Origin of the sequence: Aeromonas sp. ZOR0001, from assembly GCF_000801015.1 — a bacterium.
Classification (GTDB): domain Bacteria; phylum Pseudomonadota; class Gammaproteobacteria; order Enterobacterales; family Aeromonadaceae; genus Aeromonas; species Aeromonas veronii.
The window spans coordinates 1-89,480 of record NZ_JRJY01000091.1 but is presented as its reverse complement, the minus strand read 5'-3'; the positions used below and the strand labels follow the sequence as shown (position 1 = coordinate 89,480).

General features: G+C 58.9%; 87 protein-coding genes, 1 other RNA gene, 1 pseudogene and 2 riboswitches. Of the genes and pseudogenes, 29 read left to right on the top strand and 60 right to left on the bottom strand.

Going from position 1 to position 89,480, the window contains the following annotated elements; translation table 11 throughout:
* Positions 1-105: 105 nt before the first annotated feature.
* A complete protein-coding gene (locus tag L972_RS12405) occupies positions 106-738 on the bottom strand; it encodes a LysE family translocator (RefSeq protein ID WP_047438560.1) in 633 nt (210 codons plus the stop codon).
* A 232-nt stretch (positions 739-970) separates the two neighbouring features.
* Between L972_RS12405 and L972_RS12400 the strand changes: the two genes are divergently transcribed.
* From L972_RS12400 to L972_RS12385, 4 genes are all read left to right on the top strand, one after another.
* On the top strand, positions 971-2,593 hold the full coding sequence (locus tag L972_RS12400) for a methyl-accepting chemotaxis protein (protein WP_047438559.1): 1,623 nt from the start codon (positions 971-973) through the stop codon (positions 2,591-2,593).
* Between the two features lie 175 nt (positions 2,594-2,768).
* Entirely contained in the window at positions 2,769-3,299 is a 531-nt protein-coding gene (locus tag L972_RS12395) for a DUF1523 family protein (RefSeq protein WP_005337948.1), read from the top strand.
* The gene (locus L972_RS12390; RefSeq protein WP_047438557.1) at positions 3,296-3,592 is read left to right on the top strand and encodes a winged helix-turn-helix domain-containing protein; all 297 of its coding nucleotides are present in this window, start codon (positions 3,296-3,298) and stop codon (positions 3,590-3,592) included. The genes L972_RS12395 and L972_RS12390 overlap by 4 nt, the downstream gene beginning before the upstream one ends.
* A 67-nt stretch (positions 3,593-3,659) precedes the next feature.
* Entirely contained in the window at positions 3,660-4,106 is a 447-nt protein-coding gene (locus tag L972_RS12385) for a hypothetical protein (RefSeq protein WP_047438555.1), read from the top strand.
* 186 nt (positions 4,107-4,292) lie between these two features.
* Here the strand turns inward: L972_RS12385 and L972_RS12380 are convergent, their stop codons facing one another.
* The 4 genes from L972_RS12380 to L972_RS12365 form a co-directional block, all read right to left on the bottom strand.
* On the bottom strand, positions 4,293-5,708 hold the full coding sequence (locus tag L972_RS12380; protein ID WP_005353291.1) for an SLC13 family permease: 1,416 nt from the start codon (positions 5,706-5,708) through the stop codon (positions 4,293-4,295).
* Between the two features lie 245 nt (positions 5,709-5,953).
* Complete coding sequence (locus L972_RS12375; RefSeq protein ID WP_047438553.1) at positions 5,954-6,679, bottom strand: MaoC family dehydratase; 726 nt, start codon at positions 6,677-6,679, stop codon at positions 5,954-5,956.
* Positions 6,680-6,925: 246 nt separating this feature from the next.
* Complete coding sequence (gene rlmF / locus L972_RS12370) at positions 6,926-7,897, bottom strand: 23S rRNA (adenine(1618)-N(6))-methyltransferase RlmF (RefSeq protein WP_047438551.1); 972 nt, start codon at positions 7,895-7,897, stop codon at positions 6,926-6,928.
* A 148-nt stretch (positions 7,898-8,045) separates the two neighbouring features.
* Positions 8,046-8,534, bottom strand: a complete 489-nt coding sequence (locus tag L972_RS12365) for a C40 family peptidase (protein ID WP_005334331.1) — start codon at positions 8,532-8,534, stop codon at positions 8,046-8,048.
* 275 nt (positions 8,535-8,809) lie between these two features.
* Between L972_RS12365 and L972_RS12360 the strand changes: the two genes are divergently transcribed.
* Both L972_RS12360 and L972_RS12355 read left to right on the top strand, forming a co-directional pair.
* Complete coding sequence (locus tag L972_RS12360) at positions 8,810-9,532, top strand: 4'-phosphopantetheinyl transferase family protein (RefSeq protein ID WP_047438548.1); 723 nt, start codon at positions 8,810-8,812, stop codon at positions 9,530-9,532.
* Positions 9,529-10,377, top strand: a complete 849-nt coding sequence (locus tag L972_RS12355) for a tetratricopeptide repeat protein (protein ID WP_047438546.1) — start codon at positions 9,529-9,531, stop codon at positions 10,375-10,377. The genes L972_RS12360 and L972_RS12355 overlap by 4 nt, the downstream gene beginning before the upstream one ends.
* 156 nt (positions 10,378-10,533) lie before the next feature.
* Here L972_RS12355 and L972_RS12350 read toward each other — a convergent pair whose 3' ends face one another.
* Both L972_RS12350 and ribB read right to left on the bottom strand, forming a co-directional pair.
* On the bottom strand, positions 10,534-10,776 hold the full coding sequence (locus L972_RS12350; protein ID WP_005334342.1) for an Lpp/OprI family alanine-zipper lipoprotein: 243 nt from the start codon (positions 10,774-10,776) through the stop codon (positions 10,534-10,536).
* Positions 10,777-11,001: 225 nt separating this feature from the next.
* Complete coding sequence (ribB, locus tag L972_RS12345) at positions 11,002-11,655, bottom strand: 3,4-dihydroxy-2-butanone-4-phosphate synthase (RefSeq protein WP_047438572.1); 654 nt, start codon at positions 11,653-11,655, stop codon at positions 11,002-11,004.
* Positions 11,656-11,759: 104 nt separating this feature from the next.
* Positions 11,760-11,916: riboswitch (FMN riboswitch) on the bottom strand.
* A gap of 259 nt (positions 11,917-12,175) precedes the next feature.
* On the opposite strand from ribB, the gene purU reads away from it, so the two are divergent.
* A complete protein-coding gene (purU, locus tag L972_RS12340) occupies positions 12,176-13,012 on the top strand; it encodes a formyltetrahydrofolate deformylase (protein ID WP_005344188.1) in 837 nt (278 codons plus the stop codon).
* A 79-nt stretch (positions 13,013-13,091) separates the two neighbouring features.
* Here purU and L972_RS12335 read toward each other — a convergent pair whose 3' ends face one another.
* Entirely contained in the window at positions 13,092-14,354 is a 1,263-nt protein-coding gene (locus tag L972_RS12335) for a DUF945 family protein (protein WP_021229238.1), read from the bottom strand.
* 107 nt (positions 14,355-14,461) lie between these two features.
* Complete coding sequence (cls, locus tag L972_RS12330) at positions 14,462-15,943, bottom strand: cardiolipin synthase (protein ID WP_005361740.1); 1,482 nt, start codon at positions 15,941-15,943, stop codon at positions 14,462-14,464.
* 97 nt (positions 15,944-16,040) lie between these two features.
* Here cls and L972_RS12325 point away from each other — a divergent pair, with 97 nt between their 5' ends.
* On the top strand, positions 16,041-16,583 hold the full coding sequence (locus L972_RS12325) for a DUF1439 domain-containing protein (RefSeq protein ID WP_005353308.1): 543 nt from the start codon (positions 16,041-16,043) through the stop codon (positions 16,581-16,583).
* A gap of 5 nt (positions 16,584-16,588) precedes the next feature.
* Here the strand turns inward: L972_RS12325 and L972_RS12320 are convergent, their stop codons facing one another.
* The gene (locus L972_RS12320) at positions 16,589-17,029 is read right to left on the bottom strand and encodes a GNAT family N-acetyltransferase (RefSeq protein WP_041980377.1); all 441 of its coding nucleotides are present in this window, start codon (positions 17,027-17,029) and stop codon (positions 16,589-16,591) included.
* A gap of 328 nt (positions 17,030-17,357) precedes the next feature.
* On the opposite strand from L972_RS12320, the gene L972_RS12315 reads away from it, so the two are divergent.
* The gene (locus L972_RS12315) at positions 17,358-18,107 is read left to right on the top strand and encodes a lytic transglycosylase domain-containing protein (RefSeq protein WP_407060755.1); all 750 of its coding nucleotides are present in this window, start codon (positions 17,358-17,360) and stop codon (positions 18,105-18,107) included.
* 92 nt (positions 18,108-18,199) lie between these two features.
* On the opposite strand, the gene aqpZ is transcribed toward L972_RS12315, so the two are convergent.
* Both aqpZ and L972_RS12305 read right to left on the bottom strand, forming a co-directional pair.
* Positions 18,200-18,889, bottom strand: a complete 690-nt coding sequence (aqpZ, locus tag L972_RS12310; protein WP_019445956.1) for an aquaporin Z — start codon at positions 18,887-18,889, stop codon at positions 18,200-18,202.
* Positions 18,890-19,159: 270 nt separating this feature from the next.
* Complete coding sequence (locus tag L972_RS12305; RefSeq protein WP_005334366.1) at positions 19,160-19,372, bottom strand: DUF1653 domain-containing protein; 213 nt, start codon at positions 19,370-19,372, stop codon at positions 19,160-19,162.
* A gap of 381 nt (positions 19,373-19,753) precedes the next feature.
* Between L972_RS12305 and L972_RS12300 the strand changes: the two genes are divergently transcribed.
* Positions 19,754-20,968: a pyridoxal phosphate-dependent aminotransferase gene (locus tag L972_RS12300; protein WP_005334367.1), complete on the top strand. Its 1,215-nt coding sequence runs from the start codon at positions 19,754-19,756 to the stop codon at positions 20,966-20,968.
* Between the two features lie 63 nt (positions 20,969-21,031).
* On the opposite strand, the gene L972_RS12295 is transcribed toward L972_RS12300, so the two are convergent.
* The 6 genes from L972_RS12295 to L972_RS12270 form a co-directional block, all read right to left on the bottom strand.
* Positions 21,032-22,507 (bottom strand): YfcC family protein, encoded by a 1,476-nt coding sequence (locus L972_RS12295; RefSeq protein ID WP_047438540.1) that lies wholly within the window; start codon positions 22,505-22,507, stop codon positions 21,032-21,034.
* 162 nt (positions 22,508-22,669) lie between these two features.
* A complete protein-coding gene (fabV, locus tag L972_RS12290; RefSeq protein WP_005361765.1) occupies positions 22,670-23,863 on the bottom strand; it encodes an enoyl-ACP reductase FabV in 1,194 nt (397 codons plus the stop codon).
* Between the two features lie 141 nt (positions 23,864-24,004).
* Positions 24,005-24,601, bottom strand: coding sequence for a histidine phosphatase family protein (locus L972_RS12285; protein ID WP_047438538.1), 597 nt, complete (start codon positions 24,599-24,601; stop codon positions 24,005-24,007).
* Positions 24,602-24,755: 154 nt separating this feature from the next.
* Positions 24,756-25,409, bottom strand: coding sequence for a helix-turn-helix transcriptional regulator (locus L972_RS12280; protein ID WP_005334376.1), 654 nt, complete (start codon positions 25,407-25,409; stop codon positions 24,756-24,758).
* 64 nt (positions 25,410-25,473) lie between these two features.
* Positions 25,474-26,763 (bottom strand): L-cysteine desulfidase family protein, encoded by a 1,290-nt coding sequence (locus L972_RS12275; protein WP_047438537.1) that lies wholly within the window; start codon positions 26,761-26,763, stop codon positions 25,474-25,476.
* A 22-nt stretch (positions 26,764-26,785) separates the two neighbouring features.
* A complete protein-coding gene (locus L972_RS12270; protein WP_005344164.1) occupies positions 26,786-27,169 on the bottom strand; it encodes a Rid family detoxifying hydrolase in 384 nt (127 codons plus the stop codon).
* A gap of 251 nt (positions 27,170-27,420) precedes the next feature.
* Here L972_RS12270 and L972_RS12265 point away from each other — a divergent pair, with 251 nt between their 5' ends.
* The 3 genes from L972_RS12265 to L972_RS12255 all read left to right on the top strand — a co-directional run bounded on the left by L972_RS12265 (position 27,421) and on the right by L972_RS12255 (position 31,471).
* On the top strand, positions 27,421-28,716 hold the full coding sequence (locus L972_RS12265; protein WP_021229327.1) for an amino acid permease: 1,296 nt from the start codon (positions 27,421-27,423) through the stop codon (positions 28,714-28,716).
* A 192-nt stretch (positions 28,717-28,908) separates the two neighbouring features.
* The gene (locus L972_RS12260; protein ID WP_047438535.1) at positions 28,909-30,915 is read left to right on the top strand and encodes a methyl-accepting chemotaxis protein; all 2,007 of its coding nucleotides are present in this window, start codon (positions 28,909-28,911) and stop codon (positions 30,913-30,915) included.
* A gap of 268 nt (positions 30,916-31,183) precedes the next feature.
* A complete protein-coding gene (locus L972_RS12255; protein WP_047438534.1) occupies positions 31,184-31,471 on the top strand; it encodes a hypothetical protein in 288 nt (95 codons plus the stop codon).
* Positions 31,472-31,551: 80 nt separating this feature from the next.
* Here the strand turns inward: L972_RS12255 and L972_RS12250 are convergent, their stop codons facing one another.
* Both L972_RS12250 and speA read right to left on the bottom strand, forming a co-directional pair.
* Positions 31,552-31,740 carry a hypothetical protein gene (locus L972_RS12250; RefSeq protein WP_005334402.1) on the bottom strand — a complete coding sequence of 63 codons (189 nt, stop codon included), beginning with the start codon at positions 31,738-31,740 and terminating at the stop codon, positions 31,552-31,554.
* Positions 31,741-32,025: 285 nt separating this feature from the next.
* Positions 32,026-33,927: a biosynthetic arginine decarboxylase gene (gene speA, locus L972_RS12245; RefSeq protein ID WP_005344160.1), complete on the bottom strand. Its 1,902-nt coding sequence runs from the start codon at positions 33,925-33,927 to the stop codon at positions 32,026-32,028.
* A gap of 1,013 nt (positions 33,928-34,940) precedes the next feature.
* Here speA and pepT point away from each other — a divergent pair.
* Both pepT and L972_RS12235 read left to right on the top strand, forming a co-directional pair.
* Positions 34,941-36,164, top strand: coding sequence for a peptidase T (gene pepT / locus L972_RS12240; protein WP_047438533.1), 1,224 nt, complete (start codon positions 34,941-34,943; stop codon positions 36,162-36,164).
* Positions 36,165-36,366: 202 nt separating this feature from the next.
* Complete coding sequence (locus L972_RS12235) at positions 36,367-38,076, top strand: lysophospholipid acyltransferase family protein (protein WP_047438532.1); 1,710 nt, start codon at positions 36,367-36,369, stop codon at positions 38,074-38,076.
* Between the two features lie 114 nt (positions 38,077-38,190).
* Here the strand turns inward: L972_RS12235 and L972_RS12230 are convergent, their stop codons facing one another.
* The 4 genes from L972_RS12230 to L972_RS12215 all read right to left on the bottom strand — a co-directional run bounded on the left by L972_RS12230 (position 38,191) and on the right by L972_RS12215 (position 41,181).
* Positions 38,191-38,499, bottom strand: a complete 309-nt coding sequence (locus L972_RS12230; protein WP_043821170.1) for a SelT/SelW/SelH family protein — start codon at positions 38,497-38,499, stop codon at positions 38,191-38,193.
* A gap of 77 nt (positions 38,500-38,576) precedes the next feature.
* Entirely contained in the window at positions 38,577-39,701 is a 1,125-nt protein-coding gene (locus tag L972_RS12225) for an adenosylhomocysteinase (protein ID WP_005334409.1), read from the bottom strand.
* 182 nt (positions 39,702-39,883) lie between these two features.
* Positions 39,884-40,621, bottom strand: coding sequence for a hypothetical protein (locus tag L972_RS12220; protein ID WP_047438529.1), 738 nt, complete (start codon positions 40,619-40,621; stop codon positions 39,884-39,886).
* Positions 40,621-41,181, bottom strand: coding sequence for a YceI family protein (locus L972_RS12215; protein WP_047438528.1), 561 nt, complete (start codon positions 41,179-41,181; stop codon positions 40,621-40,623). The genes L972_RS12220 and L972_RS12215 overlap by 1 nt, the downstream gene beginning before the upstream one ends.
* Before the next feature lie 109 nt (positions 41,182-41,290).
* Here L972_RS12215 and L972_RS12210 point away from each other — a divergent pair, with 109 nt between their 5' ends.
* Complete coding sequence (locus L972_RS12210; RefSeq protein WP_047438526.1) at positions 41,291-42,190, top strand: LysR family transcriptional regulator; 900 nt, start codon at positions 41,291-41,293, stop codon at positions 42,188-42,190.
* A gap of 58 nt (positions 42,191-42,248) precedes the next feature.
* Here the strand turns inward: L972_RS12210 and L972_RS12205 are convergent, their stop codons facing one another.
* On the bottom strand, positions 42,249-42,677 hold the full coding sequence (locus L972_RS12205) for a hypothetical protein (RefSeq protein ID WP_047438524.1): 429 nt from the start codon (positions 42,675-42,677) through the stop codon (positions 42,249-42,251).
* 67 nt (positions 42,678-42,744) lie between these two features.
* Here L972_RS12205 and L972_RS12200 point away from each other — a divergent pair, with 67 nt between their 5' ends.
* Positions 42,745-44,475 carry a formate--tetrahydrofolate ligase gene (locus tag L972_RS12200; RefSeq protein WP_047438523.1) on the top strand — a complete coding sequence of 577 codons (1,731 nt, stop codon included), beginning with the start codon at positions 42,745-42,747 and terminating at the stop codon, positions 44,473-44,475.
* Positions 44,476-44,546: 71 nt separating this feature from the next.
* Here the strand turns inward: L972_RS12200 and L972_RS12195 are convergent, their stop codons facing one another.
* Positions 44,547-46,202 (bottom strand): methyl-accepting chemotaxis protein, encoded by a 1,656-nt coding sequence (locus L972_RS12195; RefSeq protein WP_047438521.1) that lies wholly within the window; start codon positions 46,200-46,202, stop codon positions 44,547-44,549.
* Between the two features lie 411 nt (positions 46,203-46,613).
* Entirely contained in the window at positions 46,614-47,270 is a 657-nt protein-coding gene (gene folE / locus L972_RS12190; RefSeq protein WP_005334419.1) for a GTP cyclohydrolase I FolE, read from the bottom strand.
* Positions 47,271-47,579: 309 nt separating this feature from the next.
* Between folE and moeA the strand changes: the two genes are divergently transcribed.
* Both moeA and moeB read left to right on the top strand, forming a co-directional pair.
* Complete coding sequence (gene moeA, locus L972_RS12185; RefSeq protein ID WP_047438518.1) at positions 47,580-48,806, top strand: molybdopterin molybdotransferase MoeA; 1,227 nt, start codon at positions 47,580-47,582, stop codon at positions 48,804-48,806.
* Positions 48,803-49,558, top strand: coding sequence for a molybdopterin-synthase adenylyltransferase MoeB (gene moeB / locus L972_RS12180; protein WP_047438517.1), 756 nt, complete (start codon positions 48,803-48,805; stop codon positions 49,556-49,558). The genes moeA and moeB overlap by 4 nt, the downstream gene beginning before the upstream one ends.
* A gap of 71 nt (positions 49,559-49,629) precedes the next feature.
* On the opposite strand, the gene L972_RS12175 is transcribed toward moeB, so the two are convergent.
* The 18 genes from L972_RS12175 to moaA form a co-directional block, all read right to left on the bottom strand.
* The gene (locus tag L972_RS12175; RefSeq protein WP_227274000.1) at positions 49,630-50,388 is read right to left on the bottom strand and encodes a hypothetical protein; all 759 of its coding nucleotides are present in this window, start codon (positions 50,386-50,388) and stop codon (positions 49,630-49,632) included.
* Complete coding sequence (gene parM, locus L972_RS12170) at positions 50,381-51,424, bottom strand: plasmid segregation protein ParM domain-containing protein (RefSeq protein ID WP_103252105.1); 1,044 nt, start codon at positions 51,422-51,424, stop codon at positions 50,381-50,383. The genes L972_RS12175 and parM overlap by 8 nt, the downstream gene beginning before the upstream one ends.
* 105 nt (positions 51,425-51,529) lie before the next feature.
* Positions 51,530-52,306, bottom strand: coding sequence for an alpha/beta fold hydrolase (locus tag L972_RS12165; protein WP_047438514.1), 777 nt, complete (start codon positions 52,304-52,306; stop codon positions 51,530-51,532).
* A gap of 91 nt (positions 52,307-52,397) precedes the next feature.
* Positions 52,398-53,498 (bottom strand): molybdenum ABC transporter ATP-binding protein, encoded by a 1,101-nt coding sequence (gene modC, locus L972_RS12160; protein ID WP_052200058.1) that lies wholly within the window; start codon positions 53,496-53,498, stop codon positions 52,398-52,400.
* On the bottom strand, positions 53,495-54,175 hold the full coding sequence (gene modB, locus L972_RS12155) for a molybdate ABC transporter permease subunit (RefSeq protein ID WP_005334429.1): 681 nt from the start codon (positions 54,173-54,175) through the stop codon (positions 53,495-53,497). Before modB ends, modC begins: the two co-directional genes overlap by 4 nt.
* Before the next feature lie 110 nt (positions 54,176-54,285).
* Positions 54,286-55,014, bottom strand: a complete 729-nt coding sequence (gene modA, locus L972_RS12150; protein WP_047438513.1) for a molybdate ABC transporter substrate-binding protein — start codon at positions 55,012-55,014, stop codon at positions 54,286-54,288.
* 87 nt (positions 55,015-55,101) lie between these two features.
* Entirely contained in the window at positions 55,102-55,575 is a 474-nt protein-coding gene (gene moaE / locus L972_RS12145) for a molybdopterin synthase catalytic subunit MoaE (protein ID WP_047438511.1), read from the bottom strand.
* Between the two features lie 2 nt (positions 55,576-55,577).
* Positions 55,578-55,823: a molybdopterin synthase sulfur carrier subunit gene (gene moaD, locus L972_RS12140; protein ID WP_047438509.1), complete on the bottom strand. Its 246-nt coding sequence runs from the start codon at positions 55,821-55,823 to the stop codon at positions 55,578-55,580.
* Positions 55,820-56,344 (bottom strand): cyclic pyranopterin monophosphate synthase MoaC, encoded by a 525-nt coding sequence (gene moaC, locus L972_RS12135; RefSeq protein ID WP_047438506.1) that lies wholly within the window; start codon positions 56,342-56,344, stop codon positions 55,820-55,822. The genes moaD and moaC overlap by 4 nt, the downstream gene beginning before the upstream one ends.
* Positions 56,345-56,353: 9 nt before the next feature.
* Positions 56,354-56,860, bottom strand: coding sequence for a molybdenum cofactor biosynthesis protein B (moaB, locus tag L972_RS12130; protein ID WP_005344126.1), 507 nt, complete (start codon positions 56,858-56,860; stop codon positions 56,354-56,356).
* Between the two features lie 242 nt (positions 56,861-57,102).
* Positions 57,103-57,693, bottom strand: a complete 591-nt coding sequence (locus L972_RS12125; RefSeq protein ID WP_005353459.1) for a cytochrome c3 family protein — start codon at positions 57,691-57,693, stop codon at positions 57,103-57,105.
* 11 nt (positions 57,694-57,704) lie between these two features.
* Positions 57,705-58,160 (bottom strand): nitrate reductase cytochrome c-type subunit, encoded by a 456-nt coding sequence (locus tag L972_RS12120; protein ID WP_005334452.1) that lies wholly within the window; start codon positions 58,158-58,160, stop codon positions 57,705-57,707.
* Complete coding sequence (napH, locus tag L972_RS12115) at positions 58,160-59,035, bottom strand: quinol dehydrogenase ferredoxin subunit NapH (protein ID WP_047438504.1); 876 nt, start codon at positions 59,033-59,035, stop codon at positions 58,160-58,162. The genes L972_RS12120 and napH overlap by 1 nt, the downstream gene beginning before the upstream one ends.
* Positions 59,032-59,769 carry a ferredoxin-type protein NapG gene (gene napG, locus L972_RS12110; protein WP_005334456.1) on the bottom strand — a complete coding sequence of 246 codons (738 nt, stop codon included), beginning with the start codon at positions 59,767-59,769 and terminating at the stop codon, positions 59,032-59,034. The genes napH and napG overlap by 4 nt, the downstream gene beginning before the upstream one ends.
* A gap of 16 nt (positions 59,770-59,785) precedes the next feature.
* Complete coding sequence (napA, locus tag L972_RS12105) at positions 59,786-62,275, bottom strand: nitrate reductase catalytic subunit NapA (protein ID WP_047438503.1); 2,490 nt, start codon at positions 62,273-62,275, stop codon at positions 59,786-59,788.
* A gap of 101 nt (positions 62,276-62,376) precedes the next feature.
* Positions 62,377-62,631: a chaperone NapD gene (locus L972_RS12100; RefSeq protein WP_031227438.1), complete on the bottom strand. Its 255-nt coding sequence runs from the start codon at positions 62,629-62,631 to the stop codon at positions 62,377-62,379.
* A 29-nt stretch (positions 62,632-62,660) separates the two neighbouring features.
* Complete coding sequence (napF, locus tag L972_RS12095; protein WP_047438502.1) at positions 62,661-63,203, bottom strand: ferredoxin-type protein NapF; 543 nt, start codon at positions 63,201-63,203, stop codon at positions 62,661-62,663.
* Between the two features lie 239 nt (positions 63,204-63,442).
* Positions 63,443-64,438, bottom strand: coding sequence for a GTP 3',8-cyclase MoaA (moaA, locus tag L972_RS12090; RefSeq protein ID WP_041202018.1), 996 nt, complete (start codon positions 64,436-64,438; stop codon positions 63,443-63,445).
* Positions 64,426-64,566: riboswitch (molybdenum cofactor riboswitch) on the bottom strand. (Overlaps the previous gene by 13 nt.)
* A 78-nt stretch (positions 64,567-64,644) precedes the next feature.
* Between moaA and narQ the strand changes: the two genes are divergently transcribed.
* The 3 genes from narQ to L972_RS12075 all read left to right on the top strand — a co-directional run bounded on the left by narQ (position 64,645) and on the right by L972_RS12075 (position 67,674).
* Positions 64,645-66,357, top strand: a complete 1,713-nt coding sequence (gene narQ, locus L972_RS12085; RefSeq protein WP_005334468.1) for a nitrate/nitrite two-component system sensor histidine kinase NarQ — start codon at positions 64,645-64,647, stop codon at positions 66,355-66,357.
* Positions 66,357-66,995 carry a two-component system response regulator NarL gene (gene narL, locus L972_RS12080; RefSeq protein WP_047438501.1) on the top strand — a complete coding sequence of 213 codons (639 nt, stop codon included), beginning with the start codon at positions 66,357-66,359 and terminating at the stop codon, positions 66,993-66,995. Before narQ ends, narL begins: the two co-directional genes overlap by 1 nt.
* A 103-nt stretch (positions 66,996-67,098) precedes the next feature.
* Positions 67,099-67,674: an LON peptidase substrate-binding domain-containing protein gene (locus L972_RS12075; RefSeq protein WP_005334473.1), complete on the top strand. Its 576-nt coding sequence runs from the start codon at positions 67,099-67,101 to the stop codon at positions 67,672-67,674.
* 249 nt (positions 67,675-67,923) lie between these two features.
* Here L972_RS12075 and L972_RS12070 read toward each other — a convergent pair whose 3' ends face one another.
* Both L972_RS12070 and L972_RS12065 read right to left on the bottom strand, forming a co-directional pair.
* Positions 67,924-70,020, bottom strand: a complete 2,097-nt coding sequence (locus L972_RS12070) for a hybrid sensor histidine kinase/response regulator (protein ID WP_047438500.1) — start codon at positions 70,018-70,020, stop codon at positions 67,924-67,926.
* 31 nt (positions 70,021-70,051) lie between these two features.
* A complete protein-coding gene (locus L972_RS12065) occupies positions 70,052-71,236 on the bottom strand; it encodes an FIST signal transduction protein (protein ID WP_047438498.1) in 1,185 nt (394 codons plus the stop codon).
* 113 nt (positions 71,237-71,349) lie between these two features.
* Between L972_RS12065 and L972_RS12060 the strand changes: the two genes are divergently transcribed.
* Positions 71,350-72,264, top strand: coding sequence for a gluconeogenesis factor YvcK family protein (locus L972_RS12060; protein WP_047438497.1), 915 nt, complete (start codon positions 71,350-71,352; stop codon positions 72,262-72,264).
* Positions 72,265-72,303: 39 nt separating this feature from the next.
* Here L972_RS12060 and L972_RS12055 read toward each other — a convergent pair whose 3' ends face one another.
* The 3 genes from L972_RS12055 to lpcA form a co-directional block, all read right to left on the bottom strand.
* Entirely contained in the window at positions 72,304-72,639 is a 336-nt protein-coding gene (locus tag L972_RS12055) for an Hpt domain-containing protein (RefSeq protein WP_019446543.1), read from the bottom strand.
* 291 nt (positions 72,640-72,930) lie between these two features.
* The gene (locus L972_RS12050; protein WP_047438496.1) at positions 72,931-73,740 is read right to left on the bottom strand and encodes a class II glutamine amidotransferase; all 810 of its coding nucleotides are present in this window, start codon (positions 73,738-73,740) and stop codon (positions 72,931-72,933) included.
* A gap of 135 nt (positions 73,741-73,875) precedes the next feature.
* The gene (gene lpcA / locus L972_RS12045) at positions 73,876-74,454 is read right to left on the bottom strand and encodes a D-sedoheptulose 7-phosphate isomerase (RefSeq protein WP_033114978.1); all 579 of its coding nucleotides are present in this window, start codon (positions 74,452-74,454) and stop codon (positions 73,876-73,878) included.
* Positions 74,455-74,710: 256 nt separating this feature from the next.
* Here lpcA and fadE point away from each other — a divergent pair, with 256 nt between their 5' ends.
* Both fadE and L972_RS12035 read left to right on the top strand, forming a co-directional pair.
* The gene (gene fadE / locus L972_RS12040; protein WP_047438495.1) at positions 74,711-77,167 is read left to right on the top strand and encodes an acyl-CoA dehydrogenase FadE; all 2,457 of its coding nucleotides are present in this window, start codon (positions 74,711-74,713) and stop codon (positions 77,165-77,167) included.
* 156 nt (positions 77,168-77,323) lie between these two features.
* The gene (locus L972_RS12035; RefSeq protein WP_047438494.1) at positions 77,324-78,598 is read left to right on the top strand and encodes an amidohydrolase; all 1,275 of its coding nucleotides are present in this window, start codon (positions 77,324-77,326) and stop codon (positions 78,596-78,598) included.
* An 80-nt stretch (positions 78,599-78,678) separates the two neighbouring features.
* On the opposite strand, the gene L972_RS12030 is transcribed toward L972_RS12035, so the two are convergent.
* Together L972_RS12030 and L972_RS12025 are read right to left on the bottom strand one after the other, a co-directional pair.
* The gene (locus tag L972_RS12030) at positions 78,679-79,026 is read right to left on the bottom strand and encodes an RnfH family protein (RefSeq protein ID WP_042054648.1); all 348 of its coding nucleotides are present in this window, start codon (positions 79,024-79,026) and stop codon (positions 78,679-78,681) included.
* Positions 79,019-79,453, bottom strand: a complete 435-nt coding sequence (locus L972_RS12025; protein ID WP_005334496.1) for an SRPBCC family protein — start codon at positions 79,451-79,453, stop codon at positions 79,019-79,021. The genes L972_RS12030 and L972_RS12025 overlap by 8 nt, the downstream gene beginning before the upstream one ends.
* 169 nt (positions 79,454-79,622) lie before the next feature.
* On the opposite strand from L972_RS12025, the gene smpB reads away from it, so the two are divergent.
* From smpB to L972_RS12015, 3 genes and pseudogenes are all read left to right on the top strand, one after another.
* The gene (smpB, locus tag L972_RS12020) at positions 79,623-80,111 is read left to right on the top strand and encodes an SsrA-binding protein SmpB (RefSeq protein WP_005334498.1); all 489 of its coding nucleotides are present in this window, start codon (positions 79,623-79,625) and stop codon (positions 80,109-80,111) included.
* 166 nt (positions 80,112-80,277) lie between these two features.
* Positions 80,278-80,637, top strand: a transfer-messenger RNA (tmRNA) gene (ssrA, locus tag L972_RS20910).
* A gap of 262 nt (positions 80,638-80,899) precedes the next feature.
* Positions 80,900-81,934 (top strand): annotated as a pseudogene (locus L972_RS12015) (phage integrase central domain-containing protein); the annotation flags it as partial.
* A gap of 412 nt (positions 81,935-82,346) precedes the next feature.
* Here L972_RS12015 and kdgT read toward each other — a convergent pair.
* From kdgT to L972_RS11995, 4 genes are all read right to left on the bottom strand, one after another.
* Positions 82,347-83,342 (bottom strand): 2-keto-3-deoxygluconate transporter, encoded by a 996-nt coding sequence (gene kdgT, locus L972_RS12010; protein ID WP_047438492.1) that lies wholly within the window; start codon positions 83,340-83,342, stop codon positions 82,347-82,349.
* A 63-nt stretch (positions 83,343-83,405) separates the two neighbouring features.
* Positions 83,406-83,879, bottom strand: coding sequence for a YhcH/YjgK/YiaL family protein (locus L972_RS12005; RefSeq protein ID WP_047438490.1), 474 nt, complete (start codon positions 83,877-83,879; stop codon positions 83,406-83,408).
* Positions 83,880-84,013: 134 nt separating this feature from the next.
* On the bottom strand, positions 84,014-84,634 hold the full coding sequence (locus tag L972_RS12000) for a bifunctional 4-hydroxy-2-oxoglutarate aldolase/2-dehydro-3-deoxy-phosphogluconate aldolase (RefSeq protein ID WP_047438488.1): 621 nt from the start codon (positions 84,632-84,634) through the stop codon (positions 84,014-84,016).
* Positions 84,618-85,577 (bottom strand): sugar kinase, encoded by a 960-nt coding sequence (locus L972_RS11995; RefSeq protein ID WP_052200057.1) that lies wholly within the window; start codon positions 85,575-85,577, stop codon positions 84,618-84,620. Before L972_RS11995 ends, L972_RS12000 begins: the two co-directional genes overlap by 17 nt.
* A gap of 249 nt (positions 85,578-85,826) precedes the next feature.
* Here L972_RS11995 and kdgR point away from each other — a divergent pair, with 249 nt between their 5' ends.
* Entirely contained in the window at positions 85,827-86,621 is a 795-nt protein-coding gene (kdgR, locus tag L972_RS11990; RefSeq protein WP_047438487.1) for a DNA-binding transcriptional regulator KdgR, read from the top strand.
* A 70-nt stretch (positions 86,622-86,691) separates the two neighbouring features.
* Here kdgR and L972_RS11985 read toward each other — a convergent pair whose 3' ends face one another.
* From L972_RS11985 to L972_RS21915, 4 genes are all read right to left on the bottom strand, one after another.
* Positions 86,692-87,273 carry a YgjV family protein gene (locus L972_RS11985; RefSeq protein ID WP_231560924.1) on the bottom strand — a complete coding sequence of 194 codons (582 nt, stop codon included), beginning with the start codon at positions 87,271-87,273 and terminating at the stop codon, positions 86,692-86,694.
* A gap of 9 nt (positions 87,274-87,282) precedes the next feature.
* A complete protein-coding gene (gene kduD, locus L972_RS11980; protein WP_047438483.1) occupies positions 87,283-88,044 on the bottom strand; it encodes a 2-dehydro-3-deoxy-D-gluconate 5-dehydrogenase KduD in 762 nt (253 codons plus the stop codon).
* An 83-nt stretch (positions 88,045-88,127) separates the two neighbouring features.
* The gene (kduI, locus tag L972_RS11975; protein WP_047438482.1) at positions 88,128-88,964 is read right to left on the bottom strand and encodes a 5-dehydro-4-deoxy-D-glucuronate isomerase; all 837 of its coding nucleotides are present in this window, start codon (positions 88,962-88,964) and stop codon (positions 88,128-88,130) included.
* Between the two features lie 239 nt (positions 88,965-89,203).
* Positions 89,204-89,480, bottom strand: a 277-nt coding sequence (locus L972_RS21915) for a hypothetical protein (RefSeq protein ID WP_231560923.1), incomplete at its 5' end; no start/stop codon positions are given.

The window sequence follows — 89,480 nt, the reverse complement described above, 5'->3', positions numbered from 1 at the left end:
AGAACCCCCGATGCGGTACATAGGGGGTTCTGAGTAGAGAAATGTTAGTTGAAAATGTGTAAACCTATTTCAGGACTAGACTGTGGCATGGGTCACTGACAGCGCTTACCCGAGCGCCAGCCAGACTCCCACCCCCAGCATCAGAGTACCGGCGATGCGGTTCATCAGGGTGACGTTGCCGCTCTTGGCGAGGAAGTGGCGCAGAGTGCGGCCACCGCTTGCGTAGAGCAGCAGGCAGGAGAACTCGATGACCAGGATCAGCGCCACCAGCGCGCTGATCTGCGGCGCCATCGGCTTGTCGGCAGAGATAAAGGGGGGCAGCAGAGAGATCATGAAGGCCCACCCTTTGGGGTTGGCGATAGCGGTGACAAAGCCCTGCAGCGCCAGCCCCATGGCGCTGGTCTGCTGACCGGCCGAGAGATCCGCCGGAATGGCCATCTTCCCTTTAGCCTGCCACATCTGGATGCCAAGCCACACCAGATAGGTGCCCCCCACATATTTGAAGGCGGCGAAGATCCCCGGGTAGTTGAGCATGATGGCAGCCACCCCGATCACCGACAGCACCGAGACCAGCCCGACCCCGATCAGCTCCCCCCACATCATGTGCAGGGTACGGCGCACCCCCAGGCTCATCCCCAGGGTCATCGACAGGGTCATGCACATGCCGGGGGTCACCGAGACAAAGAAAAAGGTCGGGATAAACAGAGCCAGAATGGCCGGATCGATCCAGCTGGACACAACACACCTCCATATGACGAGAGCGGGAAATCACGAAAATGGGACAGAATTGACACAACCCAGCCAGTTGTACCACATATTCAGGGGATAAAGCGCTCAATCATGCCTAAATGGCTCCTTTCTCACAAGAAAAAACCTTTTCTTCAGCACATTTCAGCAATAAAAGCCTGTGACAGCTCCTGACGTGCATGTGTAAGATGTCGGCTCCTCCAATTCCGGATTAGAGCCATTTATGTCATTGAATAATCTATCAATACGCGTCCAGGTCTTGATACCTTTGCTGCTGGCCAGCCTGCTGATGATGGTGATGATCGCCATCAGCAAACAGGGTCTGGATGAAGCCATCAATGACATAGATGAGACGACCCAGAGCGTGGTCCAGCACAAGGACGATATTGCCAAACTGATCCACGCCACCTACCGGCTGCGCACCAGCGCCATCTATGGCCTCTACGATGCCAAGCTGTTTGCCGCACTGCCCGCAAACCTCAACAGCGCCGATCAGGAGATCAACGCCATCCTCGGCCGTCTGGTGCTCCCCGGTGCCGAGCAGGATAACCGTCAGGTCGCTGCCGCCCTGCAGGCCTACCTCAGCCATACCCGCAGCAACATGCTGCCGCTGCTGGCGCAAAAACATCAGGGTGGCGGCGATCCGGTCGCCTACGAGGCGGCCCGCCTCCATTTCCGCGAGCTGGGTGAACAGCTGATCAAACAGATCGACAGCATGTCGGCCCACATCAACCAGCTGATCCAGCAAGAGCTGGCCGAAGAGCAGGCCCACTACGACGCCACCCTGCTGCGTACCCTGCTGCTCACCGCCGGTACCCTGCTGGCGGCGCTGATCTGTGGCTGGGTCCTCTCCGGGCGCATCGTCAGCCCCATCAGTCAGCTACAAGAGGTGATGCACGCCGTGGCGCAAGGGCGCTTCAACGTGCGCGCCAAAGCGGAGGGCAACAACGAGCTGACCCGTCTGGCCAAAGATATCAACCTCACCCTTACCCAGCTCGGCAACACCATCGAGAACCTGACCGGGATCAGCAACAGCGTCGCCTCCGCCGCCACCGAGCTGGCCGCCGTGATGACCCAGTCGGAGGCCAATGCAAAGCAGCAGCACAGCGAGATCGAACAGGTCGCCTCCGCCGTGACCGAACTCTCCAGCACCGCTGACAACGTCAACCACAACGCAGCCATCGCCGATGAGCTGGCGCGGGATGCCAATGGCCGGGTCGAACAGGGGCTCGCCCTCTTTACCGAAAGCATTGCCGCCAACAGCCGGATGGCGGGCAGTCTGGAAGATGCCGCCGCCATCGTGGCCCAGCTCAAATCCCAGTCCGAGCAGATCGGCAAGGTAATTGAAGTGATCCAGGGGATCTCCGAGCAGACCAACCTGCTGGCGCTCAATGCCGCCATCGAAGCGGCCCGTGCCGGTGAAACGGGTCGTGGTTTTGCGGTGGTGGCCGACGAAGTGAGAATGCTGGCGGCCCGTACCCAGGACTCCACCAAGGAGATCCAGGCCATCATCGAGCGGCTGCAGAGCCAGTCCCAATCCGCCAACAACGGCGTACAGGAGACTCTGGAGATCCTCAGCCATAACCAGCGCTTGTCCGCTCAGGTGCAGGACCTGCTGAGCGGCATTACCGGTGCCGTGCGCCAGATCAACGACGCCAACGCCCAGGTGGCCACCGCCGCCGAGGAGCAGTCCTGCGTCACTGCCGACATCAACCGCAACATCACCAATATTCACGAGATCGTGAGCCAGAGCTCCGCCGGCATCAGCCAGAGCGCCAGTGCCAGCAACGAACTCTCCCAGCTCGCCGAGCAGCAACGCAAGCAACTGGCCCAATTCCAGCTGTAAGCGAACAAAGTGAACCAGACAAAAAGGCCCGCAGGGGCCTTTCTTGTTGATGGAGCAATGGCTTTGTCTCTGTTTTAAACGCCATTTTTGGGCCGTTGGTGCCATAAGGGGCTGGGCTGCCCTGTCAAATATCGGTATGGTAGAGGCACGTTACTCCCCCTCACGTGAGCACACCATGAGCCTGAGATTCAAGAAACCCGCTTTTATCGCCCTGGGGCTCATCGCCCTCATTTCCGCCGCCTGGCTCGACTACTACCTGCCGGAGCACACCATCGCCACCATCACCGGGGTCGAGGTGAAGCGTACCGACAAGGATGGCCCCATCAGCCAGAAAAACCCGGCTGACGGCCCCACCACCGACGTCTATTACATCTACACCGAGCGCCCCGGCGAGAAGATCCGGGTGTTTCGCAATGAAGATACCGAGTGGGGCTGGCCCTTCTACTTCAAGTTCAACGCCGCCGACGTCCAAGCCAAGGCCAAGTCCATGGAGTTCGAGAAACGCCTGGCCATCATTACTTCCTACGGCTGGCGCGTGAACATGTTCTCCATGTTCCCCAACGTCACCAAGATTGAGAGCACGGAACCTGACGCCTCCACCTGGAGCTTCTTCCGCTGGTTCTGGTTCGGCCTCTGGGCACTGGTGATGGGCAAGGCAGCCATTGCGACCTGGCGCTACTTCGATCGTCTTGAGGACGAGATATGAGCGAGCCGAGCAAGACCCGCACCAGCTTTTACCGGCGGCTCTACGTGGCCTGGCTGATCAGCCAGGGCATAGATACGGTGCCAGCCATCATGGAGGCGACCGGCATGCCGCGCCGCACCGCGCAAGATACCCTGACGGCGCTGGCCGAACTCGATATCAGCTGCGCCTTCGAGCAGACCGAGGGGGCTCGCCATCTGCAGGGGCACTACCGCATCAGCGACTGGGGTCCCATCAATCCGGCGTGGATCAAGGCTCAACTGCCGCTTATCAAAGAGACGTTGAGCTATCCCTGATCCTGAGGGTGAACTCCGATATGTCCCTACCAACGGGGGATCTCCCAGTCAATCCTCGGGCGCACCAATGAAAGCTATACGCATCATTTTGCAGCTTGTGATTCTTGCCGCAGGGGGTATTACTCTTGCGGCTCTCATTGCTGTGCCTACACCAAATTTCACAGTCATTGTCGTTTTACTTGGCTTTGTGGCACTTCTCCTTGCTCTCACGCAGGCACTAAAAGAGCACACAAAAAACCGCTTAAGCCCTGACCATAAGCTCAGCTTCAAACCAATTGGAATGGTTCTGCTCCTGTCTGGTATGTTTGCCATGTTCTACGGCGCGAGCATTCTCATCGGACAGCAATCCTTACCGAATGGTAGTGGTGCATGCCGTGCCCTGTGCGGGATCATACTTTTGGCATCCGAAGCATTTGGCCAAGCAGTTGCCAAACTGTTTGCCTTCAGCTTGTGGTCAGTCGCGGGACTATTTCTTTGCTTTATTGGTTACCACTTGGTGAGGGGAAGAAGATAGCCTTACTGAATGCAATCATGTAAGCCTTGTTAACTCATTGTCTTCATGAATAAAGAGGGGCCAGCCGGCAAGGCTGGCCCCTCTTTTTTGGCTATGTCCCAATTACGTGTTGCATGGGGCGCCCCAGCGCCTCATGCAACACGTAATTGGGACATAGCCTTTCTTATCGGACAAACGGACTAGCAACTAGATCAGCCCCCAGGCGGCAATCTGGTAGATCCATACCATCGCCAGCAGGGTGCCGACCAACCCCATGATGACGCCGATGCGCACCATCTGGTGACTCTCCACCAGACCGGTGGCGTGGGCCAGCGCATTGGGCGGGGTACTGATGGGCAGAGACATCCCGAGCGAGACCGAGATGGTAACCGCCAGGATCAGGGTATGACTGCCGCCCCACTCGGCCAGCTCCGGCATGCTGACCGCCAGTGCCGCCACCAGTGGCAGCAGCAGATTGGCGGTTGCGGTATTGGACATAAAGTTGGCCATCACCACTGCCAGCAGACAGGCGCCGACCAGCACCGCCAGCGTGGAGTATTCGTGGAACGGAATATGGGTGATGAGCCGCTCGGCCAACCCGGAGTCCTCCAGCGCCAGCCCCAGCGCAATACCGCCCGAGACCAGCCAGAGCACGTCGAGGGAGATCTTGTGCAGATCGTCCTTGGTGATGATGCCGGTGGTCAGGAACACCGCTACCGGGATCATGGCGACCACGTAGGAGCTCATGCCGTGCAGATCCCCCAGTAGCCAGAGCACTATGGTGGTGATAAAGGTGAGGTAGACCACCCAGGCGCGAGGGGTCTGCATAAAGCGCCCCTCAATCTTGAGATCCATCCGCTTGAGGGTGCTCGGGAAGAAGCGCCCCAGCAGGAACCAGCCAAGCAACAACAGCAATACCACAAAGGGCACCGCAAATCCCATCCACTGACCGAACGAGATGGCATGCTCGCCGGTCAGGTATTTGAGGGCCACTGCGTTGGGCGGAGTGCCGATGGGAGTGCCGATCCCGCCGAGGTTGGCCGCCAGCGGAATGGCCAGCACAAAGCCGATTTTGGCCGGGTCCTTGTCGGGAAACGCCGCCAGCACCGGGGTAAGGATGGCCAGCATCATGGCGGTGGTGGCGGTATTGCTCATAAACATGGAGAAGGTGGCGGTGATCAACATCAGCCCCAGCATGACGATCCGGGGATCCTGACCGAACGGGCGCAGCAGCACCCGCGCCAGATTGACGTCCAGATGGTACTTGGTCGCCGCAATGGCGAGGAAAAAACCACCGAGAAACAGCATGATGACCGGCGAGGCAAAGGTCGCCATCACCTCGGTGGACTTGAGCAGCTCACCAAAGCCCGGCTCTGCCTTGTCGGCAGTCATGAACCAGAGCCCCTTGTCGGAGAGCAGCAGCAGCTCCAGCACGATGATCAGCACCGAGGTGGCGAAGATAGGGATGGGCTCCAGGATCCAGCAGAGGGCGGCCAGCACGAAAATGGCCACGACCCGCTGCTCGATGACGGTGATCCCCTCCAGCGGGATCCAGTGGGTCGGGATCAGCAGGATGGTGAGGCTCAGCAGCAGTGGCAGAATAATCTTGTTATTGATGGGCACTATTGTCTCCAGGATCGGGAGTAAGAAGCCAATAGTGGCATAACATGCTATCGCCTCACGCGGCCAACTCGCCAAAATGAGAGCTGGCTAACTGCACGGCGCACCGTTTTGTGAGTCATATCAAGCTGGGGTCGGCGCGCGATGGCTGACGCCTCAACCCTTGCAACAAACAGGCAAAAAAACGGGCCCGCTGTTCGTTGCACACGACAGCGGGCCCGTTTCACCATTCATGCCGATGAGGGGGCTCAGAAGTAGATGCGGGTCACCGACTCGATGACGCAACCCGGGCGGCGGATCCCTTCGATCTCAACCTTGATCTCTTTGAGCAACTCCAATCCGCCCTTGATGGGGGTGACCCGGGCCAGCTTGGTGCGGGCGCGGATGTTGCTGTCCACCTTGATGGGGTATGGGAAACGCACCTGATCCAGCCCGAAGTTCACCACCATGCGGGCGGTCGGAAACTCGGGGGTGGCCTCGTCGACCGAGCCGGTCAACTGCGGCAGCAGCGCCAGGGTCAGGAAGCCGTGGGCGATGGTGGTCTTGAAAGGCGACTCGGCGGCCGCGCGCTCCGGATCGGTGTGGATCCACTGATGATCCCCGGTCACGGCAGCAAACTGATCGATCATCTGCTGGCTGACGTGCAGCCACTCGCCGACATGAGTCTCTTCACCAATGCGAGCCTGCAGGGCGGCATAGAGCTCGGCCGCCTCGGCCCCCAGCTCAACTGCGGGTTCCTGAGCCACGGCAGGCTGACCGTTGACTACTTGTGCCACGGTTGCTGCATCCTGTTGCTGCTCGTTCTGGGACTCGGCTTGCAAGTCCAGCACACGACCCAGCAAAGGGTGAAGATGTGCCTTTTGCTGAAACTCACGCCAGTAGTCGCGGATCGCCGGAGAGAGCCAATCCTTGAGCTCAAAGGGGTGCTGCGCCAGAATTTCACGCTTGCGCTTCAGAAAATCGACAACTTTCATCTACCGATCCCTATTTGATTCAATGCCTGTAAAGAGGTCTAACCAGTCCTATTTTATTAAAGTTTCAGCTGTAAGTGCAAAAAAATCTCGGCGTACACCTGTACCAAGGCGGAAGTAACTACTTAGACCATGTAAACCAGCACGATCTACCAATGAGGAAATCGATTGCCAAAGATGCCGCCAGCAGGGGGAAACTCGCGGGACTCATCATGAAAAAAGGCCCTCATCGGGCCTTGTGGTGGGGACTCAGCGCGCGCTCGACCAGCCGCGATGCAATCCCTCTTCATCCAGAAAGGACCAGGCGAGGATCCGGCTCACCTTGTTGCCCTGCGCCATGTCGATCACCCGTACTTGACGCGCACCCACTCGGCTCAACGCCTTTTTCGCCCCCGGCAGGTTCTCTTTTTTCGACACCAGCGAGCTGAACCAGAGACACTGAGTAGCAAACTCCTTGCTCTGGGCAATCATGTTGGCCAGAAACGCCGCCTCGCCCCCTTCGCACCAGAGCTCGGCCTTCTGGCCGCCAAAATTAAGCACAGGAGCGCCTGTCACCTTCTTGCCCAGATTGCGCAGCTTGCGCTCCGTCCCCTTGCTCGCCTCTTCCAGCGACGCATGGAACGGCGGATTGCACAGCGTCAGAGCGAAACGCTCCTTCGGCCCTATGATGCCGCGAAACACATGGTTGGGGTTACCCTGCAAACGACACTCAATCTGGTTGCCGAGTCCGTTGCTCTTGGCCAGCAGGGTGGCCGCCTTGACCGAGACCGGATCGATATCCGATCCAACAAAACGCCAGCCATATTCGCGGGCACCCAGCAACGGATAGATGCAGTTTGCCCCCACCCCGATATCCAGCACTCTCACCCCCTTGCCGGTAGGGAGCTGGCCTGCGCTCTCAGCCAACAGGTCGGCCGCCCAGTGCAGGTAGTCCACCCGTCCCGGGATAGGCGGGCAGAGGTAACCGGCAGGCAAATCCCAGTGGGCAATCCCGTAGTGATGGGCCAGCAGGGCGCGATTGAGAGTCTTCACTGCATCGGGATCGGCAAAATCGATGGTGCGGGTGCCGTAGTCATTGATAAAGACATGAGCGGCCAACTCGGGAGTTCGCAGGCAGAGCGCCTCAAAGTCGTAACCCGCCTGATGGCGATTACGGGAGTGAAGTCCGGATTTGCGGTCGCCCGACTTGGGGCCACCGGCTGATGGGATGCGGGGTTTCATGCTGAGCCTGCCGAAGAAAACGGGCCCACACTATAGTGATTTGACTCGGGAAAGTCTAAACGAGGGCAATAAAAAACCGGGCTATCGAGCCCGGTTCAAGTGAGGTTGGAAAAACAGTCCGTACTGCGAGCCGTTTGTCCAGCCTGACTCAGATATCGATCCGGCGAGCTTGCCAGAACTTGTTGCGCCAATATTGGCTATCCAGCTTGGAGCGTGTCACACCGGCTCGAGTCGAGGCGTGGATGAATTCACCATTGCCGACATAGATACCAACGTGGTTGAGACGACGATTGATTTTGAAGAAGACCAGATCACCTTCGACCAGATCCTGCTTGGAAACGCGCGTCCCTTCATGGACTTGGGAACGGGTATCGCGGGGTAATTCGATACCGACGGCATTGCGGAACACTTCACGGGCAAAGGCGGAACAGTCGATACCGCGCTGGCTGCTGCCACCCATCCGGTAAGGAACACCACGCCACTCTTTATATACAGTCAGGATTTCATTCACATCGGGTGTCTGGGAAGCTTCCGGTTCGATGACAGGTTCAACCATGGAAACTTCGATCTTGCTCGCGACCTCGGGTTGGGGTGCCGAGGCACAACCCACCATTCCGAGCGCGACCAGCAGTAGCATCAGGTGGCGCAATCCTTTATCCCCGCTAAATAGTAAATCTTGTTAAAATACGGCCCCAAAGGGCAATTTATAAGGCAACAGCACCCGACTATATCCAAGAATTCTATCGAGGCAAGTGAAAATCCCTATCAAGCTCACATTTTTGCAAGGAAATGCACGATTTTTCATAATTAATGTGATCATGCCCAAACAATATACAATCGCAAAAACAGCCTTGGGCCTCATAGATAACTGGCTTTTATCCCTGCTTCAGCACCTTTTTAAAGTGAAAAATCATGATCGAAACCGATCTTTTTTTGTTAAAACCGGCCAGAGTATGCCAGGAACTGCTCGCTCAATTACCTGAATGGCTGTCAACCGATGAGCAACATATCTGGCAAGCCATGACCCATCCTGAACGGCGTCAGGAATATCTGGTGAGCCGCTCCCTGCTGCGCCAGCTATTGGCCGAGCGGCTGCAACAACCCGCCGCCACTCTGCAATTTTGCAACAACCCCCACGGCAAGCCCCGACTGCATGATGATGCTTGGCAGTTCAATCTGAGCCACAGTGGCAGCTGGCTGGTGCTGGCGCTCTGCCCGCAGGGGCCGCTTGGGGTGGATATCGAACTGGGTAAACGGCGGCATCACCCCCTCCCCCTGGCCCGCCGGTTTTATGCACCGAGTGAATATGAGTGGCTCTGCGCACTGCCTGCCCAAGAGCAGGAGAGTGCCTTCTACCGGCTCTGGTCGCGCAAGGAGGCGGTACTGAAAGCCCACGGTGGCGGCATAGCGGCGGGACTGGAGAAGGTGCGGTTTCTCCCGGAGGAAGGGTGGCGACTCGACAACCGGCTCGATGACACCCCTTATCAGGTACAGGATTGGCCCTTTGCCAGCGGCTGGCTCAGTCTCGCGGCGACGGCAGCCCCCGTGACCTTTTACCGGCTGGATGAGCGCTTGAATTGCCACTCGCTTAACCCCATGTTACTCAACACCCTTTCTGAAGAGTCCAACTCATGATCGTCGACATTACTCCCCAGAATTTTCACGCTGAACTTATCGATGCGTCCATGAAGAAGCCGGTCGTCATCTATTTCCATGCTCCGCAGATGCCGGAGTGCCAGGGGATGACACCGCTGATCGAATCACTGGTTGGGCCCGCCAATGAGCAGGTCACCCTGGCCAAGGTGGATATGAACGATCCCCAGTTGCAACCGCTGGCCAGCCAGCTCGGCCTGCGCGCCCTGCCCGCACTGGTGCTGTTCCATCAGGGTCGCCCTGACGAACAGGGGATCATCGAAGGGCCGCAGGATGAAGCCACCCTGCGCCAGTATTTCGCCGCCTTCGCCCCCAAAGAAGAGGAAGAGTTGCTGGCCAAGGGGCAACAGGCACTGGCTGACGAGCAGCCCAGCATCGCCTATGCCCATCTGACCAAGGCACACCAGCTGGCCCCTGAACGCCACGACATCAGCCTGTGGCTCATTCAAGCTGCGCTCGACCTCAACCTGCTGGATGAAGCGCAGGAGCGCCTCGGCACCATCCCGATGGCGGCGCAGGATGGCCACTTCCATACCCTGAGCTCACGACTGGCGCTGGCCCTGCAAGCGGCAGACAGCCCGGAGCTGCGCGCGCTGGAAGCCCGCCATGCAGAACAGCCTGATGATTTTGCCCTGGCTCAGGAGCTGGCGGTGCAATACAACCAGGCTGGTCGTCAGGAAGAGGCGTTGGGACTGCTGCTGGAGATCCTCCAGCGGGATTTGGCATTCGGCGATGCCAGAAAGACCTATCTCGATATTCTGGCGACCATGGGCAGCACGCCGGCGGCGCAGAGCTACCGTCGCAAACTCTATAGTCTGCTCTACTGATCGGAATCGAACTGGCTGGTAATGATGGGGGAGTGCCGGGAGACCGGCATGACCTCATGGGTCAAGTACGAAGAAGGTACTGTGGGAATAGTGGAGATACGGTGAATTTCAGGCAAAAAAAAATGGCGCAAAACTGCGCCATTTTTTTCGCATGGATTACTTCTTGTAGGAAGTAGCCATGTTGTCGATGCGCTGGTTAGCACGCATAGCTTCTTGCTTGGCTTCGGCAACATCAGCAGCGATTTTGGACTGATCAGCACGAACTGCGCTAACATCTTGAGCCAGTTGGTCAACTTTGTTAGACAGATTCTGAACGGAAGTTTCCAGTTCGCTGGTGTTTGCACAACCGCCCAGCAGAGCGGACAGACCAACAACACCTACCAACAACAATTTTTTCATTTTTAAAGCTCCCTTGAACTCGCCAGACGTTTAGCAAGCGGCGTGATTATGGCACAAAAAAATCCTACTTTGCATAGTCCCCACCACAGATAAATGCATTAAAACCCTCATTTTTTTTTGAATGAACAGTTTTTGTCCAGATTCGTCTAAAAAATGAGTGCCGTGTGGTGGGGGCACGGACAAAGGTTAACCAAATTTTTGCCTTATTACAATTTCGTATGAGGCTCAGGCTGTACGTTCTGACAACAATTGACGATATTGCACCAGATCCTCGATGGTCAGCACCGGCATCTGGTGCTTGCGACCGAACGCAACCAGGTCTGGCAGACGAGCCATCGAGCCATCTTCTTTGGTCAATTCACACAACACACCAAACGGTTTGAGGCCAGCCAGCTGCATCAAATCGACCGTCGCTTCGGTATGACCACGACGGGTAAGCACCCCACCGGTTCGCGCCCGCAGCGGGAAAACATGACCCGGGCGGTGCAGATCGCCCGGTCTGGCGCCGTCTGCGATAGCTGCACGGATGGTGGTGATGCGATCAGCCGCCGAGACACCGGTCGTGACCCCCTGCGCCGCTTCGATGGTCACAGTAAAGGCGGTCTGGTAGTGGCTGGAGTTGGCCTCCACCATCATCGGCAGTTCGAGCTGGCGAACCCGCTCGTCGGGCAGGCAGAGGCAGACGATACCGGAGCACTCGCGGATCATCAGCGCCATCTGTTCATTGGTCATGGATTCGGCGGCGAAAATGAGGTCGCCCTCGTTCTCCCGATCTTCATCATCGGCCACCAGCACGCCGCCTCCGGCACGCAAGGCAGACAGGGCCGTTTCGACACGGGCAACGGGATCACCGAATTCACTGAGTAGAGACTGATTCATGGTAAAACTCCTAAACAAGACAAGGACCAGAATCAGGGCATGGAAAGGCAGACAGAGACGGGCATGCAGCGGCCAGCCCACAAGGGCCAACACGGCAAGGTCTGTCTTATCCTCTTTCATCCGGACTATGACCGTCGGCTCCGGCATCTCACCGGATCTGCTGACCCCGACCTGGCAATCAGCCGGGTCGGGCGCTCGCGGGCTCCCCGAGTCAATCGGGATACCGCCGGTGGGGAATTGCACCCCGCCCTGAGAATAAGCGCAGACAGCCTAAAGAAAAACGGTTGCAGATACCAGCCAAAATCCCCCGCAGGCTGAAAAGCGTTTCAACATTGCGCACGGGATCCCGCTCTGCGGCCTGCTCGCCAGCGTGCGAGGCTATGACTGGCGAATTTCTTTATGGCGCGGATCGGTTTATGGCATAGTTCCCGAAACAAAAAAACAGGGCCCGAAAAGAGAGCCTGAACAACGCTGCCGGCGCAGACAGCAGCGCCAACACCACAAACGGAAAATGACAGAGATGGAAAAGAAAATACTGCTCACGGATTGCCCGGATGCCAAAGGGCTCATCGCCAAGATCACCAACATCTGCTACAAGCACCAGCTCAACATCATCAAGAACGATGAGTTTGTGGATCACGAGAATGGCCGCTTCTTTATGCGTACCGAGCTGGAGGGGCGCTTCAACGACGAGACCCTGCTGGCCGACCTCGATGATGCCCTGCCCACCGGGGCCCAGCGCCGTCTGGTCAAGGCAGGCAAGAAGCGCATCGTCATTCTGGTGACCAAGGAGACCCACTGCCTCGGCGATATTCTGATGAAGAACTACGCGGGCGCGCTGGATATGGATATCGTCGCGGTGATCGGCAACTACGACACCCTGGCCGAGCTCACCGGCAAGTTCGATATCCCGTTTCACACCGTCAGTCACGAGGGTCTGAGCCGGACAGAGCATGAGGAGCAGGTTCGCGCCATCATCGACAGCTATGAGCCTGACTATGTGATCCTGGCCAAGTACATGCGGGTGCTGACCCCGAGCTTCGTCGAGGCCTACCCGCGCAAGATCCTCAACATCCACCACTCCTTCCTGCCCGCCTTCATCGGTGCCCGCCCCTACCGGCAGGCGTTTGATCGCGGCGTCAAGCTGATCGGTGCCACCGCCCACTTCGTGACCGACGATCTGGATGAAGGCCCCATTGTCGAACAGGACGTGATCCACGTCGGTCACGCCTTCAGTGCGGACGACATGGCCAAGGCGGGTCGGGATGTGGAAAAATCGGTGCTGAGCCGCGCGCTGGAGCTGGTACTGAACGAGCGGGTGTTCGTCTACGGCAACAAGACGGTAGTCTTCAAGTAATTCGCCCACACGGCCCGTATGCAAACGCCAGAAACAACAACGGCTCCCGCGGGAGCCGTTGTTGTTTCTGCGCCGAGTGTCAGAGCGGCAGATCGTTTACCGTCACCGCGCCCTTCTCCAGCTTCAGCTCGGAGGTCAGCGCTTGCTTGTCGGCCTTCAGATAACCCATCAGGGTCAGCTGATCGAGCATGGGGGCCAGTTGCGGCACCGCCTTGCCCAGCTTGTCGCTGAGGCTGGCATGCAGCACGCCGGAGAGGGCCTGCATGCCCGCGTCGCTGTTGAACAGCTGCTCCAGCGAGGTGGAGGCCAGCTTCACGTCCCCCTTCATGGTCACCGCCTCACCGTTGAGCTTGGCGCTGAGATCGGCCAGTTCAAGGGTCGCGCCACGTTTGAGCATCTTGTCCAGCGCCTGCTGGATGGCTGCATCTTCAACCCCCTTGCCACCGGCGGCCTGCAGCCCCTGATACCCTTCCAGATCCAGACCGTTGAGGTTGAGCGCCAACTTGCTGTCGGTCACCGCCAGGGTGTCGGTCTCGTTCTCCAGATCCAGCTTGGCAATTTTCATCTGATAGCTGCTGGAGAGGGTCTGGGCATCATCACCGGTCAGCTGAGTCTCGGTAGTCATCCCCTGCAGGGCGACCTTGACGCTGTCAGGCAGTTGTACCGTGAGGGCCGAGAGGGTCATCTCGCTCTGGGGCGAGAGGAGCACACCGCTGATCTCGGCAATGTCGGCACTCCCTTTCAGGTCGGCCAGCACCAAGTCCATCTTGCTCTGCTCTTCATGGACCGTCATCCCCTGCCAGGTCATGGTGAGGTGACCATTCCCCTCCAGATTGCCGTGGAACTCGCCGCTCAGAGGCAGGAAGCTGAACTCGTCCAGCCCCTGTTTGATCTTGAATTCATTGGCCCAGAAACGGCTGCTGTTACCCTGGGTCCAGAGACTGGTGACCGACTCCAGACCGAGTTCCCACTGCTCCATACCCAGTGCGGTAAAGACCGGAGCCAAAGTGCCGTTATGGGTATCGAGCAGGAAGTGGCTCTTGATATAGAGCGGCAGGATCTGGCTCTTGACCACAAGTTGCAACTCGATGGGCTGACTGCCCTCCAGCTCGCTGTCGATGGCAGCCAGCTCCTCCGGCGTCACCACGACCTTCAGGATCCCGTCACGGGTGAAGAGGTTGCTGCTGCCCGGCTGCCACTGCATGTCGATGCCAGTCTCTTGCTCTACCTTGGCGATCTGCTCCGCCATGATGTTGTCGAAGCTGTTGCCCGTGTACCAGCACGCAGCCAGACCACCACCTACCAGTGCCGCACCCACGGCGAGGGCCACTATCTTTTTCATATATCCATGTGTCTCCAGGGAGTTGTCACTGCACTCTACGGGGCGGACTCGGGGCTAGGCAAGTCCAATCAGATGGCGAGTCCACTTTCTTGCGGCTCGCCACAACATCACAGCAAGGGGCTGAAGAGATAGAAGATGTTCTCCATCGCCTTCTTGTACCAGGGGCGGGCCTGCCATTGGGCCAGGGTCATCGGGGTGGCTTCCGCCATATAGCCCTGTACCAGCCGGGTCATCTGGGCCACGAACGAGGGGTTGTCCACCAGCAGGGTCACCTCGAAGTTGAGCCAGAGGCTGCGCCGATCCAGATTGACCGTCCCCACCAGCGCGAAGTCATCATCCACCAGCACGCTCTTGGTATGGAGCAGACCGGCATCGTAGCGGTAGATCTCCACCCCGGCCGCCAGCAGCTCCTCCATAAAGGCGTTGCAGGCGTAATTGGCCATGATGGAGTCATTGCGTGCCGGCAACACCAGCTGCACCTGCACTCCGCGCGCCGCTGCCGAACTGAGTGCGGCCGCCAACGGATCGTCGGGTACAAAGTAAGGGGTCGTCAGCACCAGATGGCTGCGCGCCTGATAGATGGCCAGCAGCAGGCTCTGCTGGATGCAGTCGCCGCCGACGAAGGGGCCGGACGGGATCAGCTGGGCGCGGTAGTTGGTCTGGGGCCAGGCCTCCGGCTCATGCTGCAGACTGTCGAGCAGCCGCTCGCCGGTCTCCATCTCCCAGTCCCAGACAAAGATCGACCACATCAGCGGCACCATGGGCCCCTGCACCCGGATCATGATGTCGACCCACTGGCCGACCCCTGCATCCTGCTTGAAGAAACGGGGATCCACCATGTTCATGGAGCCGGTGTAACCCACCCTGTCATCGATCACCACCAGCTTGCGGTGCATCCGCAGATCCTGACGCTGGAACAGAATGCGCCAGGCGCCGACCGGCAGCACCTCCACCAACTTGACCCCCGCCTTGCGCAGCTTTTTGGGCCAGTGGGAGCGGAAGAACTGTTTACTGCCCACCGAATCGAGCAGCAAGCGACAATCCACGCCGCGTTGCGCCACTTCAATCAGCGCCTCGCACACCTCGTCGGCATCGCCGCCCGGATGCCAGATATAGAACTCCAGATAGCAGGAGAGCGTCGAGCGACGGATATCCTGGGCAATCTCGCGCAAGATCCAGTCCGGCTTGTTGAGCAAGGTCATGCGGTTGCCGGAAAGCATCGGCATGGCGAGCCGTCCCTGGATGAGATCGTGCAGCGGCTGTGCCTTGGCGCCCACTTCGCAGCAGTGTTGCGGGAACAGACGGGCCAGTTGGCGGATCCAGATAGCATAAGGGCGATACATGGCCTGGGCGCGTTCAGCACGACGGCGCCCCAGCTTTATTTCACCAAACAGCACATAGAAACCCACCCCGGCAAACGGAATGGCATAGATCAGCGCCAGCCAGGCCAGCGACACCCCGATGGGACGGCGTTTCATCACCACCCGAAACGACACCCCGGTGACAATCACGGTATGAAAAAGCAGTAGCAGCCAACCCAGAAAACGGGAAAACAGCAGTTGAAGATCGTGTTCCAGACCGTTAAACAACGGGGACTCCTTCTAATCGACAAACAGCGCGGTGGGCAGACCCCAACCGGCCGGGATGGTATGCTGTAAGGCAAATCCATTCTATCAGGTCGCACGCATGATCCTGCAATCTATGCTGCTCAGCCTGGCCATGCTAGGCCAAGGCTCATATGACATCAATGAGCAACAGATAAACCAGTACCTGCAATCTCAGGTGCAAGTCGACAAACAGCTGGAGCTGCCGGGCATCATCAAGGCCCATGTGACGCTTGAGCAGAGCGATGTCCAGATCGGTCGCCAACGCCCCGATACCGCCCGGGTCTATGGCAAGGGCAAGCTCAAAATCGCCCTGCCAGACAATACCGAATATGACGCCCGCCTGCAGATGACCTATGAGGCGAGGCCCCGCTATGACAAGAGCCAGAGCGCGCTGTTTCTCGATAACATGAAGCTGGTGGAGTACAAGCTGGAGCCGGAGGCGGCCGAGAAGAAGTTCGGGCTGATGCTCAACATGCTGCTGCAGAGCATGGAGAAGCGGCTCGAGACCAAACCGGTCTACAAGCTCAATGACAAGGACCCGGATCAGGCGTGGCTGAAGGAGAATCTGCTGGGGCTGGAGCTGTCACCGGGCAAGATCCACCTGCTGACCAAACCCCGCTAAACCGCTCAATTCAGGAGGGGCTGGGTGGTATCCCGTACCAGCAGCTCCACCTGATAACCCTGCTGCTGCTGCCGCTCGTAGAGGGAGAAAAGCGACCCGCTCAATTGATTGAGGGGCATATCGGCAAACCCGGCCTTGAGATAGAAAGGCTTCTCGAAGGGCAGCGCCTGACAGACCACAGGTTTGTCCAACAGACCGTGGCAGGCGTGCTGCAACAGCCGAGATCCCAATCCCAGCGACTGGTAATGGGGTAACAGGCGAAAGCCGCACAGATGGTAAAACTCCTCCTCGTCCCGCAACCGTACCGCCCCCACCAGCCAGTGAGCATCACGCACGACAAAGATCCGCTCGGCCAGATCCGGCACATAGTGGGAAAACGTCGTCTCGTAATAGTCCCTGATAAGGGAGAGGTCGGCGTCGCAGTACTCTTCGAAAGTGAGTTCCATCGCCAGCTTGCTTGTCACAGACAAATCCTTTGATAATCAGTTATTAGTGCCAGATACGGTGCGCTAATCCGACCACATGACGCCAGCACGATAGCATGCCTTTCGTCAACAAAAAAGCGGGCGTCATGGGCAGCTTGCTTACCGGGTAGAAGAGGCCATGACCCACCGCCTGACTGCCAAAACCGTGCTTTATGATGACAATCCTTTATTGCGGCGGATACTTTGATCCCGGTCACCGAATCGGATCATTTGCCCCCTGTTGGCCGCTTGTTCTGCCCTCGTCATGATGCTTTACTCAACATGGTCATCACAAGAAGGAGTATTAGGGTTGAAAGCATGGATGCTGGCAGGCCATATGTTGTTGATCCCCCTGAGCGGATGGAGCCAGACTCCCCCTCCCGCGGAAGTGATCTTCCTGACCGCCGCGCCCTCCCCCTTGCGTCCGAGCAAAGATGCCACTCCCGCCTCACAACCCGACACCGCTCAAACAGCGGCAGTCGCCACCAACGGCAAGAAGCAGATCCAGGTCTATAAATCGGTGCAGCAGAACGGGGTGGTTCGCTACTCCGATATGGCACCCGAACAGGGCCATTACGAGCTGCTGCTGTTCAATGACTGCTTCGCCTGCGATCCCAAATCCAGCGTCAACTGGCAAACCACAGGGCTGTTTCTCTATGACTATGCCAGCACCATCAAGGCGGCCGCCAAAACCTATCAGGTTGAGCCGGCGCTGATCCGGGCGCTGATCCATGCGGAATCGGCTTTCAATCCGCTGGCGGTCTCCCGCAAGGGGGCGATGGGGCTGACCCAGCTGATGCCCGCCACGGCGCGGGAGTTGGGGGTCGGCAATGCCTTGCTGGCGGAGCAGAATATCTTCGGCGGGGTGAAATACCTGGCGGGACTGCTCAAGCAGTATGACGGCAACGTGGCGCTGGCGACCGCGGCCTACAACGCCGGCACGGGCGCCGTACAAAAACATGGCGGTATCCCGCCCTATGCGGAAACCCGTGCCTATGTGGAGCGCGTCCAGCTCCTCCACCTGCGCTACAAAGAGATGCTGCAGGCCAAAGGGCTCTGAGGTTAGCCTCGGTTAATGCTCTTTTCTCGCCCCTCCAGAAACAAAAAACACGCCCGCAGGCGTGTCGATACCACACTTTGTTTCGCAAATGATTACTTCTGCTCAGTCGCCACCAGGCGATAAGCCAGCGCACCCAGAATGGCACCGACAATCGGGGCAACCCAGAACAGCCACAGCTGGCTGATAGCCCAGTCACCGACAAACAGCGCAACACCGGTACTGCGAGCCGGGTTGACCGAGGTATTGGTCACCGGAATGCTGATGAGGTGGATCAGGGTCAGGCACAGACCGATGGCGATCGGCGCGAAACCGGCAGGCGCACGGCTATCGGTGGCGCCCATGATGACGAACAGGAAGAAACCGGTCATCACCATTTCGCATACGAGTGCGGCAGTCAGACTGTAACCACCCGGAGAGTGCTCACCGTAGCCGTTGGAAGCAAAACCGGCAGAGAGATCAAACCCGGCCTGACCGCTGGCAATTACGTAAAGCACGGCAGCGGCGGCAATGCCACCCAACACTTGCGCCACGATATAAGGCAGTACACCGGATGCCGGAAAACGACCACCCGCCCACAAACCGACGGTCACGGCCGGATTGAGGTGGCAACCGGAGATATGGCCGATGGCAAACGCCATGGTCAGCACGGTCAGACCGAAAGCCAGCGAGACCCCCAGCAGACCAATCCCGACGTGAGGGAAGGCTGCAGCCAGCACGGCACTGCCGCATCCGCCCAATACCAGCCAGAAAGTGCCCATAAACTCAGCAGCAACAGGTTTCACATTATTTCTCCCATTTGAGATAACACCGAACAAGACCCGAGAAGGGCCCATGCTTGAACAAGCGCAGCATTATGGGAGTGTGAGTCCAGATTGCGAACCCGGCAGGCGGGGCTCACTCAATGTGACATTCGTCACAATTAGTTGATTAGATAAGGGATTTATCATTAAGACAGCTGGCTGCACATCTCATACCCAAGGGCGTCATGCGACAACTTGTGACACCGTTTAGCTCGAGTGCTCATCCCTTGAGCGATATAAACGGAGGCGTGGTCAGTCTCCTGCAGGGGCAAAACGGCTGACAACCTGCCCCTGATGCTCAATCCACTCCATAAACATGGCGACGGGTCGGGCATAGACCTGACCATCCTGCTCGGATTGATAAATTACCAGCTGCTCCTGGGTTTCGGTATGCAAAGCCAGGGCAAGCACTTGATAGTAACCCCCCTTGAAGTGGCGATAGCGGCCTGGAACGGGTGCTTGCATGGGAAAACCTCGCAGAAGTGAACACCGATGAGCGAACCACATAAAGATGACACCATGAGTGCCATTCAACTCATCGAAAAGGGGGACGAAGACGATTTTTTACACAAGCCAATCGTGCCACAGGATCCGGATATTGCAACACAGTCAGGCAGCTTTGTTAATTCGTTCCCCATGTTTCACTAGTTAACCTTGGTTAGCACCAAAGATCGTGCTGAATTTAGCGTTCTAGCAACCCTGTTTTAGGGCTAAAAATCAGGGAATTCTTCTAAAAAGAGGATTGTTCTAGCATTCAATTCTGTGAAGAATAGGGGAAAAGAAATTTGATACTAAAAATCGCCTTTTTCGCCAACGCGTCCCTGTGGGGAAGGAATCACACTCACCATGTTCACAATCGACAAGTCGCACAAGCTCGACGATGTCTGCTATGACATCCGCGGCCCGGTGCATAAAGAGGCTCGCCGTCTCGAAGACGAAGGCCACCGCATTCTCAAGCTCAACATCGGCAACCCAGCCCCGTTCGGCTTTGATGCGCCGGAAGAGATCATCAAGGATGTGATCCTCAACATGCCCCTGAGCCAGGGCTACTGCGACTCCAAGGGGCTCTTCTCTGCCCGTAAAGCGGTGATGCAGTACTACCAGCAAAAAGGGATGCGCAAGGTCGATATCGACGACATCTACATCGGCAATGGCGCCAGCGAGCTGATCGTGATGGCGATGCAGGCGCTGCTCAACAACGGCGACGAGATGCTGGTCCCCTCCCCCGACTACCCGCTGTGGACCGCCGCCGTCACCCTCTCCGGTGGCCATGCGGTGCACTACCGTTGCGACGAAGGGGCTGACTGGTATCCGGATCTCGATGACATCCGTGCCCGCATCACCCCGCGCACCCGCGGCCTGGTGCTGATCAACCCCAACAACCCGACCGGCGCCGTCTACGGCAGCGAGTTCCTGCTGGAGGTGATCGAGATCGCCCGCCAGCACAACCTCATCATTTTCGCCGACGAGATCTACGACAAGATCCTCTATGACGACATCTCCCACACCAGCGTTTGCACCCTGTGTGACGATGTGATGGTGGTGACCTTCAACGGCCTCTCCAAGGCATACCGCGCCTGCGGCTTCCGTCAGGGCTGGATGGTCATCACCGGCCCCAAAGGCCGTGCCCGCGGTTACATTGAAGGGCTGGAGATGCTGGCCTCCATGCGGCTGTGTGCCAACGTGCCGATGCAACACGCCATCCAGACCGCGCTCGGTGGCTATCAGAGCATCAACGAGCTGATCCTGCCGGGCGGTCGCCTGCGCAAGCAGCGGGACAAGGCATGGGAGCTCTTGAACGAGATCCCCGGGGTCTCCTGCGTCAAACCCAAGGGGGCGCTCTACATGTTCCCACGCCTCGACCCCAAGGTGTATGACATCCGCGATGACCAGAAGATGGTGTTCGACCTGCTGCAGCAAGAGAAGCTGCTGCTGGTGCAGGGCACCGGTTTCAACTGGCCGGCACCGGATCACTTCCGGCTGGTGTTCCTGCCCCGGGAAGAGGAGCTGGAGGATGCCATCGGCCGCCTCGCCCGCTTCCTCAAAGGCTACAAGCAGTAAACAAAGCCAATGAAAAAGGCTCCTTACGGAGCCTTTTTGTTATCCATGGTTTTATCCGTGCCATCAGCCGTGCAACAGAGCACCGGCCACCAGCACCGCCATGGTGATGAGGGCCACGCCGATGATAAAGGGCAGCACCCAGCGTACGAAGCGATCATAGGGGATCTTGGCGAGCGCCAGACCGGCCACCAGATGAGCGGCGGTGGGGGCAAACAGGTTGATCCAGCCGGATGCGGACTGATAGGCGGTGATCACCAGATCCCGCGAGATACCGGAGAAGTCCGCCAGCGGCCCCATCAGCGGCATGGAGACAGTCGCCAGCCCCGAGGTGGAGGGGATAAAGAAGCTCAGGATGATGTGCACCAGATAGGCCATCAGGATGAACACCGACGAGGAGAGGCCGGTCACCAGCCCTTCGGCCCAGTGCAAAATGGTGTCGATGATGACGCCCTGCTCCATCACCACATAGATGCCGCGCGCCACCGCCACCACCAGCGCCACCCCGATAAGATCCCGTGCCCCGTTGAGGAAGGTCGCCACATAGTTGGATTCCGGCATCCGGTTGATCACCGCAATCAGGATGGAGGCACTGAAGAACAGGGTCGAGAGCTCGTCAAACCACCAGCCAAAGGTGGGCAGCACATCGATCCCCAAATCCGACCAGGGCACCACCGCATAGATCATCAGCAGGAAGGTGCCGAAGAAGACCAGCATGGTGAGCTTCTGCTTGCCGGTGAAGGCGAGGTTGCCGCTCTTCATCTGGGAGAACTCGTCGTCATAGGCGATGTCGGCCAGCACGGAGCGGGATTTGTCCTGTTGCACCTGCTTGGCGTAGCGCATCACGAACCAGGAGGCGAAGATCACCAGTAGCAGCCACTGGATAACCCGCAAACCGATCCCTTCGCCGATGGGGATACCGGCAAAACCGGAGGCAATACCGGTGGCAAACGGGTTGACGGTGGAGGCGAGCACCCCGACCCCGGAGCCGAGCAGGATGATCCCCGCCGCCACCATGCGATCGAAGCCCGCCGCCATCATCACCGGCACGATCAGCGCCCAGAAAGCTACCGTCTCCTCCGCCATGCCGAAGGTGGAGCCGCCGAGAGCAAACAGGGCGATCAGCACCGGGATAAGCAACCGCTCACGCCCGGCAAAGCCGCGCACAATGGCCCCCACCCCGGCATCGAGCGCACCGCTTTGCATGGTCACCGCGAGAAAACCACCGATGATGAGCACGAACAGCGCCACGTCGGCCGCCTTGTGAAAGCCCTGAATGGGGGCCTTGAGCACCTCGAACACTCCTTGCGGGTGGGCGGGTAACTCGGTGTAGCTGCCAGGCACCGGCAACAGCCGCTCGTCGCCGCTGTAATCGGCCACGGCCGCTGCCGCAACCGGCTGCTGGGTCTTGGCGGTGACATAGTCATATTTGCCCGCTGGCAGCACCCAGGTGAGGGCGGCCATCAGGGCGATGATGATGAAAAGCAGGGTATAAACTGTGGGGAGTTGGCGCTTCTTGGGCGCCTCGTTTGGAGTGGTCATAGCTTCCGTACCTCGGCAATGCCGTCTGTGATCCGATCAGCGCAAGACTAGCGGGTTTGATATGGGAAAAAGGTGATCGCTGATAATAAAATTCCGCAAATTAGCGGAATGTTTGCCAAAAAAACAGGGCCCCGCGGGGCCCTGTTTTCACTTGAGTCAGACTCAGAGCTCGACCACGTCGAATTTCACATCCGGATTTACATCCGCATCGTAATCGACCTCGTCCAGACCGAAACCGAACAGGCGCAGGAACTCCTGCTTGTAGCCGGTGTAGTCAGTCAGCTCGGAAAGATTCTCGCTGGTGATAGATGGCCACAGGTCGCGGCAGGTCTGCTGCACATCTTCACGCAGTTCCCAGTCATCCATGCGGATGCGAGCCTGATCGTCCAGCGCCATGTCGGACGCGTAGAGACGGGTGCGCATCATGCGATCTACCTGCTCCATGCAACCCTCGTGAATGCCCTTCTCCTTCATGATCTTGAAAGCCATGGAGATGTAGAGCGGCATCACCGGAATGGCGGAAGAAGCCTGGGTCACCACGGATTTCAGCACGGCCACGTGAGCGGTGCCGCCCTTGGCAGCCAGATCGCCACGGATGGCAGCAGCGGCGCGGTCCAGATCTTCCTTGGCGCGACCCAGAGTACCGTGCCAGTAGATTGGCCAGGTCAGATCAGTACCGATGTAGGAGTAGGCCACGGACTTGGCGCCGTCAGCCAGCACGCCGGCATCACGCAGAGCAGCCATCCACAGCTCCCAATCCTGACCGCCCATCACTGTGATGGTGTTCTGGATCTCTTCCTCGTTCGCCGGCTCGACGGTGGCGGTGATGATCTGGTCCTTGTTGGTATCGATGGCGGTGGTGGTGTAGACCTCACCGATCGGTTTGAGGGCAGAGCGCACCACTTCGCCGGTTTCCGGCATCTTGCGCACCGGAGAGGCCAGGGAGTAGACAACCAGATCAATCTGACCCAGATCCTGCTTGATAAGCTCGATCACCTTGGCGCGGCACTCGTTGGAGAAGGCATCGCCATTGACGCTCTTGGCGTAGAGGCCCGCCTCTTTGGCGGCCTTGTCGAAGGCGGCGGAGTTGTACCAGCCAGCGGTACCAGTCTTGGACTCGGTGCCCGCTTTTTCAAAGAAGACGCCGAGGGTGGCGGCGCCGCTACCGAAGGCAGCCGCAATCCGGGAGGCCAGGCCATAACCGGTAGAAGCGCCGATCACCAGCACCTTTTTGGGACCATTCTCGATGGTGCCCTTGGCCTTGGTATAAGCGATCTGGCGACGAACATTGGCTTCACAACCGACCGGATGAGTGGTGGTGCAGATAAAGCCGCGAACCTTGGGTTTGATGATCATATGGGGTCTCGGATCCGTTTAATGGATGAAATCGGGGCATAAGATACCTCATCTTGCCGCGATAAGGTGCTCTGATGTGTTGAACTGCGGCAAAAATGGGCATCCGAAGGTGGCAATCATGGTCCATGCCATGGTGCCACCTCACGGCAACGAGCAAGCAATGCGAGTGATGTGGCCATCCTGCAGCTTATAGAAGGCATCTTGCGGCAACTCCTGTGACCAGGTCGCCTTATAGTCGAGATCGGCATAGACGCCACGCAGCATGGCGCCGAGCAGACCGTGGGAGATGACGATGGCCCGCTCGGCGATGGCGGGATCCTGCAACCACTGGTGTGCCCGGCGCTGAATGCTCTCGAAGCTCTCGGCACCCGGTGCCTGCAGATACCAGTCCCCTTTGCCGGTATCGAGCTCGGGGTGGGCAAGACGCAGCGCCGGGATCTGGCAGCTCTCCCACTCCCCCATCCCCAGCTCCATCAACCGATCGTCCCAGACGATGCGATCGGCTGACAAGCCCAGCTGTTCGCACACCAGCAGCGCAGTCTGACGGGCACGGCCAAGCGGGCTGGCATAGACGATCCAGCGGGCGGGATCCGCCAGTTCGGCGGCAAGGCGCCGCCCCATGGCGATGGCTTGCGCCTCACCCTTGTCGGTCAGATCGGAGTTGCAACGCCCCTGCAGACGCTGCTCGGCATTGAAGCGGGTCTGGCCGTGGCGCAGCAGATAGATGAGTCGAGACATGATTTCTCCAGCACGTTCAGAGAGATAGAAAAATAAAGGGGGGTGATGATAGCAGATGAGCCCGAAGGATGGCCCAAACAAAGAGGCTAAAACGGGCGTAAAAAACGGGTCAGGATTGACCCGTTTGCTACCAATTTGGCCAGAGTGTATCGGCTCAGCCCTTCTTGATCTCCCGCAGATAGCGGTAGATGGAGTGGACCGAGATCCCGAGCTGGCGCGCCGCAATCTGGGCGCTGTCTTTCAGTTCGAAGATCCCCATGTCGTGCAGCTGGTTGACGATGACCCGGGTCTTCTGGGACGGAGGCACCGCCTCGTTGCCGCGCACCTCGGCACTGACGGTGTCGATGGTGCTGTTGAGCGCTTCGTCGATGTTGCGGGCGAACACCTCCGGGGTGGCATGGCTCTCGTGGGGATGCATGCACTCCGGCATCATGGTGCGCAGCACGGATTGCAGCGGGGCATCCATGTCGCTGTTGATGCAGAGCAACCCGATGGCCCTGTGCTCCCCGTTGCGAATAACGGTGGTGATGGAGCGCAGCGTCTTGCCGGTGGCACACTTGGTCATGTAGGGGCTGGAGATATCCTGCCCGCTCTTGAGCTTCATCATCGCCAGGTTGGTGATGGGGGCGCCGACACTGCGGCCGGTGATATGGCCGTTGGCAATCTTGACGATCGAGGGATTGCGCGCATCCAGACTGTGGAGCAGCACTTCAGTGTGCTGACCATACATGGCGGCGATGCCATCCACTATGTTCTCCATCGACTTGAGGATCTCAAAATCGCTCGGACTCAACTCTTGCAGCTTCACAATGGGACCTTCTTGCAAGGGTTGCTGCCGGACAATGGGCGCCGGGCAGCAACCGACAGGGACATCAGGCGGACATGATATCAATAATGGTGCTGTCTGTGGCAGACATGCCCTCCTTCACCATCTGACCGACGTTGCGGATGGTCTGATCCACGTTGCCGGCAACGATCCCCTGACCCGACACCGAGTGGCTGTTGAGGGCCATCAGGAAGCCGCGCACCGCCGCACCGGAGGAGGTACTCACCTTCATGGCGCAGGAGGCTTTCGCCCCGTCGCACACCATACCGGCACTGTCGCTCAGCACGTTCTGGATGGCGAAGCAGGATTGCTCGAAGCTGCCGCCCGCCAGATAGACCATGGCCATGGAGGCGGCCGCGCTGGTCACGGTATTGCCACAGAAGGCCGACAGCGGCGGATAGTGGGACTTGATATAGATGGCGCCCAGATGGCTCATGATGAGGGCGCGAGCCAGCTGCTCTTCGCTGGCCGCAAAGCGCTCGGCAATCACCATCACCGGAATGGTGGCGGCAATGCCCTGGTTGCCGCTGCCGAAGTTGCTCATGGCAGGCAGGGTCGCCCCCCCCATGCGGGCATCGGAGGCGGCCGCCGTCATCATCACGATACGGTTCATCACATCCTCGCCGATAAGACCGGCATTGATGTTCTGCTGCATGGTGCGCCCGATCTCGAGACCATAGGGGTTGTTCATCCCCTCGGCAGAGAGCTTGCCGTTAAGCTCGGAGGCTTTGAGGATGAACCTGATCTGCTCGAACTCCACCTGGGTAGCGAACTCGTAGATGGCGGCGATGCTGATATCGACGCCATCGCAGATGGAACCGGTGGCGCCGCCCTGGCTCTGATCGGCGGTGAAGGTCACTTCACCATCGCGGCGCTGCTCGACGATGCGGGTATGACCGCCGCACAGGGTCACTTCGGCGCTGTGCTCTTCACCCTTGTCATCAGTGCCATAAACGGTCACGCGGCAGAAGATAAACTCGGGGGCGGCGGTGCGGCTCACCTGCACCTTGCCGGCATCGATCAGCTGCTGGGCACGATCCACCTGCTCTGGCTGGATCGCGGCCAGCACCTCCAGCCCGGCATCGGCGTTACCGCCGATAGCACCGGCCGCGGCCGCAATGGCCAGACCGATCTTGCCGGTGCCCGGCACATAGACACCCATCGAGTTTTTATAGAGATTGTCCGACACCGCGACCTCGAGGCGACCGGGCTCACAGCCCAGTTGCCGGGTGGCGACCGCTGCGGCATAGGCGGCGGCGATTGGCTCGGTACAACCCAACGCTGGTTTGACAACCTGTTGAATAATCTGCAGATACTGCTGCCACGCTTGTTTCATCACTTGAACCTTTTTATCAGCATTAACGAGCGATATGGGCGATCGCTTCCACTTCAACCTTGACGCCCATCGGCAGATCCTTCACTGCGAAGCAGCTGCGCGCCGGACAATCTTTCTGGAAATAGGCTTTATAGACCTCGTTGAACGCGGCAAAATCGCTGATCTCGGCGAGGTAACAGGTGGTTTTGAGCACGGTATCCAGCGAGCCGCCAGCGGCTTCCAGCACGGATTTCAGGTTTTCCAGTGACTGGCGGGTCTGGGCGGCAATCCCCCCTTCCACCACACCCCCCTGCTGCTTGCAAACCGGCAACTGACCGGAAGTAAAGATGAGGTCGCCATAGGCAGTGCCGTGGCTGTAGGGACCGATAGCGTCAGGTGCCGCTGCTGCTGTGATGATGCGTTTCATATAGCCACTCCTGTTTGTGCAATTTTTTTTGCAATCACGAATCTCATTCCGTTCAACATTATTTGCTTTTTATTTTATCCATTCAACAAAAAGATACAAAAATGGCGTTTAAAGGCACCTTTCGGCCTCAATATAAACCGTGATCACCATCCTGATTTGAACAAAAGTACTCTTATGGGCATTGTTTATGACAGTTTCATTCAACTATATTTGCGCCGCTTTCCCACATCCCTACAAAAAAGAAGGTTTTAATGGACGCGCATAGCACTACACTCGCCAGCCCCGTGATGGGCACGCTGGAATGGAAAGAAGCGGTTCGCTTCGACAGCACCGACTGGGGCTGGATCATCATGAGCATCGGCATGGCCATCGGCGCAGGGATCGTCTTCCTGCCGGTACAGGTGGGTCTGATGGGCTTGTGGGTCTTTCTGCTCTCGGCGGTGATCGGCTACCCCGCCATGTACATGTTCCAGCGCCTCTTTATCAACACCCTGGCCACTTCGCCGGAGTGCAAGGATTACCCCAGCGTCATCACCGGCTACCTTGGCAAGAACTGGGGTGTACTGCTCGGCGCGCTCTACTTCGTGATGCTGGTGATCTGGGTCTTCGTCTACTCCACCGCCATCACCAATGACAGCGCCTCCTTCCTGCAGAGCTTCGGCGTCACCGACGGCCTGCTCTCCGAAAACCCGCTCTACGGTCTGGTGCTGATCTGCGGTCTGGTGGCACTGGCCTCGCGCGGCGAAAACCTGCTGTTCAAGATCTCCACCTTTATGGTGCTGACCAAGATCAGCGTGGTGGCCGTGCTCGGCCTGATGATGGTGGACAAGTGGGATGCGGCCAACATCACCGCCATGCCCGCTGCCGGTGACTGGATGAAGGATGCCATCATCATGCTGCCCTTTACCCTCACCTCCATCCTCTTTATCCAGAGCCTGAGCCCCATGGTGATCTCCTACCGCTCGCGGGAAAAGTCGCTGGAAGTGGCCCGCTTCAAGGCGATGCGCGCCATGAATATCGCCTTCGGCATCCTGTTCGTGGTGGTGTTCTTCTACGCGGTCTCCTTCACTCTTGCCATGGGTCACGATCAGGCGGTTAAAGCCTCCGAGGAGAACATCTCCGCGCTGGCCATGGTAGCCCAGGGGATGCCCGGCCAGACCCTCAAGCTCCTGAGCCTCACCCTCAACATCTTTGCGGTAATGACCGCCTACTTCGGCGTTTACCTCGGTTTCCGTGAAGCCTGTCAGGGTCTGGCGATGAACCTGTTGCGCCGGGTGCTGCCGGAAAACCGCATCAACAAAGGATTGGTAGGCAAAGGGATCATGGTCTTTACTGTCATGCTCTCCTGGGGGGCCATCGTGCTCAACGCACCGGTATTGAGTTTCACCTCCATCTGCAGCCCCATCTTCGGCATGGTGGGTTGCCTCATCCCGGCCTATCTGGTCTATCAGGTACCGGCGCTGCACAAGTACAAGGGCACCTCCCTCTACATCATCATCGTCACCGGCCTGCTGCTCTGCGTCTCGCCCTTCCTGGCGTTCAACTGATCGGTGTCCTCTTATCTACCGCGGGTCACCTTCGGGTGGCCCGTTTTCTATTGGCTCGGCTGACGGCGCCCCGCCCGGAAGTAAAAAGCCAAGGGGATCACAACTTGCAACCGGCCATCACCCAAGGGAGGCCGCTCGGAGTACTATTCAGGCAACACGACTCACGCCCGCACTCAGGTATCGAGGCCTAATATGAAATGGATTTTCAACCCCGCCATCCGGCTGGGCAACCAGCTCTCCTTCAAATACAAATTCCTGCTCTGGTCCTGCCTGATGCTGCTGCCACTGGCCTACAGCATGACCAATCTGCTGGGGCGGCTGCTGGATGACAACGTCCAGGCCAACCGCGAGCTGGCCGGCGTGGTCAATCTCGCCCCCATTCCCGCTATCGAGCAAGCCCTGCTCACCCATCGCAATCTGGTAACCCGTCACGCCTATGAAGTGGATCCGGTCGGTGATGATCAGGTCAAGGCAGCCGCACAAGCCGTTGATCAGAGCCTGCAAGCCTTTGCCGACACCCGCCAGAACAATCCCTCCTTTGAGGTGATCCAGCAAGGCTGGGCCGCCCTGCAGAGTGAAGCGGACAAGCTGGAAGTGGAGCAGAGCAACTTGCGCCACGACAAGCTGCTGACCGAGGTGCGCCACCTCTACAAGCACATTACCGCCAGTAGCAGCCTTATCCAGGATCCGGCGCTCGGTACCTACTACATGGTGATCCTCGCCAGTGAGCGGTTGCCGCAACTGCGCGACCTGCTGGCTCAGGTGCGGGATCGCGCCGCCACCATCGCCGATTTCGGCCTGTTTCAGGCCGAGGGCTACAGCGGCCTGCGTTTTCGTCTCGACCTTATCAGCGCCACTCTGCAAGAGCTGGAGGCCGATCTGACCCTGCTCTACCAGATTGAACCGGCCTACCGCGCCGAGCTGGGTCAGCAGACCGATGCTCTGATACAGCTGGTGCGTCAGGGGGTCGAGACCATGGAAAACAAGATGATGAAGGATCAGCTGGTGCAACTATCCACCAAGGAGGTGCAAGCGCTGGGAGATAAGATGGACGAGGCCATCACCGCACTGGCAGGCCAGGTACGCCAGCGGCTGGAGGCCGACCTGCATCAGCGGCTGGCCGCCAACCAACGCCACTTCTGGTGGGTCACAGCGCCGCTGACCGTCAGCTTGTTGCTCTACCTCTACCTGATGATCGGCGCCTATCTCTCCCTGCGCGACACCGTGGGGCGGGTGCGTGATATCGCCGCCCGGGTCAACGCCCAGGATCTCAGCCAGCATATCGAGATCGTTGGTCAGGACGAACTGGCCGCCATCAGCCGGGATTACAACGTGACCCTGGAGACCCTGCGCACCCTGATGCTGCGAGTGCGGGAAAATGGCGTCACCGTGGTGGAGAGCGCTACCGAGATCGAAGCGCGCACCTGCCGCTCGCAGGAGGTGATTGCCGATCAGCAAGGGGAGACCCATCAGGTCGCCACCGCCATCAAGGAGCTGGCCGCCACCTCACAAGACATGGCAGGCAACGCTCTGCAAGCCGCCCGCATGACCCAGGAGGCGCAGAACGTGGTCGGTCAGGGCGAGGATGTGGTGGAGCGCACCATCAAGGCCATCGACCATATCAACCGCGAGGTGCTGCGTACCGCCGACACCATCGGCCAGCTGGAGCAGCAGTGCAGTCAGATTGGCGGCGTCATCAGCGTGATCCGCGGCATCGCCGAACAGACCAACCTGCTGGCTCTCAACGCTGCCATCGAAGCGGCCCGGGCCGGTGAGCAGGGTCGCGGCTTTGCGGTGGTGGCCGACGAGGTGCGGTCTCTTGCCAACCGCACCCAGGGGGCCACCGTCGAGATCCAGCAGATGATTGAACAGCTGCAATCCGGTGCCCGCGCCTCGGTCACCGCCATGTCGGCGGTCAGCCATGAAGCGCAGGAGGGGGTCGGGCTGGCGCAGGAGGCAAAACAGGCTTTTGGCGCCATCACCGAGAAGGTGGATCGGATGGTCGATACCAACGCCATCATCGCCAGCGCCATCGAGCAGCAGGGCGCCGTGGTCAACGAGATCGAACGCAACGTGGTGCGCATCTCCGATGGCAGCGACGAGGCGCTGCAAGTAGCCAACGCCGCCCGCGATGCCGCCCGCCAGATCCACCAGCTCACCGAACAGCTGCGCGCCATGGTACAGAGCTTCATGCTGTAACAGAGCGCTGACAAGCCGGGCTCAACGTGAGCCCGGCATTATCCCGGTCTCGCCCCTGCCCACAACATCTCGGTTGCTCGGATCATCCAGAAAATCTCTGCGACCCACTTGCCGGGCAAACGCCAACAAAGTAGTCTCGAACGAAAACAAAATGCGGCATTCCTGACACGCACGGTCTGCGATGTCGAGGGAAACCAAGCCGCCTGCGAGCCACAGATTAAAACCAGCGTCACGTCATCTATCACCCGCTTCAAGCGAGGATTTACCCATGGCCAGATACCAGTTTTTTACCATTCCGGCATCCAATCGGCAGCAATACACCTTTATCGACATGGCGTCTCCGACTTTTCTGAGTGAAAAGGCGGCACTGCTGACCCAAGGATTCGAGGTGGAGGAGGACTTTATTGACGCGACCAGTCCACGGGAGGCCGTCGAGAAGTACCAATCCAATTTTCTCTATGTAGCGGACGAGATAGGCAAGTCTGATAGCAGCTACGCTGCGGCCGTCGCCATGCTGGAGCTAGGCAAGGGGCTATTTGGCAAAAAAACTCGCTGAGATAAGCTGCAGCGATTAAGAGTGGTGGCCATCGTGGCAACGCGCCCGATGGCCATATGGCAAGACATCAATTCGGTAAGTCAGAAGCGCCCCAGCTGCTGGAGCATCTCGATCAGCTCCTCTTCGCTGCTCGGCTCATAGGCCAGCTGAAGGCTCGGCGCAGCGCCTCCCATCAGCATGTAGACGTTGGTGCTGCAGTGGTCGTAGTGATACCACTTACCGTCGATACAGACGTCGGTATAGCATCTCGGGTCCCTTTTCAGTTCCATATGTATATCCTTTTGTTACATCCCATCAACATCACTCCTGACCGTAAAATAACCACCGAGGTTCAAGCTTGATGCAGATCAAGGGAAGCGGCTGCAAGGGACAGATATCTGCCAGATCTGTGGCCTGCGGATGCCCCGAGCCACCATCGGTTATCCGAATGAAGATGAGTCGAGCGCCCCGTCATATCGCCGGATGGCCCCCCGGCAACAAAAACGGCGCCCGTAGGCGCCGTTTTTTCATTCCCGTCATGTTGTTTTCATCGACGGGGCAAACAAGCCAGAGGCTTATTCGTCTTCCAGATAGGCGTAGCCTTGCAGGCCCAGCTCCAGCTCGTCGAGCAGGGCTTTGCGAGTGGCATCGTCCAGCGCCGGGTGAGCGGCGATCCGCTGGTAGTTTTCGCGGATCACGGACGGGTCGATGTTGACGTAACGCAGCAGCTGGTCGACGGTGTCGCCACGCACCACGTTGCGAATGTCCATCTTGCCCTCTTCGTCCAGCCACACTTCCGCGCAGTGGGTGTCACCGAACAGGTTGTGCAGATCGCCGAGGATCTCCTGATAGGCACCGACCAGGAAGAAGCCGACGTGGCACTCTTCGTTTTCGCCATAAACCGGCATCGGCAGGGTGCTCTCGACCCCCAGACCGTCGACATAGTGCTCGACCTGACCGTCGGAGTCACAGGTGATATCCATCAGGATACCGCGACGGCTAAGCGGACGATCGAGACCAGCCAGCGGCATCACCGGGAATACCTGACCGATACCCCAGGCATCCGGCAGGGACTGGAACAGAGAGAAGTTGGCAAAGCACTTGTCCGCCAGCTTTTCACTCAGCTCGTCAGCCAGCGCACGGTGGTTGCGGTTGACCGGGTTGAGCATCTCTTTGAGTGCCAGACAGGTGTTCTGGTGCAGCATCTCGGCCCAGGCACGCTGTTCAAGGTTCAAGAGGCCCATGGTGTACTGGGTATTCACGTCACCCAGATCTGCCACCGAGTCATGGAAGATCTCCAGAAGGGAGGGATCTTCGCTGCGCAGATCCAGCCAGCCTTTCCACATGTTCTGCAGAATGGTCGGCGCATCTTCGTCCGGCGCGCTGATGTCGTTCATCTCCACCCCTTCGGCACCAATGATATTGGTGACCAGCACGGCGTGGTGGGCGGTCAGGGCACGGCCAGACTCGCTGATGATGGTCGGGTGCGGCAGATCGAACTCGCGGCAGACATCGCCGATACCCCATACCACGTTGTTGGCGTACTCGGAGAGGCTGTAGTTGGCGGAGCAGTGGCTCTGGGAACGGGTTCCCTCGTAGTCCACACCCAGGCCGCCACCGACGTCCACTACCTCGATGTTGGCACCGAGGCGACGCAGTTCGGCGTAGAAACGGCCGCACTCACGGATGCCGCCCTGAATGTCGCGGATATTGGCGATCTGGGAGCCCAGATGGAAGTGCAGCAGTTGCAGGCAATCCAGCTTGCCCAGCCCGCGCAGACGTTCGATCAGCGCCAGGATCTGGGAGGCGGAGAGACCAAATTTGGACATGGAGCCACCGCTCGATTCCCACATGCCGGAGCCGGTGGAAGCGAGCTTGGCACGCACCCCGATGTTGGGCTTGATGTTGAGACGAGCTGACTCGTCCAGCACCATTTCCAGTTCGGAGGGCTTCTCCACCACGATGTAGACCTTGTGGCCCATCAGGTTGCCCAAGAGGGCGTGGCGGATATATTCGCGGTCTTTGTAACCGTTGCAGACGATCACAGAGCCTTGCTCATGGTGATGGGACAGCACGGCCAGCAGTTCCGGTTTGGAACCAGCTTCCAGGCCAAGCCGGGGCTTGTCGCTGTAGGACTGGCTGATGGTCTCGATGACACGACGCTGCTGGTTTACCTTGATCGGGTAAACGCAGAGGTAGTCCCCTTCATAGCCAGACTTTTCGATGGCCTGACCAAAGGCGTTGAACAGCGCATCGACCCGACTCTTGAGAATGTCGGGGAAGCGCAGCAACACGGGGGTGGTCAGCCCGGACTGACGCAACTGTTCGATGGCGTCAGAGAGCACGATATGCGCGTCAGGGCGTGATTTGTCGGGGGCGACGGTCACATGACCGGCGTCATTGATATTGAAAAAACCCGCACCCCAGTAGGGAACGTTGTAGACCTTCAAGGAGTCCTTGCTGGACCAGTTAGTCATGGGCTATGCCTCGCAAATGAGCGACCCAAAGTCGCCTTCGTTACCCTCAATCACATCCAGACCATCTAGTGCAGAGTACGGCGAGCGCTGCCATCACGAGACGCAGCCACTCAAACCAACCCTTTGCACATCGCGGCAAGCCAGAGGCTGCCTGGTGGATCTTGGGGAAGTAACGAGTCTTGATGTGGGGCTGGTGGCTTTACATCAAGCTCAACGGTATGCGGTGCCACTATGCCGTAGCGCCGCGGTACTTTGATGACAGACGACATCAGCCACGCCGTCAGTTCATCATTCGGCAGCGATCCCGACAGAAGGAGAGGGTTCCAAGGAAGAGAAGCGAAGGCGCCAGCACGCATGCGTGTTGATAGACGACAACAACCACAGCCCACCTCACCGTCAGTGACCGCCCATGACAAGGGAAGATGATGAGCCGGTGGCCCACTCGGTCAAATGAAGGATGAGAGTCTGTTGTTCTCCCTGATACCGGAGCCTAACCGGTATTAAAGAAACCATTCCCCAGCAGTGTCTGTCGTTTCTGCGTGCCTCGCCCTATAGGCGTATGATCGGTCGGGTTTCTGGCGGCTCTGCCTGCTTCAGGGTTGCCCTTGGATCGGCGCGGAGTGTACACACTTACCGCGGGCAGTGACAATAAAAAATAGTGTTCAAAATCCCCTTTTAATAAGTCGATCAAATCTTGCTGGCGGGCAGGCGGGCTCTGGGATGGCGCAGGTTATGCGACAGCCCGGTTTCCCCTTGAAAAGTGTGTGAAACGCCATGATTGGGCTGACGCCTTGCTGTGCGGTCGCTGAGGGGATTTTGGCCGCCACCGCCAGCGCCTAAATATCGCAATAAATGCCACATTTATGCGATCTCCCTCCCGGACGTTGCCCCGCGCGCCGCACATTCGCCGCTCTTCCCTTGCGTCAAAAAATGGGAAAAACCTGCGCTGACGCAATGAGTGCCCCGCACGGATTGGCCACAATGACCGCTCACAATCGGTTAGAGGCTGACTAATGGATACCCTGCTTGAGCGTTTTCTGCGTTACGTAACTTTTCATACCCGCTCCGATGAGACCAATCCAGCCTGCCCCAGCAGCGAAGGCCAGCTGATCTTTGCCCGTGCCCTGCAAGAAGAGATGAAGGCGCTGGGGCTGACCCGGGTCACTCTGGATGAGCACGGCTACCTCACCGGCTGCCTGCCAGGCAACCAGCCGGACGCCCCCTCCATCGGCCTGATTGCCCACATGGACACCGCCGACTACGAGGCGGAGCAGGTAGTACCGCAAATCATCGAAAACTATCAGGGCGGCGACATCTGCCTTGGCAAGGGTGACGAGGTGCTCGCCATTCGTGACTACCGCTTCCTGAAAAACTACCTGGGTCAGGATCTCATCACCACCGACGGCACTACTTTGCTTGGCGCCGACGACAAGGCGGGCATTGCCGAGATCCTCACCGCCATCGACCACCTGCAGGCCCACCCCGAGATCCCACGTGGCGATATCTGGGTCGGATTTACCCCGGATGAGGAGATCGGCCGCGGCGCCAACCTGTTCCCGCTGGAGAGATTCCCGGCCAAGTGGGCCTATACCGTGGATGGCGGCGAACTGGGCGAGCTGGAGTATGAAAATTTCAACGCCGCCAGCGCCACAGTTCGTTTTATCGGCAATAACGTCCACCCCGGCACCGCCAAGGGGACCATGATCAACAGCCAGACCTTGGCCGCCCGCTTCCACGCCGCCATGCCTGCCGAGCAGACCCCGGAGTGCACCGACGGGTATGAGGGCTTCTTCCATCTGGCCCAGATGAGCGGCACCGTGGAGGAGAGCACCCTGCACTACATCATCCGTGACTTCGACGACGAGCACTTCGCCGCACGCAAGGCCGAGATGCAGAGCCGGGTGGCCGCCCTGCAGGCCGAGTATCCGAAGGCCCGCATCGAGCTGACCCTGACCGACAGCTATCGCAACATGCGCAGCCAGATTGAGCCGCACATGCATATCGTCGAGCTGGCCAAGGCCGCCATGGAAGCCGCCGACGTGGTGCCGAAAATCAAGCCCATTCGCGGCGGTACCGATGGCGCCCGCCTCTCCTTTATGGGCCTGCCCTGCCCCAACCTCTTCACCGGTGGCCACAACTTCCACGGCAAGCACGAGTTCATCCCGCTGCAATCCATGGAGAAATCGGTCGCCACCCTGGTGGAGCTGGTGCGCCTCACCGCAGCCTGGCGCGGTTAATCGATTACCATGACAACCAAGGGGGGAGCCGGTTAACCGGCTCCCCCCTTGCTATCTGGCCATCACCCATCAACAAAGGGAAACCGGGGAGAGTCGCTCAGGAGCAACTGGCCGCCGCTGCCATCAAACTGTCATCCCGCTGACATGTCGCGGGAACAGTGTCACATCATGCTGGGAGCAACGGATCGCCGGAGCCCTCCAGATGTTCACTATCGATACCCTGCTGACCCAGCACTTCCCCCGCCTGCTTGGCTACCCCCTGCTCACCCCGCTGTTAAAGCGGCTGCTGGGCTGGTTGCTCAACGAACAGGCCTTTGCCGACTTTGCCGCCCGCTATCCGCACCTGCGCGGCCTCGACTTTGTCGAGCAGGCGCTGACCCAACTCGATTTCGACTATCGGGTCAGCGAGGCGCAACTCGAGCATATTCCCGCCAGCGGCCGGGTCATTCTTGTCGCCAACCACCCCATCGGCTCGCTGGACGGACTGGCGCTGCTGCAACTGCTCGGCCGCATCCGACCCGATGTGAAGATCGTCGCCAACCAGCTGCTGGCCCAGCTCGCGCCGCTGCGCCCTCTGCTATTGCCGGTAGACAATATGGAGGGCAAGACCGATCGACAGGCCATCCTCGCCATGAATGAACACCTCGCCCATGAAGGGGCGCTGGTGATCTTCCCCGCAGGCGAAGTCTCGCGGCTTGGCCTCAAGGGGGTGAAAGACGGCCCCTGGCAGGCAGGCTTTATCAAACTGGCCCAGCGCACCCGCACCCCGCTGGTACCCATCCATCTGGGGGGGCGCAACAGCCTCTGGTTCTATCTCGCCTCCTGGCTCAACAAGCCCGCCTCCGCCCTGTTGCTGGTGCGTCAGCTGTTTCGCCAGCAGGGGCAGACCCTGCCGGTGACCATAGGGGCGCGCATTCCGCTCGGCAGTTTTCAGGAGCTGCCCGCCAAGACGGCGGCGCGGCTGGTGCGCAACCACCTCTACCGGATTGGCCGTGGCAAGGCAGGGCGCCTGCAGACCGAGGCCCCCATCGCCCTGCCGGAGGATCGCCGCCAACTCAAACAGGCCATCGAAAGCTGCGAGCAGCTCGGCACCACCCCGGATGGTCAGGGGATCTACCTCTACCGCCGCCACGAACTGAGCCACTCGGTGATCCTGCGCGAGCTGGGGCGACTGCGGGAGATCGCCTTTCGCGCTGTGGGGGAAGGATCCGGCAAGCGGCGGGATCTCGATGGCTTTGACAACGACTATCACCACCTGATCCTCTGGGATCCGGCCCGACTCGACATTATCGGTGCCTACCGGTTCGCCCCGGTGGCCGAGCTGCTGGCCAGCAAGGGGAAAGATGGTCTCTACAGCCATACCCTGTTCGGCTTCGAGGATAAGTTGCTGCCCCGGCTGGAGCAGGCCATCGAGCTTGGCCGCAGCTTTATCCAGCCCGCCTACTGGGGCAAGCGGGGGCTCGATTATCTCTGGTTCGGCATCGGTGCCTATCTGGCCCGCTATCCCCGCTACCGCTACCTGTTTGGCCCGGTGTCGCTCTCCGGCAGCCTGCCGCCGGCGGCCAAGGATCTGCTGGTGAGCTTCTACCGCCAGCACTTTGCCCCCGAGCTGGCGCTGGCCCCCTCCCGCCGTCCCTACCCCGAGACGCAACCTCTGTTCGAGGGGTTGGATTACGGCGCCGACCTCAAAGCACTCAAGGCCCGCCTCGACAATTTGGGCTGCGCCATCCCTACCCTCTACAAGCAGTATTCCGAGCTGTGCGAGCCGGGCGGCGTCCAGTTTATGGATTTTGGCATCGACCCCGACTTCAACCACTGCATCGACGGGCTGGTGTGGGTCGATGTGAGCCGCATCAAGTCCCACAAGCGGGCCCGCTATATCGGCAGTCATCTGGCCGAGCCGCGCTTATAACCCTTCTGGAGCCAGGCAAACAGCCAAAGGCAAAAAAGGAGAGAGAGGCCATCGCCTCCCTCTCCTTTCGCTCTCATGCTCAGCACCTTTTCGAGGCGCTCTGCCCATCTGGCGTTACTCGGCCGCCTTGCGATCCGAGTGGCCGAGATCCCGCTCAGGGGCGATGACGTCACGCACCCGCTGCTTGATCTCCTTGGCCTCAGGGAAGCCGTCATCGACCACCCGATCCCACACCTGCACCCCGCTCACCAGAATGCGGAACTCCCCCTTGCTGGCCGGCACCAGCGCCACCTCCCCCAGATCGCTGTCGAAGGTGGAGAGCAGCTCCTGCGCCAGCCAGGCGGCGCGCAGCATCCAGCGACAGAGGGTGCAGTAGCGGATTTCGATGCGGGGTTTGCTGATCAGGGTTTCAGACTCGGTCATGAGTGACTCCATAAAAAAGCGGCCAATGGCGGGAAATGGCGTACTGCCGCCCAATGGCCGATCCCGATTCGGTCAAATCAGTGCTGATCAACCCCATGAAAATCGGCCAGCCAATGGCGGGCAATAGTACGCATCGCCGATTCTGGCAGCTCGAACAGGCCGGGTGCAAGAGGGCCTGCCGCCAGCATCCGGATCCCTTCCATGATCTCCGCCAGCACCAGATAGACATATTCGCCAATCACGGCGCCATGAACGAAGTTGACCGCCTCGCCCCGGTTGAGCAGGTAGATCTGGGTGCCATCCGGCCGGTTGAGGGCCAGCACATGGGGGCACACCTCTTCGCTCGGCCACGGCAACTGGGCCAGCGAGAAGGCAAACTCGTCGTCGGCCGAGGTGACCGAGGCGACCATGGTGCCGGGGCGCAGCGCCTGCAGATCCGCCAAGTCCAGCGAGCCGTTGCCGGTAGAGCAGATCACCAGCTCGGCGCGGCTCAAGGCTTCAGCCTTGGTGATCAAGCGAAAACCGTGAGAGAGCGCTTCGACCTGTCGCAGCACATCGGTCTCCACCAGCCCGAGATGGAGGTTGCGACAACGCAGGTCGCGGGCGATGCTGCGCCCCACCTTGCCATAGCCAAACAGCACGGCTTCGCAGACGTTGAAAGTACGGTTGAGGTTACGAGCCAGCGACTCCGCGGAGTAGACCACGCTCAAACCAATCTGGATATCCTCGGCCTGCTTGAGGGGGCTGCGAGCCACCGACACCACCGGGGTCGCCAGCACCTCTTGCTCATAGCGTTGATGGCCGTTCTCGGTCATCTCCACCACCCCTAGGAAACGGGGGCCAAAGTATTCACTCAAGATCACCTGTGTTTTGGCAAAGTAACCGCCAATATCGAGGATCAGCAACCGCTCGTGGGGGGCCACCAGCGGTGCAATCTGCTGGATAAGGCTGTCGGGATCATTGGTCCAGCGCCGGTTGAGGGGCAGCACCGGATAGTGCTGGGATACCCACTCCAGGGTCGGGCCGTGTACCGATTTCGGTTTGGGTAAAATGGCACCAATCCGCCCAATCCGGGAAAGCGCTTCGATAAAACGGGGGCGATCGGGAAGCAGGTGAGTGACCAGCAGAATGCAGAGACCGTCGATGCGTCCCTGTCCGGTGAAATGGCGAAAAAACAGATGCTCAGATCCTTGACTGCGCAACTGTGGCCTCCTTATGTGCCGCAAAGCAGGCAAACAGAACCCGGCGCGGCCGGGTTCTGTGTGTATCCAAATAAAATGAAAAACCTTTTTATCTGAAACACATAGGTGGCTCAATCATTATCTGCCAAGAGTATGAGCGGGTATGCAAAAATGACTGTAATTGCCTGTTTTTCATGCAAAAATCAGTACAAAGAAGCAGCAGGCCACACCCACCACAGGCTGAGCCCGGTTCCTGCCGCGGCGAGCAAGATCAGTCCACCCCAACGCACTGGCAACGGTTTGTCACGCAACGCCCACTCCAGCAGCGGCAGCAACCAGACCGGCAGCAATACCAGCAGCGGCACCTCCACATATTGCCAGGCCAGCATCTGGACAAAGGCGAGGGCCAGCGCCAGACCGGCGGGCGCTACCCTGATGCCAACAAAGGTGGCGAGCAGGGCGCGAAAACCGGCGAAAGCGGCCAGCGCACCGGCCAGTTGGGCAATCAGCAGACTGCCATCGATGCCGATCACCAGCGCCAGCCAGATAAAGCCGAGGGCAAACCCGAGCCCCTCGCGGCTATCACAGCGCAAGGTGCTCCAGCCAAACCAGAGGATAGCGGGCAGCAGTGCCAGCCAGATCCCGGGTTCGCTCGCCAGTACCGAGGCCAATCCCTGCCACCACACCAGCGCACTGAACACGGCAAAGAGCAGCAGCGAACCGCGCAGGTCACTCACCTGAGCCGCAATGGCGGGCACCAGCAGGGTCAGCGGCAGCCACTGCCACGCCTTTTCCGGCATGCCATAGAAGCCGCCGAGCCAGGATCCCACCAGCCAGAGCGCCAGCGCGCCCCACAGATACCCCAGTCGCGGCCAGCGCCACGATAGCAAAGCGGCTCCCAGAGGAGCCGCCAGGGTTTGCAGCAGAAGTTCCGCGCCCATTACTTGCGCACGCCTTCGACAAACAGGTTGATATTCATCTCGTCCGGGATGCCGGGCAGCATGTAGCTCACGCCAAAGTCACTGCGCTTGATGGTGGTGGAGGCGTTGAAACCGCTGCGGTAGCCGCCCCAGGGATCCTTGCCTTCGCCAATTTTGACCAGATCGAAGGCCACTTCCTTGGAGACGCCGTGCAGGGTCAGGGTCCCTTTTAGCACGCCTTTATCCTTGGTGCCCTCGTAAGCGGAGCTGACGAAGGTCATCTTGGGATATTGTTTCACGTCGAGGAAGTCCGGGCTGCGCAGGTGTTTGTCGCGGGCCTCGTGATTGGAGTCGACGCTGGCGGCATCCACTTCAAAGCTCGCCTTGGCGGCCGCCGGGTTGGCGTCATCCATGCTGAAGGTGCCGCTGAAGGTGTTGAAGCTACCCACCAGCTCGGAGAAGCCCAGGTGACCCACCTTGAACTGCACTGTGGTGTGCGCCGCATCCACATCGTAATCCGCCGCCATCAGAGGAGTAGCCATAAACAGGCAGGAGGCCAGCAGAGCCTTGGTCATTTTCATCCGTTCGTTCCTTCATCTTGGGGTTCACATCAGTGGTTAAAATGCTAACCTCGTTCTGAAGATGAATAATCAGTGATTTATTAAATTCATTATTTACTGAGGATGGAAAATGGACCAGATCGCCGCCATGCGCACCTTTATCAAGGTGGTGGAGTGCCAGAGCTTTACCAAGGCCGCCAACCAGCTCGGCATCTCGGTCGCCATGGCCTCCAAGCTAATGCAGCAGCTGGAGGAGTCCCTCGCCACCCGGCTGCTGTCGCGCACCACCCGTCAGGTCAATCCCACCGAAGCGGGGCAGTTCTACTACCAGCGCTCCCTCGCCCTGCTGGCGGAGCTGGAAGAGACCCACAGCCAGCTGACTCACCACAACCAGCAGCCCAACGGCACCCTCAAGCTCTCGGTGCCGATGGATTTTGGCTATCTGCACCTCTCCCCCGCCCTGCCGCTGTTTCGCCAGCGCTTTCCCGATCTCAAGCTCGATATCGAGTACAGCGACCGGCGGGTGGCACTGGTGGAAGAGGGGTTCGATCTGGCGCTGCGGATCGGCCACCTCAGCGACTCCTCGCTGGTGGCGCGCCAGCTTGCCACCATTCGGGTCGAGCTTTGCGCCAGCCCCGCCTATCTGGCACGCAAGGGCAGACCGGAAAAACCCGATGATCTCAAGCAGCACGACTGTCTGATCTACACCCTGACCCAGCCGGAGTGGCACTTCAAACGGGGAAGCGAGCAGCAGAGCATCCGGCCACAGGGGCCGCTGCGGGCCAACAACGGGGTGGCGCTGACCCGCGCCGCTTGTGATGATCAGGGCATCATATTGCAGCCCACCTTTATCGTGGGGGAGGCCCTGCGGTCAGGGCAGCTGGTCAGCCTGCTGCCGGAGTGGGACAAGGGAGATGTGGGACTTTATGCGGTCTATCCGCACCGCCGCTTCGTCTCGGCCAAGGTGCGCTGCTTTATCGAGTTCGTGCAGGAGCGCTATCTCGCCCCGCAACAGTGGGATAAGCCGTGATGATTGCCAGAGCAGAAGATACGGCCTGACTGTCCGGCCTGCTGGTCCGGCTTGAAACCTAACGCTGGCCGGATGCGGTGGTGGATGCGGCAACAGGGGTGAGCTTGGCTAGCAGACGCTCCTGCTCGAGGCTTAACTGCCAGCGTGGCAAACGGGTGCCTATCACCGAAAACTGCTGCTCACTGAGGGCATAGGGGAGCGCCACTTCAATCTCGGGGCAGTCAAACATGGCGGCCAGCTGCAGGATCAGAATGAGGTTTGCCTCGTCGGTCTTGTGCTTGTTGACCCGTTTGCGGATCTCGTGGCGCAGCTGGGTTTCGGGGTCCTGGGTCATCGCCTGCCAGCCGAAACCGAACAACGGCACCAGCGCGCTGACAATCCCCAGCGCCGTCATCGGCTGCTTGGGAGGATGATAGAGTGCGTTGAGATCCAGCCGAACAGGATTCTGACGAACCTCACCCTCACCAAATAAAATCGTTTTCGTCATTGGATTACCCGTTATATTCCACTAGACTGCGCCGCATATTTTACCCCGATATGCCAACGAGGTGCTGATGCTAAGCGATATCGAGATCTCCCGCCAGTCCCCCCGTCTCTCAATCCACGCGCTGGCCGAACGCCTCGCCATCCCCCAGCACCTGCTCAGCCCTCATGGCCACAACAAAGGCAAACTCAGCCTCGACCTGCTCACGTCTCAACCCAAGCAGAGCGGCAAGCTGGTACTGGTGAGCGCCATCACCCCGACCCCACTCGGTGAAGGGAAGACGGTGACTACCCTTGGCCTCTCCATGGGGCTCAACCATATCGGCCAGCCCAGCATCGCCACTATCCGCCAGCCGAGTCTCGGTCCGGTATTCGGGGTCAAGGGGGGGGCCGCAGGTGGCGGCCACGCCCAGGTGGTGCCGATGGAGGAGATGAACCTCCACCTCACCGGCGATTTTCACGCTCTGACGGCGGCTCACAATCTGGCGGCTGCAGCCCTCGATGCCCGCCTGTTCCATGAGCGCAAACTCGGCGACCAGTTCAGCGCCAAAACCGGCCTGCCGCGGCTCGATATCGATGCCGATAACATCCTCTGGCCGCGCACCCTCGACATGAATGACCGCGCCTTGCGCCACCTCACCATAGGTCAAGGTGGCGCAGCCGATGGGGTGGAACGCAGCGATCGCTTCGTCATCACCGCCGCCTCCGAGCTGATGGCCATTCTGGCGCTGGCGAGCGATCTGAAAGACCTGCGCCAGCGCATCGGCCGCATCCAGCTGGCCCGCGATATCCACGGCAAGCCCATTACAGCCGAACAGTTGGAAGTGGCGGGCGCCATGACGGTGCTACTCAAAGATGCGCTGCAACCGACCCTGATGCAGACCACCGAACAGACACCGGTGCTGGTGCACGCCGGCCCCTTTGCCAACATCGCCCACGGCAACTCCTCGGTGATCGCCGATCGTATCGCCCTTGGCCTGACCGACTATGTGGTGACCGAGGCAGGTTTTGGCTCCGACATGGGGCTGGAGAAATTCTTCAACATCAAGAGCCGCCAATCCGGCATTCCCCCCGCCTGCGTGGTGCTGGTGGCCACGGTGCGCGGCCTCAAGGCCAACAGCGGTCTGCTCGATATCCGCCCGGGCCAACCGCTGCCAGCCAGCCTGCAGGGGGAAGACCTGCCGACCCTCAAGCAGGGCTGCGCCAACCTCGCCTGGCATATCCGGAACGCCCGCCGCTACGGGGTGCCGGTGGTGGTCGCCATCAACCGCTTCCCCACCGATAGCGAGGCCGAACTGGCGCTGCTGGCCCATGAAGCGCAGCAAGCCGGTGCCTGTGGCGCGGCCATCTCCAACGCCTTCACCCAGGGTGGTGCAGGTGCCAGCGAGCTGGCCCGCGCCGTGGTCACCGCCTGCGAGCAACCCGGCAAGGTGAAACTGCTCTACCCCGACGAGGCGAGCCTCGACGCCAAGCTGGCTACCCTGGTGGAGTGCGGCTACGGCGGCCGCGGAGTGCAGCTCTCCGACAGAGCGCGCCAGCAGCTGGCCCAGATCTCCGCCGAAGGGTGGGATCACTTGCCCATCTGCGTGGCCAAGACGCCGCTCTCCATCAGCCACGACCCCGCCCTCAAGGGAGTGCCGACCGATTTCGAGGTGCCCATCGACGAGGTGAAGCTCTGCGCCGGTGCCGGGTTCGTCTATGCGTTGGCGGGCCCCATCATGACCATGCCGGGGCTGGGCAGCTTGCCTGCCTATCGCCATATCGATATCGATGAGAACGGCGAGATAGTCGGCCTGAGCTGAGCCCTTCCACAACGCCAGAAACAACAAGGCCCCGCCAATTGCGGGGCCTTCTGTTATCCATGCATCAACCCTTAGAGGGTGAAGCGCTGGGTCATATGGTGCAGGGTGTTGGCCAGCTTGCTCAGCTCGACGCAAGCCTGGGCGATCTGATGAGCGCCCTGGGCATTCTCGTCAGCGGCATTGTGAATGTTGACGATGCTGCGGTTGAGCTCTTCGGTCACCGCGTTCTGCTCTTCGGTGGCTGTGGCGATCAAGGTGTTCATGTCGGTGATGCGCACCACGGCACCGTTGATGGTCTCGATACTGGTACCGGCATCCCGCGCCAGACCGACACTCTCCTGCATCTGGTGACGACTCAGCTGCATGGCGTTGCCCGCCTCGGCGGCGCGGCTCTGCAACAGTTCGATCATCTTGCTGATCTCAGCGGTGGAGTCCTGGGTACGCTGGGCCAATGAACGCACTTCATCCGCAACGACCGCAAAACCACGACCCTGCTCACCGGCACGGGCCGCTTCGATGGCGGCGTTAAGGGCCAGCAGGTTGGTCTGACCGGCGATATCGCGGATCACATCCAGCACCACGCTGATGTTGGCGCTGTCGGCCTCCAGCTGCTGCACTACTGTGCCTGCTTGCTCAATCTTGACCGACACATCTTCGATGCTGGTAATCGAGCTGCGAACCACTTCGCTGCCAGCAGCAGAGGTGCGGGAGGCATCCTTGGCGGCGCTCATGGCATCCGTGGTGTTGCGGGCCACTTCGTTGACGGTGGACTGCATCTCGTTCATGGCTGTCGCCACCTGAGAGACTTCGTTCTGCTGGATGGCCATGCCGCTGGCAGACTGGCTGGAGATGGCGCTCACCTCCTCCACTGCGCTGCTGAGTTGGCTCACGGAGCCGGCGATCTCGCTCACCAGATCGGAGAGGGAGCCCTGCATCCGGTTGATGGCGGAGCCCAGCTGACCCAGTTCATCGCGGTTGAAGCGGCTGTCACGGATCCACTGCTGCAGTTCGCCCTGACCCAGATCGCCATTGGCAATACGCTGGGCCTGACGGGCCAGCATGATCAGCGGGTCGCGGATCTGGCGGGTCAATACCACGGAGAGCACCACCACAAGGATCAAACCGACCACCAGCGCGATGGTGACACTCAGATTGGCGGATTGATAAGAGTCGACAATGTCGCTGCGGGATTCAGACGCATAACCATGGTTAATCTGGATAAGGGAGGCCACTGACTTGCTCAGCGCGGTGTAAAGGGGAACCCCCTCCTCAAGGAAGATGCGTTGGGCTTCGGCAAGCTGATCGCTGTCTTGCAGCTGTTTGACTCGCTGGTGCAAGGCGACGTAACGATCCCAGTCAGATTTCACCGTATCGAATGTACGGCGCTCCGCCACATCCTCAGGCCAGATCGTCTTGTCATGGGCAATCAGCTGCTGCGCGATCGCGTTAAGCTGTTGACTGGCAATACTCCGATATTCAGCCCTTTTCAGCGGCTCGGCAGCCACCACGAAATAACCCAGCTCATAACGACGCAACTCACCGAGAGAATCCCCGATCGCACTTGTGCGATTGACCGCAGGCAGGATGCTGTCGGTAAACCGGATGGCAACATCATTCATGTTGCCAAACTGGACAAGGGAAAAACCGCCGATAAAGGCGACCATCAAACCGAGCACGGCAAAGCCGGCGGTGAGTTTTTTGCCTATGGTCATGGTACTGGTATTCATGGGATATCCTGGTGGTCGTTAAATTCGTAGCACTCGTCCGGTTCACGCCCTCCTGGCATGAACTATCTGGCCACCTGTTCAGTGGCGCACCATCCAACCTTGATGAATATCTCTGAATTCCATGAGCGGCAGCGAGAGCCGTGAGGGGGCGCTAGAGTAACCGGATTGTGATGGTTCGGAAAGAGTCTGTCCGGTTACTTTTTGTAAGGTGAATACGAGGGATTTATCGTGCTCGATTAAATATACCGCTCAGATGAATAAATCGAAAAAATGCATAACGTTTGCATAAGGCAAGCCGCACGGGTCAAGCCGTTGCAGGCCGCCACTCTCATCCGGGACCAATGAAAAACGCCAGCAATGGCTGCTGGCGTCTCGTTTATTCAGCGTGGCGGTTACAAAACAACCGCCATCTTATCCGCGCAGGCCGCCCAGAAATTCGGCCCGGGTATCGGGCTGGGTCTTGAACACCCCGCCGAGGGAGGTGGTGGTGGTATAGGAAGTGGAATCCATCACCCCGCGCGCCTTGACGCAGTAGTGGGTCGCCTTGATGCTGATGGCCACATCCTTGGTACCGAGCAGGGTCTGCAGCGCCAGCAGGATCTGCTGGGTTAGTCTCTCCTGCACCTGGGGACGACGGGCGAAGAACTGCACGATACGGTTGATCTTCGACAGGCCAATCACCTTGCCGCGAGGGATATAGGCCACATGGGCCATGCCGTCGATGGTGACGAAGTGGTGTTCGCAGGTGCTGGTGAGGCTGATATCCCGCACCATGATCATCTCGTCCACCTGCATCTTGTTCTCGATCACTGTCACCTTGGGGAAGGTGGAATAATCGAGGCCGGAGAAGATCTCGTTGACGTACATCTTGGCGATGCGGTGCGGCGTCTCGGCCAGACTGTCATCGGTCAGATCCAGCCCCAGCGTCTCCATGATGGAGCGCATATGGCCTTCGATCTTCTCCCGCTTCTGCTGGCTGTTAAGCTCGTTGGTGACCAGGGGGGTTTCCAGTCCCTGGGCTTCGAGGGCAGCCCTGACCAGCAAGGCTTCCGGACTTAAGGTTGTCATTATCTTCTCTCCCACGCTCAGGGACTGTGAGGGCAGCTCAAGGAGCAACCCCTTATGTTATGGCGGCGTACAGGGCCGATGGTATCGCTGTAATGGTCGCCACTCGGGATGTGACAGCCATCTGTTATGGCGGCATAGTAAACGGCCATTGCCGCCAAGATTCAAGTCAACTTGTGCGTCACCTCATACTTTATGACCATCTCACCCCGTTTCAGCGCCGATTACCCCGAGATTCCCTTGAGATAACCTGCCCATCCCTGGGGATTTTTGTGATAATCCCGCCTTCAATCATAGAAAGAGGTCATGACGATGGGATTTGATACCAGCGGACTACTCCCCTTAAGCGATGCCCTGCAAGGGATGCTGGAACAACTCGCCTGCTGCTGCGACAGCGAGCAGCAGCCCCTGCCAGAGGCCCTTGGCCGGGTGCTGGCCAGCGACATCGCCTCTCCCCTCGCAGTGCCCCCTTTCGACAACTCCGCCATGGACGGTTACGCCGTGCGCCTTGTGGATCTCGCCAGCGGCACCCCGCTCATCATGGCGGGCAAGGCGTTTGCCGGTCAGCCCTATCAGGGCGAGTGGCCCGCTGGCCACTGCGTGCGGATTATGACAGGCGCCCCGGTACCGGCCGGTACGGATGCAGTGGTGATGCAGGAAGAAACGCAGGCCGACGACGATCGGATCACTTTTCTGGCACAACCCGAACCGGGCCAGAACATCCGCCGCGCCGGCAGCGATATCGGCAAGGGCGCCTGCGTGCTGCCAGCCGGTACCCGCCTCACCCCAAGAGAGATGCCACTGCTGGCCTCCCTTGGCGTGGCTACCGTCGCGGTGCGCCGCCCGCTGAAAGTGGCCATCTTCAGCACCGGTGATGAACTCAAACCGGTCGGTACCCCGCTCGCCCACGGCGATATCTATGACTCCAACCGCTATGGCGTGCGGGCCATGCTGGCGCGCATGGGCTGCGACTGCCTCGACCTTGGCATCATCCCGGACGATCCGGCCCAGCTGCGCGCCGCCTTTATCCGCGCCGATGAAGAGGCCGATGTACTCATCACCACCGGCGGTGTCTCGGTAGGGGAAGCGGATTTCACCAAACAACTGCTGGACGAGCTCGGCGAGATCGGCTTCTGGAAGCTGGCCATCAAGCCGGGCAAGCCATTTGCCTTCGGCCGCCTGCCCCACGCCTGGTTCTTCGGCCTGCCGGGCAACCCCGTCTCCGCCATGGTCACCTTCGATCAGCTGGTGCAACCGGCGCTGGCCAAGCTGGCGGGCCAGCACTTCGAGCGCCCGCTCCAGCTGCAAGCCATTGCGGCCGAGCCACTCAAAAAGAGCCCGGGCCGACTCGACTTCCAGCGCGGCGTCATGAGTCAGGGGCCAAACGGCCTCGAGGTGCGCAGCACCGGCTCGCAGGACTCCGCCGTGTTCAGCTCCCTGTCACGAGCCAACTGCTACATCGTTCTTGAGCGCGAGCGGGGCCGCGTCGCAGCGGGCGAGACGGTGACCGTGGAGCCATTCGGGGGATTGCTGCTGTGAGCGAGATCCTGAGCGACGCCGAACTGCTGCGCTACAACCGCCAGATCATCCTCAAATCCTTCGATTTCGAGGGACAGGAGGCGCTCAAGCAGGCCCGTGTGCTGGTGATCGGTGCCGGTGGCCTTGGCTGCGCCGCCAGCCAGTATCTGGCGGTGGCCGGGGTTGGCCAGCTCACTCTGGTCGATTTCGACAAGGTGGAGCTCTCCAACCTGCAGCGTCAGGTGCTGCACAACGATGAGCGCATCGGTCACTACAAGGTGGACTCAGCAGCGCAGTCGCTTCGTGCCCTCAATCCCTGGCTCAAGGTGGAGACCCACGCTGCCGTGGCCGATGAGGCGCTGCTCGATACCCTGTTGCCCCAACACCAGCTGGTATTGGATTGCACTGACAACCTGGCCATTCGCAACCTGCTCAACCAAAAGGCACGCCAGCATGGCGTGCCACTGGTCAGCGGCGCCGCCATCCGGCTGGAGGGACAGCTGTGCAGCTTCACCTGGCAGGAAGATGAGCCCTGCTACGCCTGCCTCAGCGCCCTGTTTGGCGAGCAGGCCCTCACCTGTGTCGAGGCGGGAGTGCTCGCCCCCGTGGTGGGGCTGGTGGGCAGCCTGCAAGCACTGGAAGCTATCAAACTCTTGGCAGGCATGGGCAAAAGCTACAGCGGCCGCCTGCTGATGATCGACGGCCTGAGCGGCGCCTTCCGCGAGATGAAGCTGCCCAAGCGCCCCGACTGCCCCGTCTGCTCTCACCCTTGACCCAAACGGGATCAAAAAAGCCGAACCCTGTGGTTCGGCTTTTTATTTCAATGTAGCAGCGACATCGGAGATCAGAAGATCCCCTTGGCTTTGACCTTTTTCATATTGGCCACCTGACTCGAGAGATCCTCTATCAAAGGTTCTGCCTCTGTGCCGACAACACTCTGTCGAGCGGGGGCACTGGCCAGTCGCTGGATCAATCTGTGCTGCTCGCGGATCAGCCGGGATTGCTCTTCCAGTTGGCGAGAGAGCAGCTGGATACTGCTGGCAAGGGGAGCCAGATCCTGCTCGGCCCCTGCTGATGGCAGCTTGCCAGCGATGGCTTCGGCCAGCTGGTCATGATCCAGCGCGGCAGGCAGCCCCTGCCTGAGTTCATCCCACATCTCGGCGGGTTGTTGCTCGCCAAGCCGGCTGACAATCTCGTCCACCAGTGAAGTGGTATCACTCTGTCCCAGCTGTGGGGCCAGTCTGGCCACTATCTCGTCGATCATCACATCCGCGGCAGGCTGCGCCTCGCCAGCGACCTCACCCAAATTGAAACCACAGCTGGCAAAGGCATGACGCAGGGTGGTCATGCTCACCTGCTCCGGCCCCAGCGCATTGGCAATCGCTTTGCAGAGGTTGGGCGCCAGCACGTACATGAACATGCCGGAGAGATAGATATCCTTGTGGAAACGGCTCTTGGAGAAGTCAAACTCCTCGGTGCCCTCCTGGATCTTTCGCGCCCGTTGATACCAGTTCTGCAATACCCCGACCGCATAGCGATCAGACTCCAGCGCACCCGGATCCATGTAGATGGAGAAGGTCATGCGCTTGAGTTGACTACTCATCGTCAACCTCGGCCATCACAGGCGCTTCGCGATAAACTTCATCCTCTTCCGTGGTGTAGAGGCAGATTTCACGAGCCAGCGCGGACTGAGCATCGTCCAGCAGCTCGACACGGTCACCCAGGGTGGGATAGGCCGCCTTGATCGCGTCATAAATCAGTGACGCACCGCCACCGACCAGATAGACACGGTTCGGGTTCTTGGCAAACTTCTTCGCTTCATGTGCAACCTGAGTGCCCAGCTCGTCGATCTTGTTTTGCATCTTCTCGAGGATCTTGGGGATCTGGCTCTCATCGTTGACCACATCGCGTACAAAGCTCATGTCGTGACGACGCTTGATAAACTCGTTGGCCACCAGATAGCTGGAGTCGCTGTCTGCTGCGGCCAGCGCCTTGCGGGTAGCGTCGGTCACCATGGAGACACCGATCTCGTTGTTACCGTAGACATCGGAGACATCATCAAACTCACCGACGATGATCCCCATATCCAGAGTGGTGCCGCCACAGTCGATCACCAGAGTCTTGGTGAACTCGTTGCAGCCTGAACCAATCAGACGGGAAAGCGCAGCAGGCAGACTCTCCGGCATCACTTCGACACTGACGATATTGAACAGCTCGCCCTTGTTAAGGGTGATCGGACGCATCAGGTTGCGGCGTTTCTTCTCGATCTTCTCTTCGTTGCGCTGGCAATCGTCCGGGTTGTAAAACTCGGTGATGGGCAGGGTCACGGTAATGGCGACATCGCACGGCGTCACACCGGTCTGCAACAGGGCATGATGCACTGAGAGCAGGTTGAGATCGTCATACTGGTACTCCACATGGGTGGTGGCCAGAGACTTATCGGAGGTCGCGTCGTAGGTGTACTTGGTGTTGCCTATCTCGTAGTTGTAGATCTTCTTGTCTTTACGCAATGCGGCGCTCTTCCAGTCCTTGCGAAAGGAGTTGGGAGAGATGATGGTCTTGAGCACCTTGTTCTCAATCCAGCTCACCTTGACGTTGGTCGAGCCATCATCGATGGCCATTTTCATTACTTCAGACATGAGGAAACACCTGTTAATAGATCAGAAATGGGTCCGATTGCCTTGCCTTATGCCCTTGGCAAGGCGATCGAACCAATAGATACACGGGGTAAAAGGGCGACAAGTTTAATGGGTTTCTAAAATCCGGTGAAGCAAATGATTAAATCCGGAAGGATCTTCCGCGGGCCAAGCGTGGTGGCCGTTGGGGGTGTGGATGGTGGCGTTGGGAAGGGCGGCAAACTGCTCTACCCGTTTGGCCAGCGGCAGGTAGTCATGACTGGTGGAGATGATGGCCACCGGCTGCCAGATAGCGCCGAGCCGGGCCCGTACCGACCAGCCCGGTAGCGCCTCCAGCAGCGCCTTGTAGGTTTTCTTTTTATTGCGCACGAAACGCAGCCGGAAGGTGTGGCGCACCTGCGCCAGATCCGGGCCGGGGAAGAGCTCGCGCCCCAGCCACCAGGCGAGGGGGCGCATGCCAAACCAGCGCAGCCACTTGAGACGCTGGGCGTAACGCTCCTGCTCTTTGGGTGTTTCCAGCAAAAACTCGCTAAAACCGTTGACCAGCACCAGCCCCTGCACCTTGTGGGGCAGTTGCAGCGCCAGCTCCAGCGCCACCATGGCCCCGAGCGACAACCCTACCACCCAGGCGGGGCCGGATTGCTCATCAAGCCAGCGCACTACATCTGCCGCCAGAGTGGCCACGTCAAACGGCCCTTCCTGCATGCTCTGGCCGTGGCCGCGCAAGTCCAGCGCCACCACCCGGTACTGTTCGGAAAACCGTTCGATCTGCGCCTGCCAGTCGAGGCTCGAGGAGCCCAGCCCGTGCAGCAGCAACAGCAAGGGGCCCTCTCCTGCGCTGCGCAGGGCAAGCCCGTTGAATTTCATCACCTGATTGCGGCGCATCAGTGTATTGCCTCTCGACTCATCACCTGAACCATCTCTCGTTGTTATGTTGCCCGTGGCCATCCTGCCACGTTATCAGCACGACGCCCAATCAGCCTTCGCTGACCAGACTCACCGCCTTGATATAAGCGTAGATCTGCTGCTCCGGCGCCAGCGCCAGCCGCCTGGCGGAGCGGCTGGTGATCCGAGCCAGCAGTATCTGCTCACCCAGCGCCAACTGCAACAGAGTCTGGCCGGGGCGAACCTCGCGCACCGCCAGCAGACGGGTGACGAGACAGTTGGAGAGACTGGAGTGCTCGATGGGTGCCGTGGCAATCACCACATCGCGCCCGGCCACCTTGATCTGCAAAGGGCCGCTCTCATCCGGCACCTGGGTCATGGTGACCCGCAGTTGCTGCTCACCAAGCTGCAGGGTCGCCATCTGCTCCTCTTCATCGTAGTGAGAGAGGGTCGCCGCCAGCATCACCCCGGCATCGTCACGGCTGGCGAGCGAGAGATCAGTGCGGGCGAAGATCTCGCTCGGCCGGCCTTGCGCCTCCACCCTGCCACCTTCCAGCAGCACCAGCTGATCGCAGAGCAGGCTCACCTCCTCCATGGCGTGACTGACGAAGATCATCGGGATACCGCTCTCCTGCTGCAACCCCTTGAGCACATGGGCCTGATGGATGCGGCTGCGCCGATCGAGCGCAGAAAAAGGCTCATCGAGCAGCAGCAGATCAGGCTCGGCCAGCAGCGCCCGCCCCAATGCTACACGCTGGCGTTGGCCGCCAGAAAGGGCATGGGCAGGTTGCCCCAGCAGATCGGCAAAGCCGAGCCGCGCCGCCAGCGCTTCGGGCTGCCAGCGCCCTCGCCCCTTGCGGGCCGCCAGTTGCAGATTGCCGAGCACCGTCAGATGGGGGAAGAGCCGCGAGTCCTGAAACACCAGCCCGATCCGGCGCGCTTCGGGCAGCAGTTGAGCATACTCCCGCTCGCACCACCATAAGCGATCCCCGTTTTGGCGATCGAGTCCGGCGATGATGCGCAGCAGGGTGCTCTTGCCACAGCCCGAGGGGCCGAACAGGCCTAGGATCCCCCCCAGCTCGAGGGTCAGTGCACAATCGAGGGTAAAGGGGCCAAACTCGCGCCGGGCATGGAGGTTCAGGGCATGGCAGTGCGGCTCGTTCACTGGCGGCATAGTGGCGGGCTGGTTCATCCAAACACTCTCCGCTGTCTGCGCTGCAACACCCCGTAGACCAGCACCAGCATCACCAGCGAGAAGGCCATCAGGCCGCCCGCCAGATAGTGGGCTTGTCGGTAATCCATCGCCTCCACATGATCAAACAGGGCGATGGAGAGCACCTGGGTCTCGCCGGGGATATTGCCGCCAATCATCAGCACCACGCCAAACTCCCCCAGGGTGTGGGCAAAGCCCAGCGCTGCCGCCATCACAAAGCTGGGCAGGGTCATCGGCAAGATGATGTGGAAGAAGCGCTCCAGCGGGCCGAGCCCCAGGGTCGCAGCGGCCTCCAATTCTTTGTTGCCCATGTTGACGAAGGCGGAGGTGAGCGGCTGCACCACAAACGGCAGCGAATAGAGGATGGAGGCAAACAGCAGGCCGAGAAAGCTGAAGGCGAGCGGGGCGCCAAAGGTGTCGCGCCACCAGGCGCCGAAGCCATATTCGGGGGAGAAGGCGAGCAGCAGATAAAAACCCAGCACTGTGGGAGGCAGCACCAACGGCAGTGCCACCAAGGCCTCAACCAGCGGCCGCAGCCGGTTCTGACTGCGCGACAGCCACCAGGCCAGCGGCGGTGCCAGCAACAGCAAAATCGCTGTGGTGCAGGCGGCAAGCTTCAGGGTGAGCCAGACCGCCAGCAGATCCCCTTCACTCATTGCCGACCTCCCGGTTGATAAATGCCCCCAACGGCATGGTATCCATCCTTATTGCAAAGAGTGGCCGACCCGAAGGCCGACCACTCAGGGTATTACGTCAGCCCCATCCCTTATTGGGGCAGGGCATAACCCGCCGCCTTGATCTGCGCCTGACCCGGCCCCTTGAGCCAGGCCACCAGCGCCTCGACCGCGGCGCCTTTCTTCAATACCAGCCCCTGCTGCTCGATGGGGGGATAGAAGCTCGCAGGCACCGCCCAGGCTTCGTCGGTCTTGCCTGCTTCCACCAGATTGGCCCAGGCGACAAAGCCCAGTTCGGCATTGCTGGTATCGACAAATTGCCAGGTCTGGCCGATGTTGGCGCCGGTCAGCAACCGGTACTGCTTGGGATCGATCTTGAGATGGGTGAGGGTCGCCATGGCGGCAGCACCATAGGGAGCTGTGCGGGCATTGGCGATGGCGAGGTTGCCTTTCCAGCTGCGCAGGGTCGCCTCGTCAGGGGCCGGCCCCCCCTTCTTCCACAGCCCCAGCTGGCCGATGGCGTAGGTGAAGCGATCGCTCCCCTTGCCCTCTTTTTCCAGCTTCTCGGGGGTCGCCGCATCGGCGGAGAGGAAGAGATCGAACGGCGCGCCGTGGCTGATCTGGGTGTAGAGCACCCCGGTGGCAGCAGACGAGATGGCCAGGGTATGGCCGGTCTTGGCGGTGAACTCCTTGCCGATACGCTCGATAGTGCCCTTGAAGTTGGCAGCCACAGCCACTTTCACTTCATCGGCCTGCACGGCACCGGTATGCAAGGTGGTAGCGCAGACGCCGGCGATGACAACAGATAACAGCGGTTTCATTCCCTTTCTCCTGATGGGGCCCGCACATCCGCGCCCCTTGGCGGGGCCGTGGTTCCCGTTGAACCTGCGCCCCTCGTGATGAACAGGTCAGGCTTGCCAGCGGGCAGCGGCGGCGTTGTCGCTCTCCTTGGCCTCGACCCAGCGTTGCACACCCTCGGCGGTCAGCTCTTTTTTCCAGAACGGCGCCCGGGTTTTCAAGAAATCCATGATGAAGTGACAGGCGTCAAAGGCGGCGTCGCGGTGGGCACTGCTCACCGCCACCAGCACGATCTGATCGCCAAGCCACAGCTCGCCGATGCGGTGGATCAGGGTGCACTCCTGCAGCGACCAGCGGCGGCGGGCCTCCTGCACGATATCGGCCAGCGCCTTCTCGGTCATACCGGGGTAGTGCTCAAGGGCCAGCCCCTTCACTTCCTCCCCCTGATTGAAGTCGCGCACCTTGCCAACGAAGGTGACGATGGCGCCACTGTCTGGACGGGTGGCGAGGCGGGCATATTCATCCGCCAGCGAGAAATCCTCCCGCTGCACCACAATGCGATCTGTGATGGTTGCCTCGCTCATCCTTAACCTCCGGTCACTGGTGGGAAAAAAGCAACCTCATCCCCATCATTGATGGGGGTATCGAGGGACACCAGGGTCTGGTTGACCGCCACCAGCAGTTTGCCCACCTCAAGGGCCAGCGCCCACTTGTCGCCGCGCTCACAAAGCGCCGCGCGCAGTTGTTCGGCGGTGGCGTAGTCGCATGGCAGGCTCAACTCGTCGCAGGCCACCAGCTCTCTTACTTGCGCAAAAAACAGTACCTTGATCATGCTTGCCCCCCGCTATTTGCCCCCAGCTGAAAATGGCCGGACTTGCCGCCCTTTTTCTCTACCAGCCGCACCTGTTCGATCACCATGTCCTTTTGTACCGCCTTGCACATGTCGTAGATGGTCAGCGCCGCCACCGATGCCGCCGTCAGCGCCTCCATCTCTACCCCGGTCTTGCCGGAGAGCTTGCAGAGAGTGCGGATATGTACCCGATTCTGCTCGGGCAGCGGCACTATCTCCACCTCGACTTTGGTCAAGGCCAGCGGATGGCAGAGGGGGATAAGATCAGAGGTCTTCTTGGCAGCCATGATACCGGCGATGCGGGCGGTGGCGAACACGTCCCCCTTGTGGTGCTGGCCGCTCAGGATCAGCGCCAGCGTCTCGGGAGCCATGGCAACAAACGCCTCGGCACGGGCTTCGCGCTCGGTCACCTGCTTGTCGGTCACATCCACCATATGGGCTTCGCCGCTCTGGTTCAGATGCGTCAGGTTGGGCTGGGTCTGCTTGGGATCGGTCTGGTTCATCGTTTGCTCTCAGAGGTGGGAGACAAAGTTGCACGGCTTGGTGCGGGCATCGAGCTGATCGCGGATCAGTTGCTCCCAACCCAGCTGACAGGCGCCGGTGGAGCCGGGCAGACAGCAGATCAGGGTGCGATTGGCGAGTCCCGCCAGCGCACGGCTCTGCATGGCGGAGCCTTTAATCTCGGCAAAAGAGAGTTGACGGAACATCTCGCCAAAACCCTGTACGGTGCGCTCGAACAGCACACCGACCGCTTCCGGTACCCGGTTCTGTTCATTGAAACCGGTACCGCCGTTAATCAGTACCACCTGCACCCCCTCATCGGCGATCCACTCGCTCACCCGCGCGCGGATGCGAAACAGGTTGTCCGGGCAGAGCGCCCGATCGGCCAGCTGATGGCCCGCGTCGGTAAGGGCCGAGACAAGATAGTCGCCCGAGCTGTCATCGGCGGCGGTGCGGCTGTCGGAGACCGTCAGCACGGCGATCTTGAGGGGAATAAATGCGTTGTGTTTCTGTCCCATCGGGCAGCTCCTTGTGGCTATGGGCCGTCAACGAGGCAGGAAGAGAAGGGGTATGAGAGGCCAGCTGTCAGGGCGCAAAAACTGACGCAGACAGGGGTGACCAACTTGCTCAAGCGTGTGACGGCGGGCTGATTCTATCAAAGGTTTCACGAGATATGGGATTTAAAAGACACACAAATCTGATGCTTGTCCCATATATGAACAAAACGCAGGCCGGGTAAACCCGGCCTGTCGTCGCAGGATCAGAACCCTTTCACCCCGGTCATGTCGGGCAGCTGGTGAGCGATCCCCTTGTGACAGTCGATGCAGGTACTTTCACCACTGGCCAGATTGGTAGAGTGCATCTTGGCGGCACGCTGCCCCTGCAGGGAGAAGTCCATGTACTCGAAGTTGTGGCAGTTGCGGCACTCGCGCGAATCGGTCTCTTTCATCCGCTGCCACTCCCGCTCCGCCATCTCGCGTCGGTGCGACTCGAACTTCTCGCGGGTATCCACCTTGCCGGTGATCATGCCCCACAGCTCCTTGGAAGCCTGCACTTTGCGGATGATCTTGTAGGTCCACTCATGGGGTACGTGACAATCCGGGCAGCTGGCCCGTACACCGGAGCGGTTAGCGTAGTGGATGGTATCGCGATACTCCTCGAACACGTTGTCCTTCATCTCGTGACAGCTGGTGCAGAAGGCCTCGGTGTTGGATGCTTCCATGGCGGTGTTGAAGCCACCCCAGAAAATCACGCCACCAAAGAAGCCCATCAGCAGGATGACCCAGAGAGCCGCCTTCGACGGTGACTTGAAGGTGGTCCACAGACGCTGGATAAAGCCGGGTAATTTCATCTATGGATTCCTCAGTTCAGCGCTTCAACCGGTTTAAAGGTATTTTCCACAAGCGGCTTGGCATCCGCTTGCGGCACATGGCACTGCAGGCAGAAGTAGCGACGCGGCGACACTTCACCCAGGGTCAGGCCGTCGCGGGTCTCGAAGTGAGTCGGGCTGATCTTGGGAGCCTTCATGGCGCTGGCATTCTTGAAGCTGTGGCAAGCCAGGCACTTGTTGACCTTGGTGTCCACCTCGTAGTTGCGAATGTCGTGGGGGATCAGCGGCGGCTGATGCATGTACTGGCGATCGTAGGGCGCGCCATCCTTGCGGAAGTTTTTCAGGGGCGCGGCGGTGGCATCGGTCACCAGATCGGTGGCGCCACGCTCGGACTTGAGGCCACCGGTACTGTTGGTGATCTCGGGGGCCGCTGCCATCAAGGATCCCGCCATCAGGCAGGCCAGCATTGCTCCAATCAGCTTTTTCATTATTTGTTCTCCGACGTTTTTTCTGCCTTGACGGCAAAACCTACAGTGATTTCAAAAACTTGTTCCGCGCAGACATCGATGCAGCGGCCACAGTTGGTACACTCCTGAGCCGCAATCAAGGGCCCGTGACCGCGCTTGGCACCGTGAACAGGCCCGCGCAGGATGGGACGCTCCGGGCAGACCGCATAACAATCCATGCAGTTGTTGCACCGCTCGCGCCCCTTGGCAGAAATCTTGATAAATCCGACCCGGTTGACCAGGGCATAGAAGGCCCCCACCGGACAGAGATGACCGCACCAGCCCCGCTCAACCACGAAGAGATCGAACAGGAACAGCGCTGCAAGCAGGGCCCAGCCAGCCCCCATGCCAAACAGCAGACCACGCATGGCGAGTGACACCGGATTGACCAGCTCCCACGCCATCACCCCGACAACCGCTGGCACCACCAGCACCATGGCCAGCAGCCAGTAGCGGGTCGCACGGCTGAACTGGCCATTGCCCTTGAGGCCAAGTCGCCCCCGGAGCCAGGCTGCGGCATCCGTGATGAGGTTGACCGGACAGACCCAGGAGCAGAACACCCGCCCCCCGACCAGCCAGTAACCGGCCAGCACAATGGCAGCCCCCAGCCAGAGGGTGGTGATGGGCCAGTGACCCGCCGCCAGCGACTGCAACAGCGTGAGGGGATCGGTCAGCGGCACCGTCTCCAGCAACAGCGAGCTGGAGAGGTTGCCCTTGAGGATCCAGATGCCCGCCAACGGCCCCAGCAAAAACAGCCCGAGCACGCTGAACTGACTCAGCCGACGCAGCAGCAGGAAGCGATGGGAACGCCACCACCCCAGCTTGATGCGCGCCTCTTCCCCCGGATAACGACTCATAACCCCTCCGGTTTGCGGGTGGGCAGGGTGAGTCTGTCGCCGATGAGCGACTTGTTCCCCGCCTTGGCCTTCTCTTCCCAGCCGAGCCGGTAGTGATGACCCAGCTCACCTTTGGCAAGCTGGCGTGGCACCACCTTGATGGCCGCTTCCTCCAGCACGCAGGCATGCTCACACTTGCCACAGCCGGTACAGATATCGCTGTGTACCGTGGGCAGGAACATGGCGTGTTTGCCGGTACGCTGGTTATGCTGCAGCTCAAGAGTGATCGCCTTGTCAATCAGCGGGCAGACCCGATAACAGACATCGCAGCGCAGCCCCAGATAGTTGAGACAGGTCTCGTGATCGATGAGCACTGCCACCCCCATCCGGGCCTGATCGATGTCGGTCATCTGCTGATCCAGCGCCCCGCTCGGGCAGGCCACCACGCAAGGGATGTCATCACACATCTCGCAGGGCACGGCACGCGCCTTGAAATAAGGGGTACCGGTGGTCACAGGGTCAAACAGCCGGGCGAGCTTGAGGGTGTCGTAGGGGCACGCCTCGACGCAGAGCCCGCAACGCACGCAGGCGCTGAGGAACTCTGTTTCATCGAGAGCGGCGGGCGGACGCAGCGCCTGGGCAGGGACAGCTTGTGCCTGCTGGCGGGCCACGCCACCGAGCCCCACGCCAAGTAGGCCCACACCGCAGGCCCCCTTGGCCATGTCGGCCAGAAACTGGCGACGACTACGACTCATCTCGTACTCCCCCGCCTTAAGCCTTCATCACCTTGACGGCGCACTTCTTGTAATCGGTCTCTTTCGAGAGCGGATCGGTGGCGTCCAGGGTCAGCTTGTTGACCAACTGGCTCGCATCAAAGAAGGGCATGAAGACCAGTCCTTTCGGCGGACGGTTGCGACCACGGGTCTCGACACGGGTCTTCACCTCGCCACGGCGGGAGGAGACGATCACCTCTTCACCACGACGCACGCCGCGAGCCTTGGCATCGTCCGGGTGCATGAAGAGCACCGCATCCGGGAAGGCGCGATAGAGCTCGGGCACCCGACGGGTCATGGTGCCGGTGTGCCAGTGCTCCAGCACGCGACCGGTAGAGAGCCACAGGTCGTACTCTTTATCGGGCGACTCGGCGGCGGGCTCAAACGGCAGGGCGAATATGACCGCCTTGCCATCGGGTTTGCCATAAAAACGTACCCCCTCGCCCGCTTTCACATAAGGGTCGAACCCTTCGCGGTAGCGCCACAGGGTCTCTTTGCCATCTACCACAGGCCAGCGCAGACCACGGGCTTCGTGGTACTGATCGAACGGTGCCAGATCGTGGCCGTGACCGCGACCGAAGGTGGCGTACTCCTCGAACAAGCCCTTCTGGACGTAGAACCCGAAGTGCTCGGCTTCGTCGTTCAGCATCCCCTTGCTCTGCTCTTTCGGGAACTGGTTGACCTGACCGTTGGCATAGAGCACGTCGAACAGGGTTTTACCCTTCACTTCCGGCATCTTGGCAATCAGCTCAGCCGGCCACACTTCCTCGACTTTGAAGCGCTTGGAGAACTCCATCAGCTGCCACAAGTCGGACTTGGCCCCTTCCGGCGCTTTCACCTGCTGGTGCCAGAACTGGGTGCGGCGCTCGGCGTTGCCGTAGGCCCCCTCTTTCTCCACCCACATGGCGGTAGGCAGAATGAGGTCAGCGGCCTGGGCAGTGACGGTCGGGTACGGGTCAGAGACCACGATGAAGTTGCGCGGATCGCGATAGCCAGGCAGGCGATCGGTATTCATGTTGGGGCCAGCCTGCATGTTGTTGTTACACATCACCCAGTAGGCGTTGAGCTTGCCATCTTTGAGCATGCGATCCTGCAGCACGGCGTGGAAACCCACCTTGTCGGGAATGGTCCCCTCCGGCAGTTTCCAGATCTGCTCGGCAATGGCGCGGTGTTTGGGCTCGGTCACCACCATGTCGGCAGGCAGACGGTGGGCAAAGGTACCCACTTCACGCGCGGTGCCACAGGCAGAGGGCTGACCGGTCAGCGAGAAAGGACCATTACCCGGCTCGGAGATCTTGCCGGTCAGCAGGTGGATGTTGTAGCAGAGGTTGTTGGCCCAGACGCCACGGGTATGCTGGTTGAAGCCCATGGTCCAGTAAGAGACCACCTTCTTGCTCGGGTCGGCATAGAGCTTGGCCAGCTTTTCCAGCTTCTCTTTGGAGACGCCGGAGAGCTTGGAGACCGACTCCACATCGTAATCCGCCACGAACTTGGCAAACTCCTCGAAGGTCATCGGAGTGGCATCGCCACTGTCCGGGTTCTTCGCTTTCTGCTGCAGCGGATCGGTCGGGCGCAGGCCGTAACCGATGTCGGTGACCCCCTTCTTGAACACGGTGTGCTTGTTGACGAAGTCCCAGTTCACCTTGTCGTTCTGGATGATGTAGTTGGCGACATAGTTGAGGATCGCCAGGTCGGTCTGCGGAGTGAACACCATGCCGTTGTCCGCCAGCTCGAAGCTGCGGTGCTCGAAGGTCGAGAGCACGTGCACCTGCACATCCGGGTTGGAGAGACGGCGATCGGACATCCGCGACCAGAGGATGGGGTGCATCTCGGCCATGTTGGAGCCCCACAGCACGAATGCATCGGCCTGCTCGATATCGTCGTAGCAGCCCATCGGTTCGTCCATGCCGAAGGTACGCATGAAGCCGACGACCGCAGAGGCCATGCAGTGACGGGCATTGGGGTCAATGTTGTTGGAGCGGAAACCGGCCTTCATCAGCTTGGCGGCGGCATAGCCTTCCCAGACGGTCCACTGGCCGGAGCCGAACATGCCGACGGCGGTCGGCCCCTTCTCTTTCAGGGTCGCCTTGAACTTCTCGGCCATGATGTCGAACGCCTGATCCCAGCTGATGGGGGCAAAGTCGCCATCCTTGTCGAACTGGCCGTTCTTCATCCGCAGCATCGGCTGGGTCAGGCGATCCTGGCCGTACATGATCTTGGAGAGGAAGTAGCCCTTGATGCAGTTGAGGCCACGGTTGACCGGTGCATCGGGGTCACCCTGAGTCGCCACGACCCGACCATCCTGAGAGCCCACCAGCACGGAGCAGCCGGTACCGCAGAAGCGGCAGGGAGCCTTATCCCAATGGATGGCTGTCTTGTCGGTACTGGTGATGAGATTGGCTGCCAGCGTGGGGGCACTGACACCGGCCACGGCTGCGGCAGCTGCCACCGCGTTGGCCTTCATAAAGTCGCGTCGACTCAGCTTCATGGCATATCCTCACATTGCTTATCGCGTAATAGTTGTCGAATCTGTCGAACGGGAGCCAGCCATCAGCGGCAGAGGGCACGCCCGGCATCCCATCACTCTTTTCAGTGACCGCCCAGTTCATCGAACTGGTGGTAAATCAGGGCGGCTGAGAGCACGCCCGGCATCGCCTGTATCGCATCAATGGCCGCCATGATCGGCCGCTGGCTCGGACCTTCCAGGGTCACGACCAGCTTGCCCTCGTCACTGACGGCGTGGATCTCGGCCCCTTCAAGGGCGCCAATCTGCTCGGCGAGCTGATGGCGCAAAGGGGGCTGGGTCAGCACCACCAGACTCGATACATGGAACTCCTGATCCATTGTGGCTTCTGTGTCACACGGCTTCTGACTCATTCTGACTCCTGCTTGAGGGTGGGCTGGCTCGCACCACCGGATGGGGCGGCTCGCCCGTCGACCTTGATGCTGCCAACCGGACAATCCTGCACACAGGCGCCGCAGCCATTACAGCGATCCGGCTCGACCGTCGGGGTGGGCACACGCCCCAACACCGGAATAAAACGAATGGCATTGGGCTCGCAGCTGTCCTGACAGCGCTGGCAGAACACCTGACCATTGGCCAGACAGTTGGCCTCGATATGGGCCTTGTAGTGCCAGGGGGACTCGCTGGTCGGGCGAAACACAGGCGCCTTGCAGACCGTGACGCACTCAGTGCAGAAGGTGCATTCGCCACGCTGGAAATCGACCACCGGAAAACCGCCCTCGCCATTCACCAGGATCTGCTCCGGACAGGCCGCCAGACACTCCCCGCAGCGGGTGCAGTCGGTGACAAATGCCGACCAGTTGACTGACCAGGGCAACTGCACCGGCGGTTCGGCAGTTCTCAGCCGCCCCCGGAACAGGCCGCGGCGGGCAAGATCGATCTCATCCGGCATGTTGACTCCTGTTCTGGTGAAAAAGGGGACAGTGCGAGTCCATGATTGGCATTCTTGATACCAATTATAAGAGTGGGTGTATATTGCGGCCCTGACAAGGTAAGGGATATACCACCAGGGAGATAAACAGGGGGGATTCTTGCGCCAGATCAAAGCCTTGCAGCGCAATAAAAATGGAGGTATCGGTTAAAATACCTCCATGTGAGGATTGCTATTTAATCGTTGGCGATTTTTTGCGGTTATCCGCCGATCGAGGCGAGATGAGGGGTGATACCGGCATTGCCCTCATGGAGACGATGGGTAGCACTCTTGCCCGCCAGTGCCGCGCGAATGCGCTGTTGCAGCTCATCGGATTGTGCATCTGCGCCGAGCAGATCCCGCAGGTCGATGCCGTTGTCACCAAACAGGCACAGATGCAGCTTCCCCAGCGAGGAGACCCGCAGCCGGTTGCAACCGGCACAGAAATCCTTGCTGTAGGGCATGATGAGCCCCACCCCACCTTGCGAATCGGGGTGCATAAAGACCTGCGCCGGACCGTCATCCGTGCCCCGCAACTGCTGCACCCAGCCGCTCTCCAGCAAGCGCTGTTTGATCTGCTCGCCGCTGACATGGTGGTCACGAAACAGGGTATCCATCTCGCCGGTCTGCATCAGCTCGATAAAGCGCAGCTCGATGGGCTTGTGCCTGATCCAGCCCAGAAAGGCATCAAGCTGGTAGTCGTTGAGCCCCTTGAGCAGCACCGCATTGATCTTCACCGATTTGAAACCGGCGGCCAGTGCTGCTTCGATCCCCTCCATCACTTCGGCCAGCTTGTTCTCGCCAGTGATCTGGTGAAACTGGCGCGGGTCGAGACTGTCGACACTGACATTCAGCGCGTTGAGTCCGGCATCAAACCACTCCTGAGCCCGCTCCTTGAGGCGATAGCCGTTGGTGGTCATGGCGACCTTCTCGATGCCCGGGGTGGTGGCAATCACCTTGACGATCTCGGTGAAATCGCGGCGCAGGGAGGGCTCGCCCCCCGTGATGCGCACCTTGCGGGTGCCCATGGCGGCAAAACCGCTGACCACGCGGCGGATCTCGTCAATCGAGAGAAAGGGTTGACGCCCCGCTTTGTGACCTTCGGGGGGACGATAGCCGTCAGGCAGGCAATAGGTGCAACGGAAATTGCACACATCGGTCACCGACAGACGCAAATAGTAAAAACGACGGGAAAAACCATCTTCAAGTGGCAACATAAACACCTTTCCAAATACGGGAGGCCAGGGCATTTCTTTCCTGACCCTTACAGCTCGAACGTCGGCTGACGGCTGGTTTCCCCCTATCGCTAGGACTTAGGCAAAACCGCTCGGAGTTCATCTAGTTTTTCGATGCTAACACAAGTTGGAGTACACTCCCACGCATCTTGCGGGGTCCTTATCACTATTCAGAGGTGCGCATCAGTATGGGAAAACGGTTCAGGGTCCATTCGGTCAGCAGTGCCATCGGGCGCGCCATGGTATTGATCCTCTTTATGGCCAGCCTGATCGCGCTGGTCGCCATGGTTACCCTCTTCTACTCGGTACCCGATGCCAAGGCGATCAACCTCTCCGGTTCGCTGCGGATGCAGGCCTACCGGATGGCCTACGAAATCGAGCGGGGCGACAGCGTGCTGGGGCGCCTCTCCCAGTTTGAAGAGACCCTGCACGCCGAAGAGCTGCAGGAGACCCAGCGCTGGATCACTCCTGCCTCCCTGCGTCGCACCTATGGCGAGGTGCTCGGCCAGTGGCAGGTAATGCGCCAGCACATCGAGGATCGCACCCCCAGACGGTACACCGATAACACCGAGCAGTTTGTGGCGGCCATCGACAATTTCGTCAATCAGATGCAGTACCACGTGGAATTCAAGGTGCGGATGCTGGCACTAGCAGAGGGGCTCGGCCTGCTGGCCATCATCACCATCGCCTGGTTCACGGTGCGCTTCACCCGCCAGCAGGTGGTCGCCCCCCTCAACCAGCTGGTCTACTGCGCCCGCCAGATCCAGCGGCAGGATTTCGATCTTAAACTGCCCGCCCACGGCGAAAACGAGCTGGGGGAGCTGTCGCGCGCCTTCGTCACCATGGCAGACGAGCTGGGCAAGCTCTATCGGGAGCTTGAGAACAAGGTGGAAGAGAAAACCGCCAAGCTGCAACAGGCCAACGACACACTCTCGTTTCTCTACTCGACCGCCCAGAAGCTGCACGCTGCCCCGCTCAGCACCCGTACCCTTATCAAACTGCTGGACCGCGCCGCCGCCCACCAGCATATCGACCACATCCGGCTGACCCGCTTCGAGCACAACGCCATGCCGGTCTACATCTCGGGGCGCACCGGCTGGCCCGGCGATCTCGATGCGGTCGCCAGCTTTTATCTGCAGATGGATGAGCAGGAGTTCGGCCGCCTCGACATCATCAGCCAACACCCCATCGATGAGCGGTTGATCAAGAATTTCACCATGCTGCTGGCTCAAGTGCTGCACAAAGACCAGACCCTGCTGCAACAGCAGCGACTGCTGCTGATGGAGGAGCGGGCGGTGATCGCCCGGGAGCTGCACGACTCGCTGGCGCAGGCCCTCTCCTACCTCAAGATCCAGTCCACCCTGCTCAAGCGCTCTTACGCCAAGGGGCAACATGACAAGGCGCAGGAGGCGATGCAGCAGATCGACGAGGGGCTTAGCAATGCCTATACCCAGTTGCGCGAACTGCTCGGTACCTTCCGTCTCACCATTGGCGATGCCAATCTGGGGGAAGCTATCCGGGTGATGCTCGATCAGCTGCAACCCCAGACCCAGGCCGAAATCCGGTTCCATTACGGACTGGCCGACAACGATCTGGAGGCGGGCCAGCATATCCACATTTTGCAGCTGATCCGTGAGGCAGTGCTCAATGCCATCAAACATGCCAACGCGCAAGTGATTGATGTTAGCTGTGAGACCCTCGCCAGTGGTAACATCGAGGTTCAAATTTCAGATGACGGTGTCGGGATCGGACTCGCCAGCTCGGCGATCAACCATTACGGTTTGAGCATCATGAACGAGCGCGCCAGCAAACTGCACGGTCTGCTGACCATCAACGAGCAGCAACCACAAGGCACCTGCGTGCATCTGACCTTTCCCACCAGTCTAGCGAGAGACGCCTGATGGACGAGATGAAATACACAGTTCTGGTCGTAGATGACCATCCCCTCATGCGCAAAGGGATTGTGCAGTTGCTGGCTCTGGAAGAGAACATGGAGGTGACCGGTGAAGCCTCCAACGGCACAGATGCCGTGGCGCTGGCCAAAGAGTCCGAGCCGGACCTGATCCTGCTCGACCTCAACATGAAGGGGCTCTCCGGCCTCGATACCCTCAAGGCGCTGCGGGCCGAAGAGATCACCTCCCGGGTGGTGATCCTCACCGTCTCCGATGCCCGTCAGGATGTGGTTGCTTTGCTCAAGGCGGGTGCCGACGGCTACCTGCTCAAGGATACCGAGCCTGATCTGCTGCTGGCCCAGCTGGCCGACGTGATGACCGGCAAGCAGATCCTGAGCGAACCGCTGCGCCCCTATCTCGAAAACATCTACGAGCTGGATCACCTGCAGCAGAAGCTGCAAAGCTTAACGCGTCGCGAAATGCAAATCCTGCGCGAAATTGCAAAAGGCCTCTCCAACAAACAGGTCGCCTCGGTACTCCATATCTCCGAGGGAACGGTCAAGGTTCACGTGAAGAGCCTGCTGAAGAAACTCGAGGCGCAAAGCCGCGTGGAAGCGGCTGTCATGTATCTGGAGCAGCGCAACTAAGCGCCCTCAACCGCCCGAAAAGCCACCCTCCGGTGGCTTTTTTCATTCTCTGGCACAGTCGCTGCATTGTCATATTCAGCAACTACTCAATGGAGGATGGAACATGAAACTACAACCTTTGGCACTGTTCCCCTTGCCTTCCCACATACTGCCGGGCGGCAAGCTTCCTCTGCGTCTGTTCGAGCCACGCCACCTGCAGATGCTCAAGGAGTCATTCATCAACGATCAGGGCTTTGGCATCGTGATGGAAGAGTCGACCACCTCGGGACAATCCGGCCGCATTCTGCCGGTGGGCACCCGGGTCAAGGTGACCGACTTCTACACCCTCAATGATGGCCTGCTGGGGGTGACGGTGCTGGGACTGGAGCGCTTCTGTATCCACGAGATGGAAACAGACGAGATGGGCCTGCGCCGGGCCAAGGTGGAGATGCTGCCCAACTGGCCGAGCACCCACTCAGATTTCAACGACAAGCTGCTGGTCAATCGCCTGCGGGAAGTGTTCGAGCAGTATCCGGAGCTTGATGAGCTCTATCCGGACAAGCGTTTTGAAGATGCCGCCTGGCTCTGCCAGCGCTGGCTCGAGATATTGCCGATGCCGATTTATGAAAAGCAGATGCTGATTGCCAAACAAAACAGCGAAGCAGCCCGTAAATTCCTGCATCGCCTGATTTCACAATGACAAAAACAGCGTTGCAAAATGCAATTATTCCAACAATGAAAATGTGAAATTCGCATTTTGCGAGTAAGTAGGAACGCAAAACGCCATAACAAGAGAGAGCCGCTGCGCTAAACGGCCAAAATTGAACACAAAAGAGTCCCAAAAAAGTTGGCACAGATTTTTCATATAGATTGATACAACCCGATTTATCCCGTGCTCTCTTCAGTATTTGCTGAAGAACTGGTCAACCCACAAAGTTGACCATTTTTTTTATCCGCGCGTCGGCAACCGCTGACCAAAATGACGCAGCAAACACTCTCTCAGCCGTGACAAGGTGATGGGCTTGGCGAGAAAGTCATCCATCCCCTGCGCCAGACAGCACGCCTTGTCCTCCGCCATCGCATTGGCCGTCAGGGCGACGATAGGCATAGTACATCCCAGCTCCCGCAAGCGCCGGGTGGCTTCCAGTCCGTCCATCAGGGGCATCCGCATATCCATCAGGATCAGATCCGGGATCTGCTCATCCACCTGCGCCAGCGCTTCCAGACCATTGGCAGCCAGCCGAACCTTGCCCACCAGTTTTTGCAGCATCAGCGACACCACCAACTGGTTCACCGGGCTGTCCTCCACCACCAGCACATCCAGTGGCAGCAGTGCCGAAGCCCCCTCCTCCCGCTGCGGCTGGCTATGGCAAGGCAGCGCCATGCCGGGCAGTTCGAACCAGAAACAGCTTCCCTTGCCCGGCTCGCTCTTCAGGTGGATCTCTCCCCCCATAAGCGTCACCAGACGCTTGCTGATGGCAAGACCGAGGCCGGTACCGGAAAAACGCCGGGTGGCCGAGTTGTCGACCTGGGAGAAGGGTTCAAACAGCAGCGCCTGATCCGCATCGGCGATCCCGATCCCGGTGTCGGAGACCGAGATCAGCAGCTTCTCATCCTGCCAACCCAGGTGCAGTGTCACCTGCCCCTGCTCGGTAAATTTGAGGGCGTTGTCCAGCAGATTGCCCATCACCTGCGACAGACGCATCGGGTCCCCCTGCAACTCCTGGGGCACAGACTCATCGACCCGATAAACCAGCGCGATCCCCTTGGCGGTCGCGCGAGCTTGCAGCGGCTCGACCAGGGATTGGCAAAGCTGGACGGGTTGCAGGGTCTCGCAGTGAAACACCAGGGTTTGCGACTCGATTTTCGAAAAATCGAGCACGTCGTCGATGATGGTTTGCAGCAATCTGGCCGAGTGGGTGGCATGGCGCAGCAGGCTCTGTTGCTCCGGCGCCAGCTCGGCATGCTGCACCAGATCGAGCATCCCCAACACCGCATTCATGGGCGAGCGGATCTCGTGGGTCATCATGGCCAGAAACTGGGACTTGGCACGGTTGGCCGCTTCGGCCTCATCCCGTGCCCGCGCCAGCTCCTCTTCCCTACGGATCTGGTTGCTGATATCCCGGGCAGTGCCGCGATAACCAATAAACAGGCCATCATGGTCAAAACAGGGCTCGGCGCTCACCTCCATCCAGCAGGGGCCGTGTTGCAGCGCAACCTGCATCCGCACCCCTCGCACCGGCTGGCGCAGCTCCAAAAGCTGTAGGTATTTCTGGGCATCGCAGCTTTGCTTGTTGCAGACGTAGTCATAGAGGGTCGGCCGGGTCGCCTGCGGGGTCATCTCATCCAGATAACCCGGCTCAGAGGCGTACCTGAGGCGATGCTCGGCATCGGTCTCCCAGAACCAGTCCGAAGCCATGGCGGCGAAGCTGCGAAAACGGCGTTCGCTGGCCTGCAGCGCCTCGGTTTTTACCGCGACCTGCTCCTGCAAGCGGGCCCGATAGGTGATGTTGACCAGCGCCTGGGCGATAAGAGGACGGCAACGCTCCATGGCGGCCTTGCTGGTGAGATCGAAGGTGCCCGCCCGAGCGTGGCGGCAGATGAGGGTGGCGGTAAAACCGGGGGCCTGCAGCCCGGTCAACATCACGCTGGCCCAGCCCGACTCGCTCGCCAGCGGCGCCAGCTCGGGCAGCTGGGCGGGATCGTAAATCACCAGGGTTTCACCCGAGATGGCGCGGGCAAATGCCGAGGTCATGCGCCAGCTGCGGGCTGATAGCATCGGCTCGGTACTGAGGTGGGTACTCCCCTGCTCCCCTTCCCAGGCCACTACATCCGCGTGATCAAAGCCGATAAAGGGTTTGAGCACCTGGATAAGGCTCTCCAGCACCTGCTCCAGCGTCTTGGCATCGGCGAGGGTGGCAACCCCCCCCAGCAGAGTCTGGGACTCGTGACGATACTTGGCCTCGCGCTCGCGGCAACGCATAAGGTCGACCAGCGTGGTCTGCAATTTGTCGCCGAGGGCTTCCAGTTCACTGTTGCCAATCATCTTGTTGCCTGCTCTGTTATGTTCTGCCGACTCAACGGGTCAGGAAAATCACGCTCGATACCATCAGGTTGCCGTGGGCCAGCTCGCCATTGGGCAGCCGCCCCTGCTCGCCGAAGGTAAAGGGGGTGATAAAGGGGATCTTGCCGAGGCGAGCCTGGCTCTGCTCGACAAATTGGCACAACATATCACCTAGCGCCAAACGGCAACCAGCACAAAAGATGATGAGAGCACCGATAGGCTGCAATTCCACGTCGACCCCATACCCTGGCTCAACGCGCATGGCATTGAGGCTGCGCTGCAACAACCCTTCCTGACTGCTGTACATCAACAACAGACGCTCCCCTTGCACCACATCGGTAAAGAGCCGCAGCCCGCCCTGTTCGGTCACCGCTTCGGGATGGGAGAGTTTGTAGTAAGGAATGCCATCCAGTGCACCCACCTGACGAGCCAGCGGGGTGAGCGTGGTCTCGCGCAAAATCGCCCCTACCGGCCAGGGCTGCTCGCGCCCGCACCAGCGGGCATAGACCTCGGCGGCAGGCTGGTGATCGATGGTGAGTACCTCCCGCCCGTTGCAGGTGGTGATCTCGCCGCTGAATTCGGCAGGCACATAGCCCGAATGAAACTGAAAGGCCAGCTGGCAATCAGGATAGAGCACCGCCAGACCGATGCCATCCTGGGCCACCGCCTCATCCCAGCAGAGTTGCCAGTCACCGCTGACGCTGCTATCAGCCGCAGATCCACCGACCACCGGCACCGAGGCACCGAGTTCGGCCTCGATACCGGCCAGCAGCCCCTCTTCCTTACCGGGACTGGCATGAAACAGGATCAGCTGGGGCAGCTCGCCCGGCCGACCACAGTCGCTCATGGCTCGGCGCAGCAACTGCCGCACATCCACCCCGTCACCGCTGGCACCAGCTACCCCGAATGCCCCTTTCTCATCGTACAGAGCAGCAACGGCCAGCCCATATCCGTCTCGGGCGTGGTGTCCCATCTCGGTCATGACACCACCGCAAGAGCTGCACCCAAGCAGGCGGGTCGTCGGGAACTGGCGTTTGAGCACGTCGCGCAGTATCGCCCCCTCATGGGCTTGGGTAAAATAGAGTAACAGCAGGGAGGGGGCCTGATCGGCATGGTGGCGCAGCTGCGCGCAGATATCTTGGGCCGCCAGCGATGAATTCTGGGCGAGGGAGTGAACGGTCAGAAATTTCAACACCATCTCCTTGTTTTATCGAATGGCTGCCTCAAGCAAAAATCATACCTTTATCAAACAATTATCTCGCTTCGCTTGCTAACATAGCGGTCAACTGAGACCAATAACAGGACGCCCATATGTGGCAAAAAAACATCAATGACTTCGATCGGGTCGTTGCCATCGGTGGTGGCCATGGCATGGGACGAGTGCTTTCGTCCCTCTCGTTTCTCGGTCAACGGCTCACCGGCATCGTCGCCACCACAGATGATGGCGGCTCGACCGGACGCCTGCGCAAGAGTCAGGAGTGCATCGCCTGGGGCGATCTGCGCAACTGCCTGAACCAGCTGGTGACCGATCCCAGCATCGGCAGCCTGTTGTTCGAGTACCGCTTCGCCGGCAAAGGCGAGCTGGCGGGCCACAACCTTGGCAACTTGATGCTGCTGGCGCTCGATAATCTCTGTGTCCGTCCTCTTGATGCTATCAAGCTGATCAGTGACATGCTCAAAATCGAGTCACAATTGCTACCCATGTCTGAATTTCCCACCGATCTCTGCGCCCATATGGAGTGTGGCACCCAGATCCTGGGAGAGGTATCCATCGATCAACTGGCAACACCGCCCCTCTCCCTCGGCCTGATGCCGGAAGTGCAAGCGACCCGGGAAGCGGTGCTGGCATTGCAGCAGGCGGACATGATCATTCTGGGGCCGGGCAGTTTTCTCACCTCCATCATGCCGCCACTGCTGCTGGCCGAGATCGCCCAGGCCATCAACGAGAGCAGCGCCATGCTGGTTTTCGTCTGCAATCTGGTGGCGGAGAACGGCCCTGCCAGTCAGCTGGATCTGATGAGTCAATGTCGCTGGCTGGAATCCCGGGTCGGTCAGGGTCGGCTGGATGCCATCCTGGCCCCACAGGGCGCGGGTGATGCGGGGGACTGGCAAGGGCGTGTGATCGAAGCCGAGCTGGGCGAGCTTGAGCTGCCCCATCGACACGATCGGTTGAAGCTGAAACTGGCGCTGGACCGGATCATCCAGCAACTGCTCAACCAGCGTTAGGCAACGGTCACGGCGCCCCGGCATCCCTGCATGGCGCCGTTACTGATAATCGGCAAGAAACGCGAGCACCTGAGGCAAGGAGGCCTCCAGCAGTTGCAATTGGCGCTCTGCCTCGGCCACATCGGCCTGCTTGCTGGCCATCTCCAGCGCCATCACCTGCTGATAACTCGGTATGGCGCCATAGCTGCCACAGGATGATTTCATGCTGTGCGCCACCCGAGCCAGCGCCTCCCACTCTCCCTGTTCATAGAGGGGTCTGAGCTGACTCAGCTGCTCGCCCACCTCTTCAATAAAGACTGCGATGACCACGGGCAGCATATCCGGACCGATATCCTCTGCCAGCTGCTGCAACACCTTGCGATCCACCCACTCCATGCGAGGCTCCTCCTGAACAGTATTCAAACAGACCATACTATAGATAGTTTTCGATGTCGTGGCTCACGGCCAGGCAGTGATGAAGCACCCGATTGGATGGCTCAGGGAATAAAGTGGCAAAAAATGTGATCGGTATCGAAATAGCGATGCTGAAACGCCCGTCAAGACAACAATTTTATTGTCATAAATTAACAATTGATCAACAATTAATGCCGTCAGAGTGATGATGCTCAGCAACACCTCTCATCCCTTTTGCCTTTTATGGCTGCTGCGAAGAACCAGGGTAGGTATCTACCCTGGTATTTTTTTATCTTGCTCAAGCGCGACCTGGTTGGTCGCCACCCGCTCCCCCATGCGAAACAGATTGAATTCGCCGGGCGCCATTTTGACCCAATTCTCATTGCCGGTCAGCGGACGGGTGGTGATCAGGGTCACCACATCGTTGGGGGTGGTCTCCCTTTGAAAGTCGATCACCACCTCCTCATCTAGCAGGCTCGCCTCGCCAAACGGCGCACAGCGAGTCAGCCAGTGCAGGTTGTTGCTGCAGTAGGTCATCACATACTCCCCGTCCGAGAGCAGCATGTTGAACACCCCCAACCCCCTGAGCTCATCACACAAGGTGGCCATATAGCGAAACATGGCGGGAAAGTTGGCGGGACGCTTGGGGTACTTCTGCTCCAACCGGTCGAGCAGCCAGCAGAAAGCGTGTTCGCTGTCGGTGTCTCCAACCGGTCGATGTCGCCCGGTTGGCAACTTCTTGTAGCCGGTGAGCTGGCCATTGTGGGCAAAAGTCCAGTAACGGCCCCACAGCTCGCGGGTAAAGGGGTGGGTATTTTCCAGCGAGACGCAGCCACGGTTGGCCTGGCGGATATGGCTGACGACGGCGCAGCTCTTGATGGGCAGCGCCTGTACCAGTCTGGCGATGGGTGACTGGGCGCTGGGTTCGGGATCTTTGAAGGTGCGAAAGCCCTTCCCTTCGTAAAAGGTAATGCCCCAGCCATCCTTGTGGGGGCCGGTCTTGCCGCCACGCAGCATCAGGCCGGTAAAACTGAAACAGATATCGGTCGGCACATTGGCACTCATGCCGAGCAGTTCGCACATATCCGGATGCCCCCTTCCTTGACTACATAACAACTGGCTTAGCACTGGGGCTGGCCAGCAAAAACCGGATTTAGAGGTGCAGAGAGAAGCACATTAGTGGTGCTCTTCCCTGCTCCCTTATCGACGAGTTGCCGATTACTTGGCCATCTCTTTTTCGACCAGCTGGATCAGGATGTGGATCACCTTGATGTGCACTTCCTGAATGCGATCGGCATAGCCAAAGTGCGGCACGCGGATCTCGATGTCGGCCAGACCGGCCATCTTGCCGCCATCCTTGCCGGTCAGGGCGATCACTTTCATCCCCTTGGCGCGGGCAGCTTCGATTGCCTTGATGATATTGCCGGAGTTGCCGCTGGTGGAGATACCGAGCAGCACGTCGCCACGACGGCCGACCGCTTCCACATAGCGGGAGAATACGTAGTCATAGCCAAAATCATTGGAGACGCAGGAGAGGTGGCTCGGATCGGAGATGGCGATGCCGGCGTAACCCGGGCGGTTCTCGCGATAGCGACCGGTCAGCTCTTCGGCAAAGTGCATGGCATCGCAGTGAGAGCCGCCATTGCCGCAGGAGAGCACCTTGCCCTCCTCCTTGAAGGAGTCGGCCAGCAACTTGGCAGCCGCTTCGATGTTTTTCAGGTTCTGCTCGTCAGCCAGGAAAGCCTGCAGCACGCTGGCAGCTTCAGTCAGTTCGTTGCGGATCAATTCTTGGTACATGATGTCTCTTCCACTGTTTTTAGTGTGCGTGTAAGTCACCGCTATTCTCGCACAAGCCAATCCCGGAGTCGCCCCCTCCCCCCTGCAACACAGCCCTGTTGCCACGAGCGTTACGGGGATCACAGTCGCAAGGTAATGAAGATGTAAACAGCTTGATAACTTTGTGCGTATGAATTACAACAGGGGCCATATCCAACAGGTCTGACCTCTGGATCAGTGACGCCACGTTGGCAATCTTTCACGCAAGGAGCAAGCAATGACGACGACCCTCACTCTGCTCGGGGTGATCCTGGTTATCGGAGCCCTGGCCTATCGCCGGGCATCCCTGTTCATCTCCACCCTGGTCACCGGCGCCGCCCTGGTGCTTGGCGCTATCTATGGTCATGTGCCCTTGCTGGTATGGGCGCTGTTCGCGGTGATCGCCATCCCGCTCAATCTGGTGGAATTTCGCCGCAATCAAATAACCAAGCCGCTGTTCAAGATCTACAAATCGATCATGCCGGAGATGTCCCGCACCGAGAAAGAGGCGATTGAAGCGGGCACCACCTGGTGGGAAGCCGATCTGTTCGCGGGCAACCCGGACTGGAAAAAGCTGCACGCCATCCCGGTCAGCACCCTCTCTGCCGAAGAGCAGGCCTTTATGGATGGTCCGGTCGAGGAAGTGTGCCGCATGGTGAGCGACTGGGAAGTGACCCACGAGCGTGCGGATCTCTCCCCCGAGGTGTGGCAATACCTGAAGGACAACAAGTTCTTCGCCATGATCATCAAGAAGAAATATGGCGGCCTCGAATTCTCGGCATACGCCCAGTCCTGCGTCCTGCAAAAGCTGTGCGGCGCCAGCGCCGTGCTCGCCTCCACCGTCGGCGTGCCCAATTCGCTGGGCCCGGGCGAACTGCTGCAGCACTATGGCACTGACGAGCAGAAGGATTACTACCTGCCGCGTCTGGCGGTGGGCAAAGAGATCCCCTGCTTCGCCCTGACCAGCCCGGAGGCGGGTTCTGACGCCGGCTCCATCCCCGACTTTGGTGTCGTCTGCAAGGGCGAGTGGGAAGGTAAAGAGATGCTCGGTATGCGCCTCACCTGGAACAAGCGCTACATCACCCTCGCCCCTATCGCCACCGTCCTGGGTCTCGCCTTCAAACTGCGTGACCCCGAGCACCTGTTGGGTAACGAGGAAGAGCTCGGCATCACCTGCGCCCTGATCCCTACTCACATCAAGGGTGTCGGCATCGGCCGTCGCCACTTCCCGCTCAACGTGCCGTTCCAGAACGGTCCGACCCAGGGCAAGGATGTGTTCGTCCCGCTCGACTTCATTATCGGTGGCCCGGCCATGGCAGGTCAGGGCTGGCGCATGCTGGTCGAGTGTCTGTCGGTCGGTCGTGGCATCACCCTGCCCTCCAACAGTACCGGAGGTGTCAAGATGCTGGCCCTGGCGAGCGGTGCCTACAGCCGCATCCGTCGCCAGTTCAAGCTGCCCATCGGCAAAATGGAAGGGATTGAAGAGCCGCTGGCCCGCATCGGCGGCAACGCCTACATCATGGGCGCCGCAGCCAACCTGACCGTGACCGGTATCGACCTTGGCGAGAAACCCTCGGTCATCTCCGCCATCGTCAAATACCACCTCACCGACCGCGCCCAGAAGTGCATCATCGATGCCATGGACATCCACGGCGGCAAGGCCATCTGCATGGGCCCCAACAACTATCTGGCTCGTGGCTATCAGGGTGCCCCCATCGCCGTGACGGTGGAAGGGGCTAACATCCTGACTCGCAGCATGATCATCTACGGTCAGGGTGCCATCCGCTGCCACCCGTATGTATTGCCGGAAATGCTGGCGGCCAGCCATCCGGATCAGGAGCAAGCCCTCAAGGACTTCGACAAAGCGGTATTCAGCCACGTCGGTTTTGCTATCAGCAACATGGTACGCAGCTTCTGGCTGGGTGTGACCGGCGCCCGTTTTACCGCGGCACCTTATGGCGACCAGACCAAAGGCTACTACCAGAAGCTCTCCCGCCTCTCTGCCAACCTGGCCTTCCTGTCAGACATGGCGATGGGAACCCTGGGTGGTGAGCTCAAGCGCAAGGAGCGAGTCTCCGCCCGCCTTGGCGACGTGCTGAGCCAGCTCTATCTGGCCTCCAGCGCCCTCAAGCGCTATCAAGACGAGGGACGCCAGCAGGCCGACCTGCCGCTGCTGCACTGGGCACTGCAAGATGCCCTGTTCAAGGCCCAAGAGGCGATCGACGAGTTGCTGCGCAACTTCCCGAACCGCTGGATTGGCCTTGCCCTGCGCGCCGTGGTGTTGCCGCTGGGTCGCGACATGAAGCGTCCGAGCGACAAGCTGGACAACCAGGTTGCCCGCCTGTTGCAAACCCCGAGCGAGACCCGCAGCCGCCTAGCCAAGGGGCAGTACCTGACCCGCGAAGAGGGTAACCCCTTCGGTCTGCTGGAGCAGGCGCTCGATGACGTGCTGGCTGCCGAGCCGCTGTTTGACAAGGTGTGCAAAGCTGACGGCGTCAAGCGCCCCTTCCTGGCTCTGGACAAGGTGGCCGACATCGGCCTCGCGGCTGGCGTGCTGAGCCAGAGCGAAGCGGAGCTGCTGCGCCGTGCCGAAGTGAGTCGCCTGCGCACCATCAACGTCGATGACTTTGACCCCATCGATCTGGTGGCCAACAAGAAGCTGTTTGAAGCCTCGGCTTACCATCGCGCCGCCTGATATCAAGGCAATCTGATAACGCCTCCCTTGTGGAGGCGTTTTTTATTTCATGGCTGCAACAGCTTGACCAGCTCCCCCGACCAGCGCCCTTCCCCGTGTCCTCGCCCGCAAAACAGTGCACAATAGCCGGCAAACCGAATCACAAAGGAAGCCAGGATGACCCTTGAGCACCTGATCCAGTGGCGCCGCGACCTGCACCGCCTGCCGGAAGCGGCTTGGAAAGAGTTTCGTACCACCAGCCTGATTGCCCACCATCTGAATGAACTCGGCTATCACATCGTGCTTGGCGACAAGCTGCTGGCCAGCAATCTGATGATGGGGCGCGATGTCGATGTGGCTGCCGAGAAGGCCCGCGCCCGCCGTCAGGGTGCCCATCCCGACTGGCTGGAGCGCATTGGCGACGTGACCGGGCTGATGGGAGAGCTGGATACCGGCCGCCCCGGCCCGACTCTGGCCTTTCGCTTCGACATCGATGCCGTGGAGGTGGAGGAGTCTGCCGCCGAGCAGCACCTGCCGCAGCAGGAGGGCTTTGCTTCCCACAACAAGGGGTGGATGCACGCCTGCGCCCACGATGGCCATACCGCCATCGGTCTGGGGCTGGCCAGCCGCCTGATGGCGATGAAAGAGGAGCTGTGCGGGCGCATCAAGCTCTTCTTCCAACCCGCTGAAGAGGGGTGCCGCGGTGGCAAGGCGCTAGCCTCAGGTGGAGCCCTCGATGATGTGAATGCCCTGCTTTCGCTCCATATCGGCATTCACGCCGGCAGCGGCGAGCTGGTGATCAACCCCACCGAGTTCCTCTGTTCAACCAAGTTCGACGTCCACTTTATGGGCACCGCCGCCCATGCCGGGCTCGAGCCCAATGCCGGCAGCAATGCGCTGGCTGCCGCCTGCATGGCCACCACCGCCATGCTCGGCATTCCGCGCCACCGCGACGGCATGACCCGCATCAACATCGGCCAACTCCACGCTGGCAGCGGGCGCAACGTCATTCCCGACCATGCCGAACTGCACGGTGAAACCCGCGGCGCCGACAGCGCCCTCAACGACTACATGTTCAGCCAGGTGCAACGCATCGTCGAAGGCACAGCCCTTGCCCACGGCGTCACCTACCGCATCATTAAGCAGGGTGAGGCCATCGCGCTCGACAACAGCCCGGCGCTACAGGCCGAGCTGGCGGCGCTGGCTCGCAAGCAGGGGCTCGCCACCATCCAGACTCGCCGCTTTGGCGCCAGCGAAGATGCCGGTTTTTTGATGGAGCGGGTGCAAAAGCAGGGGGGCGAAGCGGCTTACCTCATTCTGGGGGCCGATCTGGCGGCGCCGCACCATCACAACGAATTCGATTTCGATGAGCGGGTGATGCAAAGCGGGGTCGAGCTACTGGCCGCCTGGGCCCGCGCCCGGCTGGGTGTGATAGAAGCAGCCCTCTCTTGATATCCCCTCGGCCAGCTCACCGGCTAACGGGATCAAAAAAAGGCGCCTCGGCGCCTTTTTTCTGCAAGAAAACTTGACCGCTACTCGCGAAGCTTGCGATGCACATCGGGGCGGCCACCGGTCACGCTATCGGCTCGCCCCTCCTCTTTGGCCTTCTCGGCCCGCTTTTTGCGCATCTCGCGGGGATCGGCGATGAGCGGGCGGTAGATCTCGATACGATCGCCGTCGTGCAGCGGTTCGCTCCCTTTCACCGGTCGGCTGTAGATGCCGAACTTGTTGACCGCCAGATCGATCTCGGGGTGCTTTTGCACGATGCCGGACTGCTCGATGGCCGCCAGCACGCAGGTCTCGGGCGCCACCCTCAGGGCAATCACCGTCTGCTGCTGCGGCAAGGCATAGACAACCTCGATATTGAGCTGGTCAGACACCGTAGACCTCCTTCGCCCGGTTGGAGAAGGCGGAGACCATGGAGCTCACCAGATCGCGGAATACCTGACCAAAAGCCACCTCGATGAGCTTGGAGGTAAACTCGAAATCGAGATCGAACTCCACCTTGCAGGCATCCACATCGAGCGGGGTAAAAGTCCACCAGCCCGCCAACTTGCGGAACGGGCCATCCACCAGCTCCATCCTGATCTGGCGGTTCACATCCAGCTGATTGCGGGTGGTAAAGGTCTTGGCAATCCCCGCCTTGGCCACATCGACCGACGCCATCATGTAGTCATCGCCAGCCTCGTGGACACGGCTGCCGACACAGCCGGGCAAAAACTGCGGATAGGCATCCACATCGTTAACCAACTTGAACATCTGTTCTGCACTGAACATCACCAGGGCACTGCGCGTAATTCGGGGCATGGCTTTTCCTCATCCAATCGGCGCGATTTTATCACCATGTTTGGGGTTGTGGAGGTAAAACCTCAGCCAAACCGCTCAGAAAGCCACCACTTGACCTGCTGCGCGTTTTACAGCCGCCCCTGCCTACGTATAATACGAGCCTCCTAGTCATTGCCGGAAATCGCCCGTCATGAGCAAAAAAAACAGTAAAAACAAAGCCGGGTCCAGCACCATTGCACTCAACAGAACCGCGCGCCACGAATACTTCATCGAAGAGAAGATCGAAGCGGGTCTGTCCCTGCAAGGGTGGGAAGTCAAATCCCTGCGGGCGGGCAAGGCTAACATCAGCGAAGCCTATGTCATCTTCCGCGATGGCGAGGCCTATCTGTTCGGCTCCAGCTTCCTGCCACTGCAAGCGGCCTCCAGCCACGTGGTATGTGACCCGACCCGCACCCGCAAACTGCTGCTGAGCCGTCGTGAACTCGACAAGCTCGAAAGCTTGATCGCCCGTCAGGGCTACACCATAGTTCCCCTCGCCCTCTACTGGAAACAGTGCTGGGTCAAGGTCGAGATCGGCCTGGTGAAGGGCAAGAAAGAGCACGACAAGCGCGAAGATACCAAGGCCCGCGAGTGGGATCGGGAAAAAGCCCGCATCATGAAGAACAAGCATCGCGGCTAACCCGCTACTGCCAGGATCAGGACGCCAGTTCACCTTCCCCCGGCGCAGCTGGCTCTTCAGGCTCAGCTGCGTACAATAAATCGGCAAACAGACTGGCTGCCAGAGGGAATGGGTATCAACGCCTTGCTATGACAGCATTTTTGCGTACAATCGCAATTAACAACTTGGGGCTGATTCTGGATTCGACAAGATTCACGAAACCCAAGGTGCATGCCGAGGTGCGGTAGGCCTCGTTAATAAACCGCAAAAAAATAGTCGCAAACGACGAAAACTACGCACTAGCAGCTTAATAACCTGCATAGAGCCCTTCTACCCTAGCTTGCCTGTGTCCTAGGGAATCGGAAGGTCATCCTTCACAGGATCGTGTGGAAGTCCTGCTCGGGGCGGAAGCATTAAAACCAATCGAGCTAGTCAATTCGTGGCGTGTCTCTCCGCAGCGGGTTGGCGAATGTAAAGAGTGACTAAGCATGTAGTGCCAAGGATGTAGTAATTTTGGACGGGGGTTCAAATCCCCCCAGCTCCACCAAATATTGTTCCGAGAAGGAACGAAGAAGTACAGAAACCCGCAAGATTCAACGTCTTGCGGGTTTTTTGTTGTCCGACAAAGTCGAAGTGGTCGCCTAAAACCAGCTTCACGAGTACTATAATTAGTACCACAAGGTTAGTGGTACTCAATTCGATGGTACTAAGGAGCGTTATGGTCACGGTGGAGAAAAAGAGGCGCGAAACAGGTAACTGCAGATTAACCGACCCAAAAGTTAAAAACGCCAAGCCATCCGAAGACGCTAAGGCGAAAGGCTCGCGCCCTGCTGGCCCAAGGCATTGATCCCAAGCTCCACAAAGAAGAACAGGCCGCCATGGTCAAAGCCATGGAAGAAGCCAGCACCAACACCTTTGAACACATGGCATCTAAGTGGCTGGATCCCAAACGCCATGATGTAACTGAAGCCTATGCCGCAGATTCGTGGCGCTCTCTTGAGCTGTATGTGTTGCCCTTCATCGGTTCTATGCCCATCGACCAGATCCGTGCTCCCAAAGTCATCGAGATGCTGCGCCCTCTGGAGGCAGCTGGCAAACATGAGACTGTACGCCGCCTTTGTCAGCGGATTAACGAAGTCCTCGACTATAGCGTTAACCACGGCCTGCTCGATGCCAATCCCTGCTCAGCGATATGCAAGGTTTTCAAGAAGCCAGCCAAAAAGCACATGCCGACTCTCAAACCGGACGAGTTACCGCTTTTGATGGCTGACATTGCCAATGGTCGGTTAGACCCGACCACGCGCTGCCAAATTGAATGGAGCCTGCATACCTTGGTGCGCCCGGGCGAATCAGCCGGTACCCGTTGGGATGAGATCGACCTTGACGCCAAAGTCTGGAATATCCCTGCTGAGCGGATGAAGATGGATCGCCCCCACCGGGTTCCTCTGACCCCGCAAGCTATCTCTCTGCTGGAGCGCATGAAGCCGATCAGCGGCCACCGTCCTTTTGTGTTCCCTGGCCGCCGCGATCCGCTTGGTCACATCAACGACCAAAGTGCCAATGCGGCCTTAAAACGGCTTGGTTATGGCGGGCGACTAGTGGCTCATGGTTTGCGCTCGCTGGGGAGTACCACGCTCAACGAACAGGGCTTCAACCCTGACGCCATTGAGGCCGCACTATCCCACACCGATGAGAACGAAATCCGTCGCGCCTACAACCGCTCTGACTACTTTGAGCAGCGGGTGATCATGATGGGCTGGTGGAGTGACCACATAGAGAATGCCAGCCAAGGAAGCCTGTCTCTGGCGAACGGCACTAAGGCGCTCAAGCTGGTCAAAGAATAAACCGAATCCCACCGGGTCTATCTCGACGGAGAGAAAAGCGGGAAAGCCTTGCCCGTCTGACTCTGCCCTCCACTTAAGCTGATAGTGTGAGATCTGCGCATGACGAGAAGAACAACAAAACTCCAACCCTTACCGAAAAGGTTTAATCTGTCAGATTATGAACTATCCAATCATGAAACTAATCGCTCACTGATTGCTAATTTATTGTTCAAAATCTCATTCCTACGCGATGACATTGCAGCGGCTAACATATCCTCCGACATGAGCTCTCCGATGACTATTCAGGCTAAATAACTGATCCCAATAGTGCTACACCTTCGCTATATCTCGAAAATAAATAAAGCCCCGGACATGATGTATGTCAGAGGCTTTATTATATAAGTAATAAACTTGCTACAGTTAAATGGTCATGTTAGGCACTGCGTGATGTAGCTTGCACCGAGTCAACCATAATATTTTCTTTAATCGCGAACCTCTTACTGTAAATAGCAGTAAGGATAGGTACTAACACAGCCGTTACGATCACACAGGTTGCAACCAGCGCGGTTGCAGATTGAGCCACAGGTGCAAACGCAGGGTTCATCTGGGCGATGATCATCGGGTTAGCGACGGCAGCTCCGGCGGTGGAAGAGGCAGCGACTCCAGCTGTGCCATTACCACCAGCCAACCACTTGTCAGCAAAAATGAGCGGAATACCGGTGACCACGATCACTGCCAATCCCAGCAGAATACCAAGCAGGCCGGTATCGATAATGACTGAGAAGTTGATGGTATTGCCCAATGCAAACCCGAAGAAGGGGATTAGGGTGCCAGTAGCCTTGCTGAAAAACTCCTTCAAATCAGGGTCCAAGTTGCCGAGGGCAAAGCCTATTAGGAAAGGCAGAATCGCACCGACAAAGTGGTGACCTTGGAATGATGCCAACCCTGTTGCACCCAGAATAACCATGGTCATCAACGGACCTGACTCTACAGACATCAGCACAAACGCGCCAGACTCTTCCTTGGTGCCGTACTGGTTCATCAGGCTGGCATAAAGACCGCCGTTAGTCATATCCATAGCCGAGACGAGAGCCAAGGTTGAAAGACCTGCGAGTAAGCCAGCTTCAATCCCGTGCTCAGGCAACAGGTGGGATGCCAGTATGGCGACCAACCAGGCCACCGCAATTTTGGTGACAACCAGTACACCGGATTTACGGATCACGGTGCCGGTGGCTTTGAGATTGATGGAAGCGCCGATACAGAAGAACCAAACAGCCAAAATTGGCACTGTTCCTGTGATGATCCCTTTGGTGAAGCCACCATAGTACTCTGCGGTACCGGGAGCAAATGTATTCAAAGTTGCACCCAGAAGCAGCGGGATCAGCATGATCCCCCCCGGAATTTTATCCAACGTCTGTTTGATTTTCATATAGACCTCAATAATGAAAAAAGAAATAACATAAAAAGTTTCAATTCTGTATTTTTAATAGTTTTATTGATTGGCCAACCACGTTTTGCTGACCTTGAACACGGCTTTTTTTATCTTTTTCGATGTATTTACTTGGCAAGTCGGACGATGAACTTCACCCGGATAAAAAATGGCAAAATCACCCGTTCCAAGTAGTATCCGATTGGTAATTTCATCTTGGTCAATGAAGATCAAGTCAGGCTTGGTTTCCTGATATGAATGTGGAGAGGTAATGGCTGCACTGGTAGCAATTACCTCTTGACCACACAACAGTATTTGTATATCGATAAACTGATCATGAAATTCACTTTTCAAGCAGTTTTCAGGAGCAGTGGTTGGGCTTGAAATAAGATAAAAAACGTCATTCTCGATTATGTCGAATTTTCCAGCCTGCTGGCTCAGCAAATGCTGATGGGAGCACTCTTCTCTTTGTAAAAGCTGCAATAATGGAGTGGGTAACATCGCCATTGCGAGTTGATTTATATTACCGATGATCATGAGCCGAATTTCCTTGTCGCGTTGTCCGTCTTGATCGTCGTTACAGGCAGGCGAGCCCGTCTATCGAGCGAGTCAGATCGGAGTTATCGTTACGTATTTGTGGTATGGGCCCGGCCACCAGGCCCGAATGAGGTTTAAAGTGCCGCCATGGCATCCCGTGCAAGCGAGCCAATCTTGTCCCACTCCCGCCGCTCGATGAGCTCAGCTGGGACCATCCAGGTACCGCCGCAGGCAAACACTGCCCCTTGGGCCAGATAATCCTTCACATTACTCGGGCTGATACCGCCGGTAGGCATAAAAGTAACGGGATAGACGGCGCTTAGTGCCTTGAGCATGGCCAGCCCGCCGGAAGCCTCTGCCGGGAAGAACTTGAGTGTATGCAGGCCAAGCTCCATTGCTTGCTCAACCAAGCTGGGATTATTGACTCCAGGGATGATAGGCACGCCTCGCGCCTGGCAATACTGAACGATCCGTGGATTGAGTCCTGGGCTGACGATGAAATCCACCCCTGCTTCTATAGCCTGATCCACTTGGGCTGTAGTGAGCACGGTCCCCGCCCCGATGGTCATGTTGGGGAAGGCTGCTCGCAGTTGACGGATGGCATCGGCCGCAGCGGGTGTGCGGAAGGTGATTTCCGCACTCGGCATGCCGTTGTCCATCAAAGCCTGACCAAGGGCCACTGCATCATCAGCATTCTTGATAGCGATGACGGGGATGATCTTCAGGCTGGACAGTTGTTCAAGCAATACTGACATGGGATTCCTCACTGGCATTGGTGGTGGCTGGCATCGCCAGCAAAGGGATGATGGCGCCGCGATGCTGAATAACAGTGCTCGCCAGTCGATGGGCATAGTGTGCTGAGTCGTTTACCGAGGCGTTGGCCAGTCGTTTGGCAAGGTAACCTGCGCTGAACGAGTCACCAGCCGCCGTAGTGTCTATCACCTGCGTCTGTGCCAGTGACACGGCGGGTACTTCATTGCACCGTTCGTCCTGCACGATGAGGCAGGAATCTGCACCGCGTTTGACAACTATTTCACTGACTCCGAGGGTCTGAGTCCGCGCCAGCGTCTGCTCAACCTGGCTATCTCCCCACAAGGCGTATTCGTCATCGAGTGTCAGGAAAGCAAGGTCAGTCAGCGTCAGCATGGCGTGATAGGCCTGCTGTGCCGCTTCGCGGCTTTCCCAAAGGCGTGGCCGATAGTTGTTGTCAAAGGCGATCTTCACCCCGGCAGCGCGACACTCGGCAAGACGTTGCAGCAGGGTTTCCCTGTCCGCTTGGGACAGGATGGCTAGGCTGATACCACTCAAATAGATGTAGTCGAACTCGTGCAATTGCTGGCAGATATGCTCCGCTTCATCGCCTTGCAACCAGTAACGGGCAGCCGCATCGCTGCGCCAGTAATGGAAGGTCCGCTCGCCGTGCTCGTCAGTTTCAATGAGGTAGAGACCAGGCAATTTGTGAGCAAAACGCTGCACCAGATCGGTATGGACACCTTCCTGTTGCCACTGCTGCAACATGGTATTGCTGATGGCATCGGTTCCCATTGCGGTCACATAGTGTACGGCCAGCTCAGTGTTGGATCGTGCCAGATAGACAGCCGTGTTGAGCGTATCTCCACCGAAATGGCGGACGATGTTCACCTTGCTCTCCGATAGCTCGATCATGCATTCGCCAATGACGGCAACCTTGATAGCCATATGTCCTCCCACTTTTATGATGGGTCCATTCTATTTAATGAAACAAAACTATCAAATGAATTGAAACGCCATTTCATTAAATTGTGACAGAACGCAAAGGTTCTTCAGCCTGAGGAGGATGCCCGGCGTGAGAAGCGTTTTAAATGGTTCTGTTTGATACCGTAATCAGGTAAGGTAGCTGCGACCTTGGCTATGATTGCGCGCTTGTTTCAAATATAATGAAACGATAGATTTTATAAGGGGATATAGATGTCAGCGGTAGATAACTCACCGGATTCGGTCTCGTCAGTACTGAAAGTGTTCGGTATCTTGCAGGCCTTGAGTGAACAAAAAGATATCGGAGTGACTGAGCTGTCCCAGCGGATCATGATGTCAAAAAGCACTGTTTATCGTTTTTTGCAGACAATGAAGACGCTTGGTTATGTCAATCAGGAAGGGGAGACTGACAAGTACACCCTTAGTCTGAAGCTTTTCGAACTGGGTGGAAGAGCGCTGGAGCACCAGGATTTGATCCAAATCGCTGATGTCCAGATGTACCGGTTGGGTAAGTTGACCAAAGAAACGCTGCACCTAGGGGCACTCGATGAAAACAGTGTCGTCTATCTGCACAAGATCGACTCCGAATACAATCTGCGTATGTACTCCCGTATCGGTCGCCGCTGCCCACTCTACAGCACCGCACTTGGCAAGGTAATGATGGCTTGGCTACCAGAAGAAGAGGTGCGGAGCATGTTGGCCGGAGTAACGTTTGAGCGCTTCACCGAGCATACCCTGGCTAATGTTGATGCCCTGTTGGCGGAGCTGGCACAGGTGCGCGAGCAAGGCTATGCGGAAGACAATGAAGAAAATGAGAACGGGCTGCGTTGCTTCGGTGTGCCTATCTACAACCGGATGGGGCGCATCATCACCGGGCTCTCTTTGTCACTACCGATAGTCCGTTTTGAAGAAAGCAAACGTGCCGAACTTGTTAGTTTGCTACATGAAGCTGCTGCCCGCATTTCGGCGGAGCTTGGCTATCACGACTATCCCTTTACCTCAAACTGAGAGTGTAAGCGCCTTACTTAGCCTCATCATATGAGTGGATACCAGTCAGGCATCCACTCAATGCTCCCGGTTATCGAACCCGACCGAGCGGCGCTACACCTTGGTGTCGGTAGAGGGAAACCATGGTGTAGCCATTGATGACGAAGAACATCCCCTCTAACAGACTCCCGCCAATCGAACCAGCCCAGAGGTTGTGTACAACCCAACAGAGACTGCTGACCAGCATGCACCCTCGCAGTGGTAGTCCATCCAATCTGAACAGGGCATAGGTACTCAACGTGGTCCCCGTCAGGGTGAGCAATTGCATGGGGTGTTCCAGCTGAGGAAGCACCAGCACCCAAACCAACACAATAACGCTCCACATGACACTTAACGTTCGGTGGTACCCGGAAACCCACGTGCGGACTGCACACAGCAGGCAGTTTATGGCGGCGACCGTCGCACCGAGCATCATAAAATGCAGAGCCAAAAGTACCCCATTAAGGGTCAGGTGCCGCCGCAATTTCTGATCCTGGTGTTGCAAAAAAGCGGTGGCACCGATAGCGCAAGCCAGCAACCCAAGGAGCTGGGCCAGCCAAGGTGCATCAAGATGCATAGGGTAAATTCCGTAACAGGATTGAACAAAAAAGGCGCCATTGGCGCCTTGTTGCATCTTAAGAGATCAGCGGGCCAACCAGCCACCATCCACAGCGATTGTGTAGCCATTGATGTAGTCGGAAGCCGCAGAGGCAAGGAAGACTGCCGGGCCCATCATGTCATCGGGTACACCCCAACGTCCGGCCGGGATCCGTTCCAGAATGGCAGCATTGCGATCCTCATCTGCACGCAGAGCTGTCGTATTGTTGGTGGCCATGTAACCGGGAGCAATGGCGTTAACGTTGATACCTTGGCTTGCCCATTCATTGGCCAGCAGGCGGGTGATCCCCATCACGCCGCTCTTGGAGGCTGTGTAGGAAGGCACTCTGATCCCACCCTGATACGAGAGCATGGAGGCAATATTGATGATCTTGCCACCCAGGCCCTGAGCGATAAACTGCTTCGCGACTGCCTGGGACATGAAGAAGACACTCTTGATGTTGATGTTCATCACATCATCCCAGTCCTTCTCGTTGAAGTTGATGGCGTCTTCGCGGCGAATGATGCCAGCGTTGTTGACTAGGATGTCGACCCGACCAAACCGGGAGACGGCCTGATCCACCAGTCCTGGTAAGGTATCCACCTTGCTGACATCGGCCTTGAGGCTAAGGAACTGGCGGCCAATGGCCTCGACCTTGGCAATGGTATCGGTAGGCTCGACAATGTTGACACCAACGATGTCACAGCCTGCCTGAGCCAGGCCCAACGCCATACCCTGACCCAGACCGGTATCGCAACCGGTCACGATGGCAATCTTACCCTTCAAATCGAATGCATTGAGAATCATCTTATTTCCTCTGCTGCCACCCAGCGTGACAGTCTTGATGGTGGTGATGCGGCCATCTGAAGCGGGCCCGGACATAAAGGGAATTAACGCAGATCCTCGATGGCAACATGATCCATGTCACCGAACACCTGATTCTCGCCGACCATGCCCCAGATAAAGGTATAAGCCTGGGTACCTACCCCGGAGTGAATGGACCAACTTGGCGAGATCACTGCCTGCTCGTTGTGGATCAGCAAATGGCGAGTCTCGTCAGGCTTGCCCATCATGTGGAATACAGCCGCATCCTCTTTCATGTTGAAGTAGAAGTAGACCTCCATACGACGCTCATGAGTGTGGCAAGGCATGGTGTTCCACAAACTACCTTCCTCCAGCTTGGTCATGCCCATTACCAATTGACAGGTCGGCAGTACATCCGGCACCAGGTATTTGTAGATGGTGCGACGGTTGCTGGTAGACGCGTCACCGATGGTGCTGGGGGAAGCCTGCTCCTTGGTGACTTTGCGGGTCGGGAAATGCATGTGGGCCGGAGCACTGTTGTAGTAAAACTTGGCCGGTTGCGAGGCATCGACGCTGGCAAAACTTAGCTCCCTGGCACCCTGTCCCACGTAAAGCGCTTCGGCATTACCGACTTCAAAGGTGGTTCCATCCACAGTAACTACACCGGGGCCACCGATGTTGATAAGCCCAAGCTCGCGACGTTCGAGGAAATAGCTGACACCAAAGGTCTTACCTAGCTCGTCTGAGAAGCCAAGCGGACCGTTAACCGGCATCATGCCACCGAACACGATGCGATCGATGTGGCTGTAGGTCATGGTCAGCTTGTTCGGGGTGAAGATCTCCTCAACCAGAAACTCACGGCGCAGGCCCTGAGTATCAAGTTGCTTGGCATGGTCGCTATGGATGCTTTGACGAATTTGCATAATGAACCTCAATTCAGGGCCTTTACGGCATCAATGACTGCGTACTTACGCTTTACTTTGTGGAACGCACGATACCAATAAAAGGAAACGCCATCAATTTAAAAGTGAAACGTTGTTTTGATTTTGTGATTTTGAGCTAATTCCGGGAAATTGACACTTCGGGTGTCTGTCAGCCCACAGAGGCAAGTCGGTAAGTAGTAGCGATATGGGTATGGAAATAGCGGCTATGAGCACAGGAGTCATCCCTGAGCTGAGTTCTCTTTGTAAAGTGAACCCTTCTTCGTGCCATCCGGGTGATTCTTGGGTACCAAGATGATGGCGAGTGAGTTTTGTACAAGCCCCACTTTGCAGTTGGAGGATAGACTCATTTGTTTATGGTTGACGCGTATAATGCAGGCCAGAACAAGGCAACATTGTGGTGAGTTTTCAGTCTGGCTCATCAGGCACTCGCCTACCTCTCCCCAACTCCCCCCGTAAAAATAGGCTCTGTCCCAATTACGTGTTGAAAGGCTAATC

Bases quoted from the DNA above. Each gene is read 5' to 3' on its own strand.
- modB (WP_005334429.1), bottom strand. From the start codon at position 54,175: ATGAGTGAAGGGGATCTGCTGGCGGTCTGGCTCACCCTGAAGCTTGCC.
- L972_RS12235 (WP_047438532.1), top strand. From the start codon at position 36,367: ATGTTCACTATCGATACCCTGCTGACCCAGCACTTCCCCCGCCTGCTT.
- L972_RS12305 (WP_005334366.1), bottom strand. From the start codon at position 19,372: ATGCAAGCACCCGTTCCAGGCCGCTATCGCCACTTCAAGGGGGGTTAC.
- L972_RS12055 (WP_019446543.1), bottom strand. From the start codon at position 72,639: ATGGAGTGGGTGGATCGCAAGGTGTTGCAGCAGCTGGCAGAGGATATC.
- fabV (WP_005361765.1), bottom strand. From the start codon at position 23,863: ATGATCATCAAACCCAAGGTTCGCGGCTTTATCTGCACCACCACTCAT.
- purU (WP_005344188.1), top strand. From the start codon at position 12,176: ATGGAAAAGAAAATACTGCTCACGGATTGCCCGGATGCCAAAGGGCTC.
- L972_RS12365 (WP_005334331.1), bottom strand. From the start codon at position 8,534: ATGCTACTGCTGGTCGCGCTCGGAATGGTGGGTTGTGCCTCGGCACCC.
- L972_RS12275 (WP_047438537.1), bottom strand. From the start codon at position 26,763: ATGAAACAAGCGTGGCAGCAGTATCTGCAGATTATTCAACAGGTTGTC.
- napH (WP_047438504.1), bottom strand. From the start codon at position 59,035: ATGAGTCGTTATCCGGGGGAAGAGGCGCGCATCAAGCTGGGGTGGTGG.
- L972_RS12260 (WP_047438535.1), top strand. From the start codon at position 28,909: ATGAAATGGATTTTCAACCCCGCCATCCGGCTGGGCAACCAGCTCTCC.
- modC (WP_052200058.1), bottom strand. From the start codon at position 53,498: ATGAACCAGCCCGCCACTATGCCGCCAGTGAACGAGCCGCACTGCCAT.
- L972_RS12050 (WP_047438496.1), bottom strand. From the start codon at position 73,740: ATGTGCGAACTGCTCGGCATGAGTGCCAATGTGCCGACCGATATCTGT.
- L972_RS12035 (WP_047438494.1), top strand. From the start codon at position 77,324: ATGACCCTTGAGCACCTGATCCAGTGGCGCCGCGACCTGCACCGCCTG.
- kduD (WP_047438483.1), bottom strand. From the start codon at position 88,044: ATGATTCTCAATGCATTCGATTTGAAGGGTAAGATTGCCATCGTGACC.
- rlmF (WP_047438551.1), bottom strand. From the start codon at position 7,897: ATGAAACCCCGCATCCCATCAGCCGGTGGCCCCAAGTCGGGCGACCGC.
- L972_RS12175 (WP_227274000.1), bottom strand. From the start codon at position 50,388: ATGAGTAGTCAACTCAAGCGCATGACCTTCTCCATCTACATGGATCCG.
- L972_RS12355 (WP_047438546.1), top strand. From the start codon at position 9,529: ATGATCGTCGACATTACTCCCCAGAATTTTCACGCTGAACTTATCGAT.
- L972_RS12320 (WP_041980377.1), bottom strand. From the start codon at position 17,029: ATGGAACTCACTTTCGAAGAGTACTGCGACGCCGACCTCTCCCTTATC.
- L972_RS12200 (WP_047438523.1), top strand. From the start codon at position 42,745: ATGCTAAGCGATATCGAGATCTCCCGCCAGTCCCCCCGTCTCTCAATC.
- L972_RS12400 (WP_047438559.1), top strand. From the start codon at position 971: ATGTCATTGAATAATCTATCAATACGCGTCCAGGTCTTGATACCTTTG.
- napF (WP_047438502.1), bottom strand. From the start codon at position 63,203: ATGCCGGATGAGATCGATCTTGCCCGCCGCGGCCTGTTCCGGGGGCGG.
- L972_RS12210 (WP_047438526.1), top strand. From the start codon at position 41,291: ATGGACCAGATCGCCGCCATGCGCACCTTTATCAAGGTGGTGGAGTGC.
- L972_RS12215 (WP_047438528.1), bottom strand. From the start codon at position 41,181: ATGAAAATGACCAAGGCTCTGCTGGCCTCCTGCCTGTTTATGGCTACT.
- L972_RS12230 (WP_043821170.1), bottom strand. From the start codon at position 38,499: ATGACCGAGTCTGAAACCCTGATCAGCAAACCCCGCATCGAAATCCGC.
- L972_RS12075 (WP_005334473.1), top strand. From the start codon at position 67,099: ATGAAACTACAACCTTTGGCACTGTTCCCCTTGCCTTCCCACATACTG.
- pepT (WP_047438533.1), top strand. From the start codon at position 34,941: ATGGATACCCTGCTTGAGCGTTTTCTGCGTTACGTAACTTTTCATACC.
- napA (WP_047438503.1), bottom strand. From the start codon at position 62,275: ATGAAGCTGAGTCGACGCGACTTTATGAAGGCCAACGCGGTGGCAGCT.
- L972_RS12270 (WP_005344164.1), bottom strand. From the start codon at position 27,169: ATGAAACGCATCATCACAGCAGCAGCGGCACCTGACGCTATCGGTCCC.
- L972_RS12100 (WP_031227438.1), bottom strand. From the start codon at position 62,631: ATGGATCAGGAGTTCCATGTATCGAGTCTGGTGGTGCTGACCCAGCCC.
- L972_RS12125 (WP_005353459.1), bottom strand. From the start codon at position 57,693: ATGAAATTACCCGGCTTTATCCAGCGTCTGTGGACCACCTTCAAGTCA.
- kdgR (WP_047438487.1), top strand. From the start codon at position 85,827: ATGTCAGCGGTAGATAACTCACCGGATTCGGTCTCGTCAGTACTGAAA.
- moaC (WP_047438506.1), bottom strand. From the start codon at position 56,344: ATGAACCAGACCGATCCCAAGCAGACCCAGCCCAACCTGACGCATCTG.
- narL (WP_047438501.1), top strand. From the start codon at position 66,357: ATGGACGAGATGAAATACACAGTTCTGGTCGTAGATGACCATCCCCTC.
- ribB (WP_047438572.1), bottom strand. From the start codon at position 11,655: ATGAATCAGTCTCTACTCAGTGAATTCGGTGATCCCGTTGCCCGTGTC.
- L972_RS12060 (WP_047438497.1), top strand. From the start codon at position 71,350: ATGTGGCAAAAAAACATCAATGACTTCGATCGGGTCGTTGCCATCGGT.
- moaD (WP_047438509.1), bottom strand. From the start codon at position 55,823: ATGATCAAGGTACTGTTTTTTGCGCAAGTAAGAGAGCTGGTGGCCTGC.
- napG (WP_005334456.1), bottom strand. From the start codon at position 59,769: ATGAGTCGTAGTCGTCGCCAGTTTCTGGCCGACATGGCCAAGGGGGCC.
- L972_RS12195 (WP_047438521.1), bottom strand. From the start codon at position 46,202: ATGAATACCAGTACCATGACCATAGGCAAAAAACTCACCGCCGGCTTT.
- L972_RS12325 (WP_005353308.1), top strand. From the start codon at position 16,041: ATGATCCTGCAATCTATGCTGCTCAGCCTGGCCATGCTAGGCCAAGGC.
- L972_RS12120 (WP_005334452.1), bottom strand. From the start codon at position 58,160: ATGAAAAAGCTGATTGGAGCAATGCTGGCCTGCCTGATGGCGGGATCC.
- L972_RS12350 (WP_005334342.1), bottom strand. From the start codon at position 10,776: ATGAAAAAATTGTTGTTGGTAGGTGTTGTTGGTCTGTCCGCTCTGCTG.
- L972_RS12205 (WP_047438524.1), bottom strand. From the start codon at position 42,677: ATGACGAAAACGATTTTATTTGGTGAGGGTGAGGTTCGTCAGAATCCT.
- lpcA (WP_033114978.1), bottom strand. From the start codon at position 74,454: ATGTACCAAGAATTGATCCGCAACGAACTGACTGAAGCTGCCAGCGTG.
- narQ (WP_005334468.1), top strand. From the start codon at position 64,645: ATGGGAAAACGGTTCAGGGTCCATTCGGTCAGCAGTGCCATCGGGCGC.
- fadE (WP_047438495.1), top strand. From the start codon at position 74,711: ATGACGACGACCCTCACTCTGCTCGGGGTGATCCTGGTTATCGGAGCC.
- folE (WP_005334419.1), bottom strand. From the start codon at position 47,270: ATGACAACCTTAAGTCCGGAAGCCTTGCTGGTCAGGGCTGCCCTCGAA.
- L972_RS12360 (WP_047438548.1), top strand. From the start codon at position 8,810: ATGATCGAAACCGATCTTTTTTTGTTAAAACCGGCCAGAGTATGCCAG.
- L972_RS11995 (WP_052200057.1), bottom strand. From the start codon at position 85,577: ATGGCTATCAAGGTTGCCGTCATTGGCGAATGCATGATCGAGCTATCG.
- L972_RS12070 (WP_047438500.1), bottom strand. From the start codon at position 70,020: ATGATTGGCAACAGTGAACTGGAAGCCCTCGGCGACAAATTGCAGACC.
- L972_RS12065 (WP_047438498.1), bottom strand. From the start codon at position 71,236: ATGGTGTTGAAATTTCTGACCGTTCACTCCCTCGCCCAGAATTCATCG.
- L972_RS12250 (WP_005334402.1), bottom strand. From the start codon at position 31,740: ATGGAACTGAAAAGGGACCCGAGATGCTATACCGACGTCTGTATCGAC.
- moaA (WP_041202018.1), bottom strand. From the start codon at position 64,438: ATGTTGCCACTTGAAGATGGTTTTTCCCGTCGTTTTTACTATTTGCGT.
- L972_RS12220 (WP_047438529.1), bottom strand. From the start codon at position 40,621: ATGGGCGCGGAACTTCTGCTGCAAACCCTGGCGGCTCCTCTGGGAGCC.
- L972_RS11985 (WP_231560924.1), bottom strand. From the start codon at position 87,273: ATGCAACAAGGCGCCAATGGCGCCTTTTTTGTTCAATCCTGTTACGGA.
- speA (WP_005344160.1), bottom strand. From the start codon at position 33,927: ATGACTAACTGGTCCAGCAAGGACTCCTTGAAGGTCTACAACGTTCCC.
- L972_RS12005 (WP_047438490.1), bottom strand. From the start codon at position 83,879: ATGATCATCGGTAATATAAATCAACTCGCAATGGCGATGTTACCCACT.
- moaE (WP_047438511.1), bottom strand. From the start codon at position 55,575: ATGAGCGAGGCAACCATCACAGATCGCATTGTGGTGCAGCGGGAGGAT.
- smpB (WP_005334498.1), top strand. From the start codon at position 79,623: ATGAGCAAAAAAAACAGTAAAAACAAAGCCGGGTCCAGCACCATTGCA.
- L972_RS12000 (WP_047438488.1), bottom strand. From the start codon at position 84,634: ATGTCAGTATTGCTTGAACAACTGTCCAGCCTGAAGATCATCCCCGTC.
- L972_RS12285 (WP_047438538.1), bottom strand. From the start codon at position 24,601: ATGTCTCGACTCATCTATCTGCTGCGCCACGGCCAGACCCGCTTCAAT.
- kduI (WP_047438482.1), bottom strand. From the start codon at position 88,964: ATGCAAATTCGTCAAAGCATCCATAGCGACCATGCCAAGCAACTTGAT.
- modA (WP_047438513.1), bottom strand. From the start codon at position 55,014: ATGAAACCGCTGTTATCTGTTGTCATCGCCGGCGTCTGCGCTACCACC.
- L972_RS12390 (WP_047438557.1), top strand. From the start codon at position 3,296: ATGAGCGAGCCGAGCAAGACCCGCACCAGCTTTTACCGGCGGCTCTAC.
- L972_RS12385 (WP_047438555.1), top strand. From the start codon at position 3,660: ATGAAAGCTATACGCATCATTTTGCAGCTTGTGATTCTTGCCGCAGGG.
- L972_RS12375 (WP_047438553.1), bottom strand. From the start codon at position 6,679: ATGAAAGTTGTCGATTTTCTGAAGCGCAAGCGTGAAATTCTGGCGCAG.
- L972_RS12165 (WP_047438514.1), bottom strand. From the start codon at position 52,306: ATGCGCCGCAATCAGGTGATGAAATTCAACGGGCTTGCCCTGCGCAGC.
- L972_RS12265 (WP_021229327.1), top strand. From the start codon at position 27,421: ATGGACGCGCATAGCACTACACTCGCCAGCCCCGTGATGGGCACGCTG.
- L972_RS12295 (WP_047438540.1), bottom strand. From the start codon at position 22,507: ATGACCACTCCAAACGAGGCGCCCAAGAAGCGCCAACTCCCCACAGTT.
- parM (WP_103252105.1), bottom strand. From the start codon at position 51,424: ATGTCTGAAGTAATGAAAATGGCCATCGATGATGGCTCGACCAACGTC.
- L972_RS12335 (WP_021229238.1), bottom strand. From the start codon at position 14,354: ATGAAAAAGATAGTGGCCCTCGCCGTGGGTGCGGCACTGGTAGGTGGT.
- L972_RS12255 (WP_047438534.1), top strand. From the start codon at position 31,184: ATGGCCAGATACCAGTTTTTTACCATTCCGGCATCCAATCGGCAGCAA.
- L972_RS12300 (WP_005334367.1), top strand. From the start codon at position 19,754: ATGTTCACAATCGACAAGTCGCACAAGCTCGACGATGTCTGCTATGAC.
- L972_RS12025 (WP_005334496.1), bottom strand. From the start codon at position 79,453: ATGCCCCGAATTACGCGCAGTGCCCTGGTGATGTTCAGTGCAGAACAG.
- moaB (WP_005344126.1), bottom strand. From the start codon at position 56,860: ATGGGACAGAAACACAACGCATTTATTCCCCTCAAGATCGCCGTGCTG.
- L972_RS12395 (WP_005337948.1), top strand. From the start codon at position 2,769: ATGAGCCTGAGATTCAAGAAACCCGCTTTTATCGCCCTGGGGCTCATC.
- kdgT (WP_047438492.1), bottom strand. From the start codon at position 83,342: ATGAAAATCAAACAGACGTTGGATAAAATTCCGGGGGGGATCATGCTG.
- moeA (WP_047438518.1), top strand. From the start codon at position 47,580: ATGGGATTTGATACCAGCGGACTACTCCCCTTAAGCGATGCCCTGCAA.